The organism is Bacillus cereus group sp. N11 (assembly GCF_016483605.1).
GTDB classification, from domain to species: Bacteria; Bacillota; Bacilli; order Bacillales; family Bacillaceae_G; genus Bacillus_A; species Bacillus_A toyonensis.
This window is the reverse complement of record NZ_JAEHBN010000004.1, coordinates 115,343-230,685: the sequence shown is the minus strand read 5'-3', so window position 1 is coordinate 230,685 and position 115,343 is coordinate 115,343. Positions and strand designations below refer to the sequence as shown.

Genomic DNA, 115,343 nt, shown 5'->3' with positions numbered 1-115,343 from the left:
TGCAAATTGATTTCTAGGAGGGAATACCATGAGTGAAGAAAAAAAAGATTCTTCTCGTCCACCGGTTCGCAATTATTTAAAGCAAATTGATGATTTTTTTGAGCAAACACCTCTTCGCAATGTAATCGCTGATTTGAATCATTTTTTCCAAAAAGGAAATCGTTTATTAACATTCCCTGTAGATTTATATGAAGTTGATGAAGAACTCGTTGTTACCGCTGAACTACCGGGTATACAAAAAGAGCAAATTCAAATTGAAATACAAACCGAATACTTAAAAGTCTCTGTAAAAGAAGAAATACTTGAAGAGGCAGAAGAACAAACATCTCATAACTATTATCGCCGAGAACGGTCTATTTCAGAAGCCGCAAGAATGATTAAATTGCCTTATTCCATTAATAAAAAAGCAGCGAAAGCTTCCTATCAAAATGGTGTGTTAGAAATTCGTGCACCGAAACTTCCACAACAGCATGACATTTTATCTATAGACTAATGTAAAAAAATAAGGGTGCTACGCACCCTTATTTTTAATCCACTAATCGCTTCATATCACGTATTATATCTTCGTACGGTGTATTACTAATACCGCTATACTTTTTCATTACTTTTCCATTTTGATCAATTAAATAAAATGATGTACCATGTATTACTTGACCGTTCTCTGGCTTATCTACAAGTGATTGGAAATTATCTTTTGAAAACTTTGTAATATCTTCTAACGAATAACCCGTCAATAAATTCCAATTACTAGTATCTTCTGTAAACTTTTGAATGAAAGCTTTCAGATTTTCTGGTTTATCAAGATCTGGATCTACACTAAACGAGACAAACTGAACGTCTAACTTCTCTTCCTTTGCCATCTTCTGTAATTTTGCCATATTAGCAGTCATTGGCGGACAAACTGTTTGACAGTTTGTGAACATAAAATCTGCAACCCATACTTTCCCTTTTAAATCTTTTGTACCAAATTGTTTTCCATCTTGATTTGTGAATTGGAAAGTTTCTAAATCCCAATTTAATGGTTTACGAAGCTTTGAGCCTGATCCACTACATCCAGCGAGTACAAATAGACAAAATACAACCATAAGACCAATTAGTTTTTGATAACGCTTCATTTATAAACCTCTTTTCTCTATCCTAAATTTAAATAGGTTATGCTCATCATAACAAAAGTTAACACTACGAGAAAATTGTTTACTGCATTTGTTCACGAAATCGTACGAATTTACGTATGATACTTCTTAATTTCAAGCGAATTACTAGACAAAATATGTTTTTTCACTATTATTTCTCTAAATCGTATTCGCAAAACAAAGCTCATTGTTAAAATTGTAAATACCTCTCCCTATTTTTTAACAATTAATTAAACATTAATCCATGTTATACACTGTATTCCTTAACAACATTTCGGTACAATACAACTACAACGATTTTAAATGAGGTGATGTTCATGGCAAAGCGCTATGAAAATATGGATAATGTCAGTACAAAAAAATCAATTCGTTCTTTTTTAAGATGGCGTAAAGAACGAAATCTGAACAAAAAAGACTTTTCTTTTTTAGTAGAACAATCACCTGTTAAACAAAATGCATTTTTGCAAAGCAATGTTGAAAAAACGACAGTCACATGGGTGGGCCATTCTACTTTTCTTATCCAAACGAATGGACTTAATATATTAACAGATCCAGTATGGGCAAATAAATTAAAGTTAGTTCCGAGGCTTACTGAACCAGGTCTTACTATACAAGAACTACCTAAAATTGATATAGTCCTTATTTCACACGGTCATTATGATCATTTAGATTTTTCAACTCTTCGTCAGTTAAATGATGATGTTCTATATCTTGTACCTATCGGATTAAAAAAATTATTTACTCGTAAGAAATTTACGCATGTAGAAGAATATAAATGGTGGGAAAGTACGACGATTAATGAAGTTTCTTTTCACTTCGTACCTGCTCAGCACTGGACGAGAAGATCCTTATTTGACATGAATACATCTCACTGGGGTGGATGGATTATTGATAATGAAACGACTTTGGAAACCATTTATTTTTGTGGCGACAGCGGCTATTTCCAGGGTTTCAAAGAGATTGGAAAGCGCTTTTTAATTGATATTGCTCTTATGCCAATTGGCGCTTATGAACCAGAATGGTTTATGAAAGTATCTCATGTTTCCCCTGAAGAAGCAGTACAAGCTTATTTAGATTTAAACGCGACACATTTTATTCCAATGCATTACGGAGCTTTTGCACTTGCTGATGAAACACCTCGCGAGGCAATAACAAAACTTCGAAGTAATTGGAATTTGCGTATGTTACCGTGGGAACAACTGCATGTACTCTTTTTAGGCCAAACTTTTACTTATAATAGCGACACAAATAAAAAACAAGTACAAGAAAAAATCGAAACTTTACAAGTGTAATGTAACTACTTATTTTCTATATCCATCATATAATATAGAAAATCATAAAGGGTGTTTTCTATGAATGAATATTTACAGACTCGCTACATCATTAGCGGGAGCGCCTGTATAGCCCTTCTCATTTCTTACTTTCTATTCACATAAAGTGAAACTTTAATCAGTGGGGGTTGTTCATCATCCTCACTGATTATTAGCCTTCACCAATCGGGCATTTACGGACCGTTGATCTCACACCTAACTTCTTTGCTTTCGCTGAATTTTGAGGTGAGGGTCTTACTGTCCGTTAATGCGGGATAAAAAAGCTACTTGAAATATATTTTCAAGTAGCTTTTTTATTACTCTGCTAAATACATAAATCCAATTGCACCCGGACCTGTATGAGTACTAATAATAGGCGTTGTATAGAAAATTTCTGATTGAGTAAATCCACTCACTTTTTCCACAGCTGCTTTCATACTTTCAGCTAAAGGAATTGCTTTTGCATGCGGAATCGCAACAGCTTTTACAACTTTTCCTGCTGTATCTTGCTCAAATAACTTAGCTAACGTTTTTACAATTTGGCCTTGACTGCGCACTTTCGTTACAGGGTTATAAACACCGTCTTCAAGGCTAGCAATTGGCTTTATATTAAGTAGCGAACCGATAAACGCTTTTCCTTTACCGATACGTCCACCCTTCACTAAGTTTTCTAATGTATCTACCACTACATATAAACGAGTATTCTTTCTCACTTCATCTACACGTTTTAAAATTTCTTCTAGTGAGCGTCCTTCATTTGCCATTTTTGCAGCTTCTATTACTTGATATGCTAAAGCATGTGTAATAAATTGTGAATCAACAACTGTTACTTTTGTATCAGTCATCGATGCAGCACTATTTGCAGTCGCAACAGTACCACTCATTCCACTTGTCATATGGATAGAAAGTACTTCACTTCCATCTTCACCTAGCTTGTCATACATTTCTACAAATGTACCCATAGCTGGTTGTGATGTTTTTGGTAGTTCCTCTGATTTAATCATTTCTTCAATAAACTCATCAGGTTGTAAATCAACGCGATCTAAATATGTTTGTCCATTTACAGAGATTGATAATGGTAAAACATGAATGTCATACTTCTCGATTACATCTTGTGATAAATCTGCCGTTGAATCTGTTACAATTTTAATTTTTTGCATACTATCCTTCTTCCCTTTCCAATACGCTCTCCTTGTTATTATACTAGCATTCCTAATGCTTTCAACAATTTCGAACGAAATTTCATCAAATTAATTATATTTTTATACCTAAAATAAAAAGACAGAGTATTCCTGACTCTGTCCTGCTCTAATTTATGCGTTTTTTTCAAGGGTATTTGTTTTATATACATTTAAATAATCATTCCACTTCAAACATTTTTGTAAATATTCACGGAAAGAATACGAAAATCTTGGGTGCTTTTGTTTTTGAATTTTTGCAATAAATAATTGAAGACGAGACTGAATTAGAAACGATAATGGATGCTGCGCCTGTAGGACAGGGATTTCGAATATTTTAATACAATCCCCTGTTGAATGAGTGAAATAAAAACTTTTCGTAATCACAATATCAATCCTCTTTTTCATTGGATTTTGAACTTCCTCTACTTTACGCTGTAACACGTTGTTTAAAGTGGAGACTCCTTTGAATACAAAAGTATCCTTAGATGATCCCTTTAGTCCTTATGGTTAGTAGATTTATTCTCTATTCATCTCCACCTAATCCATCCCCCGTCCTAATTATCACGTGAGACGGGAATCTCGTTATCCGTAAATTGCTTAATACATTCAGTATAAACTTATAAAGGTGCAAAGTTTGTCTAAATTTTGGAGATTCTATTATTTTTTTCTTCTTTATATTGTATACGTTTATAGCCATAGTATAACAAATAATTAAAAAAGTGCCTTTATAACGAGGCACTTTTCGACTGTATTTCTTCTTCCCTTTTCTTTTTTCGCTTACTAACAATCTTTGATAAGGCAATACTAATTTCATAAATACAAATAAGCGGTACCGCAACTAAACTATGAGATAAAAAATCTGGCGGTGATATACACGAGGCAATGATAATCAATGCTACGTAAGCATACCTTCTTATTTTTATTAGAAACTCCGCCGTAAGTATGCCAATACTCGTTAAAAACATTACCACTACAGGTAATTCAAAAATCACAGCAAATGGAACTGTTAAATTAAGTACAAAATGAAAATACTTTTCTGTCGTAAACATCGTATTAAACATTTCATTACCTATCGTAGTTAAAAAATGAAATAAAAACGGCATTACAATAAAATATCCAAAACTTAAACCTGCAATAAATAATATAGACAATACCGGTATATACATTACAGTCATCTTTTGTTCATTTGGATGTAAACCTGGTTTTACAAATAACCAAATTTGTATAGCAGCAAAAGGAATTGTACAAACGATAGCAAATACTGTAGCAATCGAGAAAAAAATCCACAATACATCACTTGGACCGAGAACAGTTAATTTCATTGGTAAATCTTTTACAAGCCAAAAATAAATATCCTTCGTAAAAGTAAATCCAATAATTAAAAATAATACAAAGGATAACACTGTATAAATTACTCGTTTGCGAAGCTCAACGATATGTTCTACTACACTCATTTCCCGATCTTCCATCTCGTTCACCACACTTTACTTATCCATTACGAGGAAAATCCATTACATTTTTTCTTTCTTTTCCTTCTCTTGAAATGCGTCATCAGTCAATTCTTTCGTTGATTTTTTGAATTCTTTTAACGTTTCCCCTAAAGCCTTTCCGATTTCCGGCAATTTTTTAGGCCCAAATAATATTAGTACAGCTACTAAGATTAAAATTAACCCTGGAAAGCCAATATTTGAAAACATTTCCCCATCCCCTTTATTAGTAGATTTCTTGTCCTACTATTGCATAATTTTATTTTGTCAAAAAAGTTTGAAAACGTCAACAAATCCATCGTCTTTTGTCAAAAAAATTCAAAAATATAATCAATTATACAAATTTCATTTTCTATTGCTCTTGTGTATGATATGGTAAGGGAAATGACATATTATTTCATGATAGTAGAAAGGATTTGCATTATGACTGAAAAAATGACACGAATGACCCAATTTGTAAAAGAAGAAATTGCAAATGCAATTACACATGGTATCGGTGCCATTTTAAGCATCCCTGCCTTAATCATATTGATTATTCATGCTTCTAAGCACGGTACCGCATCAGCTGTTGTTGCATTTACCGTTTATGGTGTAAGCATGTTCTTACTGTACTTGTTTTCAACGTTGCTACATAGCATTCACCATCCAAAAGTAGAAAAATTATTTACTATTTTAGATCACTCAGCCATCTATTTATTAATCGCTGGCACATATACTCCTTTTCTACTCATTACACTTCGTGGACCTTTAGGTTGGACGTTACTCGCAATTATATGGACACTTGCAATTGGCGGTATTGTCTTCAAAATTTTCTTTGTACGCCGTTTTATAAAAGCATCCACTTTATGTTACATCATTATGGGCTGGCTCATAATCGTTGCTATTAAACCACTTTACGAAAATCTAACTGGACATGGTTTTTCACTACTTTTAGCAGGTGGCATTTTATATTCAGTCGGGGCAATCTTCTTCCTTTGGGAAAAGCTACCTTTCAACCATGCCATTTGGCACCTCTTCGTTTTAGGCGGTAGTGCAATGATGTTCTTCTGTGTACTCTTTTACGTCTTACCTGCAGCGTAATAAAAAAGGTTTCAGCTTGATGAAAGCTGAAACCTTTTTTATTACTTATGTAATTGTGATGCGATAACATCCTGTGTATGCTTCGTTAATTCTTTAATATCCATATTCGCATACTCTTCAGGTGTAATCGGCTTAGAAATCGTTACTGTTGCATGAGCTCGTTTCATACGATTTCCATTCGCTTCAAACATTTTATATGTACCATCTAACGTTACAGGTAAGATTGCTACACCAGATTTTACTGCTAGGTGAAAACTACCAGCTTTAAACTCTCCAATTTCGCCACCCTTACTTCTCGTTCCTTCAGGGAAAATTACGATAGAATGTCCATTCTTTAATAGTTCAATTCCATCTTTAATCGCTTGAAGAGATTGACGACGATCATTACGAACCATAAATACACAATTCATAAGTTCCATCCAAGTTGGTACAACTGGAAACTTCTTAATCTCTGCCTTTGAAACGAATCCAATTGGTTTATTTAAGTAACCTAGTAAAACAGGAATATCCATATTACTTTGATGATTACTTACAACTAGTACCGGCTTGTCTTTCGGAACATTTTCAAGCCCTTTTACTTCTACTGCCCCACCAGCAACACGTACCATTTTTTTACCAAACCAATTTGTCGTTTTATATACAGCATTATCTTTTTCTTGCGGTGACATCGTATTTACTTGTTTTTTAAGACGCCACATTCTCGGTGTAATCGCAATTACAATTAAAATTAAATAAAAGATTTTAAAAAACGTTTGAATCATACAGAACCCCCACCTATTATCATTCCGACCTTCATTATACTAGACAAACGAAGGAAAAAGAAGAAAAAATGTCCAAACAACAAGTGTTTGGACATTTTTAAGTATTCTATATTAGAAACGTTTTGCTAATTCACGTGCGTTAGCAATTGCTGCTTCTTTAATTTCTTGTGCTTTTTCAGGATTAGCATTCATACCTTCAACTGCAATATATTCAGTTTCATTTACACCGATGAATCCTAATACTGTTTTCAAGTGATTACGACCGAAGTCTACAGCTGCGTATGCTCCTTCAGAATAAACGCCACCTGTTGCTTGAATGTGAAGTGCTTTTTTGCCTTCTAATAAGCCAACTGGACCATTTTCAGTATATTTGAATGTTTTACCTGCAATTGCTAAGTTATCTAAGTATGCTTTTACTACTGGTGGATAGCTAAAGTTCCACATTGGAGTTACGAATACATAACGATCTGCATGCATAAATGTTTCTAAGTTTGTGTTCATTGCTGCAACTTTTTGTTGTTGAACTTCTGTTAAAGTTTCAAAGCCTTCACCTGCTGCAAATTTACCCCAAGCAGCAAATACATCAGCATCAATTGCTGGTACAGTCGTATTGAATAAATCAACTGTTACAACTTCGTCTTGTGGATGCTCGTTTTTATAAGCTTCGATGAAAGCTTCTCCTACTGCCATTCCGAAAGAACCTTCTGCTGAATTTGGATTTGCTGTGATAAATAGTACTTTTGTCATTGTATTCTCTCCCTTTAATTTTATCTTTAATTTGAGATTTATAATTCGAAAGTAAATAACTTACCTTATGTAAGTATAATACAAAATCTCTCGCTTCATGTCAATAAAAAATAGCTACTTTTTTTTCGTAAGTTAATAAGTTGTTTTGTAATCTATAAATTATATATTTCCATTTAAAATGTTAACTAAATAAAAAACTACCTCCATATTTCATGGAGATAGTCCTTCATCAACCTTTATTTTTGAAAAATATGTTTCACTTTTTCAGCTGGAATGTTACTTCCACCTCTACCTTTTACATCTTCAATCATCATTGTAATGACCATATCAGGTGCATTTAAATCAAATGCAGCGAACCAGCCTAGTTCTTTTCCTTCGGCCTCTTTAGATACTTTTAATTCCGCTGTACCTGTTTTTCCAGCAAGGGTCATACCATCAATTTTAGCAATTTTCCCTGTACCATCCGGATCATTAATTACTTTAGTCATAGCAGTTTTTAATATATCCTGATTTCCTTTTGAAATGACATTTTCTTTCCAAGCTTTTGGTTGTTTATCTGTTTTAATGATATATGGTGACGGAATTGTTCCATCATTTACAATTGGTGCATATGTTAAAGCTAGATGAAGAGGAGTCATTAACACTTGTCCTTGACCATATCCTGTATCTGCCATTTGAATATCATTTTTAATACCATCATTTGCGATTTTAGAAGCTGGGAATCCATATTCAATTGGTAATTTCTCATCGAATCCGAATTTTTTCGCTTCACTCATAAATTTATCTTTTCCGATTTTTAAAGCTTCTTGTGCGAAGTAAATATTATCCGAATATTTCATTGCCTTATCCAAATCAATCGGATTTGCATCTTTCACACGTGTTACGTAATAATTGCCCCAAGAAGAATCTTTTGTCCATTTCAATCCTTCAATTTTCAATTCTTCTTTTGGATCAATCGTTTTCGTTTCAAGACCGATTGCAGCTGTAATTGGCTTAAATACAGAACCTGGTACCGATAATTGTGTAAATCGGTTCGTCATCGGTTTTTTCGGATCATTATTCCAAGCTTCACGTTGTGCTTTCGATGTTCCTCGTGCAATTAAATTAGGATCATATGCTGGACTACTTACAAGTGCAATTGTTTCTCCACTTTTCGGATTAATTGCCGCACTTGAACCAGCTTCGCCCTTCATTTCATTATACGTTTTTTCTTGAACAGCACTATCGATAGTTAAAGTTACATTTTCTCCATCAACAGCTTCTGTTTTTGCTAAATTTTTAATTTCTTTTCCTTGTGCATCTTCTACAAAGACACGGCCACCTTTTTTACCGCGTAGCTTTTCTTCCAATACTTGCTCTAATCCAGCTTTACCAACTGGCTCATCAGCTTGGTAGCCTTTCTTTTGTAGCGTTTTTAAATCTTCAGCATTTACCTTTCCGATATAACCAGTTAGATGAGCTGCCGCTTCCCCTAACGGATATGTACGAACATTTACAGGTTTTGTTGCAACACCAGGTAAATCAATATACGTATTTTGCGTTGCCCCTTCAGGTAAAATTCCAATTGGTACAAGATACCCTGGTTTTACCCATTTAGCAGTTAGTTTTTGATCAATTTCTTCTACAGACATATTTAACAACTTAGCTACTGCTTCTTTCGTTTGCGGAGCAGTTTCATCTAATTTTTCTGGAACGATTCCGATCTCAGAAGCTTTCCCATTCGTCGCCAGACCTTTTCCATTACGATCGTATATTTCACCACGTTTTGGCTCTGTTGTTTGCATACGCACTTTACTATCTTTTGTCATGCCAGGGAAAATGAAATCAGGTGTCCAATCTATTTTCCAAGATTCTTTATCTCCATCTTTTTCTTTCACCATTTTTGCTTCATGACCAAAAGTGATTTTACCACCAACTGTATCCATGCTTACTTTAAAAGGAACAGGGCCTTCATCTTTTTTATCTTCTTTTACTTCCCCTGTTTCTACCTTTAAGTCTTTCACTTCAATACCAGAATAAATTTTTTCATATTTCTCAGTAAACTCTTTCTTGGAAATATCTTTTTTTGCATTTTCTGATAATTGATCGTACATATCTGTAAATTTTTGTTTATTCCATGATTTTACATATGTATCAAACGCTTCTTGTGGTTTTTCTTCTTTACCACATCCAACTAACATGAATGTTAAGCAAAGAAAAAGAATCCCCCATATTTTTCTCAACTGATTCTCCTCCTCTTTCTATAGTAATACTTTTGAAAATTTTAGCATTTTTCACATGCTACCTTTCATTATAGCATTATTGAATACCATCTATAAACTTACATTTATAAATACAAATAAAAAAATTGATGCGAATACTCACATCAATTTTTATTATTATTGTTGTTTCTCGTATACATGGTAATAATACGTATACGGATTTTTTTCATCCGTTAAACCTTTTTCTACAAAAATCTCTTTCCAATTTGTCATATCCATTTCTGGGAAGAATGTGTCTCCTTCAAATGCATAGTGGATTTTTGTTATATATAACTTGTCTACATACGGTAAAAAGAGATCATAAATTTGCGCTCCGCCAAAAATAAAAATCTCTTCTTCATTTTTACATAGTTCAAACACTTCTTCTACAGTATGAGCTACTTCGCAGCCTTCTACATGATACCCTTCATTACGAGTTACAATAATATTACGTCTTCCAGGCAATGGTCTACCAATTGCTTCATAGTTTTTTCTCCCCATAATAAGTGGGTGACCCATCGTCGTTTTCTTTACATACTGTAATTCACTCGGTAAACGCCAAGGTAAGTTATTATCTTTACCAATTACTCTATTCTCGTCCATTGCGACCATAAATGAAACAATCATCTTGTCATCTCCTCTACAATTACACTGCAACCGGTGCTTTAATCGCTGGGTGTGGATCATATCCTTCAATCGTTAAATCTTCCATCTCAAAATCAAACACAGATTTCACATCTGGATTTAATGTAAGTTTCGGGAACGGACGTGGTTCACGTGCCAATTGTTTTTCTACTTGTTCAAAATGATTCGTATAAATATGCGCATCTCCAATTGTATGAACAAATTCTCCTACTTCAAGACCACATTCATGTGCAATTAAATGTGTTAGTAGTGAATAACTTGCGATGTTAAATGGAATCCCAAGGAAGATGTCGCCACTTCTTTGATATAGCTGACAAGAAAGTTTTCCGTCCGCTACATAAAATTGGAATAGCGTATGACAAGGCGGTAATGCCATACTCGGTACGTCTTCAGGATTCCAAGCAGAAACGATTAGGCGACGTGAATCTGGCGTTTTTTTAATCATTTCAATTACATCTTTTAGTTGATCCAGTGTTTCACCAGCCGTCGTTTTCCAAGCACGCCATTGCTTGCCATATACGTCTCCTAAGTAGCCATATTTATTCGAAAAATCATCATCTTCTAAAACATTCTTTTTAAATAGGTCCATTTGCTCATCATATTGCACTTTAAATTCCTCATCTTGTTGTGAGCGAAGACCGAAATCTGTCATATCAGGCCCAGTATACTCGTCACTTTCTACCCAGCTCTTAAATGCCCATTCATTCCAAATGTTATTATTATGCTGCAATAAATAGCGAATGTTTGTATCACCTTTCATAAACCAAAGTAGTTCACTTGCTACAAGGCGAAATGGTACTCTCTTTGTCGTTAATAAAGGAAATCCTTTACTCAGATCAAAACGCATTTGATATCCAAATACAGATACAGTTCCTGTCCCTGTACGATCTTCTTTCTTCGTACCGTGCTCCATTACATGGCGGCATAAATTTAAGTATTCATATTCAGCATGTTTCATATGTAGAAAAACCTTCTTTCAATCTTATATGAAATTTATCATAACATGAAAAACAACAAATTTAATAATCTTGATAAATAAAAATTATTTTCAGTAATTCTTACAAAATTATTAACTTTCCATATTTAAAAAGGTTTTCATTTTCTATTACCGAAAGTATAGTGCGGTAGGACAAAATTTAAATTTGGAGGTTAGAAGTATGTCTAAAATTGAAACTCCTGTTATGACTTCGTTACAAACTACGGTTGAAAAAATGATGAAGGATTTAAAAGTTCCTGGTGCTGCTGTAACTGTTATAAAAGACGGTGAAGTTATTCTTTCAGAAGGTTTCGGCTATCGAAATATAGAAACAAAAGAGGCTGTTACACCGAGCACCCGGTTCGCAATCGGTTCCTCAACGAAAGCTTTTGGCACACTTTCATTAAGCTTGTTAGCACAGCAAAAAAAGTTTAATTGGGATACTCCTGTCCAGTCTTATATACCTAACTTCTCTTTATGTGAACTACTTGCTACCTCACAAGTTACAGGACGGGATTTAGCCTCTCACCGCACTGGAGTGAGTCGTCATGATGCTCTTTGGTACAGCTCTTCCTTATCTCGAAAAGATCTCGTTGAAAAAATAAAACATTTACCACTTGATGCACCGTTCCGAACAGCATTTTTATATAACAACTTAATGTATGCGACAATTAGCTGCATTGTTGAAAACATTACAAATCAAACGTGGGAGCAATACGTTACAGAACATATTTTAGAACCTTTAAATATGAGGCATACAAACTTCTCTGTTACAGATTCACAAATTACAGAGGATTATGCTTTACCTTACATTGAAAAAGACGGTGAAATAAAAGAAGTTCCATTCCGTAACATCGATACAGTTGGCGCTGCTGGGTGTATTAATTCTACAATTGAAGATATGGCAAATTGGGTACTTCTTCACTTAAACAAAGGAAAGTTTGGAGATCATGAATTAATCTCCTCTGAATTATTACAACAAATGTATACACCACACAATTCAATTCCAGATCAACCAGTTCTATCACTCCCTGAATCTCCATTAAATAGTTACGGCCTCGGTTGGTTTATTAGCGCTTATCGTGGTAACAAAGTGATTCATCATGGCGGTAATATTGATGGATTTTCGGCACTTGTTTCATTCATGCCAAAAGAAAATGTAGGTCTTGTCATTTTAACGAATGCTGGAGGCACATTACTTCCTACTTATCTTGCTAACCAAATTTATGACGAGCTACTTGAATTAGAAGGCATCGATTGGCATAAACGTGCTGCAGAAGATACTGAAAAAATGAAGGAAATGATGAAAGAAGCAACTGAATCCCTTCCTGAGCAAATTAAAGAGACTACACCTTCTCACAAATTAGAGGATTATACTGGTACTTTCGAACATCCTGCATACGGAACATTACAAGTATACAAGCGAGATGATTCATTATTTGTGCAATTCATGGAAATGGACATTCAATTAACACATCATCATTACGACATCTTCTCTGCAAAAGTTGACTTATTCCGAATGAAAATGAGTTTATTATTCGCTTATGAAATGAGTGTGAGTGGTGAATTTCCATCCCTTCAGTTACATGTGCCAGCTACGTTAAGTACTCAGCCGCTTATATTTAAGAAAATTAAATAAGTATTTTGATGGTAAAAAATAAAGATAGGTGCGAATTACACCTATCTTTTCTATTTCATATCAATCTTATCTGATTGAAACCAAATCGGCTTCGATAACTCAAAGTTATTATGATCCTCTAAAACTATAATAAGACGCTCTAACATATCATCTAACATATGCGGTGCTGCTCGTAATGTCCAGACAACTGATGAGAAAACTGTCATGCCGACGTACACCGCATATAATTTCCAGAACTCCTCTGGTATTCTCCTATTAAAGTATCCTTCTATTTGTCCGATTGAATACGGAATACTAATGTCTCTTGCAAATAGTGCAATTTTTACAAAATCATGAAGTGGGTCGCCCCAGTCATAACCATTAAAATCAACAACACCTACATATTTCCCATCCCGCACAATTATATTTTCTAAATGAAAATCATCGTGTTGAAATCGATTTGGGCGGTTTTGTACATACATTTCATTTTCATCTATAAACTTAATGATTTTATCATCATTTTTTATTTTTATTCCGCATGTTTTGTATGCCTCTAAATATTTTCGATGTTTTTTCATGGCTCTTTCATACCATGGAAGTATACCCTTAGGAGCTTCATATGTATGCATTTTTGCTAAATCTTTTCCTGCTTCTATACCAATATCATATTGTTCTTTTAGTGTATATGTAGGCAACAATTTTTTCGCATCTTCTCCTTCTATATACGAAAAAACACCGTAGCATAAACCTTCTTCTTCCAACAAACCCATTTCAATTGGCCTTTGTGCTTGCACACTACGTTTTTGCATTTCATTTAAAATTTGAAACTCTATTTTCTTTCTTTCAAACTCTTTTATATCGCCTGTCCGTAACAAATACTTTTCATCTTTAATAGTCGTAATGATATATTTTTTATCAGGTGAGAAACCTTTAGAAATTTCTTCAATATTTGCTGCATCCTTTACTATTTGTATATTGTTTTGCCGTGCTGCAATTGTCTTCATGTTTATTCCCCTTACATTTCTACATTTGGTGTATACGCTACTTCTATAATAAATCCATTCGGATCGTAAAAATCAACCGTATAGTATCCGTCCGAATAATGATTCATTTCTATCGGACCACGTATTACCTTCACTTTTGTACTAGCAAGAAAATCTGCTACTTCATCAACTATTTCTCTACGAATAGCTTGATAACAAATATGTCTAGGCCCTAAAGTCCTTACAATTTCCCCGTCCACCTCTTTAAAATATATTTCACTTTCTCCCGTACTATATGCTACTTCATTTAACTTTCTCCATCCAATTATCGAAAACAATTTATCATAAAAAGAAATAGACTCCTCTAAATTCGCGACCCAAAATTCAATATGATGAATACCTGCTCGAAGTGTATTCATATTAAGAATGTGCCCCTTGTACGACTTGTACAATTTCCATAGGCGTATGAACCATATAATCTGGTGCATCTTTTTTCACTGTTTCAATGACATCATACCCCCAAGATACCCAAATTACGTTCACACCAGCCTTTTTACACGCTGCTATATCTCGCTGTTCATCACCGACATATAACATTTCTTGCTCTGTTATTTTTTTTGATTTTAAAAACCTTCTTATCATTTTGTCTTTACCGAACAAATTTTTAGAACAATACACTTCTTGAATATTTTCGATACCATTATTATGTAAAAACGCCCGAATATGCTCTTCTGAGTTAGAGGATATGACGGCAATCCCGTAGCCTTTTTTATGTAATTCATCTAATACATCCTTCATCCCATGGAACAAAACGAGATCTTTTATAGCTGGTTGATATAATTTATAAAACTCTAACGCTAATATCGGTAGTTTATACAGTGGTACATCGAGTTGTTTACATCTCTCGGGCATCGTTAATTTACGTAAATGCTCAATTTCTTCTTCCCTTACTGTTTTATAACCATGCTTTTCAGCTATTTGATTATAGATCGGTACAAATATATTTTGTGAATCTACTAATGTGCCATCAAAGTCAAAAACAATATATTTTTGCATTTCCATACTCCCTTTTCTTCTTTTTTCCTAAACATATGTTATTCAACAACATAGTTGTCTTACCCTTTTATCAACAAAAAAAGAACAAGATTTTCTCTTGTTCTTTTTAAGAAAGCCATTTTGGCGGTACATTCGTATTCCAATAAATATTTCCTAGTTCATGATGTCCAGAGTATCCATCATCAAAACGATGATAATGGAAATTGAAATAATAACCATCTTGCGGTGGATGATCTCTTCTTACATGAAATCGTAGTAAGTCATTTCCAGATTTCGTATCGTAAACGTGAAAAATCTTTTCATTATTTCCACCAGCTGGTTTCTGAGAAATCGATAATGATTGTAACGATTCCTCTGGAACATCATTGGCAAGCTCAGCAATTGCCTCTTCAATTTTCGGTAATATTACATCTTTAAACTCATCTTCAATTACTGGACCAATTTTAGTTCCAAACTTTTGCATCGACTGCTTCTCTGCTTCTTGCATTGCATAAGTAATAAAAATATCGGTGGTTAACCTGTCATTCGTTTCTTCATATGTATAGGACGTACTCTCCAAATTTTGTTGCCCAGCTGTGCTCGTAGGCTTGTCCGCAGCTTTGGCATTATCAAGCAATATGGAAGGAGGCGTCACTAAACCAAATGTAAATACGGTAATTAATGCGACTAAGGTTTTTCTAAACCAATTTGGCATTTATGTTCCCTCCCCTTTCACTCATTATATTTTATCCCGCATTAACGGGCAAGTAAGACCCCCACCTCAAAATTCAGCGAAGGCAAAGAAGTTAGGCGGGGGATCAACTGCCCGTAAAAGCCCGATTGGTGAAGGCTAATAATCAGTAGGGATGAAGAAAACCCCCACTGATTAAAGTTTCACTTTATATAACGGTTGTTTCTTCTATTATACAAAATGATTGTAATTTTTGCACTTTACAATTTTGTTAACGTTCACATATTTTTCACTTGAATATGAAATTGTAAGATTTCATACAATAAAATACAACAACAATAAGGAGGCGACCAAATGACTTTAGATGTCATGTATTCCGCCGCAAGCATACTCGTTTTAGTATATTTTATTTATCAATGTGTGACAGATTAGAAAAAGAGCCATTTTCGGCTCTTTTTCTATGGTAAAAATACAATCCAACCAATCCATACTATAAAAATAATCCCGGCAATTACAGCTGGTAATAAATAAAAATGAAGAAGTATAACTATCTATATATCATTATAAAATATTTATTTTCATAGCAGGAAAAAACATTTTTTAACAGAATATTAAATGTTTGATTACATTTTATTGGAGTGAATAATATGTCTTTTCAAATTCGTGAAGCGACGATAGATGATATAGATGCACTTTGTTCTTTAACGAAAGAATTAAAAGGTTCCTCTATTTCCTATGAAGATATGAACAACCGCTTGCAATTCGTACAAATGAGTCCTTTTGATTTTTTATATGTTTATGTGGAAGAAGAAACTATATTTGGATTACTCGGGTTTCGTATACGCGAAAATTTAGAAGATGTAACTCGTTATGGAGAAATTTCAATTATTAGCGTCGATTCTACAATACGGCGGAAAGGCATTGGACAGGTGTTAATGGATTATGCAGAACAATTAGCAAAGAAGCATCATTGCATTGGAACATGGCTAGTTAGTGGAACAAAAAGAGTAGAAGCACATCCTTTTTACAAAAAATTAGGTTATGAAGTAAATGGATATCGATTTGTAAAACATTTTTAAACTACTTTTTACTTGAAGGGACTATAAATATGACAAACATTAAAGCAATTTTCATTGATCGTGACGGTACAATTGGCGGCGACACTACAATACATTACCCTGGTTCTTTTACATTATTCCCCTTTACAAAAGCAGCTCTGCAAAAAATAAAAGCTCAAAATATAAAAATTTTCTCTTTCACAAATCAACCAGGTATCGCGGATGGAATAGCGACTGTAGCTGATTTTGTGCAAGAATTAAAAGGTTTCGGTTTTGATGATATTTACGTTTGTCCTCATAAACATGGTGATGGCTGTGAATGCCGTAAACCAAGTACAGGCATGCTTCTAAAAGCAGCGGAAAAACATGGGCTTGATTTAACACAATGTGCTGTAGTTGGTGATCGTTGGACTGATATTGTGGCAGGTGAAAAAGTGAATGCGACAACAATATTAGTACGAACAGGCGCTGGATACGATGCTTTACATACGTACCGAGACAGGTGGGCACATATTGAGCCAAACTACATTGCAGAAAACTTTGAAGATGCAACAAACTGGATTTTAAATCAACTATAATACAATTTAAAAGAGACGTTTTCATTTTGAAAACGTCTCTTTTAATCTTACATTTTTTAAAATGTTAATTCATAATGGAAATAACGATTATCTCTTAAATAACCATTTTCAGCGTATAATCGCTGTGCTGATAAATTATCAATCTCTGTTTGTAATTTTACACCTTTTGCGCCATTTTCTAATGCGAATTTTTTAGCAGCTTCTAATAATTTTTTACCTGTTCCAGTTCCGCGCTTCGCGGCTTGTACAAACAGATCATTTAAAATCCATAATTCTTTCATTGAAATGGAAGAAAATGATGGATATAGTTGCGTGAATCCAATATATTCACCGTCTTCAACTGCTACGAAAATAACGGATTCTTTTCTCTCGATACGATTTTGTAAAAATACTTTTGCACCATCTAAATCGGAATCTTGTCGGTAAAACATACGATAGTTATTAAAAACTGATGCTAGTCCATCTAAATCTGCAATTGTTGCCTCATATATTCTCATTTTACTCCATTCCCCTTCCAATACTGTCTCATTATATCCGTTACCCATTTAGGCTGTAGAATTTCTTCTTTCGGCATAAACTCTTTCATTACCGGCTTTATATCCAATATAGGGGTGCCATCAATAGCATCTAATCCCTCAACAATAATTGATTTACCGTCTCTTTTTATCACTTTTACAATTGTTACACCTAAGCGATTCGGGCGATTTTTCCCGCGCTGTGCAAAAATGCCTACGTTAGGATAATCATTATTATTTCTAGGATTTCTAGCAACATATTGAATTTGTTCATCCGTTACTTTATGAAAATAAAAAACAACTTCAATATGAGAAAATTCTTCAATCCCTTGTATACTTTCCTCTGTATACAATTCAGTTAAAGTAATACAGGATCTTACTTCTCCCCATTCGTCATCTTTTATTTCCTTTCTTTCATTATGTACAAATGCGATTGGTTGAACTGAAAACATACGCATCCCCCTTAAATGTAACCACTTACATTATAAAATATTTTCTGAATGTTTTCCACATACACGAACTAAGTTTACATAATATAATTATAATCTACTTTCTAAAGCCACATTTACTGCTTCCATTGCATGTATAAAAGTTGTATCAAATATCGGAACTAATACGTCTTCCTGCTTTATTAATAATCCTATTTCTGTACAACCTAAAATTATTCCCTGTGCTCCTTTTTGCACTAGCTCTTCTATGACTCTTTTATAATATTCTCTAGATTGCGATGTTATTTTTCCTAAACATAACTCTGTATAAATTATTTCATTTAATTTTTCTCTATTTTTTTCTACTGGCACTATTACTTTTATATTATTCTCTTCTATACGTGACTTATAGAAATCTTGCTCCATTGTATATTTCGTTCCAAGTAGACCAATCGTTTGAATACCTTTTCTTTTAATTTCTTTTGCAGTAGTATCAGCAATATGTAATACGGGGATGTTAATATTCTCTTTTATTTTCTCCACTACTTTATGCATTGTATTTGTGCAAATGATTATAAAATCTGCTCCTCCCTTCTGCAATGAATACGCCGCATTCCCTAATACTTCTCCTGCTCCATCCCAATCCCCGTTAGACTGGAATCGTTCAATCTCTTCAAAATCCACACTATTAATCAAACATTTTGCTGAGTGTAATCCCCCTAATCTACTTTTTATCTCTTCATTTAAAATTCGATAATATTCCGAAGTCGATTCCCAACTCATACCACCTATAAGCCCTATCGTTTTCATATATAACACACCTACCTAAACTTTTTTCTAAACTAATAACAATGTTTTATTATGTATATTATACACAATAAAACAAGACTTTAAGTTTATAATATAAAGTCTTGTTCTAACTATTTCCAAGGAAATTTTATGTGAATATTCTGAAATTAACCCCCTAATGTTTTTATAGAATCTTCATATTGATAATTAAAACATTGTCGATACAACTGTTTAATTTCATTATAAGAAGGAACTCGCGGATTATTTCCTGGGCTACCACTTTCAATTGCATCCGAGGCCATTTTTGAAATAGCATTTTCAAATTCAACCTCACCGATTCCGTATTCTTTTAAATTTGGAATACGAAGATCAAAACAAAGTTTTTTTATTTCCCTCAGCGTATAATCGGCTATTTCTTCATCACAATAGGAATACATATCTTTATTTAAACAACGTCCAATTTCCGCTAGTCTTTTTGTTGCACTCACTTTTGTATATTCTAAAACTGTAGGTAATAGTATTGCATTTGATATACCATGTGGTACATGAAATAACGCCCCTACTGGTCTTGACATTCCATGAACTAATGTAACAGATGCATTTGAGAATGCAATTCCAGCTTGTAATGAAGCGATCATCATTGCTTCCCTTGCTTCCATATTACCTCCATCTTCATATACAATACGTAAATATTTCATAATACTTTCAATAGCCGAAAGAGCAAGTACATCTGTAAGTGGTTGAGAAAATTTAGAAATATATGCTTCAATTGCATGGCATAATGCATCTATACCTGTCGCTGCCGTAATGTGAGGTGGTACCGAACTTGTTAATATCGGGTCAATAATCGCTACTTGCGGGGTAAAACTCGGATGCTTCATCATCATTTTTACATCTGTTTTTTTATTCGTAATTACTGCTACACTTGTTACTTCTGACCCAGTACCTGAAGTTGTTGGAATTGCAATGAGTGGTAGTGGATCATTTTCTATTTCAACATCTTTTTGGACGTAATATTCAATTGCTCCACCATTAGTATATAACACCGCTACTGCTTTCGCAGCATCAATACAACTTCCACCACCAATACCGATAATAAAATCACACTTTCCTTCTTTACAAATCGTTAACGCTTCTAATACGTGTAAATTTGTAGGCTCAGCATTCACTTTATTATATGTAATAACAGTAATCCCTTTCTTATTTAGCTGTTTTATGCACCTTTCAACATACCCTAATTTCTCCATAATTGTATCAGTAACTATAAAAGCTCTTTTCCCAAACTTCTTTGATTGTTCCCCCAGCTTTTCAATCGAATTTCTTCCATATAGTACAGACTTCGGCATACGAAACTCAGCAACTTCTTGCAAATACTCCACCCCTTCTTTCCCTTATTAATGTTTAGTTTATAAAATATCAACTAAATAAACCTTTACAATTCATATAGTATCTATTTTTAATAAATTCCTGTAATAGTATAGAATGCGATAACTAAAAACACAGCAAGCGTTTTCAAAACTGTAATAGCAAATATATCTTTATATGACTGTTTATGTGTTAAACCTGTTACTGTAAGAATAGTAATAATAGCCCCGTTATGTGGTAATGTATCCATTCCTCCTGATGCCATTGATACGATACGGTGCATAACTTCTAATGGGATATCAAATTGATTGGCTGCTGCAATAAATTTATCCCCCATCGCACTTAAAACAATCCCCATTCCTCCTGATGCAGAACCTGTAATACCGGCTAAAATATTCGTCGTTACCGCTCCATTCACTAAAGGATTTGTGAACGTTGCAGAAATGCCATCTCTCATAATTGCAAAACCTGGAAGTGCTGCAATGACACCACCGAAACCAAATTCTGCTCCAGTGTTCATTGTTGCAAGTAGTGCTCCACCTATACTTGTATTCAATCCAGCTTGAAATCCTGTTACTACCCGTTTCCAGTATAATAAAAGAGTTGTTAAAATTCCTATTATAAGTGCCAATTCTACAGACCATATTCCAACTACCGCACTCAATTCTACTTTTCCAAATGCTTTCATACCAATTGCTGAAAAGTCAAAACCGTTCGGATACCACTTCGGTATCATAATAGTAAACACTTTATTCATTACACCTACTAAAATAAGTGGTATAAAAGCAATAAGTTGTTGTGCCCTCGTAATTTCTAAACTATTTAACAGCGGTATTTCTTTCTGCTCTAATTCCAAAGATGCTGCCATTTCAGTATTCCCATCGTTAAAACCAAAATATCCTTCACCTGCTGCTTTTGCCTTCTTACGCCTACTCTCTAAATATAATAAACCTAACGTGAGTACAAAAATTGCCCCTACAATACCAAGTATCGGTGCAGCATAAATATCCGTTTTAAAAAATGTTGTAGGTATTACATTTTGAATTTGTGGTGATCCAGGGAGCGCATCCATTGTAAATGTTACTGCTCCAAGGACAATTGTTCCAGGTATTAAGCGTTTTGGAATATTAGCTTGTCGAAAAAGCTTAGCTGCAAACGGAAATATAGCAAATACCACTACATATACACTAACACCACTATATGTTAAAATAGCACCCATTAAAACAATCGCTAAAATTGTACGTTTTTCTCCAACCAACTCTACAATCGTCTTTGCAATAGAATCAGCAATTCCTGACATTTCTACTACTTTCCCAAAAATTGCTCCAAGTAAAAACACCGGGAAATATAGTTTAATAAACCCTACCATTTTCTCCATAAAAATATTAGAAAAGAAAGGTAATACAAAACTAGGTTCTGTCAAAAATACCGCAAATAATGCAAAAATTGGTGCAAATAAAATAACAGAAAACCCTCTATAGGCTACAAACATAAGTAAGCTAAGTGCTAATAATATAATAACTAGCTCCAATTATACCCCTCCTTTAAACTGAAAATTCGATCTTTTATTGATAAACTTCTACTAATCTTTCATTTCTGACATCCCTCCTCTAATTCATACAAATTTTTCATACTAAAATGTCTAATTATACATATTCGATTACATATGAAAAATCCCTTTAAACAGAAACGATTTCATCGTCATACGTTATAAAGGGATTGTTAGTCTCTATTTTTATTTTTTTATTAAACTATTTTCTATACAAAAATGGTGTAGTTCTTCTATATCCTTCGCTATATGAGTCGAACTAACTTCAATCAACTCATTTTCACTACCATAGCCATATAAAACACCAATTGAAGCAATTCCATTATGATTTGCACCTATTATATCGTGCTTTCTATCTCCAATCATAACAACTTCCTCTTTATTAAGTCCTTCATTCTGAAGTAAAATATGTGCAATTATTTCTTCTTTTTTTATTCTTGTTCCATTTAAATTACTTCCAATAATATCTTCAAAATAATTCGTTAGTTGAAAATGCTCTATTACTTGTCTAGCAAAAATAGTAGGCTTTGAAGTAGCTATAAATAAACGATTTCCGTTATCTTTTAATTGTTTTAGGAGATTTGGAATACCCTCGTATACACTATTCTCCAACAACCCACGTTGCTTTAAATATTCCCTGAAATAAAAAACAGCTCGTTCAACTTCTCCTTCATTCATATTATATCTCTCTACGAATGATTGCTGAATAGGAGGACCAATAAATGAATCTAACTCACTTACATGTAATTCTTCAATTCCAACCTTTTCTAACGCGTACAAAACTGAATTTACAATCCCCTTTTTAGGATCCGTTACTGTTCCATCTAAATCAAATAAAAATGTTGTATACATATTTAATCCCCCACTCATCCTACTTTACATGTAATACTAAAGGTTTTTTTACTACTCTACCTCTACTATACTACCATTATTTGTTTTTTCAAAAAAATCACTTTTTCTATGTTACATAGTTTCGGTTACATTAGACGGATAGATATGATAAAGTAAGAAAGTTACAATTAATTCAATAGAAACTGGTGAAACAAATGTCAATTACGTTAATTTTTATAATGGCTTTCACAATTGTCATCCACGCAGTCGAAACTAGTTCTTATAGTATTCGATTAGCTGGTGTTCGTTTAAAAAAGATTGTCGTTGCCTTATCTGTCGTAGGAATGGTATTACTTATTTCAAGAACTTCAAATTTACTACAAGCCTTTTTAATTGGCGGGATTGTCGATGAAGCAAAACGAGATGCTTCTATTAATTTAGAGCATACTATACGACTTGTACTATTATCTGCTTCCATAGGTACATTACTTGCGATTATTCTTTATCCAACTTTGACAAAACTATTTGGATATGTCATTCAAAACTTTGAAACAGATGGTTCTTTCATTCGAATGATGAAAACAAATAACATTCAAAAATTAAAGTACACAAAAAAATATGTGCGCTTTCCAAGATTTGAAATGATTCATAGATTGCGTATCGGTGGTATTCCAAAGCGTATTATGCTTATTAACATGTTTGCTACTGCAATTTATACAGCAGGTGTTCTTTCTGCCCTTTATGCTTCTTTTCTAAATCCAGATTACGCAACAAATGCAAGTACAGCTTCTGGCCTTGTGAATGGTTTTGCTACTATTTTATTAACAGTATTGCTCGATCCACGCATTGCTCTATTAACAGAGCGTGCTTTACAATCAGAAAATGGTGCTGAATCTATGAGTAAAATGTATGGTTGGTTAATGATATCTAGACTTCTCGGTACTTTACTCGCACAACTGTTGTTCGTACCAGGTGCTTACTGGATTTTATGGATTATTGAACTAATGCATTAATTTACTAGGAAGGTGAATTTATCAATGAAGATACAAACAGAACAAGATGTAATTCGCTTAATAGAAAACGACAAATGGATGATGGACGTATTACACATAGCAAAATCACTAGAGCTACCTGATTGGTGGATTTGCGCCGGTTTTGTTCGTTCTAAACTTTGGGATACTTTGCATAACTACGAAGTAAGAACTGCTACACCGGACGTTGATGTCATCTATTTTGATCCATTACATAAAGACGAGACATATGAACAATCCGTAGAGAAAACACTAACAAATATGGATGCTTCTATACCTTGGTCGGTTAAAAATCAAGCTCGTATGCATGTGGTGAACAACATGCCACCATATTCTTCTTCTGTTGATGCTATTTCTAAATTCCCTGAAACAGCAACGGCTTTAGGGGTTACATTAGACGAAAAAAACAATGTTATATTAACAGCTCCGTGCGGTATTAAAGATGTTCTTTCATTACAAGTGAGACCAACAGCTCATTTTCTCGAATCAAAAGGACGTATACATATGTACAAAAACAGAGTTATTAAAAAGAATTGGCAAAGTAAATGGCCTAACATAACAATCACATATCCAGAAATTTAGAAAGGGTGCTTCTCATTAATAGAAGCACCCTTTTCTTCATTTCAAAAAATACATGACTGTTTCTGCGAATCTATCTGCTTCCTCATAATGAGGTGAATGACCGCTCTCTTCAAATGCAATATACTTGCCGTTTCGAGCATCTTTATTAAATATTTCAATTTGTTTTTCACACGTTACTACATCATGTTTTCCTACAAGTAATAACATTGGATTTTGTACATCTTTTATTTTGGATAATAATGATGTATGACATGCGCCTTCTAATTTTAATCTATCAAAATGAATCTTGGAGCGTTTTGAAAATATTTCCCACTCTTGATCACTGTATAAACTCTCATCTGTCCTATCTTCCTTATTATTGTAAATCTCCATTCTTTTTTCTTCTAATTCATCGCTTAATCTTATATAAGCTTCAAGCAACTCTTCGGAACTAGCATTGCTAGATGAATAAGCGATGGACTCTTCTGCTACTTCTTCTTTTCCATACTTTTTTAATAAATCCCCTGTCTTTTGTAACAAAGCTCTACTTGTTAATGCAAAATCGAAAGTTGGTCCTTCAAATATTATTTTCTCTATTGAACTTGGATATATCGATGCATATAACAATGCTACATATCCACCGAAAGAATGTCCAATTACAGACCACTTCTCAATTTGCAATACTTTTTTTAGTTCTTCACAATCTTCAATCAAATCATTTAATCCAAAAGCTTCGTCCTCAAGAATTTCTTCTGAGCGACAAACACCTCTTTGATCTATCATAATTACATATAAAGAATCTTTTAAACGTTCCGCTTGATGAAATGAAAAATCATAACAGCTCTCTCCTGGACCGCCGTGCAAGTATAATACAGGCTCACTTTTAGGGTTTCCATGTGCTTCAACATATAACTTCTTCCCTCTAATGTCCATGTATTTCCCTGCTTCTATCAAATTCGCCTTTATAATCATCACCTTCTTTTTTACTGTATATTATAACATTTAATGTTAAATAATTCCTATTACATTTAAAAAGACGATGATGATGGCAAGTGGCGCTACAAACCGAAGTAAAAATGCCCAACAAGTAAATACTTTCTTTCCGTAATTTCCACCTACAAAAAATTCTGCTTCTAGCACCTTCTTTTCCATTTTGAATGATACGAAAATACTAATAAATAGCGCTCCTAGTGGCATTAATATATTACTAGATAAAAAGTCTACCGCATCAAAAATATTCTTACCAAAAATCGTAATATCACTCCATACTCCAAATGATAACGCAGATGGTATACCTACTAAGAAAATACAGAAACCAATGATCCATGATAGTTTCGTTCTTCTTTCTTGTTCACCATTTGCTAATGCTGAAACAACCGTCTCTAGTAGAGAAAACGCCGATGTTAATGTGGCAAATGTAAATAGCGCAAGAAATACCGTTAAGAACAATCCGCCAAATGGAATTTGACTAAATACAGATGGTAATACGATAAATAGCAATCCAGGCCCTTCCGTCGGCTCCATTCCTAATGAAAATACTGCTGGAAAAATTGCAAGACCTGCAAATAAAGAAACGAATAAATTCAATCCAACAATTGTTATTGCTGATTTTGGTAAACTTTCTTTTTTATTTAAATAGGAACTATACGTAACCATAATTGATATTCCGATACTAATCGCAAAAAACGATTGGCCCATTGCGAACAAAATACTTTCTGAAGTAATCTTTGAGAAATCTGGTTGTAAGAAAAACTTCACACCTTGCATTGCATTATCCAATGTTAATGAACGAATAATAAGGGCGACAAATAAAACGAACAATGCTGGTAACATATATTTACTTGCTTTTTCAATTCCGTTTTGTACACCTTTTGATACAACCCATATCGTAATGAACATAAAAGCGAAATGTCCAGTAATAGCCCAAGCGGGATTTCCAATTGTTTCAGTAAATAATGCACCGTAATTTTGTCCCTGAGTAATAAGTTGTCCAGTTACTCCTCTGAATAAATAAATCAATACCCATCCACCTACAACACTATAAAACGAAAGTAATATAAAACACGTTCCAACGCCAAGGCGTCCAATCCAGTGCCACCCTGTATTTGGTGCAATACTTTTAAATGCGCCAACTGCTTGTTTCTGTGTACTGCGTCCAATCATAAATTCAGCTATTAATAGCGGGAGACCAATTAATACAGTAAATAATATAAAGATTAAAAAGAATGCTCCTCCCCCGCTCTTCCCAGCGATATAAGGAAACTTCCATATTGCGCCTAATCCAATTGCTGATCCTGCTGCAGCCATTATAAATCCTAATTTCGAAGTCCATTGCTCCGTCTGTTTCATCTTATTTTCCTCCCAATTAAATCTTTTTATATAAATAATTAAATTTTATATACCTATCCGAATAAACCCTCCATTTCTTTTTCTATAAAATAAAAAATGGCTCAGCATCTCTTTATAAAAAGAGACGCTAAGCCATTTACTTAACGCGGTACCACCCTTATTGATTCCATTATGAATCCACCTTAGTAGTAATCGTTTGATTACAAACCTAATATCGAAGGTTAACCGTTAAGATTTACTAAGAATGTAATTCCGTTCCACCTTACTGCTCCTAGGCGAGTTCAGGATGTCATTTGACTATGTCGCACCAACCCATAGCTCTCTGCACAAATACATGACCTTACTACTCCTATTCAACACATTTTAATATTTAGAATATATTTTCTTTTGAAATTAATATGAAGTATATCGGTTATATTAGTAACTGTCAAGGTATATATTTATTTTTTTGTCGAAAAGGTTTTTTATAAACTTTCAATGTAAAAATAAAAGAACATAAAAAAAGAATCCTCGCGATAATCGCGAAGGTTCTTTTTTATGGTGTAAGACGTGTACAATCTCTCGGAAAAGCACTCGCCTCTCGTACGTTCGTTAATTCTAAAAGTTTATATACAATCCTTTCTAACCCAATACCGAAACCGCCATGCGGTGGACAACCGTATCGGAATGTATTTAAATAAGATTGAAATTTCTCTAGGTGTAATCCTTTTTCTTTAAAAGATGCGAGTAACAGATCATAATTATGAATTCGCTGTGCTCCTGATGTTATTTCTAACCCTTTATATAATAAGTCGAACGAATCAGTAATAGATGGATTCTCGTTATTCGGCATCGTATACATCGGTCTCGCTTCTTTCGGATAATGTGTAATGAAAACAAATTCACTATTATATGTTTCTTTCACATATTTCCCTAGTAACTTTTCACCTTCTGTATCTAAATCTCCAATCGGTGATTCTTTTCGATACTTACTTTTCAAAATCTCTTGTGCTTCTGACAATGTAATTTTCGGTATTTCAGTAATGACAGGTACTTCTAATTGTAATTGTTGTAGTTCTTTCTCACATGTTTCTCCTACCTGCTGAAACATATATCGTAAAACATCCGTTTCTAATTGCATCACTTCATGAAAATCATCGATAAATCCAAGCTCTACGTCTAACGATATATATTCATTCAAATGACGGGAAGAGTTGTGATGTTCCGCTCTGTAAACAGGTGCAATTTCAAAAACACGTTCCAATCCTCCCGCTACCATCATTTGTTTATAAAACTGTGGTGATTGAGCTAAATAAGCTTCTTTTTGGAAATATGGAAGCTTAAAAACATTCGCTCCTCCTTCTGCCCCTTGCGAAACAATTTTCGGCGTAAATATACGTATGAAATCGTTCTCTGTTAAATAGTCACTAAAACTTTGAGCGAGTGTAGCTTTCACTTTAAATATCGCCGCGGTTCGCTCATGTCTTAACGATAATACTCGTTCATTCAATAGTTGATCTAAACCAACTTGTAATTTCTTTTTATTTAATTCAAATGGAAGTTGTTCTGCACCATTTAATACTTTCACTTCATGAGCAAGTACTTCAACCCCTAATTCTGTTTTCGAAGTCTCTACAATTTCACCAACTATTTGAACGACACTTTCTACATCAACTTTGTATCCAGCTAACTCGTTTTCTAATACACATTGAATAACTCCCGTTCGGTCCCGTAATAATAAAAAACTAACATTACCTAGATGACGGATCTTTTTTACCCACCCTTGTAAGAGTACCACTTTTCCAACATGCTCTGTACTCGCTTGAGTGAGTGAACGCTTCATTATTTGCCCCATTATATTTCCCTCCAATAGTTTTCATTTTATTTACGTTATTGTTGTCATCGTCGTCATCCACGTTCACTCACCTCCTTTCAAAGAATACAAAAATCCGCCCCTAGAAATAGGGACGGATTTTTTCCGCGGTACCACCCAAATTGTCACAATGACCATCTTAGCCCTGATAACGGTAGGTACCGTTTGCTTTTACTAATAATCACGTTCAAAGCAACACTCACAGGTGTCTTTCCATCATGCGGTATCGCAATCTTCCCAGCAACCGATTGCTCTCTGTAGACCTTTGCATCATGTACTTTTCCTGATCATCACTTTTTATATTTACAGAGTATTCTATCTCTTTATTTTATAAAACGCAAGCCTTTTTATTTAAGATTCTTCATCTACCGTTATATATGCGTATTTTTCATGTTCTATTATTATTTTCCCATTTAGATTTACACTAGTCTTTTTCACGCTCTATATACATTTCCATTTTATTACATATTTTACATGTTTCACACGCATATTAATAGCAAAATTGTAGCGGAGGTGTACATATGAAAAAAGCAATTAGTTTCTTTCTCCTTTTGTTATGCCTAATTGTAGTAAATGAAACGTACGCATATTCACCAAAATCTTTACCAATCTCTCAACATTCTAATCAATGGCAAGTGAATATTGATGACGTGAAAAAAACGAGTAAAAAATTGTTGCAACCTAAAAAAGGTGTATTACAAACATATTATTTCTCTGTAAAAAATCTCGGAAAAAGCGAAGTGTATAACGTACAAGTTGAAGTCTTCCGCAACGAGCCAAATACAAAAACGAAATATGAACTCTTTTCCCTAAAGGAAAGTCGTTTAGCAAGCAACAAAACTGGATTTGAACATGCTAACTTACCTATTTCTACAAAAGCAGATGAGGTTGACGTGATTATTATGTGGCAAGAACACCCTTTCCGCTCGATGCGAAACGGTCAAAAAGTTGAGTCTAGAAAATTTAAAGAGCATTTTGTTTTTAAAGAATCTAAAAAGTAAATGGGGATGCGGATGTATTCACATTATCATTGATATTACTTTATTTACTAGTACCAGTTCTTATGTAAATTAAAAAGTCGTGGCTTATAAACGCCACGACTTTTTATATTAATTCGTACTAATTCCTCTTGCTGCCCAAATACGATCGATATCAGCAGCATGTTGTCCGCCATATAGAAGAGCATCCGCTTGCTTAATTGCTTTTGCTCCATCACGGAATTTAGCATTTGGCGTTAATGACCAATGTGATTGTAAAATAATTTTTGTTGCTACATCACGGCCAAAAGCTTGTGCCATTTCGTATTGTCCTTGAGCCCAAATTTCCCCATCATCATGTACTTCATTCGTAATATCTTTCGGATATACTTTATTCGTATCTAATCGGCGTAAGCATGTTGGATCCGAACTAGAATAAGCTGTCGCATCCCATTCTCCAACACATGCTTTTCCGTACCCTGTAGTCGACACTGCATCTTCATAAGTAGCACCTAAGAAATCACCAAATCCTTCTCCCATTGCTCCACCTTCTGGTGAGCTACCGAATCCAGGCACTTGATTGTCTTGAATTGAATGGCCGTATTCATGCGCGATAATACCAGCATCTTCTGCATCATCAACTCCGCCAGTACCGAAAGTTAAAGCTTTCGTTGATGGAGAATAGAATGAGTTATCATCCGTTGTACCATTAACATTTACTTTAATCGAACGATTATTAATATTTTTAAAGCCTAGTCCTTGAATATAGCGCTGCAATGTATCGATATGATAATACGACATAACATCTTCAAAGCTATCATTTGCACGTGTATAGTTAAATTGTAAGTTTGTAGATTTCGTCATCGCTTTTGAAGAAATCGTTACATACTCTCCAATTAAAAATCCTGTTCCATCTAAACCTTTTAACGTAACAGTCTTCAATTGGTTCGTTAGAGCTGTTGAATCTGCATCATTATTATCTTTTAATCCTACTTTACTACCGCTAGATACGACCGGGTTAGGTAAAAATACTTTTCCTGATCCTTCAGCTTTTCGGTTTATATCAACCTTTTTAATTAACTTTCCATTTTCTGCATCAATAAATGTTTCCCATGCACCGAATGGATTATTAGAATGGACTACCACTTTATATACTGGAAGAGCGACACCTTCTTCAACAATATATCCGAATTCTTTTTCTGTAGGAGCCCATAAGTTTTGCTCACTCGCTTCTCCAACATACGCCATTGACTTTTGTATTGCATCTTTTTCACTAATTTTTGTCGTTACTTCCTTCACACCTGTAACAGGTTGATAATCAGAAACAGCAAGTACTCCTTTTCCCTCTCCGTTAAGAGTAACCGTAATTTGTTTTGAAAATACAGGCGCGCCATTTACTATTTGTTGGAACCTAACATATGAAGCTACTGACGTTTCTGTTGTAGAAATATATTGCAAGTCTGAAAGGTCGGGCTTTAATCCATACTGATTGGCATTCCCTTTTAAATATTCAACTGCTTTTTTCTGTGGTGAATAAGCTTCTACCTTTACTTGCTTCTTTTCCAATGCGGAAACTGTAGAAATCGTCCCCATTACTAATGGTACAGTCATTGCCATTGCCACCATTTTTTTGTTTAACATAAAACCACTCCCCCTAATAAATTGAAACCTTTACCCCATTCCTATAAGGCTATTACTGTCCACAAGTAACGAAATAAAGTGAATCTACGAGTAATTCTATACGAGCAATTCTATTACCTTTACATTTTGGGTAAGTGAAATTTTCTCAATATTTATGTGTAAAACGAAAACAATACTTTAGAAATATATTTCTTTATCAATTCTTTCAACCTTATACTTTTAAAATATGAAGAAAGAAATTTTCCAGTGTCCCTATCGAGTGGATTATGAGGAAATCATTCGGTTAATCTCCCTTCATACAAAAAAGGAAGTTGGAATGATTCCAACTTCCTTTTTCATTAATTAGCCTCGCTTAACTTAATTCGGAGTTTTGTCTCCCCTAAAGAAAGCTCGTCATCTTCATTCGTTAAGTGGCCAAATGTAAATTGCTTGACGAGTAAGTTTTCTTCCAATAGATGTTTATGATTCGTTAACGTTTGCTGTAGTTCTTCATCTGCATCAAGAATCACATCAACTCGTAAGTTAACTGGTAAATTCAACTGCTTACGATATTCTTGAACCGCACGAATGAATTCACGGGCCACTCCTTCTTGTAACAATTCTTCCGTTACATTCGTATCTAACATAACTGTATATTGTCCGTTAGTTGTATTAGAGAATCCTGATTTCGCGACTTTCTCCACTAATACATCTTCAACCGTTACGACTACCTCTTCTCCTGATACAGCTTCATATACCGCTTTTTCAGTTGCAACAAAGTTCTGTACTTCTTCTTGTGATAATTGTTTTAACCAGCCGTTTACTGCATTCACATTTTTACCGAACTTCGGCCCTGCTGTTTTAAAATTGAGCTTCAATTGATATGATGTATACTTCGTTTCATCCAGTTCAACATGGAATGCTTTCACATTTAGCTCATCCATTACAATATCGCGATAAGATTCCCAATCGATATCATTCTCTTTATGCTCAAGTAATACAAGCTCAGCTAACGGCTGTTTTACTTTTAAAGAATGCTGATTACGGTTACTTCTTCCAAGTTCGACAACTTGTAAAACAGCATCCATTTCCGCTTCTAATTTCGGCTGAAGTAGTGATTCATTTACAACTGGATAATCCGCTAAATGAACGCTACTTCCTTCTAAATTCAGATGAATGTCTTCCGCGACAAACGGTGTAAATGGTGCAATTAATTTACTAATTGTTACAAGCACTTCATGAAGTGTCTCATAGGCAGATGCTTTTTCAGCGTTCATACCAGATTCCCAGAAACGATTACGTGAGCGTCTTACATACCAGTTACTCACTTCATCTACAAGTGCTGCAATTTCACGAGCTGCATTCGTAAATTGATACTCATCAAGTGCTGTTCTCACTTTTTTCGTTGTACTATGCAATCTTGATAATACCCATTCGTCTAATTTCGTAAGCTTTACGTCATACGTTTCTTTCGGATTATACTCATCTAAATTTGCATATAAAACGTAGAAGCTATACACATTGACTAATGTATCTACAAATTTAGATTTCGCTTCCAGTACTGTTCTTTCAGAAAAACGCTTCGCATTCCACGGGGCACTATCAACGAGTAAAGCCCATCTTAGCGCATCTGCACCAAACTTCTCTACTAAATCAACTGGATCTAGTGCATTGCCTTTACTTTTAGACATTTTTTGTCCTTCTTCATCTAAAACATGCCCTAGTGATAAAACTCGTTTATACGGCACTTTGCCTGTATATAGTGCTGATACTGCTAATAAACTATAAAACCAGCCGCGTGTTTGATCAATTCCTTCTGCAATAACATCCGCTGGAAACTGCTCTTCAAATAAATCTTTATTTTCAAATGGGTAATGATATTGTGCAAATGGCATAGAACCACTATCAAACCAAACATCGATTACTTCTGGTGTGCGATTCATTGTGCCTCCGCATTTCCCGCAGCAGACTTGCACTTCATCTACATACGGCTTATGCAATTCTAAATCTTCAGGTGTTTCTTTCTTACTATGCTTTCTTAATTCAGCAATGCTTTTCGGTGCGAACTGATGATCGCAACTTTCGCATTCCCATACGTTTAATGGTGTTCCCCAATATCTATTTCGGCTAATATTCCAGTCAACCATATTTTCTAAAAACTTACCAAAACGTCCATGTTTCATATGATCCGGATACCAAGTAACAGAATCATTATTTTTTAAAAATGTATCTTTAATTGCAGTTGTTCGGATTAACCAACTTTCTCCTGCATAATAAAGAAGTGGTGAATCACAACGCCAGCAATGCGGGTAACTATGTTCATATTTTTCTTTATGATATAGCAAACCTTCCTTCGCCAAATAACGAACGATATCAACGTCACAATCTTTTACAAATTTACCTTTCAAAAATGGTACTGCATCTGTATACTCACCTTTTCCATCTACAACATGTAGGAACGACAATCCTTCACTTTGAACAACTCTATAATCATCTTCCCCATATGCTGGAGCAATATGAACGAGTCCAGTACCACTATCTGCCGTTACAAAATCCGCTGCAATAACACGGTAACCATTTGTCACTTCTTTCATTGGAAATGGTGCTGTGTAAAATGTATTTACTAATTCTTCACCTTTATGAACAGATAATACTTCATAGTTTTCTTTTAATACTTCTTGTACACGTTCTTTCGCAACAATGTATACATGACCTTCTTGTTTCGCTTTAACGTATTCCATATTTGAATGTACAGCAAGTGCAACATTTGCTGGAAGTGTCCATGGTGTTGTCGTCCAAGCTAAGAAATACTCATTTTCACTATTTTCCACTTTAAACTTGACTGTTGCACTTAAATCTTTTACTGTTTTATACCCTTGTGCAACTTCATGTGAACTGAGAGAGGTTTGACAGCTTGGGCAGTACGGTGAAACTCTATGACCTTTATATAACAAGCCTTTTTCATGAATCGTCCCTAAAATATGCCATACACTTTCGATATATGGATTTTCTAAAGTAACGTATGGATCATCCATATCTACCCAATAACCGATACTTTCAGTGAACTCACGCCACTGCTTTTCATATGTGAATACACTCTCTTTACACTTCTTAATAAATGGCTCAATTCCGTACTCTTCGATTTCATGTTTACCAGAAATACCAAGTTGCTTCTCAACACCTAATTCTACAGGTAAACCGTGTGTATCCCATCCTGCTTTTCTTACTACTTTATAACCGGCCATCGTTTTATATCTTGCTACTAAATCTTTAATTGCCCGACCAAGTGCATGGCCGACGTGTGGTAAACCGTTCGCCGTTGGAGGTCCTTCATAAAACACAAACGATTGCGCGCCTTCTCGATTCTGAATTGATTGTTCAAAAATGCTCTGTTCGTTCCACTGCTTACGAATACGTGTTTCTCTCCCTACAGCTGACTCTTTTACATCTACTTTCTTCATCTACAATCACTCCTTTGAATGTTTTAAAAGCACACAAAAAACCCGCCCCTATGAAGTAGGGACGGGTTTATCCGCGTTACCACCCTAATTCTATTAGCTTTTCACTAATAGCGCTTAGCAACGTACTAACATACGCGTTCTTTGTAACGGTAGACATCCGTCCGGGCCTACTTACTTTCAGCCTCGGCTCCTCGGAGATGATTTTCAAATAACGTCTGAACACCGGCTTTCAGCACTTTACCGGCTCTCTGGGGAACAGTTCATTATTTTACTCTTTCTCGTCTTCAGATTTGTATACTTTGTTAAAAGCTATTTTATGCCATTTAACAATAAATTGTCAACTAATTCAAAATATATTTTTATTTATATCCTTTTTTCACTACTTATATACATATACAATTACTTTTCAAACTCTCTCAATCTTGCTAAATCTTCATCTTCTTCGATAAGTTCAGCAAAAAATCCAGATTCATCCTCACGAAGTACATGTTCAAGCTCTTCTTTCGCCTCTGCATTTCTATTTAATAACGCTAAATAACAAGCATGATCATATCTTGCTAACAGATCACTCGTATCCATTGTTACTACTTCACTTGTTATTTTTTCTGCCTTTATCGTTTGTCCGGCACTATGATATGAAGATGCTAATGAAAGAAGAATTGCCGTATCATTTGGATGATGTATAGAAGCATCTTCTAATAACTGAATTGCCTCTTCATATCTCTCTTGACTTTGGTACATTTCTCCTAAAGCAAGAAACCCTCTACTTACAAACGGTGTTTTCTCCGTTAATTGTAAGCATATTTTTTCTGCTTTTCCTTCTTCCCCAACTTTCAAGAATACTTGCGCTTGTATAAGAAGCGTATCATAATCATCCGGTAGCTCTCGAACTAATTGCTTCATTAACTCTAGAGCATCTTGTAACAAATCCTCGTCCTCACACTCAATGAATAGATTTACAAGTTGCTTCGCTACCTCATAATCCCATTTATTTTCTAACGATGTTTGCAGAACATCTATCGCTTCTTTATTCATCGATACATTTTCGTAAAATGATCCAAACCGTTGCGCTGCCATACTATTTTTTGGATTTAACTTTAATGAGATTTCATATAAATCAATGATTGTTGTAACCATTGAAATTTCTTTTGCCCGGTTTTTCATACGATAAAAAGCTCTCGTAAATATAGATTTTTTCGGTTGTTCATTTTGTTGACGTTCAATCCATCTTTCCGTAATCGCAGCTGCTGCATACATGAATGCTGTACTTCTTTCTGCTTTTTTCACTTTTAATGTATGAAGAAAATCTCGGATGTTAGACAATTTCTTATGTTGTTCTACCGCTTTTACATAAACATCAAATATACGTTCATTATTTACATCTTTTTGTATTACTTTCATTGCAACTTCAATCGCTTTTGCATCTCTTTTTTTCACTAATACTTTTGCATAATGATATAGAACTTCTATATGTCCCTCATCTACTTGTAGTGCTTCTTCAATTCGTATCTTTTCTGTATCTATTTCATTCATCGCTCCATACACATACGCAATCGCATCTAAGCGCCATATTTCGGGTACTTCGCCTGCTAGATGTTCTAATTCCTTTAGCAACTCTTCTTGAAGATTTATTTCTACTGAAAGCTGTGCCAAATATTCCATATTTATATGCAAAGGCTCTTCTTTCATCGCCTGAACCATATGACTTTGTTCTTTGAAACGGTCTTCTTCTTTTTCGTATATTTCTGCTAGTTGTAAATGTACACCTAAGAAGTTTTTATCTAGCTCTAAACATGTTTCATACGCTTGTTTTGCTTCTGTCAATTGTCCTAATGCCATAAGTGTTTCACCAATTCGGTAATATGGCAATGCCGTTTTCTTTTGTTCTATTGCTTTATTATATCTTTTCATCGCTTGTCCATACTGTCCAATAGATTCATGTAAAATACCTGCATAACAACTGTATTCACTTACTTCATTTCTTTCTTTTTGTAACGTTCTTAAGAATGCTATACCTCGTTGTACAAATACAGTTCCTTTAATTCGATTCACATATTCATCTAACGCACTTGCTACATTATATTCACTCTGCTTTATACCACTCTCTAACTTAGACAATGCTACTTTAAACCCATCTTCATTTCCACCAAGTTCAACCTCTGCATCCCATAAAACCATTCCTGCATTCATAAGGAAATCTTGGCTCTTTTCAATTTGTGTTTCGAGACCAAGAATATATTCTTTCGCTTCATCATATCGCTCTTTTGCCATATAAACTTGCGTAAGTCCGAAATGAGAATAAACATCTTCATTATCTTCTTCTAAAGCACGCTTATATAATGTTTCTGCTTCTTCCAGACTATCATTTTGAAAATGATAATCACCTAATCTTACATATAGAGACGCCTTATCATCACAATTCTCAATACCTTTTAATAAAATTTCTTTTGTGCTTTTCTCATCCTTCAAATCAGATTCATAGATCTCTGAAAGTTTCGTATAAATGTAAGGCGCATTACTATCTAACTGAATCGCCACTTTAAGTCCTTTTATCGCTAAATGTAATTTCCCTAATTGATGCGCACATCTCGCTCGTTCATACCATACATGCGCCTCATTTTTATATTCTCTTAACAAATTATTAAAGATTTCATATGCTTCTTCATATCTTTCTAAATCTATTAATATTAAACCGTGATTCGTTAAAGTGAACCTTTCTGGACTACGTTCTACAGCTACTTGAGAAAACTGCAACGCATTTTCAGATTGATCGATATACATATAAGATAACGCAAGGAAACTCCAGGCGATCGGCTGATCTGCGTCCAATTGTAATGAGGAACGAAAACTTGAAATCGCTTCTATATAACTTTCCTGTTCAAATGCATATCTTCCATTTATCAAATGATATAAAGCACGATTATTTTTCTTCTCAACACTTGCCAGCATTTGCTCAGCTTTCTCCATTTCTTGAAGACGAATAAAGCACTGTGCACCATGCAATTTAACAAAATCCGAGTTCGGAAACTTTTCCATTAACTTTTCTATACAATATAAAATAAATTCTTTATCTACTTCAACATCTAAATGTTTCATCGTATATAACCACGTATTCGGATTATCACTCGTCTCTTTTAAAAATTGTACTAAGTTATTAATTCCCTCTTTATCTTGTTCATCTAAATGATCTGTAAGAGAGAAAATGGATTTAAAATAATGATTCTCTTCTTCACTTAAAAATGCTAGTTGTTCCTTCTTTTCTTTCGGAACAAACGTGATCGCCAAACAACCTGTATAACGATATTTCTCTTGCAATTTACTATATTCCACAAGAACTGGTTCTATAAAGTTTGGATCTTGAACATAAAAAGCTTGTAACGTATCATCATATCCTGATAGCACTTGCACATGTGAAGCATGTTCGATGTCTATACTTAATAAAACGGGGATCTTTCGGTCGAGTAATATCTTATAAATTTCCTCATTCCCTTTAAAATAACGATATTCATAGCCTAATTCTTCAATATAAGAGACCGTATCGGAAAACTTTGAGCCTGTCATATCAAAAATAAACTCTGCTATTTCATCTTGTGTACGTTTTTCTCCCCATAGCTGCAACATCATTTCTAAACTTGTCGGAACACAATAATTATCCTTTTGTACAATTGGAACTATCGGCAGGTGAACCTTTTTTCCATCTGGATTTTTTTCTAAATTATGATATAAAAAGCCTTTTAAACTTTTTTCTTCTTTTAATAACTGTTGTAAATCTACAAGTTTATTCATTTTGTACAACGCTTCTGCACGTAAATGTACAAAGTAAGTTTCATAAGCATGATAAGGAAGCGTACTATTAATATTATCTATTACCTCTAACATCTCTTCATATTTCGCTAAATCTAATAAATACTTTACCTTTTCAAAATGAAAATATGGTACTTGTGGAAACTTTACAATCGCATCATCGATTAACTGTAATGCACGTTTTTGTTCCCCTTTATTCGCATATAACTGTGATAATAAGTAGGTAGATAGTTCTTCACAATCTTTATGCTGCTTTCCAGCTAAAAATTGTTCTTCTGCTTTCTCCCATTCACCTGTATGCATATAGACGTAGCCCCATTTATCAAAGACCGCACGTGTACTGTACTCCTCTGCTTTTTGCATATAAATGAGCGCTTCTTCATTTCGTTTCATTTCTAATAAACATCGTACTAAAGTAAAATATGTTTTCGCTAAAAAATCGTCATCTATTTCTTCTTTATCTGCCTCTTCTAAAGAGTCTTTTAACAACTGTTCTGCTTCAAGGATTTTTCGCTCATCAATTAACTCATCACAATATAAAGAGAGCGTTCTCATATTTGGGAATTTTTTATAAGCGTAGCGAATGAGGAATGAACTGTATTGGTGCATAAGCCCTTCATCAGTAAGGCGAATTAATATATCAAACTCCTTATGTGAAGGAATATTAGCAAGCCAAGTCTTCACATAGGATAAAGTATTCGTTTCTTTTATATATGAAATTTCATTATTTATTTCCTGTAATCCATCTACAAATCTCTTGTCTTTCAAACAAGCTTCTAACTGCTTAAAATCTAGCATGCATTCACCTCGAATATTTATTTAAACTGCTACTTGCTTAGATTTTACACATCATATTGTAGGTATTCAACTAAAATCTCCTATAATGGATAGTATTATTTAATATTATTCGAATTTATAACAAAATATAGTAAAAATGATTGTTTTTCTTCGTATTTTGTTTAATTATATGGAATAACGTGAATTGAGGATCTTATCTTTTCAAGGCCAAAATCAGTACATGAAATTATATCGGCGATAATTCAAATATATCAGCGCTTCTTTCGTTTTATCGGTGATTTTCAAAATATATCGACCGATTCTTAAAATATATCAACGATTATACGGTGAATATCGACTTATCGATAAAAAATGTCAATCCTCAATAAATCGCTACCTTTTAACATTCTATGTCACCAAATGTAATTTTCATATTCGGAGCATATACTAAAGATGAATGTATATGGAGCGCTTTAAAAAATCGTAGTTCTGCTTCATATTGAGCTAATGCTTCATCATATGTTAATCCTCTTATCATTAAACATTCTATAAATTGCTGTTTATCACCCGGGTTGTCCGCAATCCCCTCTTCTCTTAATGAATGATACAAACTGTGTTTATCATTGTGATGCATACTAGAGTCTAAAAAGTTCACTTTATCGCTCACTCTACACTCAATATTTTTCACACCTAATTTACTTAAATACATCGGTATTTTCATGCCAATATTTCCATCTTTACCGTTTCTCTGCGCGTCTTTTTCAAATAACTTCTGCAAAGCACCTAGTTTAATAATTTCCGATTGATTCTCTCCATCTAAGACATATGAAGACATATTTGAAATCCAATGTGGTTCAAAACAGATTATTTTACCACCTTTTTTAATTGCATGTATCATTTTTTCTAACATCATTTTTGGAGTATTCATATGTAATAAGAAAGCATGACAGATTGCTATATCGTATTTATCGTTCAGTTCAATTTCTGTAGCATCTCCTTCAAGAAATTCTGAATCATACGGAAGTAAACGAAACAACTCTCTCGCTTCAGCTAATAATGTTTCTCCACTATCAATACCGGTATACTTTGATCTTTTTGGAAGTAATGGCATTAATATTAGGCCTAAATAACCATATCCACAACCGTAATCAACGATATGTACAGGCTTAGTAATCTTCCAAACTGTATTTACTAAAAAGCTTACATAATCGTCGTTGTAATATAAATCTCTCGTGTTTTTTTAAATATGTTAGTTTATTGTTCCAATCATACGTTTCCAACATCTAACGCCTCCTTTTATATACAAAACTAAAGTTCTCTATATAATAGCCGTATTCCTACACTTTTCTTAAAATTTCAAAGCAAAAAAGCTAGTGTATTTTTAATAATACACTAGCTTTTTATTTGGAAGAAAAATTTAACAAGTACAATTACAATCAAAACAATCCGTACAGTCTAAATCGTCACAATCTGCTTTTCTCTTTCTTTTGTTTCTTTTAAGATAATAATACAGTAGCCCAAACAATAGTATACAAATAACAAAAGCTATTATTGCTTCTGTATACTTATTTTGAGTCATAAAACCAATTCCACTTCCGCCTGAAATAAAAATTAGAATTAAGTAAATCCAGAACATCTATGTAAATACCTCCATTACTATATATCTTAAGATAATATCCATATAACACTAGATGAAATGAATAATCCCATACCATTACCGCTTAATACACCAGTAGTTATTCTTAGCAAATTTGAGCTACTTCTCCATTTCCACTTTTGGGTGAACCCATCGATAAGTAACAGAATTTGAGCGAAAAATGATAGTATGATTGCCAAAAGAAATGAAGGTGTCATATAAAAATAAATTGGAAACATTAAAATACCAATAAGCACACCTGTACAACGCGCACATAAAGGTATGTACTTTTGTAGTTTAAAAAAACTCCTATCTAATCTTCTATGACAAGGGATTTGTAAAATAAAAGTTCGAATCAATATGAATCACCCTCTCTAAAAAGATTTTAATTGATTTTGCAAAAAAATTATATATCCAATAAAAAACAAACCAGGTTTATACTAGACCCAGTTTGTCAGTTTACTACTATGTTACATCTCCTCAGGTGCCTCCACCCCAAGTAAACGTAATCCTTCTTTTAATACAACCGTCACAGCATAAACCAATGCGAGTCTGCTGTCTTTCTCTTCGCTCTCTTCTAATATACGCACATTTCCATAATATTTATTAAAAGATTGCGCTACATCTAATACATATTTCGAAATAATCGATGGCTCATTTTTATTGAAAGCTGCTTCAATTACTTGTGCGAATTTATTAAGGAATTTTACGACACTCCAGCTATGATCATCTTTTAAAGCAAACGTACATGTTTCAAATTCTACACTTTCTTTTCTTAAAATAGAGCAAGCACGCGCATGTGTGTACTGTACATATGGTCCTGTTTCTCCTTCGAATTTCAGCATATTTTCTAATGAGAATTCGATATTATGCATACGCTCATTTTTCAAATCGTGGAAGATGACTGCTCCTACACCGACTTGCTTTGCTACTTCTTCTTTCTGTTTTAAGTTTGGGTTTTTCTCTTCAATATTTTGTTTTGCAAGGTCTATTGCTTCCTCAAGTACTTCTTCAAGTAAAATAACTCTTCCTTTACGTGTCGACATTTTCTTACCATCTTTTAAAATGAATCCAAACGGTACATGTTCCATGCCGTCAACCCAATTGTAGCCAAGCTTTTTTAATACAGTGAAAAATTGATTGAAGTGTAAACTTTGTTCCGGGCCAACTACATATAGGGCTTTATCAAATGCATATGTGTTTTGACGATATAACGCTGCCGTTAAGTCACGTGTTGCGTAGATCGTCGCACCATCGGATTTTCTAATTAAGCAAGGCGGCATTCCCTCTTCTTCTAAATTAACGACTAATGCGCCTTCTGACTCTTCAAGCAAATCATGCTCCTCTAAAATTCCAATGAAATCTTCCATTAAGTTATTATAAAAAGCTTCTCCTTGAAAATTAGTAAATTCTACACCGAGAAGTTCATAAATTCGAGAAAATTCTTTTAAGGATTCGTGACGGAACCAATTCCAAAGCTCAACAGCTTCTTCATCACCTTCTTCTAATTTCTTAAACCAAGCACGCCCTTCTTCTTCTAGTTCTTCGTCGTCTTTTACCTCTTCATGGAATTGAACGTATAACTTAAATAATTCACGGATTGGATCCTCTTTAACTACTGCTTCATTTCCCCATTTTTTATAAGCAGTAATTAACTTTCCAAACTGTGTTCCCCAATCCCCAATATAATTAATTCCTACAACTTCATAGCCACATTTTTCAGCGATATGTTTCAGTGAATTTCCAATCATTGTAGAACGTAAATGCCCCATCGAAAAAGGTTTTGCAATATTTGGAGATGAGTAATCAATAACTACTGTTTTTTCACATCCAAAGTAGTTTTGACCGTATTCTTCTTTCTTAGCTAAAATCGTTTTTAATACAGCATCACTTACAGTTTCACGATTGAAAAATACATTTACATAAGGACCAACAGCCTCTACTTTCGTAAAGAACGGATCATTTACTTTCTCCGCAATTTCCTTTGCGATAATAGCTGGTGATTTTTTATATTGCTTCGCTAGTGAAAAACATGGGAACGCTGCATCTCCGAATTCATCTTGTTTCGGTGTTTCGATTAAATCTAAAATTTGATTTTGCGTTAATTCATTTACAAAAATATTTGATAAACTTTTCGCAAACTGTGTTTTATATTCCATACTACAACCTCCTTATTTTTTTAAACACAAAAAACTCGTCTCTATATAAGAGACGAGTTTTAACCCGTGGTACCACCCTTGTTGTTCATTACGAACCACTTTCCCGTTTATAACGAGGACAGGGGACCTCGGCTTACTCTACTATTCGTTCAAGAAGCGTCTCCGAAGTGCGCTTCACCTTTTTCTTCCGCACTAGGCTCACACCATCCCTAGCTCGCTTTCCTTCTGAAAAAGACTACTCTCTTCATCACAGACAGTCTATTTAATTAATTATTGCTTATTATACATCTTTTCAAACAATTAGCAAGGGTCAATTACACCAAAGTGAAACTTAGCACTTTTTCTTTTGTATACGTGAAAATTGTGTTTTTCAAATCTAGAACTACGGAAATGATCTTTCAAAACGACACGCTTTCTCGCCACTCGCTTCGCCTCTGCAATTGTTTCATCAGTAATATCATGATACAAAGCGAAGTGTTTTAATCCTTTAATTCCATCTGATTCTATGACAGTTTCTTCAAACATCGGATCAAGATATACGACATCATAACTATTGTCTTCACATTGCGCTAAAAATGAAAAATGCTCCGTTTGCTTTACTTGGATTCTTTGCATTGCTTCATCGATTTCAGAAACAGATGAAGACCATGTTTTCAAACCATTTCTCATGATATATGCCATATATTCATTGCCTTCCAGTCCTGTTACTGTTCCACTTTCACCAACAACATAACTAGCTACAATACTATCTGATGCCATACCGAGCGTACAATCTAACACCGTCATTCCGCTCTCTAATTTAGCAGCTTGTACAAACGGATCGTGCTCTCCGCGCATTAACCTTTTCACACGAAACATCGCTGAGTTCGGATGAAAGAAGAATGATTCTTCCGTACCTTTCGGATAAATAGCTAATCGGTTCTTTCCTACGACAAGTACATCTTGTTCATACTGCTCATGTAATTTATGCACTGGTATATCATTACGTAAAATGAAAGAACGATTTAATTCTTCCGCTACCTTTTTTGCATATGCTGTCATTTCTTTATTTGTTCTTCCTGCTGTTGTTACTATCATTGTTTCACCTCTATATAAAGAAAAGAGGGAGATTTACTCTCCCCCTTCTTTAGCAATTCTTTTCGAAAGCTTGCTCTAAGTTCGTAATAATTTCGTCCATAGTTGCACCTTCAATTTCATGACGGTGAATGAAGTGAACAACTTCTTTTCCTTTTAATAATGCCATAGATGGTGAAGATGGAGGAATTTCTCCGAAGTATTCACGCATTTTTGCAGTAGCATCTTTATCTTGACCTGCGAATACAGTTACAAGATGGTCAGGTTGTTTTTCAGCACGAACAACTGCTTGGCCTGCTGATGGACGCGCTAAACCAGCTGCACAACCACAAACTGAGTTTACAACTACTAAAGTTGTACCTGATGCATTCTCCATAAATTCTGTAACAGATTCTTCTGTAGTTAATTCTTCAAATCCAGAACGCACTAATTCTTGACGCATTGGAATTACCATTTGGCGCATGTATTCTTCATAAGCATTTGACATCTTGTATCTCTCCTTCAACTTTCATTCCAAATTCATCATATCACGCTCTATTATTAGGTGCAAAAGAAAGATAGTGACGTTTTCATTTTTTTGAAGGGATTTCACAAACCCCACCGCGGCAATGTCCGACTGGGACAAGTTTTCTATTGTTAGCGATATAATCGTATACTTTGCTTCCAAATCCAAGCACGATAGATAATTTTATAAAAGGCACTGCAAACCAATAAGATGGAACGGCCTTCGCTAATACGTTTATGCTATGAATTCCGTCATACCATTTATTATTTTTAAAAATATACATCCTTTGCTCCATCTTACTTTGTAGTTCTTGAGAAAGATCATACTTCTTAACTACATCATCATCTCGAAATGAAACAAATGTCATTTTACCCTTTTTATCTAATTTCTTCGTACGCTCTGCCACTGCAGTACACATCGGACACCAACTATCATAGAAAACAATCATATATTATTCCCCTTTACGAGATTCCGTCATTTGTTTCCATACAGAACCTTTCGCTTCTTCGCCGCCTTCAATACGCTCTAATGCAAGACGAGCTTGCATCGCTACTTCAAACTCTGGATCATCTTGCGCTGCTTTTAATGCCGGAATCGCACTTTCATCTCCAAGTTCAAATAAGAACATAGCTGCACGCCAGCGTACTAATTTACTTGGGTCTTTCAGCGATTTAATCATAACGAACATCGCTGCTGGGTCACCTACGTCTGATAAGCAATCCCCTGCAGTACGACGAACACTTACTGAACGATCTAATAACGCTTTATATAATAACGGTAATACTTCATCACCTTTTACCATACCTAAATAAGCTGTTGCTATGCGGCGGATAGATACTTTTTCATCGTCTAACGCCATTTTCAACACTAGAATATCCTCTTCAGTAGGATCCATTTGCTCTAAAGCTGCAAAACGGTTTTTCCAGTCAGAATCTTTCATCATCTCTTCTGTTACTTTATATGGCTCACGCTTTTGAATCGTTACTTCAACTGCCCCAGCCTGATCTAATAATTCTTTAACTGTTTCATTTACACGTTCTTCTGAATAAGCAGCAACAATTTCTTCTACTACTTCTTTCCCAATTTCTTCAAAATTACCGTAACGTGTACTTTGCTCTACCCATTTACGCTCTTTCACAACGTTAGGTGCAGACATTTGCACTTTCATGATTGATTCTTTAAAACGATCAGGTAAACCAACACGCTCTTCCGTCGTTCCATCTGTTAGCTTTACTTGCATCGGAATAGTAAAGAACATTTGAATAAACACTTTCACTTCTCCAAAGTGAGAAAGTTGCTGTTCTTCGCTTTCTTCTACTACTTCTTCACCGAAAACGGCACGAACTTGTTGTAATAAAACTTTCCAATCATACTTCGCATTACGCTCGACTGCTAAAAAGTCTGCTACATGATACACACCTTTAATGCCTTCAATTTTCAAAATTTCTTGCACTTGTACTGGTGCTTGTTCTTTATTTTCATTTGTATAATTATTACGCGCTCCTGATGGTAATACTTCATTCAAAATAACTTTCATTGTATTTGGACTTGGCGTCGGTTCAATTGCTTTAATCTTCACGTAAAAAACTCTCCTTTATTGCGTGTTCTTAGCTGTATTGTAACATGTTATCACTCTATACTCCTACTCGGATGCTTTATTTTACTACTTTCTTCCTGCTACCATACTATTTCATCCTTTTTTACATTTCAAATTAGGAACGAAATTTGAAAACCATTCGCTTCCGATAAGTTTTATTGTAAGGAGGAAATTTGTTTTCTTTGCCCTACATAAAAAGAGGTATCTATATCCTAGTTAGATCATTCATTTTAAATTGAAGTGCAGTTAATAAATAAAGCTCTGGAGGATACTACTAAAAAAGAAGAACGATTTATATATAAAAACGTTCATACGAATGCGCTCTGAGGGACTTGTTGGTGGAGAATTGATTTCTGAAGACATTTTGATTGTGAATGTTCCGAAAGATGAATTAATGGAATTGTTTAAAGTGATAGAAAGAAAAAAGGCGAATCCTTTATGAGATTAAGGGATTCGCCTTTTTTTGTTACCGATAATTTCACATTATGTCAACTATATTTGTATATGATATACATCATCATGGTGTTAGCAAGCAAAAGTATATTCTTCATTCCTGAAAACAGTAGATGGAAGATTGTGACCTTCTGAGTCTGCTAAGAAAGAATACACAAGAACATCCTCAACATCATCTTTATTTCCTCTAATGATGACATCAAGAAAATCTTCTATATGGAATTCTGGAGTAAACAACACAATCTTAGATGTTCTGTTTGGTCCTAAAGAAACAATAGTACGAGAGATTTCAACTAATTCATTTTGCGTTGGGAAAAAAGTGTTTGGACTTCTCTTAACAATTACCGTCACATTACTAGTATGGCAGCGTGAATCATTGTTTAACATAATATTGAGAGCAGTTGGAATAATACCATTCTCAGAAACCGGAACTCGAAAAACCCCAGTAGATTTATGAGCCATATAATCACATCCTTTCAAAATAAAATATTCTTAACAATATAGTAGATGCAAGAAAAGTTCATTTTGATAGGGACAAATTATGTGATTAATATGCACATAATTATCTTCAATATTAATAAATCAATGATTCAAAAGATTAACAAGTACCGTGAAAAATGTGGAATAAAACCAATCTAATAATCCCAATTCAATGAGTAACCATTTCCAGAGGAATCTTTCAATATTCAGTATAAAAGATTTTAAATTTATAATTTTCGTTAGCTTGTTTTTCTTCAAAATTGCTGACGGTACCCCTTCTTTAACTTTATTAAAATACTTTCCACAAAATTTTTCCGAAGCTATTACTTAAAATCCCCTTTTATTACGATGCCCCCTCCCTCCTTCTCTCCAAAAAGGTAATACTCTCAATCACAACTTCAGTTCTATATATTTTCTTTCCTTTCTCATCATCGTAATTATTCGTATGAATACGCCCTGTAATTCCAACAAGTGATCCCTTCGTACAGTATTCTGTTACATTTTCAGCTGCTCTTCGCCAAACGACACAATTTATAAAATCTGCTTGTTGTTCACCTAAACTATTTCGAAATCCTCTATTCACTGCAACACATATTCGTGCATAAGCAACGCCTTGTTTTGTGTAGTATAATTCTGGATCCTTTGTCAATCTACCGATTAATACAACTCGATTCATCATAAGTTATACCACCTCGCATGTTTTTCTTTATTGTAAAGAAAAATGTGTGAAGGGTAAAAAGGATAAAATTATATATTTCTAAAGTAAAAAGGATTACTTTACATATAAAAAGCAAAAAAGAAACCCTACATATTATGAACATGTAAGGTTTCAAGATATATTATATTTCACTGCAAGAGATGTAATACCCTCCGCGAGCCATCTTTATTTCAGCGCTAAACAATGCATCGTCTAAGTAGAATGTAATCGGTTTAACTTTACTCTCAAATTTTAGTAGTTCATTACATTCAGTTGCATACCCTTCAATGGCTGAAATAATGCATTCTGCTGACGGATATGTTAAAGCATCATCTAGTTCTATGAAAAAACTTTTAGAAAATAGTTTTTTCATAATCCCTTTCTTCTCTTTCATCATATTCCATCCCCTTCCATTCAAACTTCTAACATCCATATTATACCATTCATTCGATTTATCTTTGAAAATAAAAAAATCCTGCACATTTCATGCAGGATTTTTTCATTAGTCATTTTTCGTAAAGTAAGAAACGAAACGAAGAATTTCTAAGTATAACCATACTAGAGTCATCATTAGACCCATTGCACTGTACCATTCCATATATTTTGGAGCTTGGCTACGTGCACCGCTTTCGATTAAATCGAAATCTAGTAATAAATTTAATGCAGCAACTACAATAACAACCGCACTAATGATAATACCGATTGTACCGCCCTGGTGAATATATGGAACAGTTACACCGAACATATTTAATAAGAATACGATTAAATACATAACCATAATTCCCATTGTCGCTGCAATTACACCCGTACGGAATTTATCAGTTACCTTTACAACGCGTGTTGCATATAAAACTAACATTGCAAATAGAATTGAAATTGTAAGTAATACAGCGTTTAAAACGATAGAATCGCCAAATTTCATTGTATAAACTGCTGAAATACTTCCTAATACAACTCCTTCTACCGCCGCATAAATTGGCGCCCCAATTGGTGCCATTCGCGGGAAGAAGATAGATGCAAATGCGATGATTGCCGCAATTACTAATGCACCAATTAACACTGGCATTTTCATCGTACCCTGCATCATCTGTATGTATGAATAGACAGACGTTGCAAGTAGCAAGATAAGCATGATAAACGTTTTGCCTACTGTTCCGCCAATAGTCATCGCAGAAGCGCTTGCTCCCTCTTTACGAAATGCCTCTTTTTTCAACATTGGATTAGATGTTCTCATTTTTTCCCTCCTAAAATAGGTTCTACCAATAGTGTAAAGTTTTTCTCTTTACTTTTCAATATATGCAGCTTGTTTTTATTTTAATCCTTCAACGATATCTGATAGTTCACTCCATCTTTCCATCGTTTTTTCTAGCTCTTCTTCTGTTTTCTGCTGTGCTTCAGATAATTCTTGTGCCTTTGTGAAGTCAGATCCAACTTTCGCAAGTTCTTCTCCAATTGACTCAATTTTCTCTTCTAGTTCGGCAATTGTATCTTCAATTGTTTCCCATTCACGCTGCTCATTGTATGAAAGTTTACGTTTACGTTGTTGTTTTGGAGCTGCTTCTACTACTTTTTTCTCTTTTTGAACTTCCGCTTTCTCAATAAGTTCTTTCGTTTTTTCCATTTCTAAATAATCTGTATAACTACCTAGGAACTCACGCACTTCTCCACCGCCAGTAAAGATGAACAGTTCATCTACTACTTTATCTAAGAAGTAACGGTCATGCGATACAGTTAAAACGACACCTGGGAAATCTTCTAAATAATCTTCTAGTACTGTTAATGTTTGTGTATCTAGATCATTCGTAGGTTCATCAAGTAATAGTACGTTTGGTTCCCCCATTAAAATACGTAATAAATATAAACGTCTTCTTTCACCACCAGATAGTTTACCAAGCGGTGTACCATGTGAATGTGTCGGGAATAAGAAACGTTCTAACATTTGAGATGCACCAATTACTTTTCCATCTGTTGTATGAATAACTTCTGCAATCTCTTTAATGTATTCAATCATACGCTGATTTAAATTCATCTCTTCATTTTCTTGCGTATAATAAGCAACTTTTACAGTTTGTCCTACTTCAACTTCACCACTATCAGGAGATAACTTGCCTGCAAGCATATTTAATAGAGAAGATTTCCCGCTTCCATTCGCCCCAATAATTCCGATACGATCGCCTGGTTTCACAATATGATTAAAATTATGTAATACCGTCTTATCGCCAAATTTTTTCGTTACATCTTTTAACTCAAGTACTTTCTTTCCTAAACGACTTCCACTTAGTGCAATATCAACTGACTGTTTTGCAGCTGGCCCTTCTTGTTCCTTTAACTCATCAAAACGCTGAATACGCGCCTTTTGTTTCGTAGAACGGGCTTTTGCACCACGGCGAATCCAAGCAAGTTCACGACGATATAAATTTTGGCGTTTGGATTCTTGTGCCAATTCTTGCTCTTCACGAAGTGCTTTCGCTTCTAAAAATGTACTATAGTTTCCTTCGTAGCTATATAGTTTACCATTATCTAATTCAAAAATACGATTCGTCACACGATCTAAGAAATAACGATCATGGGTTACAAGTAATACCGCCCCTGTATATCTTGCTAAATACTCTTCTAACCATTCAACTGTCTCATGGTCAAGATGGTTCGTAGGCTCGTCTAAAATTAATAAATCAGGTGTTTCAATAAAACATTGTGCCATTGCGATACGTTTTTTCTGTCCACCAGATAAATTCCCAACAGTTGCAGTGAAATCTGTAATTCCTAATTTCGTTAGAAGAGATTTCGCATTTGCATTTGCTTCCCATGCACTCATTGCATCCATACGTTGCTGCACTGCAAATAATTGTTCCTGTACTTTTTCATTACTTGGATCTTTTTCAATATTTAATAGTGCTTTTTCATAATCACGAAGAAGACGAATTAATGGTGTATCACCATGGAACACTTGCTCTAATACTGTTAGTTTTTCATCAAACTCTGGTTGCTGTGATAAATAACTAATTGTATATCCACGTGAATGCGTCATTTCACCTGTATCAGGAGTTTCTAACCCTGCAATAATTTTTAATAATGTTGATTTACCAGTACCGTTTACACCAATAATTCCAACACGTTGTCCTTCTGTAATACTACATGATAATCCATCAAATAACGGTTTTTCTCCGTATGATTTCGATAAGTTCTCCACAGTTAACATTTTCATATTTGTGCATTCCACTCTTTCATAAATTGTTCTATAAACTGTTCCATATAACGATGACGAACTTCAGCTTCTTGTTTTGCTGCGTTCGTATTCATTAAGTCTTTTAATTTTAAAAGTTTTTCATAAAAATGATTTAAAGATGGATCGTTATTTTTTCTATACTCTTCTTTCGTCATTACTTCACGCGGCGGAATTGTTGGATCATACATTAATCTCCCTTTCGCTCCGCCATATGCAAAAGTACGTGCAATCCCAATTGCTCCAAGGGCATCTAAACGGTCTGCATCTTGAACAATTTTCCCTTCAACTGACTCAACTGCGCCGCCATTCCCACCCTTATAAGACATATTGGCAATGATATGAAGAATATGTTTACTTTCTTCCTCATCTACATGTAACTCTTCTAACCAATCAGAAACTTTTTTCATTCCTGCTTCTTCACTTTCATTTAACTTTTCATCTGCCACATCGTGAAGTAATGCTGCCATTTCAATTATAAAACGATTTCCTCCTTCTTGCTCGGATAAAGAAATCGCCAGTTTATGTACGCGCTCAATATGATACCAATCATGCCCACTCGCATCTTTTTCTAAAATATTTTTTACAAAAGTAATTGTTTTTTTAATCTTTTCTTGTTTTGTCATTTTATCTTCACCCAGTTTCTTATTGTAACACGCTCGCCTTTTTTCATCACATATTTTCTTGTCCGCCCATACACTAGGTGGTAGGCATCATCATGAAGGAGGAATAAATATGTTCTATAATAATCAACCGCCTTATCCACAACAACCATTTTACCCTCAGCAACCGGAACAAAGATATACAGAACAATATGAGGAACAAGAATTACAACAGCCAGAACAACAATACGAACAAAATCCATACGCTACACCGCAAGCTCAAGAACAACAAAATCCATACGACACACGTCCAAATTATGAATATCCTCAAAATCCATATGCTACACCGCAAGCTCAAGAACAACAAAATCCATATGACACACGTCCAAATTATGAATATCCTCAAAATCCATATGCAGCACCGCAAACTCAAGAACAACAAAATCCATACGACACACGTCCAAATTATGAATATCCTCAAAATCCATATGCAGCACCGCAAACTCAAGAACAACAAAATCCATATGTAACTCAGCCACAACAACCACAATACCAACAACAAATGTATCAACCCAACTACGACGCACGTGTCTCACCACCTAAACCACCAACAATTGATCCAACGCAACCACAAATATTACCACCAGGTCCGACTTTAGATATTACACAACCACAAATTTTACCACCTGGGCCTATTACAGAACCTACTCAACAACAAATTCAACAAGTTGTCGGTACACAATTTTTACCTTTAAAGAAACCTGTATTAGATTTCGTAAAACCTTGGGTAGATTATGGTTTAAATGAAGCGAAACATACTTCACATAAACACGCTTTAACAGAAGTCGCTGCGATTATGTTTTTAGTTGGAAAAGGATATAACCCAACAATTGCTCATTATATCGTTGAATCTTGGGAGAAGAATGAGCAGTTTTAGGGTTGTTCATTTTATATTATATAAAACTACAAAAGTGTCACAAGTGCCTGTCATACAAGCATTTGCGACACTTTTTATTAACTACACTAATGCTTATTACTAAAAATTCAACTTTAAAATATAAATAAAAAAAGAAAAGGACGATTTCTATCGCACTTTTCAAATCACATCCTATAAAGGCACTTTATTAGGATCTTCTCTTTCTAGGACCTACAATTAATTTAATTGCTGTTCTTTCTTGATTATTGATAGAAATCTCTTGAAATGCTGGAACAAAAGCCAAATCAACACCACTTGGAGCAACAAATCCTCTTGCAATCGCAATTGCTTTAATTGCTTGATTTAAAGAACCTGCCCCAATTACTTGGATTTCCACATTGCCATTTGCTCTTAGTACACCTGCTATTGCACCTGCAACTGAATTTGGACTTGATTTTGAAGATACCTTTAATATATTTTCCATGTAAGTTGCTCCCTCTATTATTTAATAGCTCTTTCGTTACAGTTTTAAATATTTCAACGTATCTTTAACTATTATTCACACCAAAAGCAAACAATGCTTCCTATGTAAATGAATTCGATACCTTTCGTCTTCTTCCTGCCCAACTGCACAAATAAAAAGTAACGAATAAAGACTCTAATGTACAAACGTTTAAATAGGAGCAATTCGCTAAACGACAACATTATCGCACCAAAAAATAACAATGCTACTTTTTCAGGTGCAATTCGTATAATAAGCGTTTCATCAATACTTCAATTTATTTAGAACTTCAGTTCATTTTTCTACCAAATTATTAATTTTTTCGTCTTCAAAAATCGTTATACATATTATTCTAATAAACTACATTTCACCATTTGAGTGCTTTATATTCCAAATCTACCACCTTATACAGGATAGGCATACATGCCACTAGTAGTTCATTTACATATACTACTATGTATCTTACATTTATTAATCATCAGGAGGTAATATATTGGGTTCATACTATCGTTCTTCAAACTCGTATAAAAGATGCTCCTGCCACGATTCACATAAACCATCAAAGCCAGCTTACGGTACTTTCTGGAAAACTGAGTTTATAACTGTTCCTTTTGGTGGTTCTTTCCCATTATAGAACGTAAACCCCTATTTCATTATTCTGTTAACCTAATAAACATAAAAAATTGCCGTCCCCTTCTAACACAAGGTTTCGGCAATTTTCATATCAAAATCTATTCACTCTTACTTCTCCACATAAACCGACTTAACAATCGTACGATTATAAGGTTTTCCTTCTTTATTTATCCCTTTTATATCCATCGTAACGTTATATACCCCTGGTTGCTTTATGTCCTTCAAAGCACCTGTAAATGTATTTGTATTAACATTTTGTAATTCATTAAATTCAGAGACTAGCTTCCCTTCTTTATTAACAACTCTTACTGTTATGGAAAGATTTCCTTTCATTTCAGGTGCCGCAGGTGATTTTTTCAGTTTATACTCTGATTTGTTTATTTTGACTTTTGTTGGCATTTGAAGAACGAATGGCGCGCCACTTTTGTGATCGCTTACAATTAAGTATGCATCTTTCGACTGCTTCGCCATCATTTTAACTCTCCATTCTCCTACGTCCATTTTGTCAAATTTAAATGTACTAATTGTTGCCCCATTAAAGAAAGATTCACCTTCACCAGTAGTTATCGTACTATCTTTATTTGTATACACTTTTCCTTTTGGAGATATTAGTTGTATTTCTACATCAGAAGCAGCTGTTAATACAGAAACTATTCCTTCTGCCTTTTTATCAACCGCCACAGCTTGCTCTATCCACTGACTTTGTGGCAATTCTCCCCCTAAAATATTTTGATTAGAAGTTGTATTTAATTGCTCTATATTTTCTTCTGAACTATTACTTGGTGCTACTAAAGCTGGCACGCCTACATTTGCATTACGTAAATATGGTTCAATTCGTGCGAAAACAGCTGATCCTTTTCGTATATTGTCATGATCAAATTTGGAATCTGTAAATAAATGTGTGCCATATGGTAGCTTAGCACTCCATTCATTTACTAATCCATCATTCGAGCCGTACGATGACAAATATAATCCGCCCATAGATAACGCAGAAAATACTGGTCCCCAGCTAGTCCCAGTAGCCGTATAGTAACGGTTTAATTTAACTGCTGGATCATTATCTATCGTTGAACGAAATTTTGCCATTTCCCCTATTTGTAACGCGTACGTACCATCATCTTTTTGACCTAATATAGAAGCAAGCCAACCTGCCCACCAACTATATGATAAATCCGCTAAATTTGAGCCGTGATGTGGTGTCGCAAGTGTAATAACATTCCCAACAAATCGATTCGCACGATATCCAACTAATGCCGCTTGTGTATCTATACCGCCTTTACTATGCGCTACAATAGTAACCTTTTTACCGAAATGATTATATATTTCTTCCAGTTTTTGTGCTAACAATTTTCCGTTGTCCCACTGACTAGCCGATCCTTTCCCTGCCGCATCATATAATTGAATAAATACCGTTTGATATCCCGCTTTCAACGCATAGTCATACATATCATTTATATCGTGATATACAGTCTTTCCATACCAACTATCCGCATTACCATTTCTGCCTTGTACAAAGAGAATTGGAGGCTTATTCTCATCATAATTAGTTGGTTTTTGTCCTAAAAACCAATCGCCAGGTGTAAATACTTCTGTATCAGGAAACCCCTTTCCAAGCTCTTTTACAACTTCTGCCCTTACATTTGTGCTAATCGATGGAGCCATGATAAAAAATATAATTAGTAAGGCAACACATCTTCTCATTAATCGCATGTTACTCCCCCCCACTTTTTTTGAAAGAAGGTGCTCTTTGTAATAATTTGTATTTTCTCCCTTAATAATAGCTAATCTTTTTATTTGAAAAAGATGTTAGCCCTATATTCATGTGATTACTCGTACACCCTCTTCCTTAACTCACGTTATTCTCTTCGTTTCCATCTCTTCCTTTTGAGTAAACACGACAAAAAAATTTCTCAATACTTGTTAACTTCACTACATCCAGATGTTTTTCAAATCATGATTGTTTATATAAAGCATACAAATCTTGAAAAAATTTTAGTGAAAAAACATTTTATTACTAATTAGTTATTTAAAAACATAATGAAGATATGTATTTTCTTTTCATTACATACAAACGAATTTAAAAGAAGCTTGTATTGTAAGACTTTCCTATGACTAAGTATTTAACTGAAATTTCAAAATATACAATCATATTTCCAGAAACATATATTATGATAATTTTCGCAGACTTGAATTAAGTTTTTAGAAGTACTAACCTATCGGTAAGCAGAAGAAAATTCTGTAAAAAGAAAGGAGAATGCTTTATGATGACCAATTTACAAAAGGAGTTTTTTAAACGATTAAAAATTCCCGCAAAAGAACTAACATTTGATGATTTAGATGAAGTCCTCTTAAAAATGGGAATGATTTTCCCCTATGAAAATCTTGATATTATGGCTGGTACTATTAAAAATATTTCAAAAAATAACTTAGTAGAAAAGTTACTTATTCAAAAACGAGGCGGTCTTTGTTATGAATTAAATTCCTTATTGTATTACTTTTTAATTGATTGTGGGTTTCAAGTATACAAAGTAGCTGGTACTGTATATGATCTTTACGATAATAAATGGAAACCTGATGATGGTCATGTCATTATCATTTTAAGTCATGATCATACAGATTATATTGTGGATGCAGGTTTTGCATCTCATCTCCCTTTACATCCAGTCCCCTTTAATGGCGAAGTCATATCTTCTCAAACGGGAGAATATCGAATTTACAAACGAAATACCCGAAAAGGTACACATATTTTAGAAATGCGAAAAGGGGCAAACGGCGAATCTACAAGTTTCTTACAATCTGAACCTTCAAACGAATGGAAAATAGGCTATGCTTTCACTATAGATCCAATAGATGAGAAAAAAGTGAATAACATTCAAAAAGTAATTGTAGAGCATAACGAATCGCCTTTTAATAAAGGGGCTATCACTTGTAAATTAATTGATTATGGTCACATATCATTAACGAAAAAAAATTATACAGAAACCTTTAAAGGCACAAAAAATAAACGACCAATAGGTTCTAAAGAATATGCTCGCATTCTTCGTGAATCTTTTGGAATCAATCAAGAGAAATATGTAGGAAAAATATTAGAAAGAGGCTAGTTGATTAAAAAATTATAAAATAAAGCAGATTCTATATATAGAATCTGCTTTATTTTATAATTTTTTATAGCGTAATTCCTTATCAGTGTTACTCTTTTAAAAGACTAGTATTATTAAGCATTTCTTTTTGTGCCATGTATTACTTACATTTCAATTATATACTCATCATCATATTTATCGTATTGTAGCCCTGCTCCTATTTTTGATTCCGTAACTTGATCCCTTAAAAACGGTGCGGCTTCCATATTGCTAGTTGCAATTTCAATTCCATATTTTTTCGTTAAATGAGCTAACTCTATTAAAAACCACTCTCTTCGCAATGAAACTGGAATATCTAAAGTTCTTCTTTTCATATATAATAGCACCTCTTTTATTTTCATAACTTAAAAGAATATCACTTATCAAAACTATCGTTCATCACAAACGCCAATGAAACATTATAGTATATGCATGTCCATTTTAAACGTGCTAATATAAAACACCATTATAGTTTACATAAAATAATTATGTAATAGTAGAAAGAGGAGGCTTATCCTCCTCTTTCTACTATAGAGATTTAAATTAAGAACATCTTGGTACACCAAAAGCTAAAAATAATGCTGCTACTCCTGCTGTAATCGGTACTTTTAACGTAATTACATCGTCTACCTTCGTTACTAAAAAATACGCATTACCTTCTTGTAATATACAATTCACTAACAATTGAAATTCCATTCAAATCTCCTCCTTTCAATCGATATACTATAATTTATGAAATCTCTTTAAAAAAGTAATAGGAAATATATCCATTTTTCTTTATATACAAATTAATTGTTTATACGTCTATTAAAAATATCAATTTTCGAAATTTATATAAAACGTGTATTATCCAATAAGTTCCTATATAATCAATAGAGAAAATCTTACAAATAGAGGTATGAAAATGGCTATTTTGAGTAATATTGGTGGCGTATTATTTCTATTTGCTTTTATTCTTTTAATCTTATGTATCCTTTTCATTCTTTAAGAAAAATGCAAAAACAAAACAATATGGTCGTCCTACCGTTATCCTTTTTATAATTTCTATTGTATTAATAATGACCGGTACAACAAAATCTGAACACCCAGTTATCGAATTTTTTACTTTGGCGTTTTCTATCTTCCAACTCATTAAAGATTGGAATAACACTTTCTAATTTCTTTTTATCGATACGTTCATTTACAAGGTCCCGTCCTAACATTGAAATGAATGTACCAATTATAACCGCTTGTGCTGGTTTAGTTAATTTGGCTTTATCCATCCTTCATCCCTCCAAAATAAAAAGCACCCGAATGGATGCTTTTTCATTAAGTATTACATTTGCATTTCAATCATGGTAAATGAAGTTTTATTCTTCTTTCAATCACCTAATCTTATTTACATTTATCTGTTTCAGCAATATTAAATAACTAAAAGAAGAGCAAAACCCCTTCTCCGTTTATACAACGTAAATTGCAATTGAATGTGAAATGAAGAACAACCATTCATCCAGTCTGCAACCATCGCCACCAGTTATGAAGATCCATTTTCAGAGGAATTTTATGAGCAATGTTTTCGTCCACTTCTCACAATACAAATATATCACGTTAACTCCAAAACGACCGGCACATTTACTGCAAAAAAGCGGTCACGAATCTGCCACCTTTCTTTAATTGATTGTAGCCCTTATTCTATTAAGTAATGAATCTTTTAATTCCCTCTCATCTTTCCAAACAATATGGCTATATTGTCTAGTATCAAAATGCAGATTTGCTAAGTCATTTTCCCTGCAAGTCCATATTACAGGTTTACCAAGTCCCATTGCATAGCCGGCTTCAAAATAGACGTCACCTCTATGTTCAGTAAAATCTGCAATTATAAATTTACTTTGTCTTATTTTAACTATAATCTCATCATCAATTTTGTTATTGTGTTCCACTTTATCAATTCGAATAGGCTCATAACCTGCTTCTTTTACAGCCGTTGCAATTGCATTCTGATATAGACTATCCATTTTTGGACTAAACGACATAGCGACAAACACCTGCTTAGTATCCGCTTCTCTTCCCTTTTCTAATTCTGCAATACGATTCCACCCTTTTGCTGTAACTGTAATATGTGCAGGAAAATCTGCTGCAGATAGCTTAGATATCTCAATTAATTCGTCCTGAAATAATTGGTTCGCTATATATTTCATTTCCAACAAATGAACACTCTGTACAAAAAATAGAGATTTATCTGATTCACGAATATATAATGGGTCACCTGGAAATTTTGACAATTTAGCTAAGTTTATTAATGACTCATCCAATCTATCAGAAGCACTATCTGGATATTCACTTAATAGATCCGCTAAAAGATAAATAGGATACGGAAATTCTGAAAGATTTTCATCTGGTCGATTAAGAAAAATCATTATTTTTCCCATCCCTCTAATGTTTCTCTTTCTTAAAATTGCAGAAAGTTTTCTCTTCTGCTCTACATTTAATTCGATTCTCGCTTCTTCAATCATGGAAAATGTACCACAATTCTCACATTTATATTGCTCTGCACGTCCCCCTCCCACTCCTACTAATTGGGGTTCCTCAATAGAGTTTTGACAAACCGGACATCTTTCCCTCATCACAACCACCACTTTCTTGTTTATAGCATAATATTAACATATAAATAATTGACTTACCCTTATCTTATATTGTGTGTAACTGATCCTATCACTGAATCCCTTGCTATCATTAATTTTATTTAACTTTCTCTTTTGAGTTACACAGTACAAAAATTATGAGTAGCTGTATAGGGAGGGATACCACCAGCATTTTTCAAAATAACCTACGCTATGCGGGAACATAAAATAAAGCTGCCCATATGGACAGCTTATTTACATAATTCTCGAAAGTGGAAGTTAATCAACGAGGGTTTAATCTCAATATTTTCTTGATTTAATGATAATAGAAGATGGTCTCCGTTTTTCATTTATTAATTCTGGCATTTTTTCTAATCCTGTTGGAGTTGACTCTGGCTCAATAATTTTCTCAATTACAAAACCGTTGTCTATAAGAGTATTAATTAATGTTGAAATTGTTCTGTGATATTTAACAACACCATCTATCCACCAATGTTCCTCTCTTTTTCCTTCTTCTTGATAATTATCTAATGCCCAATGCAATCTGTTTCCATTATTATCCTTAAACCAATTATTCATTTCCTTTCGAGCTGTTACTATTGGATGTTCTGTTGAAAAGATAAATTCACCATCATTTTTTAACAGATCTCTTATTTTCTTAATTAGATGTGAGTAATCTTCTATGTAATGTATAACTAAAGAACTTGTTATTAAGTCGAATTTTTGATTTGGCAAATTAAGTTCTTCTATTGGTACACACATATAATCTATTTTTTCGTTTTTGTTATACATTTCAGCTTGTTCAATCATATTTCTTGAGATGTCCACTCCTATAACTTTCGAGGCACCATTTTCTACACAGTACATAGAAAAATGACCAGTTCCACATCCCAAATCTAATACAGACTTATCTGTAAGATTAGCAATTATAGATTTAATTGCTGGCTGTTCAACAAAATCATTAAAGGTAAATCCATTTTCACGTAATGACTTATAATTTTTAAAGAAAAACGGATTATCATAAATGTTTTGTTTCATTATATACCTCCTATAATACAATCTATATTTTTTATATTCTAGGGGGCATCCAAAAATTCCTATATTAACCAAAATACACTTCAACTAACCTGCCATTTAGTTGAATAAGGAACAGTGTATATCCTATACATGTTAGGTTGACATAACGTCTCATTATTGGAAGTGAAATGTGCTTATACATCCAGGCTGTTGATGATAGCTAATATTTGATGATCTGTCCATTTGCCATTAATCTTTACATTTTCTTTAGCTATACCTTCTTTTTTAAATCCTACTTTTTCTAATACACGAATAGATGCTATATTGCTAGGCATAGCTCCTGCTTCAATTCTATGTAGTTTTAATTCTCTAAATGCAAAGTCTACAACAAGTCGAAGAGCCTCTGTTGTATAGCCCCTTGAATTATGCTCCCTATCTAAGGTAAATCCCGTATAACAGCTTTGGGCGGGATCCCTAGCAATTTGAGTTAATGAAATGTCTCCGATAAGTTTATCAGTTGCTTTTAAAAAGATTCCAAAAGCGTAAACTTGATCTTCAGCTTTCTTTTTTAATGCTCGTTCAATGCGCATTTTTTGATGTTCTTCTGTATAAAAGACTTCTGGGAGTAATGGACAAACTCGTTGAAAAAATTCGCGATTTCTAGTGTGTAAGTTAGCTAACTCGCTCGCGTCAGAAATTTTGTAAAGTCGAAGATATATTTGCTGTCCTACGATTTTCATAAAAAACCTCCGATATCCTTTTAATACAATTTTATTCTCGTCAAATCTTATAAATTCCTTTTTTATATTATATTCATGTTAAGCTAACATGACGTCTCATTATCGATAACAAGGAAAGGTGGGCCCATCCTCTGACAAAGGAATTTCCTTTTTTTGTTCTACAGATTTATGCATTATTTTATACATTCCTATCCTGACGCAGGTTTTCGGGTTCTCTTTTGTTACTGAATTATCCACAAACTGTATAAATTTTTGTATGCTCTTAGCATGGGGGTTTTCAAAAACGGTGACGGTACCCCTAGATTTAAAAAGAAAAAAGCAATGATTCGATTTCAAACCTAGTCATTGCTTTATCTATTGCATCTTGATTTACACCTATATAACGTAACATGACCTTCTCTGAAGAGTGATTGAATATCTCCATGATTAATGTGCTATGTTTTTCGTTTGCATGTACATATGGTACCCGTACGTCTTTCTTAGCGTATGCGTTCTATTTCATCTAAACTAAACTCTGCTGCGGCTATACTTAATATCTTATATGCCATACTACGACCGATAGGACGATTCTTTCATTGTCTACTTTGTAATAGGTATTCATGATCTTCTCTTTCTTCTATAAACCATTTCAGTTCTCTTTTTAATGCTGCAGTATTTTGAATACGTTTTTGTTTTCCTGTTTTCTTTTCCCTCATAGAGATATGACTCGTTTTTACATCTTCTACCTTCAATTTTAAAATGTCAGAGATTCTCAAGCCTGTATTGATTCCCATAATGAATAAAATTTAATTTCATGCACACTTCTCCTTAAAATACTCTTTTAGCTGCTGTATTTCTTCTGGATCACGTATCTGCTGAACAAAATTCATTATTCATTACCTCCAGTTTCTTCAGTCTCATATACTTCTAATCTAAGAGCAAAAGCTAATTTATAAAAAGCACTAGATCTATTTCGTCTATACGTACGCTCACTCATACCAACATTTGCTAAAGCAATATCTTCTGCTGGCTTCCCTACCATATTTGTTGGACCATGATATCTTACCTCGCTAGATGCTGTAACCTTCATCTCATTTCTAATCATCCCAAATTGTCTATAAATACGAACATTTTCAAGAATCTCTTCTAAACGAGCCTGCGTTGCTTTGCGATCAATTTTAGGTGAAAAAGTTAATTGCGCCATATATAAAAACAACCCTTATATATTTTGTTAATAAAAACAAAAAAGCGGACACCGAACTACAGAGCAATATTACTAATGCTCTTATAGTTCGATGTCCGCTGATTCTTCCAGTAGGACTATATTTATAGATATTGTTATATCATTTTCTCATATTTTAGTGATTTTCTTATTAGAAAAAGATTATTTTGTAACAAATTTATAAAACCCATCTTCATTGAGCACTTTATATCTAAAAGGAGTAATTATGAAAATTTTGGAATACATATTACTTAGAATGGTTGGATTGCATTATTCAGAACATGGTGGGCTATATTCTTTCATTGAGTGTTTTTAAATCTCAACATCCATTATAATTTTTAAAGAAAACTTTTTAGATCAAGTAGCATATTATACTAGATAAGGATATATTCCACAAAATTTTGAAAGGAGGACTCTTTATGAATACAACTTTAATTTCCCATTTCTACAATGAAGAGTATCTACTCCCATGGTGGTTAATGCACCACACAAAATTATTTGATCATGGTATTCTTATTAATCGTGGGTCTACTGATCGCTCGGTTGAAATATGTAAATTATTTGCACCTCATTGGGAAATCCGTGATTCAAAAGTATTAGAGTTTGATGCCGTATTAGTTGATCAAGAAGTAATGAACATAGAAAAAGAAATTACGGGCTGGAAAATGGTGTTGAATACCACTGAATTTCTTTGCTGTTCTAATAAAGAAGAGTTTTTTTCATCACTTACTAAATTAAAAAGAAAAATGTATTCCATTAGAACTATTTTAATGGTAGATGACCCTATGCATGCCTACACTAAACCGAGATATGGAATTCCACTCGTCAAACAACGTTTTCATGGAATAGTAATTCAGCCTGTGCCTCTTACCATTTATAGCGGCGGTAGATTAATTCACAATTATTCCCATGGTAACTATTCAGTAGGAAGACATAACTCGTTCTATTCGTTTACTATTTACAAGTATCCTGCTTTCATTTTAAAGTTCTTTTACAGTCCATGGAACAGCGCTATGAAGGACCGAAAACTACAGATTGGTCCTACTCTTTCTAAACATAGCACCCAGAATGGTTTGGGTACTCACCATCTTGTAACACTAGCTAAATTAGAAGAAAATTACATACACTACGCAAACTTAACTAGCGATCTTCGATTAATGCCAGAATATCAATTGTTATTTCCAGATTTATGTTTTCCAAATTAATTATTGTATCTATAAATCAACACAATCCATAATTATTCAAATAACGCTTTTATGAAAAGTTATTTCTCTTAAATTATTCAGACATTTTCATGGCTTATTTTCATATATTCAGTATTCCCTCCATACACTAAGAAAAGTATACAAAGTGAATGGAGGTTAAATGTGCTTATCACAAATATTTATGATTTTATAGCCAAGTATGGGCGTCCCCCTCACTTTCACAAAGATTTCCCTTTAATCTTATTTTGGAGCCAAAAAAGCGGCTGCACTTCACTCGCATATTGGTTCTTTTATCACATTAATTTGTTTAAAGAAGTTGTAAAATATAGCCCATTTGTTCATAACTATGAATTTGAAATTTATAAAAATTCCATACCATATTTCACTGATTTAGCCAACGCATTACAAGCAAAAGAAAAAGACACGTATAAATTGGTAAGAAACCCTTTCAAAAGAGCTGTAAGTTCCTTTATTTCTCTTATACCAGCGCCATATTACGAATCCACTGAGTGGAAGCCAATCCGTCGTTATCTTTATGGCGATGAATCTTGCAATAAAAAGATTTCCTTTAAACTGTATTTATATTATTTAAAAGCGCATGCACCAAATTTTGAAGGTGTAAACCCACACTTCACACCTCAATATATACAAGGAGAAGAAGAGTTCGTTACAAATTACATTTACCTTGAAAAATTTTCTACCCATCTGTCTGTCTTAGAAGACAAACATTGTTTAAAAAAATCTCCATTAAACGGATTAATAAACTCGTGGCATCACCAAAGTAATCTAGCAAATTACAAAGGTAACTATGCAGATGGTGATATTACAGATCCCTTATTCCCAAGGCATCCGACCTATGATAGTTTTTATGATGAAGAAACGATTCAATTAGTTGAAGATATCTTCAAAGAAGATTTCACTACTTACAAATATCCCTCAATATTACTTTAAAATATAAACATTTTCCTTATCATAAATTCATAATTATTACAGAGAAACTTAAGCCACCTACTTAAGTTTCCTCATAATACTCCTGCAAATTGAAGTTGGGCACTATTCTAATAGTGCTCTTTTTAATGAATTTCAATTTTCAAAATATCCCTATTAAGTCCCCCTCCAAAATAACTATTTTGTTCGACTTTCTATTAAGCTCTTTTTTTAATAAACCTTACAAATTCGTAATACTATTGTCACCTAAATAGATAGTTAATTGGTTAATTCTGGTTTAATATAACAGACTGTTAGATTGATTAAATAAAACATTATTGATAGGTATGACACTTGATGGCAAGAAAATCATTACGCTACGGAATTGTAAGTGTATTTTTCTAACTATTCCGATTATCTTTATACATTTTGTATCGGCTCAATCCATTCCAAAAGAATACAGTGAAGAATGGCCAGCAGTAAAAAAACTGCTGCACTAGTTACAATTGGTTACTTTAAAAAAGAGAAGATTCTTGATATTGTAATTGAAAAAGTTGAACCTCCGAAAGAATATAGAACACATGAGATTTACCTATTCGGACACGTTGCTGACGATAAAAAACAAAAGATTTCTGCTATTGTAAATTTTAGTGAGAACTATTCAATTAGAGATACATCTGAAGATTTATTTTAAGTCAAAGAGTATTTAACTTATGTTAGATGCTCTTTTAGCTAAAATCACGCTTTTGTTAAGATCCACGCATCCATTTCTTAGGTGAAAAACTTTTATAGAAACCCTTTTTTTGGACAAATTTAACGGATTAATTAACAGAAATTTCGTGTTATTATTAACTTGTTAAATAACCCAATACATTCAACAATGCTCTTGACCGCATACTTAGTATGCAACCATCCATCCAAATACCTTAGCTAATACGTCCCCAAAATCGTTGTTATTGCTAAGGTATTTTTTTAGATGCCCTGTGTGCAGGGCTTTTTTATTTCAGTGATAATGCTCTTTTTCGCATATAATTATCGATGCTTGTAGTCCCATTTCTTAACAAATTTCAAATTTGATTATATTAACTGTATTTTTCGCTCTTCCATACGAATTATTTTTCCATTTTGATATACAAATGATTGTTCACCAAATCCACCTTGAGGTGGTTCTATTAGTTGGACCTGACCATTTTTAACAACATATATTCCGTTTATTTTCAAAACTGACACATAATAAGTGATTTATATCACCACATTGATTTTAATATATTGCTATTCTTGGTTTAGTTATCACATTAAACTTTATGGAGGCATTCATATGGAACATACATTTACTGAAACTTCTATTGTCGGTGAGATTGTTACGCAATTTCCGAAAGCTAGTGATCTTTTTAAATCATATAGAATAGATTTTTGTTGTGGTGGTAATAAACCACTTATTGATGCAATTCATGAAAGAAATTTATCAGCAACAGAAGTACTTACAGAGTTAAATACGCTTTATGATAAAACAAAACTATTAAATGAATCTGAAATTGATTGGAAAAATGCTTCTTATCGTGAATTGATTGATTATGTTATAAATAAGCACCATCGCTATTTAAATGAAGAGTTGCCACAATTAAGTCCGTATGTAACGAAAGTATTACGCGTCCATGGAACAAGTCAGCCTCATTTAGCTCAAATTCATAAGCTATTTCATGAACTTAAGATGGAATTAGAACAGCATTTAATTAAAGAAGAAACAGAAGATTTCCCATTAATTTTAGAATTCGAACAACATCCAACTGATGAAACCTATGCAAAATTACGTAAAGTGGTGGATGAGTTGGAGAATGAACATAACCACGCTGGCAATATTATTAAAGAACTTCGTAAAGTGACAAATGACTTTACTCCTCCAGAAGGAGCTTGTGGCACTTATCGACTTGTTTACCAACGTCTTGAAGCTCTAGAATCTGATTTATTTGAGCATATACATTTAGAAAATAACATTTTATTTCCACGTGCAATTACGAAAGCATAGATAAAGCACAGGACATGAGTATACATGCTCATGTCCTGCTTTTTCATTGTGTAAGAAATAGTCACACTTCCTCCATCATTTCATTGGGTAGCTTACTATTATTTAATTAGGTGCGGGTTTCTTCACTCCCCCACCTACCCATATAAAAATTCCCTTTCACTTATCTCTCCACATAAATCCGAATTTTAACAATTTGTGAATCATTATTAAGATGTGATAAATATCACATCTCCCTCTTTTTTTATTTTCTATAATAGAAACATAATATACTTTGTTCAACATTTCACATAAAAGGGGAAATGAATATGAAAAAACGTTTAGTTATGATCGGAAATGGTATGGCTGGAATACGCTGTATGGAAGAAATATTAAAACATGATAGTGATTTATATGAGATTACTATTTTTGGCGACGAACCGCATCCAAACTACAACCGTATTATGCTATCTCATGTTTTACAAGGCAAAACAAATATACAAGATATCATTATGAATGAATATAGTTGGTACGAAAAAAACGAAATAACATTATATACAAATAAAAAAGTCCAAAGTATTGACCGAGAAGAAAAAATCATTGTCACAGAAAAGAATCATACTCTTACATACGACAAACTCATTATCGCAACAGGTTCTAGTGCTTTTATTTTACCTGTTGAAGGTTCTACCCTTCCTGGTGTGACAGGATTTCGAACAATTGAAGATACACAATTTATGATTGATACTGCTAAAGATAAGAAAAAAGCCGTTGTCATCGGTGGTGGATTACTTGGTTTAGAAGCAGCAAGAGGTCTTATTGACTTAGGAATGGACGTACATGTTGTTCATTTAATGCCGAGCTTAATGGAGCAACAACTAGATGCCAAAGCAGCCTCTCTCCTTCGTGAAGATTTAGAAGCACAAGGCATGAAATTTCTCATGGAAAAGAAAACGGTAAAAATTCTTGGTACAGACCATGTTGAGGGCATTCAATTTGAAGATGGTGAAGTTGTAGATTGTGATTTAATTGTAATGGCTGTCGGAATACGCCCGAATACGCAAATAGCAAAAGATGCTAGTTTAATTGTAAATCGCGGTATTGTAGTCAACGACTATATGCTAACAAATGATGAATCCATTTATGCTGTTGGCGAATGTGCAGAGCATGACGGTATCGCCTATGGCCTTGTTGCTCCTCTTTATGAACAAGGTGCAATATTAGCAAAACATATAACGAATTTACAAACTGATGGATATACGGGCAGTATCGTCGGTACGCAATTAAAAGTTGCAGGTTGTGATTTATTCTCTGCTGGCCAAATCTATGAAGATGATCAAACGAAAGCAATATCCATCTTTGATGAATGTAAACGTTCCTATAAAAAAGTATTAATTCGCGACAATAAAGTCGTCGGTATCGTTTTATATGGTGACACAGCTGATGGTACACGCCTCTTTAGTATGTTAAGGAAAGAAGAAGATATACAACAATATACACCAGCTTCCCTTCTTCACAAGGCTGGTGTAGAAAGTGAACTTAACGTTGCTACAATGAGTGCGGATGACACGATTTGTGGATGTAATGGTGTTACGAAAGGTACAATCGTACATGCCATTTTAGAACATGAATTAACTACTTTTGAAGAAGTAAAAGGCTGCACGAAAGCCGCCGGATCTTGTGGTAAATGTCGTCCGCTTGTAGAACAAGTTTTATCTCATACACTTGGAGATGCTTTTAATGCCTCAGCGCAATCTGCCGGTATGTGTGGATGTACACCTTTATCACGTGATGAAGTCGTAGAAGCGATTCATGAGAAAGGTTTAAAATCGCCAAAAGAAGTACGAAATGTACTCGGTTTTGCACATGAAGACGGATGTTCGAAATGTCGTCCTGCTTTAAATTACTATTTACGTATGGCGATTCCAGAAGAATATGAAGATGATAAATCATCCCGTTACGTTAATGAAAGAATGAATGGTAACATTCAGCATGATGGTACATTCTCTGTTATTCCACGTATGTACGGAGGCGTTACAACTGCAGATGATTTAATGAAAATTGCTGAAGTTGCGAAAAAGTATGATGTTCCTCTTGTGAAAATTACAGGCGCAAGTCGCATCGGTTTATATGGTGTTAAGAAACAAGATTTACCTAACGTATGGGCTGACTTACATATGACTTCTGGATATGCGTATTCAAAATCACTTCGTAATGTAAAATCGTGTGTTGGTTCTCGTTTCTGTCGTTTCGGTACGAAAGATTCATTAGGACTTGGTATGTTACTTGAGCAATCATTAGAAATGGTAGATACACCTCATAAAATGAAGATGGGTGTAACGGGGTGTCCGCGTAACTGTGCGGAAGTATTAACGAAAGATTTTGGCGTTGTTTGTGTCGAAAATGGATACCAACTTTATATTGGCGGAAATGGTGGTACGGAAGTACGCGAAGCTGATTTTGTAATGATTGTCCCTACTGAAGATGATGTCCTTCGCATCGCTACAGCTTACATGCAATATTATCGTGAAACTGGTATTTACGGAGAACGCACTGCCTACTGGACAGAACGATTAGGCTTCGATCATATAAAAGAAATACTGCAAGATACAAATATGGTCACTAAGTTAAATGAGCGTTTCCAAACAGCTCGTAGCACATATACGGAAGCGTGGGGACAAGCACTAGAAACGAAGTCATTAAAAGCGATGTATGAAGTAGAAACTGTAAAATAAGGAGCGTGCACTATATGTTACAAACGAAAGAAAAAATAAAAGTTATGCGTGCGGAAGACCTTCCTATTCAAATCGGTAAAGAGGTACAAATGAAAGATATGTCTATCGCTCTATTTCGCCTTGCAAGTGGTGATATACGAGCTGTAGAAAATCGTTGTCCCCATAAAAACGGACCGTTAGCAGAAGGAATTGTATCTGGAGAATTCGTCTTTTGTCCACTACATGATTGGAAAATTTCATTAATAACGGGTGAAGTTCAAAAACCTGATGACGGCTGTATTCAAACATACGAAGTAGAAGTTATTGATGGTGACATTTATATAAAGTGAAACTTTAATCAGCAGGGATTGGTTCATCCCCCGCTGATTATTAGCCCTCACCAATCGGGCTTTTACGGGCAGTTGATCCCCACCTAACTACTTTGCTTTCGCTGAATTTTGAGGTGAGGGTCTTACTGCCCGTTAATGCGGAATAAACATGTAATTTACAAAAGGAAGCCTCCTCTGGCTTCCTTTTAAATAAAAATAGATGAGGTGCGATTATGAACGGATATGTATATTTAGTTGGTGCAGGACCAGGTGATGAAGGGCTTATTACAAAGAAAGCGATAGACTGCTTAAAACGTGCAGATATCGTCTTATATGACCGCTTATTAAATCCTAGCTTTCTTCATTATACGAAAGAAACATGCGAACTTATTTATTGCGGAAAAATGCCGAAAAATCATACTATGCGACAAGAAATGATTAACGCCCACCTCCTTCAATTTGCGAAAGAAGGAAAAACCGTTGTTCGCTTAAAAGGTGGAGATCCCTCTATTTTTGGTCGTGTTGGTGAAGAAGCAGAAACTTTAGCATCTGCGAACATTCCGTATGAAATTGTACCAGGTATTACATCTAGCATCGCCGCTAGTAGCTATGCAGGTATCCCCCTCACCCACCGTAACTACAGTAATAGCGTCACTTTACTAACTGGACATGCAAAAGGTCCTTTAACCGATTATGGAAAATATAATTCATCCCACAATAGCGACACAATCGCCTACTACATGGGTATAAAAAACTTACCTACCATTTGTGAAAACTTACTACAAGCAGGAAAAAAAGAAGATACACCCGTAGCAGTCATTGAATGGGGTACAACTGGGAAACAGCGCGTTGTCACAGGGACTCTAGCAACCATTGTTCATAACGTCAAAACCGAAAATATTTCTAACCCTTCCATGACGATTGTTGGTGATGTCGTTTCCTTACGTAATCAAATCGCTTGGAAAGAACGTAAACCATTACATGGTAAAAAAGTTTTATTTGCATCTGCAACAAATAAAACAAGTGTAATGAAGCAAAGGTTACAAGAAACCGGTGCAGAAATATATCAAATTCCAACTTTCAAAAAGGAAGAGTATACATTAACACTTGAACAAATCAATGAAATTTTCAACGTTGATCGACTTGTTTTTTGTTCAGCTGAAAGTGTAGAAATCTTGATGCAATCATGTAGTAAATACCAGAAAGATATTCGTTCCTTACAGGCAGAGCTGCAGCACATGAATGTTGTCACTCAAGAAAAACTTATGCAATATGGGCTACTAAGTAAACAAACAAAGTTCTCTTCCGATACAACTGTTTATTTAGGAAGAAATATTAACCGAATTGCTTTTATTCAAGAGAAAATTGGTGCTGGTTCCTATATGATGACTCATGAGTATACAATTGATCATCGTTTCGATGAAGTCCATTCTCGTATACTTTCTGAATTCTCATGGGATAGCATTGTGTTTGAAGGGCGTGCCTCAATTGATACATTTATAGCAGAAATAAAACGCCTTGGCTTTATCGATATTGTTACTCTCCCATTCTCGTATACTGATGTTCAAACTTTACACTATGCGAATAAAGTCGGATTCCATAATGTAGATGAGCAATTACAAAACATTATTATGAAGAAAGACATGGTGAGACAATGAAAGGAATTGTATATGTTGGACACGGGAGCCGTCTCCAAGAAGGCAATGAACAATTTATTCACTTTATTCAATCTGTCATGAAAGAACGTAACGAAAGAATTCAAAAAATAGCTTTTCTAGAACTAACAACACCTACCATTTCGGATGCAGTTACAGAAACAATACTAGAGGGAGCAACTGAAATAATGATTGTACCTGTTTTATTATTTGCAGCAGCTCACTATAAACGTGATATTCCTCTTGAAATAGAACAAATACAAAAGAAATACCCACATATAACATTTTCAGTTGTACCACCTTTTAGTACGCATCCACATATGGTTGAACTTGTAGCGAAAAGAATACGTGAAACTATTCCAATGCAAGGTAGTAGTATTTTACTCGTAGGAAGAGGCAGTAGTGACCCCCAGCCGATACATGAGTTACAACAAATCGGAGCAGCTGTCGAACGAAAACTCAGTATGCCAGTATCGTGCTCCTTTTTAACGAAAGGAACTCCCTCTTTTACTGCTGAGCTCAAGACTATAACATCGGCCGCATCCCATGTATATGTCATGCCGTACCTTCTCTTTACCGGATTATTGCTTCAAAAAATCAAATTGCATACAAAAAAATACGATCACGTTACGACTTGTAACTGCCTGAAGTTTGATACATATATGAAGTTGGCATTATTAGAGCGAATGGAGGAATGTGTGTATGTATAGCATGTGCCCTCTTATGTTTAATCTACATAATAAAGTGGTCGTTATCATTGGTGGAGGTAAAATCGCATATCGAAAAGCGTCTGGATTAAAAGATACAGGCGCTTTCGTCACCGTTATTAGCCCCGAGATTTGCGAGGAAATGAAAGAACTTCCCTATATTACTTGGAAGCAAAAAACTTTTAGTAATGATGACATTAAAGATGCTCATCTTATTTATGCAGCTACAAATCATCATGCTATAAATATGATGGTCAAACAGGTCGCCCATGATTTTCAGTGGGTTAACGTTGTAAGTGATGGTACAGAATCATCGTTTCACACACCTGGTGTCATTCGAAATGATGAATATGTTGTCACTATTTCAACTTCAGGTAAGGACCCATCGTTTACGAAGCGTTTGAAACTAGAGTTAACCTCTGTCCTTCCTAATCTTATAAAAAAACTTTCTCGTACACACAAATTATAATCTATTTCTTAGCTAAAATAGTAATTACCTTTGGACAAACGTTTTTTAGAAGCGTTTGTTCTTTTTGTTTTGGTTTCTTTTTTGAAACTGCACAAGCAATCTGCGAAGAAAATGAATGGTGTCGGCAACTTGTAAACAAGTAAATGTTATGATAACTGCAACATTACGAGCAACTCTTTCAATTTATTTTTTACATTGGATATTCATTCAACCAAATTAGCGCTTGTTCATAATCATCAAAAAATTTCACAGATTCTTTCGTATTGGATTGTTGTAAATAATTCAGTATCTCCCCTTCTTCAAGAAGAAATGCAATTGCCTTACTATGATTCAAAATGGTTTCATTGAAGAACTTATCCTTCCATACTTTTTGAACAGAAAAATGATTTGGCGTGTATCCTTTTCTATCTACCAATAATTTGTATTTCCGCCCCTCAGAAATAAATTGCTGACAAACCTGCTCAAAATCATTAAACCATTCATACACATCCTCTGTTTTAATCTGACCAATTAGATGGGTAACAATCAAATCTCCTGAAACTGTTGTGCTGATATTCTGTTTACTCAACTTGGAATCATCTCCCTTTGTTACAATTATGCGGGAAATTCTTATAAAATCAATAAAGATAAAATTCTTAAGTAATAAAACAACATTATTTACGAAAAGGCCCTTGTTATACATAAGACAATTCATTCTTGTTTGTTTAAGTAGAAAAAAGGATGCCTCTACTAGGCACCCTTTTTCTCTATTAATTATTCTTTAACATTACTAACAGCTTCTCTTGGCTATACATCCACACTGTAATGATTAAACAAGCAAGCGCTACTTCTGATAACGCCATAAATCCGATTGCATAATGACCTGTCAGTTGGAATAGTAATGTTAAAATTAATGGCGGGAAGAACCCTCCTAGTCCGCCTAAAGCTGACACAACACCATTTACAATCCCTGCTTGCTCAGAGAAGTACATTGGCACAAGCTTGAAGATTGTACCATTGCCAATACCTGCACAAAATGCGACTAGTAAGCAACCAAATGTGTATACATTCATGCTTGGCATAAATGATAAAATAATACCTGAAAGTGTTAAACCGATAAATACGAAGATTAATATTTTAAATGGGTTAAACTTATCACCGAGCCAACCACCAATCGGGCGCATAATTGTTGCTAATACGATGAAGCCAGCTGTCCGCATACCTGCATCTACTTTCTCTAATCCGAAGTGAGATACTAAAAAGTTTGGTAAGTATACTGTAAATGCAACAAATGATCCGAATGTTAAAAAGTAAAAGATACATAAAAACCAAAGTTTTTCATTTTTATATACACCTTTTATTTGTTCCATTAATGGTGTATTTACCTTTTTTTCTTTACGATCGCCTAATAAAAAGTTCATAAGTGCAAATGCTGCAAGTAAAACTAAATAACATTGTACTGTCGTTCTCCAGCCAACTGAAGTTGCAATAACAGGTGCTAAAAATGAAGTAATTGCTGTTCCAGCGTTACCCACTCCGTAAATACCATTTACAAAACCGTGGCTTTCTTTTGGAAAGTACTTTGGTAAAGAAGTTACTCCTACAGAGAATACAGCACCACCAATCCCTACAAATAAGCCACCAATAATTAAATCCATCATAGAATTGGCAACACTAATGTAAAAGACAGGGAATAATAAAAGAATAAAACTAATAAAGAATAATTTTCTTGCTCCGTAACGATTCGTCCAATAACCAATTGGAATGCGAAGAATAGAACCTAAAATAACCGGTACTGCTGTTACCATAGAAATTTGTCCCGCAGTTAATGGAATATCTGCTTTAATATAAGGCATTAATGATGATAAAATGACCCATACCATAAAACCGATAACTAGGTTAGAAGTTTGTAAACTTAATTGAAAATTAGGACTTTTCATCCTGTTCCCTCCTATGTATGCATAGTTATATTCATTCTCTCCAGCCTAATCACGTCCTAACATGATTAGGTTGAAAAGAATCAACCACCACTTACTGGCGGAATCATTGCTACGACATCGCCAGTTTGAATGATGTCATCCTCATTTGCGTATTCTTCATTTACGGCGACCATTATCTCGTTTGAAATTGCTACATTGTATTTCTTAATCAGAACTTCCTTTAATTCAGAAACTGAAATATTTTCACAATCTATTTGCAAGACCGACTTACTTGCTTCTTCTTGCAAATGTGCAAATAATAGTACTTCAATCATGTTCTCATCTCCTTTTCAGGCTCGCCATTACCATATGCTATTTTCTCTAACTGATCCCCTATCCATGAATCACCATCTTCCCAAAACTCTTTCTTCCAAATCGGAACAATTTGTTTTATACGCTCCATAATATATTCATTCGCCTCATAGGCCGCTTTCCGATGTGGTGTAGAAACAGCAACAACAACAGCAAGATCAGAAATTTGTAATGTACCAATGCGATGTGTAATTGCCACATATGTCCCAGGCCACTTCGCTTCTACTTCAGCACCAATTTTCTCAAGCTGTTTTTCCGCCATTGTCTTATAAGCTACATACTCTAAATAAAGCGTGCGACGTCCTTTCGTAAATTCTCTGACAGTACCAATAAAAGTAGTAACCGCACCGCACTCACGGCGAATTACTTTACTTGTAACATCTTCAATTGAAATAGGAGTATCAATTACTTCATAATACGTATGTGTCATCTTGCACCTCTTATCTTTGTATAAATTAGCAATCTATTTTTCTGTTACTTGTATGATCGAAGCGGCTCTTCCCACGGCCACTCACTTCCGGCGTTTGATTCTAATAACAGTACCGAAACGGTTATTCCTGCTTCAAATCCTCTCGTTCCTCCCGGCAGAACGATACATGCATTCGCTTCTGCAAGTGAAGAAATTGCGCTAGATTTATCTAAACCGACTGGTGTAACTTGTAATTGGCCATCTACAAGTTCTACATTCCCTCTTACAAAACGAGTAAACGGATTTGCTTTCGGAAAGTCTTTCTGTAAAATTGCTTCTGCTCGATATAAGTGCGAATCTTTCCTGTGCAAGTATGTTCCAATGACTGGTCGAACATATAATTCACATCCGACATAACAAGCAGAAGGATTACCAGATAGACCAAATAATAATTTTCCTTCTAGCTCAGCGACAGTTGTCACACTTCCTGGTCGCATCGCTATTTTATTGAAAAGTACATTTGCTTGTAATCTCTCATAAATAGCAGGTAAATAGTCATAGTCTCCTACTGAAACGCCACCAGTTGTAATGAATATATCAACTTCTTTTATCGCTTTTTTTACAGTGTTATAACACGTCTCAAAATCGTCAGCGAATTGTCCATAATACTGTACAACTCCGCCCGCTCGTTCAATTTGAGCAGCGATCATATAGGAGTTACTATTTCGAATCTTCCCTTCTTTCAGTTGTTCATGTACTTCAAGTAGTTCACTCCCTGTCGTTACAATTCCAATAACCGGTTGTCTTACAACATGCACGGAACTATAACCAAACGTAGCAAGCAATGCCGCTACTCCAGGGTTAATAGAAGTTCCTTTTTTCACAAGTATGGCATTTTTTTTTACATCTTCTCCTTGAAAAGAAATGTTATCACCAGAAGTGAAAGAGCGTTTTAATTTCATATAAGTCTTTTCGTTTTCTTCAAACCCTTCCGTTAGTTCTAACATAACAACAGCATTACATCCCGCTGGAATTGCGGCTCCTGTCATAATACGTACAGCTTGAAATGCTTTTACTTCCTCTTTAAAAACAAAACCTGCTCCAATTTCACCTATCACTTCAAACTGAATTGGGTTACTGCTACTTGCTTCTTTTGTATCTTCTGCTCGAATCGCAAATCCGTCGTACGGAGAGCGATCAAAATGCGGAACATCATGATCTGCAACAACATCTTCTCCGAGGATTCTTCCGTAACTTTCTGCAAGAGAAACCTTTTCCATTTCACCTTGATAGGCATATTCCATTACACGTGCAACTGCTTCTGCCACTGAGATTGGTGTACGTTTTTCTAACATTCTTTTTCACCTCGTTTTGATAAGAAGAAACTCTCTTTCTGTTCATCCTATATATTTTGCGTATAACCGTTTTGCCATTTTCATATCATTAGTCCCATGAATAAACGCTCTGCCGTCTGTAAATAACACAAAACGATATTCATCTACTAGAAAGGATAGTAAATATGGAGTTTTTTTGACATTCACACTTTTTTGTAAGCGCTTTTGAATTTCTTCTAAATTAAGAATAATTTTTTTTCCTGGACGGATTTGAACTGTATTCCGCCCGCATAGCACTTCCGTTTTTATCTGTGCTTCAAATGTTAAACTTGGATACGTGCGTACATTCCCACAAGATGGACATGTACTTTTTTTCTGCCTATTTACTTTTAATGATAGATATTGATTATTCCAAATATCAAATGATAACATTGTTCCTCTTAACACCTCAAAATCATCCACCAATATTTTCATCGCTTCTGTTACTTGGTGAGCAACAACCATTTGTATCGCTGGCTGAATGATTCCGGCTGTATCGCATGTTGCACCGCCCATAGGATGATCCATTAAGCAACGAAAACATGGTGTTTCTCCAGGAAGAATCGTATACGTTACACCGTAACTTCCAATGCATCCACCGTATATCCAAGGTATATTTTCTTTTTGTGAAATATCATTTATAAGTAGGCGCGTATCGAAATTATCAGTCGCATCTACTATGAGATCTGCTTCTTTTGTTAACTCTTCCATTTCTTGCATTGTAACGTCCGTTACAACAGGTACAATTTCTACTTCAGAATTAATTTTTCTTAAATGCTCTGCCGCTGCAATTGCTTTCGGTTTACACTGCTGTACATCTTCTTCTGTATATAACTGTTGTCTTTGTAAATTACTCCATTCAACGTAGTCACGGTCAGCAATTGTCAATTTCCCAATCCCCATCCTAACGAGCGCTTCTGCATTCGCAGCTCCTAGTGCACCTGCACCGATTAGGAGCACATGCTTTTCTTTTACTTTTCTTTGTCCCATTTCACCAATTCCAGAAAACAATACTTGCCTTGAATAACGCTCTTGCATAGGGAACCCTCCTTTCGTTATCCACCAATGTAAGACATTTCTACTTTTGGACGTTTATTTGCACTTTCAGCTGTTCTTTCATCTGAATACTGATCTTTTCTAAACTCCCATGTATGTTGTAGAATTTTTAATAGTGATGCATCAGAAATATTTTCTCGAAGAAGCGTTCGCAAATCCGTTCCTTTCGTTCCAAATAGGCATGTAAAAAACTTTCCGTCTGCCGAAATACGAGCTCTCGTACAAGAAGAACAAAATGACTCAGAAACAGAAGTAATAAAGCCAACTTCTGCATTGCTCCCTACATATCGATACACTTTAGCTACTTCTCCAAAGTAACGAGGCTGGGCGGGCTCAATCGGATATACACGATTAATTTTCTCTATTAATTGTTCCTTCGTAATGACTTGTTCAAAGTTCCAGCCGTTCGTACTGCCCACATCCATAAACTCGATAAAACGTAGCTGAATTTCTTGTTCTTTAAAATACTGAGCCATAGGAAGAATCTGACTATCATTCATCCCTTTTTTTACGACCATATTTACTTTTACTTCTAATCCAGCTGCCTTTGCTGCTTCAATTCCTTTCAATACAGGTTTTGTACTTACATTTCGTCCATTAATTTTTTTGAAGACGTGATCCTCTAACGCATCTAAACTAATATTTACACGTTTTAATCCCGCTTCTTTTAACGCCTTAGCTTGTTTTGCTAAATGAATACCGTTTGTTGTGATTCCAATATCCGTTAAGCCTTCTAGCTTTGCAAGCCTTGCAATTAACTTTGGTAAATCTTTACGCAATAAAGGTTCACCGCCAGTAAGTCTAATTTTATTGACTCCCATACTTATAAATAATCTAGCTAATCTTTCTATTTCATCGAATGTTAATAAAAATTCTTCCTGTAAAAAAGCATAATCAGATCCGAACACTTCGGCTGGCATACAGTATGTACACCTAAAATTACAACGATCAATAACTGAAATACGTAAATCTTGAAGTGGCCGCTCTAACGAATCCCTCATCTTCTCGTGCATCTATATCCCTTCTTTTCTACTGCAATCCTTAGTAGGTTTCATATTTTTTATTTGCCTTTATTATAAAAAAGAAGCTACATATTCAATGTGACTTTTCTCACATTACTTTCCCCATTCAAAAATTCTTCACAAATCCGTTCGAATTTTGTTCACATCTTCAGTTCCTACTCCTTACGGTCAGTGAAATTTTACATCAATTTTGAAATAGCTCTTGCATTTTCAGCATACTTACACTCAAAATAGGAATTGTATTGCTTATATGAAGAAAGGTGATTGCTGTGGCAAACAGTATGAAATTATCTCAAGATTTAAAGGAATTACTTGCATCTGTTGAATATAAAATGCAAATAAAAAAAGGTAGTTTTATTTTCCAAGAAGGTATGGAGGCGACAGAACTCTATATCATCCACTCCGGAAAAGTACAGATTAGTAAACTAAGTGCTGATGGACAAGAATTGACACTCCGTATTTGTTCGGAATATGACATTATTGGAGAATTAACATTGTTCACGGACAATGCGAAGTATTTATTAAATTCAAAATGCCTTGAAGATGTTGAAGTAGGCGTTATAAAGCGTGAAGCGTTAGAAAAAGCATTACTCCAAAAACCAGCACTTGTATTTGAATTTATGAAATGGATTAGTGAACATTTAAGAAGAATGCAAACGAAGTTCCGAGATTTAGTATTACACGGCAAAAAAGGTGCCCTATATTCTACTCTTATACGAATGACAAATAGTTACGGTGTATTAAAAGAAAATGGTATTCTCATCGATTTACCATTAACGAATCAAGAACTTGCTAATTTCTGTGCAACTTCACGGGAAAGTGTAAATCGCATGTTAAATGAACTAAAAAAGCAAGGTACAATTTCTATTCATAAAGGAAAGATTACAATCCATGATTTACAATTTTTAAAACGTGAAATTGCTTGTGAAGATTGCTCTGCTTCTGTTTGTAGCATTGATTAGCATCTTATTTAGATACTTATACCTATAAAGAAAGCCGAGGTCTCCAATTAGATCTCGGCTTTCTTTATAAATTACTAAACATGTATACCAAAACTATTTTTTCAATTCATTAGGAATACGTCTTCTGTAAATTACATAACTACGGCTTACATATTTAATTGGAGCACTAAATACATGTACAAGTCTAGTGAACGGCCATACTGCGAATAGACCCATCGCTGCAATAATATGAATTTTAAACCATACAGGCACTTCCATCATATATTCAACTTTCGGTTGGAAAATAAAGAGACTTCGGAACCAAGGACCGATCGTTGTACGATAATCAAACCCTTTTGAGTCGATATTTAAAAATGTTGAGGAAAGTCCTGCCAGCATAACGATAAGTAATAAAATAAGCGCAATATAATCTCCCGTTGTACTCGTTGCAATGATACGTTTTACGGTTACACGGCGATACGTTAATATAATTAAGCCGATGATAGAAGCAACACCTGCCGGAAGTCCGAAACTAATTGCTACTACATGATACATATGTTCAGAAATACCTATTGAACGGTATACGGACTCTGGAATTAAAATCCCCATAACATGACCGCCAATTACGAACATGATCCCAAAGTGGAATAATAGACTTCCAGCCCGGAGCATTTTCTTCTCTAATAGTTCACTAGATTTTGATGTCCATCCAAATTGATCATAGTTGTATCTGAAAATATGTCCACCGATAAAGATTGCAAAAATGATATAGGGAAACAACACCCATAGAAATTGATCCATCATTTTGACAACTCTCCTTTCTAATTTGTCTGTACACCCCATGTATCGATAGCGAGGAGAATAGCTACAAGGATTGGTTCATACATACTATCAGCTTCTTTTAATTGAACGTGCAATGCTTGTATATTTTCCTTGTATTTACTCATAATTGGCTCACTATCTTGCTCATTGGCATTTGCAAAAAACTCAAGCAAAAGCGGTAAATAATCCGGTAGTTCTTTATCTGTTACTTCAAAACCAGATTTTTTATAATGCTGTTTTAACTCTAATAATTCAATACCTCTTTCTCTTTGTTCACCTGTGTTCATATAAGTTAAATACATATTTGTCTTTTTACCAAAATCAAATGTATATACGTAACGATCAATTAATTGATCGTTCGTTTTATCTAGTGCTTGTTTTATAAACGCTGCAAGTGCTGCTTTAACGTCTTCTTGTTCAATTGCTTCAATCTCTTCTTGTACTTCAGTTAAAGCTTCTCCCCACCCAAGTTCCGGATAGGAGAGAAGAAAAGAAGAACAAGAAAAAGCAGTTTGTAAACTTTGTTTCATCATTTTCCGCCCCCTTTATTTAAGAAATTGTCATGCAAGACCCTGGCCCACCTGCGAAGGATAAACCACAGCTTCCTTGTTCACTATATAAATCAGCAACTTGTTCACGGTGAGTGCCCGGAATGACGAAACGATCTTTATATTTCGCGATAGCAAGAAGACGATACATATCTTCTACATCCTGTTTCGTTAAACCAATTTCTTTTAATACTGCTTCATTTGGTTCTTTATTAATTTGCAATGCTCTCATATGCGTCCGCATGACAGCCATTTTTTTCAACGTAAGTCGAATGTGGGATTCATCTCCTGCAGTGAGTAGATTCGCTAAATATTGAATTGGGATACGCATATTATCGATAGCAGGGAAAATCTCTTCTGCTTGCCAGTTACTTCCTTTCCCTTCCACCATATTCATAATTGGGCTAAGCGGTGGGATATACCAAACCATTGGCATTGTACGGTACTCTGGATGAAGAGGCAGTGCAATTTTCCAATCGATAATCATTTTATAGATCGGTGACTCTTGTGCTGCTTTAATCCATTCTTCAGGAATGCCTTGTTTTTTCGCTTCAGCTGCTACTTCTGGATCATTTGGATCTAGAAAAACAGTAAGCTGAGATTCATATAAATCTTTTTCATCTTCAACAGAAGCTGCTTCTTTCACTTTGTCAGCGTCATATAGCATTACCCCAATATACCTGATACGTCCTACACATGTTTCCGAACAAATCGTTGGCATACCAGCTTCAATACGCGGGAAACACATTGTACATTTTTCTGCTTTATTCGTTTGCCAGTTAAAATACACTTTTTTATATGGACAAGAAGATACGCAGAACCTCCAAGCACGACATGCATTTTGATCCACAAGAACAATCCCATCTTCTTCACGTTTATACATCGCACCAGATGGACAAGAAGATACGCAAGATGGATTCATACAATGTTCGCATATGCGTGGTAAATACATCATAAAGACATTTTCAAAATCTGTTTTAATTTCTTCTTCCATTTTCTTTACGTTCGGATCTTGCAATCCTGTTATATGTCCACCAGCTAAATCATCTTCCCAGTTTGGACCCCATTCAATTTTGTCGATAAATTCGCCTGTAATTGCTGATTTCGGACGAGCAACTGGTTGATGCTTACGCTGCGGGCTATTTGTTAATGTTTCATAATCATAGTTCCAAGGTTCAAAGTAATCGTCGATGGTTGGTTGATCTGGATTGTGGAAAATATTCATAAGGCGTTTCATTTTCGAACCTGATTTCAGCTGAATTTCACCATTTCTCAATTCCCAGCCGCCTTTATATTTCTCTTGATCTTCCCATTGTTTCGGATAACCAATTCCAGGTTTCGTTTCTACGTTATTGAAGTACATATATTCAGCACCTGGACGATTTGTCCAGGTGTTTTTGCATGTTACGCTACAAGTATGGCAGCCGATGCATTTATCTAGGTTCATTACCATTCCGACTTGTGCTTTAATCTTCAAGCCAATCTACCTCCTTCAGTTTACGGATTACAACATTTAAGTCACGCTGATTCCCAGTCGGACCATAGTAGTTAAATCCATAGCTTAATTGGCCATATCCACCAATCATATGTGTTGGTTTAACATGAATACGGGTTGGACTATTATGTGTTCCCCCGCGGGTGCTTGTTAATTTCGTACCAGGCACGTTAATGTGGCGATCTTGTGCATGGTGCATAAATGCCATCCCTCTCGGTATACGGTGCGTTACGACAGCACGTGCTACAACAACACCGTTACGGTTAAAGCACTCGATCCAATCATTATCTGCGACGCCAGCTTCATTCGCATCATCTTTATTCATCCAAACAGTTGGACCACCTCTAAATAGCGTTAACATCGGTAATGAATCGAAGTACATACTATGAATCGACCACTTATTATGCGGTGTTAAATAGTTTAGTGTAATTTCTTTTCCTTCTACTTCGGGACGTGATTTTCGGAACGGTTTATGTTGCAGAATTGGTTTAAATGTTGCCATCGTTTCACCGAATTCTTTCATCATGTCATGATCTAAGTAGAAAGATTGTCGACCCGTTATCGTTCTCCAAGGAATAAGACGTTCCACATTTGTTGTAAATGGTGAATAACGACGTCCACCTTTTTCAGAACCTGTAAAGGCTGGAGAAGTAATTACTGTTTTCGGCTGTGCTGTAATTTGTTCGAATGTGAAGCATTCTTCTTCACGTTCTTCTGCTAAATCACGCAGTTTTAAATCCGTTTGTTTTTCAAGTGCTTCCCATGCTTTTACAGCCATATGACCGTTTGTTGTCGAAGAAAGCGTTAATACCGCCTCAGCAGCATTGATTGCTTCTTTTATGTCTGGGCAACCTTTCGCAATAGAATCTGTTCGAACAACTCCTAATTTGCTCTTTAATTGCTCATACTCTTTTTCTGCTGACCAAGAAATACCTTTCGTACCAATTGGTTGTTTTCCAGCATTTGGTCCTAGTGCAGTCATCTTGTCATAAATCGTTTTATAATCCCTTTCGACAACATGAATTTGTGGCATCGTTTTACCCGGTATTGGTTCACACTCACCTTTACTCCAGTCTTTAATCTTGCCAAGTGGTTGCGCTAATTCTTGCGGTGTATCGTGAAGAAGTGGTGTTGCAACGACTTCTTTCATTGGTTCAAGGTCGATTTTCTTCGCTAAATCTGACACAGCTTTAGAAAGAGCAGTGAAAATATCCCAATCAGAGCGTGCTTCCCACGGTGAACCGATTGCTGGATTAAATGGATGTACAAATGGATGCATATCCGTACTGCTTAAATCATGCTTTTCATACCAAGTTGAAGCTGGTAAGACGATATCAGAATAAAGTGCTGTTCCAGCCATACGGAAATCTAAATTAATAAGTAGATCAAGCTTCCCTTCTGGTGCGTCCTCATGCCACTTAATTTCTTCTGGACGTAACGAATCACTATCGTCATTCATTAATCCATTTGTTGTACCTAGTAAATGTTTTAAGAAATATTCGTGGCCTTTACCAGAACTTGAAATTAAGTTGGCACGCCATACGAATAAGTTGCGCGGGAAGTTGTTTTTATTATCTGGATCTTCAATCGCAAATTTTAGTTCTTTTTCTTTTAGTTTTTGTGCAACGTATTTTCCGATTTCTTCTTGCGTTGTTGCACCAGCAGCAACAGCTTCTTTATATAATTCAATTCCATTTTTCTCAAATGTTGGATAAGAAGGTAACCAGCCAAGTCGTGCCGCTAATACGTTGTAATCACCGTGATGTTGATAACGAGAGTTGCCCTCAATTGGTGATGCTAAATGTCCAACCGGTGTATCTTCATAACGCCATTGATCTGTTACGAAATAGAAGAAAGATGTACCATTTTGTAATTTCGGTGGCCCTTGCCAATCTTTTGCCATTGCGATTGTTTGCCATCCTTCTGCTGGTCGTAATTTTTCTTGACCGACATAATGCGCCCAACCGCCCCCGTTTACCCCTTGTGCTCCAACGAGAAGAACAAGGTTTAAAACTGCGCGATAAATCGTATCAGAATTAAACCAATGGTTAATACCGGCCCCTACAATAATCATCGAGCGCCCATCCGTATCAACTGCGTTTTGTGCAAACTCACGAGCAATTTGAATAATAAGCTCTCGTTTCACTCCTGTCATTTTCTCTTGCCATGCAGGCGTAAATGGTACATCATCATTGAAGTCTTTCAGCTCTTGTCCGCCGAGCCCTCGGTTCACACCGTAATTTGCCAACGTTAAGTCGTATACAGTTGTAACGAACACTTCGCCTTCTTCTGTCATAATTTTTTTCACTGGAATTGTACGTTCCAATACTTTATTTCCCTCATCTGAGAAGTACGGAATTTGTACCGTTCCCACAGCATCTTCCATTCCAAGTAAAGAAAGACGTGGATCAATCTTTTCACCTGTTTGTTCATCTTCTAAACGCAAGTTCCATTTCTTTTCATTATCCCAACGTGACCCCATTGTGCCGTGAGGTGTTGCAAAATCTTTCGTGTTCTCGTTCCAAAGAACAGGCTTCCATTCTCCTAACTTTGTTTCTCGTCCAATATCAGTAGCATTTAAGAAACGATCAGCGACGAATTGATCTCCTTTTTGTTTCAATGTGACAAAGAAAGGAAAATCAGTATATTGCTTCGCATACTTTGTGAAGTATTCCACTTGATTATCTACGTAAAATTCTTGTAAAATCACATGCCCCATTGCCATCGCAAGTGCACCGTCTGTACCTTGTTTCACACTAATCCAATCATCCGCAAATTTTGTAGACTCAGCGAAGTCAGGACTGACAGAAACAACTTTCGTTCCTTTATATCGAACTTCGGCTAAAAAGTGTGCATCTGGCGTTCTCGTCATCGGTACATTTGAACCCCATGTCATAATGTAACCAGCGTTATACCAATCGCTACTTTCTGGTACATCTGTTTGATCACCCCAAATTTGCGGAGAAGCTGGTGGTAAATCCGCGTACCAATCATAGAAGCTAAGCATCGGCCCGCCCATAAGTTGCATAAAGCGGCTACCCGCTGCATGACTTAACATCGACATAGCTGGAATTGGTGAAAAACCAACATTTCGGTCTGGGCCGTATTTAATGATTGTGTAAAGTAACGAAGCAGAAACGAGTTGTAATACTTCATCCCAATTCGCACGAATAAATCCACCTTTACCACGCGCCTGCTTATACTTACGTGCTTTTTCAGGGTTTTCCACAATACTTTTCCAAGCATCTAGTGGTGAATCATTATTTTGTAATTCTTCTTGCCACATACTCCAAAGAACACCACGTACATACGGATATTTCACACGAAGTGGACTATAAATGTACCAAGAAAAACTCGCTCCACGCGGACATCCTCGTGGTTCAAAATCCGGCATATCAGGTCCTGTCGTTGGATAGTTAAGCTCTTGCCCTTCCCAAGTTACAATTCCATCTTTCACATAAATGTTCCAACTACATGAACCAGTGCAGTTCACGCCGTGTGTAGAACGAATTACTTTATCATGCTGCCAGCGTTTTCTGTACACATTTTCCCATTCACGATCTTCATATGTTTCTTGTGTATGATTATCGTTATAACGATCTATTGGTGAAAAATATTTTAAACGTCTCATTAGTGCTGAAGGTTTCTTCTTCATCATGTTCACTCCTTTAATACGTCTCTCTTACATACCCTTACTATAAAAGAGGTTGTAAAATACAGATGTGACATTTCGCACAGTTCAAGAGATTGTCAAAAATTCAGTAGAAAATAAGTTTGTGAGAAAATCTTGTGTTCCGTTGTGAAGATTATGGTTAATCTTAATTATTAGGAGAATGGTATTTTGAGGTATCGACTATTTTGCAAAAGAAAAAGAGTTTTGATATTATTTCAAAACTGCCATAAGGAAAAGAGTATAAATTGTATGTAAAAAAATTTTCCCAATGTTATTATTTTATATCGAGTCTGATTTTACATAAAACTACAAATCATTATTTACTGTATTGCCCTTAGTTACGGAAACAATTATACTAGATGTAATCGAAATAAATAATCTGAATATTCTTAGAATTAAAGGTAGAAGTTTTACTATCTACAAATAGAATTAGAAATATGTCCACTAAATAGATTAGAAAACGATAATAACATTAGGAGGATTACGATGCCCCAGCTTGATTCATTACATCCCACTGTAGAAAAAATAATCAATAATATTGAAAAAATAATGGTCGGAAAACGAAAAGAAACGATCTTAGCTTTGACAGCTCTTTTAGCTGAAGGTCATGTGCTATTAGAAGATGTTCCTGGTGTCGGGAAAACAATGCTAGTACGTGCTCTTTCTAAATCCATTGATGCTGATTATAAGCGAATTCAATTTACACCTGATTTATTGCCGTCAGATGTAACAGGAGTTTCTATTTATAATCCGAAAGAGCTCCAATTTGAGTTCAAGCCTGGACCAATTATGGGGAATTTTGTACTTGCTGATGAAATTAATCGTACATCTCCAAAGACACAATCTGCTTTACTTGAATGTATGGAAGAAGGCAATATTACAATCGATGGCATTACAAGGCCTTTACCAAAGCCGTTCTTTGTCATGGCTACACAAAATCCGGTCGAATATGAAGGAACATATTCTCTACCAGAGGCTCAGCTCGATCGTTTCTTATTGAAACTAAAAATGGGATATCCTACACCAGAAGAAGAATTTGAAATTTTAAACCGGATGGAAAAAACAAATCCACTCTCTCAATTACAGGCCATTACTACAATAGAAGAATTACTTTATTTACAACAAAGCGTACGGGTAGTAAGTATGGGCAAAGCAATTAAGCATTACATTGTAAAGCTTGTTAATCAGACTCGTACGTACAGTTCTATACAGCTAGGTGCAAGTCCACGTGGCTCAATTGCTTTAATGAAAGCTTCACAAGCTTATGCATTTATCCATGGCAGAAATTATGTTATTCCAGACGATGTTAAATTTTTAGCTCCTTACGTTTTAGCACATAGACTCATTTTAAAAATGGAAGCAAAATTTGAAGGAATAACTGGAGAACAAGTTATCGCAAAAATCGTTGCACGAACTACCGTGCCGACTCAAAGGACGATGAACCCTTGATGAAACGAATACTGCGAGCGCTATATCACGTTACGAAGTTATTGCTACTCCCTTTTTGCCTAGTCTTAACATTTGTGTACGCTATGTTTCAAGGAGGGTTTGTAAGTTGGTTTTTGTTTTACAGCACAATTCCCATTGCTCTTTATTCACTACTACTCCCCTTTTACGCTTTACGGGACGCTGAAGTAAGACGAATAACAAACCAAAATGGATATGTAGTAGGAGAACAATTTGTAAGCACGATTACAATAAAAAGAAAATTTCCTTTTCCCTTACTTTATTTAGTTATAGAAGATGAACTGCCACCACAATTTACAAGTTGTAAACAAACAAAGATGAATAAGGTAGTACTCTTCCCAGGATTGAAACGAAATATTTCGTTTCAATATGTTATTGACACAATCTCTAGAGGCGAGCACAATTTTTCAAGCGTACGTGTCAAAACTGGCGGTTTATTCGGCTTGATGGAGAAAGAAGTAACTTTTTCAGTTCCAGATACATTTTTAGTCTATCCCCACTATGTAGATATAACGTATCGACAATTGGAAAATCATTTCGAACAAGGAGCGCTTTCAGCGAATATAAATTCAGCAAAAGACTCTACAATCTCTGTCGGTGTCAGAGAATATAAACCCGGTGATCGCTTTTCATGGATTGATTGGAAAGCAACTGCACGAACAAACAATATTATGACAAAAGAGTTTGAACAACAGCGCAGCCATAATATCATGATATTCATAGATAGAACCGAGTCTCCTCTATTCGAATCAGTCGTCACATTTACTGCCTCTATCGTAAGGGCTGTCTTGAAACAAAATTCACCAGCATCATTCGTGTCTATTGGAAAAGAACAAACTATTTTCCCTTTAGACAATGGAGATACGCAGTTACAACAAATCCTTTGTCATTTAGCAAAAGTACAAGCAGACAGTGTATTCCCGCTCTCCCAGAGTGTAGAAATGGAACTAAGAAAAATTTATGAGCCCGTCACGATTATACTCGTGACAAGTAATCTTTCTCCCGATATTCAAAAGGCGGCTGATTGTGCCGCTATAAAAAATAGAAAATGTATGGTGTTTGTCGTGAAAGAAAAAGCGAATCAACTTTCACACCGAGAACTCAGTATAATAGAAACTCTAAAAAAACGACAAATATTTGTAAACACGGTTTATGAAAACCGGTATACAAACGTGTTTTTTGAGGTGAGCAAATGATAACATTACAAACAAAATACAAGTGGGATACGAACAGATTCTTTATGCATGCATGTGTATTTCTTCTTTTACTAGAATGGCTAAGACCTCTTATAGGTATTACAAATGTAGGTAGATTAGATATTTTCGTAACATTTATAGGAATTTGCTTCGCTCTCTCTTTTTTTCAAACGAGGTGGCAGATTCCAATAAAAATTGTCACAGTCTTATTTATCATTCATTCCCTGTATTATAAAAATGCTTTTATAAATCCATCTTGGCTAACAACATTCTTTTCTGATATGTTTCGAAATTCCTCCCTGTTTTTCCAAGGGAATTTACTAGATATTTCTCCAGTTTTTCCGACAGTTTTATTTTTTCTATCATTTTGGTTTTTGAGTTCTTTCACTTCATTTTGGATAATTCATAAAAAACGTGGGTTTCTATTCCTTGTATTGACTATTATTTATATCGTAACTTTTCATAACTTACATTTATACAATGCAAACTACGCTATTATTCGGACTGTTGTCATTGGCTTTTTTATGCTTAGTCTTCTTCAAGTAGAACGAATAAAAGAGCGTGAACACATACAAAATCATGCTAGGGAAACCTCAAAATTACTTAGACCACTTACAATATTTATTGTATTATTAGCAACCATCGCATACTTTGCTCCAAAATTCGGCCCTCAATGGCCAAACCCAATGAATTTTTTAAAATTCAACACATCCGAAGCGAGTAAAAAACAAGAAGTTTCTACAATTGGGTATGGTTTAGATGACTCGAGATTAGGTGGTCCTTTTCAGGCTGATCCTACAATTGTTTTCACAGCACAAACGCAAAACAAACAATATTGGAGAGTAGAAACGAAAGATTTTTATACAGGAAAAGGCTGGGAAGTTTCTGAAAATCAAAAAAAGATTTCTTTTAAAAGTAAAAACGACGTCGTGAGCTGGTACGAACAAAATACAAAAACGGAGACAACAAAGGCAACAATAAACATGCAAAAAAGTTATCCGCACCTTACCTATCCAGCAGGGTTAATATCAGTTGAGGCTTCCTCAGATGTATCATACAGCGTTGACCCATTTTCCGAAAAAATCTATACGATGCACGGAGACTCCTCTACTACTTTACATTCATATAAAGTAACGTATGAAATCCCGGAATTTCCCATAGAAAACTTGAAAGCTGTAAACACGAATGAAGGTCAAGAAACAAATCCTTATTTCATGACAAAGTACACACAACTTCCCGAATCATTACCACAGCGAGTAAAAGACTTGGCTGTCAATCTTACAAATGATAAAGACAACCGGTATGATAAAGTATTAGCTATCGAAAATTACTTCACAGACAACTCTTTTGTATACGAAACAATGAATGTTTCATTCCCTGCCAAAAGCCAAGATTATGTAGATCAATTCCTTTTCGATACAAAAAGCGGCTACTGTAATAATTTTTCGACGTCTATGATTGTACTACTTCGTTCTGCCGGGATTCCTGCTCGCTGGGTAAAAGGCTATACAGAAGGAACTCTTGACAATACACTTGCCTCTGCAGAAGGTCAGGATATTTATAAAATCACGAACGATAACGCACACTCTTGGGTCGAAGTATATTTCCCAGGATACGGCTGGATTCCATTCGAACCAACAAAAGGATTTACTAATCCCTATACTTTTACAAATAATACTCCTGCTCCTATTTCACAAAATAGCGAAGCAAATAATTCTAATAACCAGCAAATACATCAACGAAATAATGAAGCAAAACTTAAAAGTTTAATAGAAAATACAGAAGAAACTTCTACTAAAAAGGTCACAAATTCTAAAACTAGTTTTTCTTGGTGGTACGTATTCCTCTCTACGATACCAATTAGTATCATCGGATACATTCTCTTCACTACTAGAATGAAATGGATTACATTTTTTATTATTCTTTTCTATAAATACCGAAAAGATGATGTTGTTTATCAAAAAGCTTACGGCGCACTTTTAAAACAATTTGCGAGAATCGGCATACCACGGGGGGAAAGTCAAACATTCCGAGAATACGCTCTCCGCATCGATACACTTTACAACTCGGCCGATATGCAACAACTTACTTTCAGTTATGAGAACGCTATGTATCAAAACGGACAGACCGCAGCCGAATGGAAGAAATCCGTACACTTATGGGAAGTGCTTATGAAAAAAGCAGCTTCTCTACCTAAATCAAATGAATTCGATACAATGATTTAATCTTGATCATGTGAGTTTAAAGAAAATACCTCAAAGAGCAACTTTGTTCTTTGAGGTATTTTTTAATAACTATAATAAAAGATAACAAACTCCTAATTATTCCCCAAGTACCTTCTCAATCTCAACCTCTAAATCAACTGGCTTCGTTTGCGGCGCAAAACGCCCTACTACTTTCCCATCTTTTCCAATTAAAAACTTCGTAAAATTCCATTTCACTGCTTTCATACCGAGTAAACCTGGCGCTTGTTCTGTCATGTATGTATACAGAGGATGAGCCTTATCACCTTTCACATCAACCTTTGCAAACATCGGGAAGTTTACACCGTAGTTTAATTCACAAAAACTAGTAATGTCCGCTTCTGTACCTGGTTCTTGTCCTCCAAATTGGTTACAAGGGAAACCGAGTATTTCTAGTCCTTGGTCTTTATATTTATCATATACTTCTTGTAATCCTTTATACTGTGGTGTAAATCCACATTTACTAGCTACATTTACAATAAGAAGTGCTTTTCCTTCGTAATCTTTTAACGATTTATCTTCACCTGTTATTGTTTTAGCTGAAAAATCATAAACTGTCATTGTTCCTACCCCTCTCTATACTATTATTCTATGTTTATACTATACTACATTCGTGAATATACAGCTTCTATTACATACTTACACACCGAAATAATAGCGCTTTATTTATGTTCGAAAATTCGACACAAACTACTAGACTTTTAGAATGGAAAGTTTTACAATTGAATTGTGAACAAAATGTGACAGTTTATATTCTATTATAATAGAAAAGGATGGTGTTCATTATGAAAACTGCACAACCTGAAACGATTTCAAATCGCGAGTTTTATTTCGTACTATATATGATGTTATTGTATGTTACTGGTTGGGTAATCGATGTAAATGGTTTATTCTTAAGCTCCTACTTTAATTTAGCAGGAGAGATTACGCTTCCGATCGTTGGTGGCATTGTTGGACTGTTCGTTATGTCTATCAATAAAGAACAAACGAAATAACAACACTTTAAAAAGGCAGAAGACGAGCTTTCGTTTTCTGCCTTTTTCTATTTTAGCGTATAATAGAAACATACAGTAACTAAGGAGTTGTAACGATGAAAAAAGTAGAGCAGTTATCTTCACACCTATATCTTATTGATGATTTTGATTTACAACATAATGAACGAACTGGTACGTATGTTTTATTAGGTGACGATATTACTTTAATTGAAACTTGTGCAGCCCCTTCTCTTCCGTATATTTTAGACGGCTTACAACAATTACATATTGATTTAAACGATGTAAAAAACATTATCGTAACACACGTTCATTTAGATCACGCTGGGGCAGCTGGTTTAATGATGGAAAAGTGCCCAAATGCTACTTTATATGTGCATTCTCGCGGCGCTCGTCATATGATTGATCCAACAAAACTCATTTTAGGCGCAAAAGCTGTATACAAGGATGATTTCGATAAACTTTTCGATCCAATTCTTCCTATAGAAGAAGAACGCGTTCATATTGTACAACATGATGATACGTTAAAAATTGCAGAAGACCGCATCCTTACATTTTATGATACACCTGGACATGCAAAGCACCATATTAGCATTCATGATTCATTAACAAACGGCATTTTTACTGGTGATACAATTGGAATTTATTATAGAGAGCTTGCAGACCTTGATGTAGAGTTATATTTACCATCAACGTCCCCTTCGCAATTTCAGCCCGATGCGATGATTGCTTCTAAAAATCATATTCAAAGTATGAATGTAGATACTATTTATTTCGGTCATTACGGCGCTTCATCCAATGTTACAGAAGTATATAACCAACTAGAACATTGGTTACCTATTTTCGTTCATACTGGTAAAGAGGTCTTTGAAAAGTATAATGATTTCGATGAGGCTACTAAAGCATTACAAACTTTATTAATGGATAAAATCTCTTCTCACCTTACAAAATTAAACGTCCCATCCGATCATTCCGTTTATAACATTTTACATCTAGATATAGAAATTAGTGCGATGGGTATTATTGATTATTTCACGAAGCAAGAAAAAACAAATTCCACTATTTAATAACAGTAAAAGAAGAGATATACAACAGTAGTTATTGTATATCTCTTCTTTGAATATATTTTTAGTAAAGGATGGTGGAATGGAATGCAAAAAGTAATGCTATACCTCTGCTTTACATTATTTATCGTTTTATTATTATTTGTTGGAGTAAAAATTCAATTTTATTTAGATACAGACGCGCAGGTGAACTTTAACGTGTATCCAAGATTATTCTACTTTACATTCTTTCCTCTTATAGTTGGTATTTTATTACGGTTCCTTCAATCTATTAATCGCGAAACAAGTAAACAAAACTGGAGCTTTCAGCCGGATAAATTTATTGCTATTACAGTGCCTACACTATTCATTTCCTTTTCCCCTGCATTACTCTTTTCACCACTTGGCGAATACTTACCTTATTTAGCTAATATAATTCTTATAAATACAACTTTTGTTACGATTATTAGTTTAATAGCTGGTTATTCACTATTAGATTGTTTTATACAAAAAGATACTGCAAATATGAAAAAATATAATTGATGACCAATTTTTAAGTGTTGCTGATTAGGGCATTTTGTTTATAAGTGCGCTATTATTTGTAAAAATCGCCATAAATGAAAAGGGGAATTCTGTTAAAATAAAGTTGGTCGTATATTATGTCAAAATGCATTTTAACCAAGGAGATTTATTATGTATAAATTAGGGGCTTTCTCTTTTCTAACGGTTATCGCAAGTATATTTTCTTTCTTTATCCTTAGAGGACCTAATGCGAATTTAACGTTAATTATTGTGACTCTAAGTATACTTTCATTACTCGGTATTATTTTTGCAATCGCATCAAAAAATTGGTTATTCAGAATAGTTGGTACTGCATTAAATGGCGTAATATTATTAGTTGTATACTTCCTATTGCTAGCAAAAGGCATAGGTGGTTAATATATTTACGTTTCAATAAGAAAAGCTCAGAGCTTAGACTCTGAGCTTTTTTACTTATCTCACCTTTTCGTCTACATACTCCATAAACTGCTCCGCTTTCATAAATCTTTCTTTATATGCCTCAGGTACTTCTTCTAGTTTTATTGCACCGGTTGATTTTGTCTTCACTCGTACTATTTCATGTGTCATTAAAGCTTCCATATAGCGATCAAACTCTTCTTGCGTTAATACTTCTCTACTTGATTTATGACCATTTAATTTATCAAAGTATGGTTGAAGGCCCATACTTACCTTTTTCATTTCTTCTCTTTTTGCTGGTGATAATGCATCATAATCAATATTACCGTTCGAATCCCCGTACGCAAGCTTTGCATTTGTTAATTTCTTTAGTTCTTTTGTAAACTCTTCATATTCTTTCGCACCCATTTCATCTTTCGCTTCTGATAATTTTGCATTAAAACGCATATACGCTTCTAACGTCATCGCTCCGGCGTGTTTTTTTAAATTCTCAAAAGATCCGTATATACCATCCGCCATAATAGATTGATACGCAAAACCAGTCGTCGGGATTAAAAGAGCTGCTGCAAGCACTCCTGCAATAAGGTGCTTCTTCCTTTTACTCCCCCCACGATTCATTGTTATTTGCACGATTACTTTTTCTTTTAACTCCGGCGGGGCAACAATACCCTTTGCTTCTTCTTGTATAGTTTCCCTAACTCTACAGTCTAAACTCATTTCACATTCCCTACCTCTCCTAAAAATATTTCTTCTACTTGCTCTTTTTGACGTAGTTTTTTTAATGCCGCGTGAATTCTAGATTTCACAGTACCAATTGGAATATGTAATATTTGTGCTACTTCTTCTTGTGAATAATCGTGTAAGTATCTTAAAATAATAACTTGTTTCAATTTATACGGTAATTTATGAATAAGTTCGATTAGTTTTTGGTTTGATATTTTACTTACCAGATCGTTAGAAAAATCAATTTGTACTGGTTTTCTTTGCTCTTCTGCTTTTTTTATAATTCGTAGTCGCATCCACCTCTTTCTTCTATAAGAGTGAATTTGTTTAATCGCAAGTCCAATTAACCAAGGACGAAATGGCTTCTCGCTATCATACTTACGAAGCGATTCATATAGTTGTATGTATACTTCTTGAACGACATCATCTACATCTGTTTTATCTTCTATTAAAAAATGTACTGTTTTATATACTTCTTGAATCGTTACATCATACAATTCGCTATACGCTTCTTTATTGCCTGATAAAGTTAATCGAATTAAATGCACGTAATCTATTTCACCCTTCATATTCCAGCCCTCCTTTGTCTTACACTTTATATTGGCAAGTAATTCATATTTCGTTCGATTTTTTTAAAGTTTTTTATATAAATTAATATAATGATTCACTGAGTTCATAAGCTTCACTTATAACCTTGCATAACTATTATATAATTTTCCAATTTCTAATGACGCTTTAAAATGATTTATATAGTCAAATTTAGGAGGATATATGATGAAAGCTATCGTTGTAACGTCGTTCGGTGGTCCGGAAGTGATGAAATATACTGATGTGGATATGCCGACTATTTCAGACAATCAGGTGTTAATTCGTGTTGTTGCTACTAGTGTTAATTTTGCCGATATTAAATCACGTTATGGCAAAAAAGGAAATAAAACATTTCCTTTTATTCCAGGGATAGATGCCACTGGTATTGTAGAACGAGTCGGTTCTCAAGTTAAAAATATTCATCCTGGACAGCGTGTCATTGCTTTTCCTCAAAATGGATCTTACGCAGAATATATTGTTGCAAATGAAAATCTTACTTTCGTTTTACCTGATGAAGTTAATTTCCAAACTGCAGCCGCTTGCCCTATCGTATCTTTTACAAGCTATAATTTACTCACAAATGTTGCAAGGCTTCAACAAGGTGAATCTGTACTCATTCATGCAGCTGCTGGCGGAATTGGCACTACTGCTATTCAACTTGCAAAACTATTAGGGGCTGAGAAAGTTATCGGTACTGTCGGAAGTGAAGCAAAAAAAGAAATTGCTTTAGACGCTGGAGCTGATTATGTTATATGTCATCAAGATGAAGATTTTGTAGAGAAGGTCAATGAACTGACAAATGGCGAAGGGGTTGATGTAATTTTAGATTCTATTTCTGGAACGGTTTCGGAAAGAAGTTTAAAATGTCTTGCTTATTACGGACGCCTCGTTCATTTCGGCAATGCGAGCGGTGAAATTGGCAATTTCAAAACGAAAGACTTACACGCAAGTTGCCGTTCTATACTCGGATTCAGCTTCGGCACTACACGGAAAAAACGTCCTGAATTACTCCAAGAAACTGCAAATGAAGTTTTCCGTTATTTACGTGATGGAAGTTTGCAAATTAAGGCTACAAAATCTTTTCCCTTTATAGATGCAGGGAAAGCACATGAATGGGTCGAAAGTAGAAAAAGTACAGGGAAAGTAATACTAAACGTTCAGTCCCCTTCCTGAAATGAATACTTGAAACAGAGGTGGCATTCATGGGATCAAGAATTATGCATGTGATTATCGCTAACGGTATTGCTGAGAAATTATGTATTCAAGATAAAACTTCTTTCTTACTTGGAGCTGTAGCCCCTGATGCTGTTCATTCCAAAAAAGAAAAAGGCACCTCACATTTTTATGCCGGTACAACGAAGAACTATACGAGAAGAATAGATTATGATTCATTTATTCATAAATATGAAGAACATATAGATTCTCTATTTATTTTAGGCTATTACACCCACCTCATTGCCGACGATAATTGGCTACAAGGTTTTTTTCTACCTTGGCTAAAAAATAGAATAGAAAATGACGAAACTATCGCACCTATGTACTATAACGATTTTAAATTGTTAAATGCAAAGTTGCTTCATCATTACGACAAAGAACAACAGCTATTCTCTCTTCTTAATCAAGAGGCTCACATTGTGGATATCGCAGAAGTTTCTAAAGGAAATGTTTTAGCTTTTCGAACATACCTTTTTGAAGATATGTTGTATCCAGAGCAACATTTGCATGAAGAATTACAGGTGTTCACGTTTAATCAAATTGTCGGTTATATTGAAACCGCTATTGAGAAAGGCGCTTTTTATATCGAACAACTGTCGAATAAAAAGTCCACTTCAAATATTTAATCCCCCTCATTTTATACGAGGGGGATTTTTCCATAACATCATTATTTGTTCTTTTCCATAACCGCAAAATAATTCCCTTCACTATCAGCAAAGTTAAACACTTTACCAGAAGGCATAGTTACCATTTCGCCAACTGTAACTTTTTTATTTGTTAAATCTGTATATAATTGATCAAGATTTTCTGAGAAGAACATTAAGGATGGTGTACCAAGATTCAATTCTGGGCTCATTTTCGAAATAACTTCTTTATTATGTAGTATGATACTCGTTTCTGCATCTTGAGTTGGAGCGATTTCAATCCATCTCATCCCTTGCTTGTTATCTTCCTCTGCTACTACATGAAACCCTACCTTTTCCGTCCAAAAATTTACTGCCTCATCTTGATTATTTACATATAACATAATTTGTCCGACTTTATGAATCATTTGTATTCCTCCTAATGGTTTTTATATTCTATGTAGGTTTCTACAAGTGCTATTGTTATTCCTTTTGAGTTGATATGTACTTCTTTACAAAATTTATCGACTTACTCGTTCACTACTTTACCAATGAACAAAATAAGACGTAACTACAAATAGTTACGTCTTTCCCATTATTTATCTAGGCTTTTTCTTCCCAGTAAATGCTGGTTTCTTTTTCTTCGGTGCTTTCGGTTTCGTTTCTACAAATGATCCGTTGAACATTTCTTGCTTCGTAAACACAATACCTAATTTTTTCGCAAATTGAAGTAATTTACGCTCTTCTTGTTCTGTTACAAGAGACACGACCGTTCCTTCTTTGCCCATACGTCCAGTACGTCCTGAGCGGTGAATGTATTGGTCTACAGTGTCAGGTAACTCTAAATGAATTACATGTGTTAAATCATCAATATCTATTCCACGTGCTGCAATATCAGTAGCAAGTAGAATTTCTAATTTTCCGCCGCGGAAAGCACGCATCGTCGCTTCACGTTCTTGCTTACTTGCCTCTGCATGAAGAGCTGCTGCTTTCATTTTACGGAATTTCAATTTCTGAGTAATTTCATCTAAACGGAATGGGTCATTTAAGAAAGCAACTGCTTTTACATCGCCCATATGCATAATTCTTCTTACGTAATCATTTTTTTCGCGTCGCTCACAAATGATATACGTATGCTCAACTAAGCTTTTTGACTCTGCACGTGTTACACGTACTAATTGTGGTTCAACTGCTAAATCACGTGCTGCATCTTCTGCTGCTTTTGTCATTGTCGCTGAGAAGAATACTAATTGACGATCGCGCATCGTTGATTTAATTACATCCTGTGCAGCACCCATCATCTTTTGTTTCACTATTTGATCGAACTCATCAAATACAATCGTTTTCACTTCATGCATCTTTAGCTTTTTCATACGAATTAATTCTAAAATACGTCCTGGTGAACCAACAATTACTTTCGGGTGTTTCTTCAATTTTTCCACTTGGCGCTTAATATCTGCACCACCAATTAAAGATGCACCTGAAATATCAGTTCCTGCTGTAAATTTTTGAACCTCTTCATGAATTTGCATGACAAGTTCACGCGTTGGAGCTAAAATAACAACTTGTGGCTGTTTTACTTCAGGATTAATTTTATGTAAAAGTGGTAATAAGTACGCTAATGTTTTTCCTGTTCCAGTTGGAGATTCAGCTATAACGTCTTGTCCTTCTAAAATAGTTGGAATCGCTTGTTTTTGAATTTCAGTTAATTCTTTAAAACCAGCCTTCTCCCAAGCTTGTTGTAAAAATGGTTGCATATCTTTTATCATTTGTTTTTCTCCTTTATCTCTATTTTTGAAGAAAATGCTGTATTGTTCGCACCGTTTCTATCATGTGTGAAATAACAGCTATTAAATCATCAACATGGTCTTCTGTAATCGCTTTTTGAAATAGAACCTCTACCTTATTATGATATGAAATCGCTTGCTTATTATATTCGTATGAAACTTTTTGCATAATCATTCTTTCTTTTCCCCATATAGAACGCATGAAAGTTTCAATTTCTTCGCATACTCCTTCTGGCTGTTCTATCGGGAATGAATATGCTAACTTCATTTCACATCCTGGTGTAAACTGAGGCACTTCTAGTATTTCACCAGACAAGTTCTTTGCATCCACAGATAATGAAAATGTCGCTTCTACTAATGGTTCGAACGGTTCTGTTAACTGAAACGAGATATGATATATACGACTTAATGAAGCAAGGTCCATCATATCTTTTCGATCTGTTACAAGAATATCACCATGTAAGTCAAAATCATAAACAGCACCTTCTACGATTACTTTTAAATTGTCAAAAGCAGTTGGATCAAACATAATTTCCTCCAAAAAACAGGCGCCTTTCGATGGAAAGGCGCCACTTGATGTATATATAGTTTACAGATAAACGAGATGAATTACAACCTTTTAGAATAAACCTACTGCTTTTCCATCTTCATTTACATCCATTTGCAGTGCTGCTGGTTGTTTTGGAAGACCTGGCATAGTTAACATTGTTCCTGTTAATGCAACGATAAACCCTGCACCGATAGATGGTTTTAATTCACGAATTGTTACGATAAAGTCAGATGGACGACCTAACTTTGTTGCATCGTCAGAAAGAGAGTATTGTGTTTTCGCCATACAAATTGGTAGGTTACTCCAACCTTCTCCTTCGTATTGAGCTAATTGCTTACGTGCTTTCGGAGCAAAATCAATATCTTTTGCGCCATAAACTTTTTGAGCAATTGTACGAATTTTTTCTTCTAATGGTAATTCTAATTCATAAAGTGGCGCGTAGTTATTTTCACCTTTTTCGATCTCTTTTAGTACTTTTTCAGCAAGGTCAACTCCACCTTGGCCACCCTTCTCCCAAACTTCTGTTAAGGATACTGCATAGCCACGCTCATTGCACCATTCTTGTAAGTATGTAACTTCTGCATCTGTATCTGTAATGAATTTATTAATTGCAATTACGAAAGGTACACCGAAGCTTTGAATTGTTTCAACATGCTTCTGTAAGTTCTCCATACCTTTTGCTAATGCATCTACATTTTCTTCTTTTAATCGATCTTTTGCTATGCCGCCATGCATTTTAAGCGCACGAATAGTCGCAACAATAACAACTGCTTCTGGTTTAATGCCAGCTGCACGAGCTTTAATATCTAAAAACTTCTCTGCGCCTAAATCTGCGCCGAATCCAGCTTCTGTAATAACATAATCACCTAATTTTGCTGCCATTGTTGTAGCGATAACACTGTTACAACCGTGAGCGATATTCGCAAATGGTCCGCCATGAATGATAGCTGGTGTATTTTCTAACGTTTGTACTAAGTTTGGTTTTAATGCGTCTTTTAGTAGTAATGTTAACGCACCTTCTACACCTAAATCTTTAACCGTTACAGGTTGGTTTGCAAAGTTATAAGCAACTACGATGCGAGATAAACGTGCTTTTAAATCTTGAATATCCGTTGCAAGACAGAATACGGCCATAATTTCAGATGCTACTGTAATATCAAAACCGTCTTCACGTGGTACACCTTGAACTGGTCCACCAAGACCAATTACGACGTTACGAAGGGCACGATCATTTAAGTCAACACAGCGTTTCCAAACGATTTTACGCGTATCAATTCCAAGTGTGTTTCCTTGTTGGATATGATTATCAATAAACGCCGCTAACGCGTTATTCGCAGTTGTAATTGCGTGAATATCTCCAGTAAAGTGAAGGTTAATGTCTTCCATTGGTACAACCTGTGAAAAACCACCACCTGCTGCTCCGCCTTTTAGTCCCATCGTTGGTCCAAGAGATGGTTCGCGAAGTGCAATTACTGTTTTCTTACCAATTTTATTAAAAGCTTGACCTAAACCAACTGTTACTGTTGATTTACCTTCTCCAGCTGGAGTTGGGTTAATCGCTGTTACTAAAACAACTTTACCGTCTTTCTCATCCTGTAAGCGCTTAAAAATATCAAGAGATAACTTACCTTTATAATGCCCATATGGCTCTAATTCATCTTCTAGAATATTTAAATCAGCTGCAATTTCTTGAATCTTCTTCATACTCGCTTCTTGTGCGATTTCAATATCGGATTTAACTGTTGTAGTAGTTGTCATATACCCTAGTCCCCCTTTAATTGGTTCTGATGATATTGTATCAGTTTTTTGTATTTTCTGCACTTATTTACCTCCTAAAAATTCTTTCATTTCTTTATACGTTTTTTAACATAAATACCCATAAGAATGTTAAGGATTGTTGTAACTCTGTAGGTAGTTGACCTAGCATCTTTTCATTTACTCCGCGCTTATATACACCAATGCCATCTACAACTTCAAAATTTTGTTCTTTCGCTAACTGTTCAAATTCCCAAGGCATCATCGTATTACAAACAACGTCTTTGCCGTATAAACGAGGATAACTGTTCTCTCGAGGCTTTGCTGTCGGTCCTAAAATTGCAATACATGCGTATCCATCTTTCTTTACAACACGTTTTATTTCATTTAATGCTTGTAATGGATTCTCAGTCCATTCTAAAGAGTTAATGGCCATAATCGCTTTAAATTGTTCATTTTCAAATGGTAAAGCGGAAAGATCTCCTTTCACAAAAGATAAATTTGAATCTTCCCCACGTTCTTTACCTTTTTGAATCATAATTTCCGATAAATCTACTCCAACTGCTTTATAGCCAACGCGACTTAATTTATATGTACCGTATCCATCACCACAGCCAACATCTAACACTTGAGCTTCTTTCTCTACGTACTGTTCAAAAAATGGAATAATTGTACTCCTGCTCCCGCTATCCCACATTTCCTGACTATTTTGATTCCAATATTCCGCACTACTATCCCACTTCTTCTCTGCTGATTCATGCCAATTGAATTTCGTCATACATTCCCCTACCTTCACGTATTATCATTCAATTCATTCTACATCATTTTCCAAAATCCCTGTTTATCTTCATAAGGAGATAGAGTGAAACTTTAATTAGTGGCGGTTTTATTCGTTCCCACTGATTATTAGCCCACACCAATCGAGCTTTTACAGACAACCCGGCTCCTACATAACTTCTTTACTCTAGCCGATTTTGAAATAGAAGTTTTTCTGCCCGCAAATAGTGGGATAAGTAAGATAACAACGAAATCTATTTTCTCCATTTTTTGCTTTACTTGGGTTTAACTCATACTCATGCTCTTCTCATTTTGAAAGATACTATAGATACACCCAATTGAAAGAGAGGGATGTACATGCGAAGAAAGAGAAATCATCATTTTAAAAGTGGTGAAAAAAATGAAGAGTATGCAGCTGAAATATCTCCAGCCGGCATTCCAATTAGACATGAGCGCAAAGAAATTGCAAATGAAATAGAAGGTACAAATACCGGAGCAATGATAGGCTATGTCGCATTATTTCTTTCGTTATTCTCAATTGCTTTTTATCCAGTTACACTTGGTTCTCTTGCGATTTTAGTTGGTTTATTAGCTGTTAATTTCGGAGCAAGAACACTTGGATATACAGCAATTGGTTTTGGTAGTTTTTCTGTTTTATTTACTTTACTTTATCCGCTTGCTTTGTCAGCGTTTTAAAAAAACACACCAAGTTATACTTGGTGTGTTCATTCATGATACAACATAATATGACCGCATCCACAACAGTGCTTTGCTGTAATTTCTTGAAAGACCGGATAATTCTCTTCATCCCTATGTTCAATAAATACTTTTTCAAATCGATACATGTTTGGCGCATATGCCCAATCTTGTTTCGTACGAGCGTACAACGTTGAGGAAAAAAACTCCTCACCACCGCAAACGATGCATGTATTCTTCATCACTATCCCTCCTATGCTTGTCTTACTTCATCTATATGAACATAGGCATAAAAAAAAGACCTTCTATTACTAGTAAGTCTTTTCTGAAACAAAAAGAAATGTACCAAACATCCCTACTCCGCTATATTCTTTCGTAACACCAGCTTCTGTTTTAAACGTTTGCTTTACAGTCATAAAGAATACACCATTTCGTGCATCTGTACTTTCAAATTGTAGCTTTTCTTTTTTACCATCTACATTTTGTGTGCATTCAAAACTACTCTCATCACATTTCAACGCATACTTATCCTCTACATACGAATTAAAATCTGATTCTTTCGGACACGTAATAAGCAATATCGCCACGAGAATAATACTTACAATACCCACAATTGTATAATATTTCTTCATTTGTTCTCCTTTCAAATGACAAGAAAACTTGACTTCATGCGCCAAGTTTTCTTAGTCAACAACCCATTGCCACTCTTGTTCTTTCTTATCAAAAATGAGCCAACCTGTTTCTGTTGCTTCCTCTTTCAATTCATCGATATTATCTAGTACCTCATCCGTACTTTCATACGAACCAACTACATATACCGGAATTTCAAGACCTCTTCTTGACTCAATTTTCCCTGCTAAATCAATATAAAGACCATCTTCCATTAATGGAATAAGCCCCATAATCACTTCTTTTGAAATTGCTGGGAAAATTTTCGATTTTTGGAAGAAAGAAAAACGTTTCTTACCGAAAGCACCGAGTTTATAAGGAATGACTTTACTTAACATTCCAACAAAATCAGCTATTCTACGGTAATACACTTTGTTGTACCACCCGTCATCATGTGAAAAATAAACAAATCTATTTTTCAACAACGGAAAGAATGTTCTTGCAAGTGGTTCTTTTTTGTGAGCCAAATATAACAGTTCTGCAATTTCTTTTGGCTCTAATTCATCTAAATCGCTTGCATCATCAAAATCTACCCAACAAAATTCATCAAATTCATCAATCTCTGCTTGAATTAGCTTATGTATATTTTCTTCCTCAACATATTCAAATAAAGTATGATAATGAAAATCTGTCCATTCAAAGTTATGCTTCAAAAGCAAAACTTGATGAAGCGGTGAAGGGATGTTACTTGCAAACTCTTTAAACGTAATTCCTGATGTAATAAAACAATGACCTCGACGATTACCATTAATATATATCATATTCTTTACTTGGTCAGATCCTCCAGACAAAGCACCTAGCCACCTTCGTTTTATATGTTTCAATTCTATAGCATATTTTAACATGAAAAATTTTAGAAACATAGAAAAAACTTCAAAAACTATTTACAATTTCATGTGTTTTATTACATAGTGATTACAAGAAAAAACGCCTGCTCGTAAGCAGGCGTTTTTAAAGGATTTCATCTGGGTTTTGAGGATGATGATTTCCCTCTTTCTTTTCATCTTTTTGGAACATCGATTGAATTTTATCAATTGTTTGTGGAGCTAATTCAATCATTTTTTCTGCTAAATGTGTCGCATTTTGTAGATGCAAAATATTTACTCCATCTTTATTCACCACAAGAAATGCTACTGGTGTAATAGAAACACCACCCGCGCTACCGCCACCAAATGCAGGGTTACCGTTCGCTCTTTGTCCATCATTCGTTTGGAAATCAGAACCTCCTGCTCCAAAACCGAACGCTACTTTAGAAACCGTTAACACTACACCACCGTCAGCCGTTTGAACAGGCTCCCCAACAATCGTATTCACATCGACCATTTCTTTTAAATTTTCCATTGCCGCTTTCATTAATCCTTGAATTGGATGATCCACCGTTCATAACCTCCTTTGTCATATCTTTCCTAGTTTTTCCGAAAGTTTGTGAACTAAACATAAAATTTTATATTGATTTCAAAAAACTTAAGTTGTAATATTTAGAAAAATAAAAAAGAGGTCGATTCGTTATGATGCGAAAATTAACAAAGAAAGATCATGAACAAGTATTCGCTTACCTAAAAGAAGAAGCATCCATTAACTTATTTATTATTGGAGATATTGAAGCTTTCGGTTATGATACAGATTTTCAAGAATTATGGGGAGTATTTGAAGAGAACGGAACATTAAAATCGATTTTACTTCGCTTTCACGATACATTTATACCGTATAGTAAAGAAGAGTTTGTGGTTACTGACTATGAGGCACTTCTTTCCGCATATAAGCCGCTTAAACTCTCTGGCAAGTCAACTATTGTAGAAAGATTTGAAACTGCTCCAACTGTACAACTAGGCGCCAAAAATGAAATGTATTTTTGCGAATGCCAAGATGACAACAACTTACCTAACACACCAATTCATGAAACAATTAAACTTGCCTCACTCGATGATATAGAACGAATTATGAAATTACGAAGTGACATCGCTGAATTCCCGACTGCAAATGAATCTGAAAAAATGTTAAGGCAAGCTATCGAAACAAATACAGGACGTACATATTATATTGAAAAAGACGGTGCAATCATCGCATCCGCCTCAACTTCCGCTGAAAATTCATTATCTGCCATGGTTGTTGGCGTATGTACGCATCCGAACTACCGCGGAAATGGATATGCTTCGCTTATATTGCAAAAAATGATTCAGGACTTTACGAAAGAAGGCCGAACACTTTGTTTATTTTATAACAATCCAGCTGCTGGACGTATTTATAAACGACTAGGATTTAAAGATATCGGGATGTGGACGATGTATCGATAATAAGCAATACTTTATAAGAGGAAATAGTTGTAACTTAGCAATAAAGCAGATTATACAAAAACTTCAAACCGTTATTATGAAGAAACTACTTGAGGAGCGAGGACTCTAACTAAAAAATGTTATGTATTCAAACTAAATTTAGACAGATAAACGCCCCAATTGTTGCATCTACTCCAGCAATTGGGGCTACCTGTTTATTCTCAAATTCTTTCCACTACAAATAGAAATATTTATGAAAGATTTATCACACTTATGTTACTATTATCTTTACGTGCAAATGCCCTTCTTAATATTACTGTTTCTTATTATACTTTGCTTTAAAATCAATATATTCCTGTCTCGCATCCTGATTATTACCTTGGTGACTATCAAAAGATGTATGTATTTGTGATATATATTCTACTAACTTACCTTCATCATTTCGCTTCTTATAATTTATTACAATACTTACCTCCAATATCTGCTCTGAACCATCTTTAGAATCTATATGCAGTACAATCGATCCACCATCATATTCATCATATTGTATTTTCAACTTATCATTAACAATACTCTGAAACTCTGATTCATTTAGTTTATGTCCAACTGTACTAGGTTGATCAAACTTTTTTATATCATCTCCGGGCTTCATCTTTAGTTTCCCTATTCCTTTTAAACGATCAACAATTAAGTTTACGTATGAAACATCCAGATTTGAATCCGGACTTTTCACCTGTCCATTTTTATACATAATATTGGTACGATAAACACCTTCTTTTTTATTATCTTTGCTGTCTACTGCTGAAGTAACCGCTTGTGTTGTACTTCCATATAAACTTTTATCTTTCGTATTATATATCCCTTCCGAAGTTTGATAGATTGTTTTTCTATGCTCTCCATCTTCCTTTTGTTCATATGTACTATATATACCTCTTTGTTTCACATACGCATACCCATCATCACTCGCAGACATAACAGTCTTCATGTCCCCTTCATCCAACGCCTTTACTAATCTCTCATACTCTATCTTTGTCTCTCCAAAACCACATCCACTTAATAAACTTGCCACTATTGACACGACTATCATCACCTTAGCTTTCTTCTTTAATTTCATACTGTCACCTCGTTAGTTACTCTAGGCATTTTTAGGTTCATTACATTCCCATTTTGATAGTAATATAGTTCACCTTTACTTACCGGTATTTATTAACTCATACAGATTATATTGAAGATACTTTAATTTTTAATAGCATCGATTTTTATACAATCCTTAATTGTTTATATATTCTGTTCGAATTTTCAGAAACCAAAACTTATTTTATTTCTTTGGCTTGCTTTTTTTCCTGCTCTTCATAAAGCTTTAGTCTTTTCTGACGTTCCTTTTCGTGCTCCTCCCACGAAATATAAAATGACGGAAACTTAAATCTACAATAGGCTAATAATTGAAACTCTGCTGCACCTATGGCTACCGCGTACATGATTAGAGTTCCTCCCGCATACAATCCTAAAATATTTAGTGTATAATCATTATGCACATAAATTAAAATGAGAAGAGTTAACACATAAATTAGAGCACTCTTAATTGCAATCCTCTTTGTTTTACTAAAAAATGAAGAGGATTCTTCTCCCGTATTAAATGCCCCTTTACTTGCCTGTCTAAAAGTATCAATAGTCGCTAAAATATGTAAAATTACTGCACCTAAAAATAATAACCCGACATACATTAATGTAACTTGATCAATTGAATAATTCGACATCCCTGGGATTATCAACATTGTAAATGTTATAGTGCCTAGCTGAAATGCATATAATAGTACCACAAGTGTTTGTAGTTTCTGTAATTTAAATGGCATCTTAGGAAACAGATAAATAATTAAAAAAATTACTTGAAGACTATAAAACACTAACTCAAGGCTAACAATTATTTTATCAAAGAGAGTCGGGTAATAACTCCAACCAAACCTTATTAACCCTCCAATAAGAAAAAACATTATTAATGAAATAAAAAACATCGTTCCAAACATAACCCCTGTCGCCCAATCGGGACTTAAGCGATTCTTGCAAGTATTTTTAAATTCATTTAAATCTTCTTCTTTTATATTCCACACCCTGACATTTCACCTTCTATACAGTTTAAATAATTTTCATTCACTAAAATTCTATTACATTCTTAATATTTTTAAGTACATAGATCTTTGTACAACTAAATTCAGATAATCTTTTAGGTATATCATTACCATATTAATTACCATAATCATCTAATCAGAATGCCTTTTGATGGTTCAAGTAGTGTTCTTTTTTCTCAAAAGTTCCAAATATTCTTCTTTCAATTAAGTATAACCGTCTTCTTGTCACCTTCATCCAATGCCTTTATTAGACTCTCATACTCTATTTTGATTTACCAAAACTATACGCGCTCAGTAAAACATAACTGTTATCACAATAACTATTTTTTACTACCCCTTTACTCATATCTTCACAACATTTATTGTTCTCAAAATTCAATTAAAATATATTATTTTTGATTTATATACTCTTTTTCATAATTTACATATTCTTTTTTGGAACTGTGAATATTATCTTCCCTGGTATGATAATATGTTGAAATCTCTTGATTGCGTTTTATAAGCTTATCTTCTTTTTTTTCTTCATAATTTACCGATATTGTTATTTGTGTTATTCTCATTTGATTTTCTTTTGTATTATTAGGCGTATTAAATTCAATCATCAATATTGCAGAATCAAATTTATCATATTTTAAATTCAACTTATCATTCATGATGTTTTTAAACTGTAATTCAGTTAAATCATAGCTTATTATGCTCGGTTCACTAGATCTTTTTGTATCTTCACTCGGTTTCAATTTACTAAGTTCATTTAATCCTCTAAACATTAATTTTACATATGAAACATTCATAGCTTGATCCTGGGCTACTGAACGGGATTTTTCATTTTTTAAATTTGTACTATAGACCGTTTCTTTTTTGTAATTTTGATTACTACCAACGTTTTTATCATTTTTTATATCAGTAACAACCTTTTGAGTTGTTTTCCCATATAAGTCGTCTTCTTTCACATTATATACTCCATGGGTTGTTTGATATATTATCCTGCTATGTTCACCATCTTCTTTTTCTTCATAAGTACTGTCGCTAGTCTCTTCTTTCACATATGCATATCCATCATCACTCGCAGACATAACCGTTTTCATATCACCTTCATCCAATGCCTTTACTAATCTCTCATACTCTATTTTTGTTTCCCCGAAACTGCACGCGCTCAGTAAAAACGTTACTGTCATTACAATAACTATTTTTTCAACTAACCTTTTACTCATGCCATAACTACACCTTTCCCCTTATTTTATACATTACTTATTATTCAAATATTGTTTTTCATACTCCTCATATCGGGTTTTAGAAGCTTTATCGTTATCTTCTTTAGTATTTAAATAGATTGCTATTTTTTGATCATGCCTTATTAATCGGCCTTCTTTATTCTTTCTTTCATATCCCATTGGATTTTCTTTTGAATCTTTCGCCGAACTAAATTCCATTAATAATATTGCTTCATCAAATTTATCGTAGTCCACCTTTAACTTATTATTAATTATTTCTTGAAATTCCGATTCAGTTAAGTAATATGTTACCTTGGATGACTCACTAAATCTTTTTTTATCTTTTTTTGGTCTTAAACTATCTATTCCCTTTAATCTATTAAATATAAATCGAACATTCGAAACATCCAAATTTTGATCTGGACTTTTTGATTGATTATCTTCATATTTAATACTAGTTCTATATACAATCTCTTCTTTTTTTTGCTCACTATTTAATGAACTAGCAATTTCTTGCAAAGTTGTTCCATAGAGCTTTTTTTCTTTAATATTGTATACTCCTCCTGTTGTTTGATATACAACGCTAACGCGATTATCATTTTCCGCTCAAAACGTGCTATCCCTAACCTCTTCTTTCACATAAGCATACCCATCATCACTCGCAGACATAACCGTCTTCATATCACCTTCATCCAATGCCTTTACTAATCTCTCATACTCTATCTTCGTCTCCCCAAAACCACATCCACTTAATAAACTTGCTATTATTGATAGAACTATCATCATCTTAGCTTTCTTCTTTAACTTCATACTGACACCCCGTTGATTTCTCTAGGCATTTTTAAGTTCATTATGTTCCTTTTTGGAAAGTAATACATTTCACCTTTACTTACTGATATTTATTTACTCGTACAGATTATATTGAAGATGCTTTAATTTTTAATAGCATCGATTTATATACAAACCTTAATTGCTTATATATTCTATTCGAATTTTCAGAAACCAAAACTTATTTTATTTCTTTGGCTTGCTTTTTTTCCTCCTCTTCATAAAGCTTTAGTCTTTTCTGACGTTCCCTTTCATGTTCCTCCCACGAAATATAAAATGATGGAAATTTAAATCTACAATAGGCTAATAATTGGAACTCTGCTGCACCTATGGCTACCGCGTACATTACAAGAGTTCCTGCTATATACCCTACTAATATCTCTGTTTCATAATCATTATGAAAATAAATTAAAATAAGAAGGATTAGTGTATATACCGTAACGCCAATCATTACGTTGTTTTTTGTTTTACTAAAAAATGAAGCTGCCCTTTCATCCATACTAAATGCTCCACTCTCTGCTTGTTTAAAGGTATCAATTGTGGTCACCAGATGAACAAAAACTGCTCCTAGAAACAATAAACCCACATACAATAATGTAATTTGATTAATCGAATAATTTGAAATTGCTGGAAGTATAAACAATGTGAATCCTATAGTTCCCAGCTGAAATGTACATAATAATATCACAAGCGCTTGCAACTTTTGACATTTAAAACGAACTTTTGGAAATAGATATAGAATTAAAAAGATTACTTGCAAGGTATATAAAACTAATTCAATACGAACAATTATTTTGTCAAAGAGATTTGGATAATAACCCCAGCCAAATTTAACTAATGCTCCAAAAATAAAAAGCATGAATAATGAACTATAAACAGTTGCGCCAAGTATAAACACCATGGAGCGTTCTGGACTTAAACGATTTCTACATGTTATTTTAAATTCATCTAAATCTTCTTCTTTTATGTTCCACATTTGTTAACTCCACCTTTCCCCGAACTATAGTATATTACCAAAATAAAGATGCAATTTTCTTATTCACTGATTTTATACCTTTTTATTTTCATCGCCACTCTTAACAATCTCTTTTGTTGTACTGCGCCTTGTATTTTAAATATTCCTGTCTCGCATCTTGGTTATTATCCTGTTTTCTATTAAAATACGTTATTATTTGGAACATATTTTCTACTAATTTTCCATCCTCATTCTTTTCTTTAAAATCTATATCTATCCTCATTTGCAAAATTTGTTTTGGATTTTTTGGAGCATCCAGGTGCAATACGATTGTTGCTCCATCAAATTCATCGTATTGTATCTTTAATTTATTATTAATAATATCTTTAAATTCAGATTCAGTTAGTCGATATCCCACTGAATTAGGCTGATCAAACTTTTTTATATCATCCTCGGGCTTCATCTTTAGTTTCCCTATCCCATTTAAACGATCTGCAATTAAGTTTACGTATGAAACATCTAGATTTGAATCCGAACTTTTCACCTGTCCATTTTCATACTTAACATGAGTACTATAAATAGTTTCTTTTTTATAATTTTCATTTGTCCTTTTTCCCTTGTCTTTTTCTATATCAGTCGCAACTGTTTGTATCGCCTCTCCATATAAACTTTTATCTTTTGTATTATATACACCTTCCGTAGTTTGACGAATTATCTTACTGTGCTCTCCATCTTCTTTTTGCTCAAACGTACTATAAATACCTCTTTGAGTCACATAAGCATATCCATCATCACTCGCAGACATTACCGTACTCATGTCCTCTTCATCCAACGCCTTAACAAATCTCTCATACTCTATCTTTGTCTCCCAAAAACCACATCCACTTAATAAACTTGCTACTATTGACAGTACTATCATCATCTTAGCTTTCTTCTTGAACTTCATACTGACACCCTTATTCAATCAAAATAAGCTTTCCTCTTTCCATTTTGGAAGAGGAAAGCTTATTTCCTTTTAAATTTATTTTTTTCCCTTTATTTCTAACTCTTGTGCTTGTTGTTGCTTTTTATTTTTTTCAATTACTTTTTCAACAAACTCATTCCGCCACATTTTAAACTTAGCTGCGAATTGACCTTCAATTTTATTTCGATACCCTTCAAATTTAACCTCTGCAATATCCGCGTGGTTAAATAATTTATACGTCTCTTCGGTTAAACCCACTGGATGCAACACTCCGCCATAATCATAGAATGTGTTTTCATCAAGTAATAAACCTCTCGTAGTAATTACATACTCCGCACCTTCCTCTTCTTTAAGACCCAATCTTACAACACTGCCTAAAGGTAATACTTTATCCATATAGTCTTTCATATTAATTCACTGTCCCTTTTAGTACGCTAATTTTCTCTTCTATTTTTTGTCTTTTTTTCTCTAATTGACGGATCCGATCAATAAATGCCTCACGTGTTTTTCCTTGTAATGTACTATCAATACTACTCTCTAACCTTCTAATTTCCCCTGTTAAAGATGCAGCTGCTTTTTCCAATTGCGCTACAACATTTATAATTTGTTCTCGTCCACCACTAGCTGGAAATGTACTATGAACCCTTGACATTATCGTATGTAAATCCACCTTCATACCCCTCTCTTTTAAATTTATAAACTTGGAGTTTTAATAATATGAAACTGCTCCTAATTCTTCGTCTTTTGCAAACATAGAAAATACTGCTTCTGAAACATCGTCGTTTAATTGCTTTAAATCTTTTGATAACTCCTTCACATCTTTAGCAATTTCACCTAATAAAGAACGGTTTATCCCCCTGCTGTTGTCATTCATAAAGAGATTTAACAATGAGTGACGATGACTTAATATATGTTCAGATACAATTGCAGCTACATTTGTATCAACTACAAAATCTCCTTTAAACAAATCTAGTAAATCTTGCACGTAAGAAGCTGCAACTTCTTTTGCAATTTCTAAAATTTCACTTGTAGCTAAATATACTACAACACTTCCAGCTAAAAAATTTATAGCAGTATTAAATACAGACTCTAATACTTCTAAAACTTTTTCCTTACATTTCGCTAAAGTTGATTCAATCCATTCTACAGCGATATCTACCGCTCCTTTAATTTCAACTGTAGCCATTATACTAAATTGGATTGCTTCTCCTGTAATTTGAGACTTTAGTCCTTCATACTTTTTATTGAGATTATAAATACTTTCTGTCACTTGACCCTTTATTTTTCTATATTCTCTCCCAGCTTGTACAGCATCTGAATAGGTAAGTACCGCCCATAAAATCGATGAAATCGGTGTTCCTTGTATGATAAAGTTTATTCCTATACCTGCGACTTGTTCTTCCGCTAAAGAAACTTTTCTTCCAAACTTTTTATTTATAAGTCCTGTATAAAAAGCACCTGCCGATTGGGTAAATTCTACAAAACCTGGAATTATATCCCCTCCAGTATCATTAGTACTGGTTAATTTATCAAACCATATTAACTTGCCATTATTATCATAATCTTTCTCAGAAAAAACGTAAGAATGCCATGCTTGGTTTGGAATTATATACATTCTCCCAGGGATTGTAAAGTCTGCCACTTTTATTCCGAGATGTAATGGATCCTTTTCGTTAATAACATTCCTAATATTATTCATATCAAATCCATTACCAAATTTATCAATATCTCGTTTAAGTACAGGTGCTGGATTTAATGTTAATGATTCAATATTATCTTCTTGGTGCCTTAACGATACCGTATTAGCCAAACCACCACCTAATGAATGCCCTGTTACACTAATTTTGGCAGAAGGGTTATCATGTTTAACCTTCAAATAAAATTCTTCTCCTTGATCATACTGTCTAACTGTAAAATCGTGTTCCCAATTACCTAACACCATTTTATTTGCACCCGTTATATTATGTCCCCCAATTTCACCATCTGTTATTGCATCCGTTGCATCTTCCGTTCCTACATATGTTATTATAATTTCTCCTGTAGACCTATCTTTAAAAGCATATGCAGCAAATCCTGTATTTTCATCAACTTTATCATCTATAAGTTCTGCGTTAAAGTTCTTTTTTAATGTTTCTTTATTTGTTTCACTTGATTGGTCATAAGGATATTCCCCAGCTTTAAATAGATAAATATCCTTTCCAGCTAGCTCCAATTTTCCCCAATCAGAACTTATCTTTAGTTTTTTATCTAGCTCCACATCCTTACTCATATTCTTCCCTCCTAATCACTTATAGTTTTTATACTGTTCTTTGTAATTTATATACTCTTTTTTTGCATCTTGATTATTACCTTGCTGACTATCAAAATATGTGTGTATCTGTGATATATATTTTACTAACTTGCCTTCATCATTTCTCTTCTTATAATTCATTACGATACTTACTTGTAATATCTGCTCTAAGCCATTTGTAGAATCAATATGCAGTACAATTGATCCACCACCATATTCATCATATTGTATTTTCAAGTTATCATTAATAATGCTCTGAAAATCTGATTCAGTTAATTTGTATCCAACAGTACTAGGTTGATCAAACTTTTTTATATCACCTTTGGGCTTCATCTTTAGTTTCCCTATTCCTTTTAAACGATCTACAATTAAGTTCACATATGAAACGTCCAGATTCGATTCCGGACTTTGTACCCGTCCATTTTTATAACTAATATTTGTACTATAATTAACTTCTTCTTTATAATTTTTATTGTCTACTTCTGAGGTAATTTCTTGTGTTGTATTTCCATATAAACTTTTATCTTTCGTATTATATATACCTTTCGAAGTCTGATAGATTGTTTTACTGTGCTCTCCATCTTCCTTTTGTTCATATGTACTATATATACCTCTCTGTTTCACATACGCGTATCCATCATCACTAGCAGACATTACCTTCCCCATATCCCCTTCATCCAAAGCTTTGACAAATGGCTTATAATCTATTTGCTTTTCTCCAAAACCACATCCACTTAATAAACTTGCCACTATTGACACGACTATCATCACCTTAGCTTTCTTCTTTAATTTCATACTGTCACCTCGTTAGTTACTCTAGGCATTTTTAGTTTCATTATGTTCCCTTTTTGATAGTAATACACTTCATCTTTACCTAATGGCGCTTCGTTGCTTATATATTTTATATTGAAGATACTTTGATCATTTAATGGCATTGCGATAATTGCTGCTGTTAGTTTACTTCTCATTTTCATAGGTAGAGCTTCACGATTTCGGTCCATGTAGTCGTGGTGACCTGCTAATACAAAGTAAATACCTACTGTACGAGATAAATCAATTAAAGTCGCTGCTTCCTCCATTTCTAAATACACAAATTTGCTAAACTCTTCAACATTTGTCATGATAATGAGTTGTTTTGTGAATGCAGGAATTTCTCTACCTTCTTGTCTTGCTTGTGCTAATTCAAAAGCTCGTTCGCGAATTACTTCCATC

The 115,343-nt window shown here is 34.6% G+C and carries 115 protein-coding genes, 5 pseudogenes and 4 other annotated features (1 of these 124 cut by a window edge); of the genes and pseudogenes, 34 read left to right on the top strand and 86 right to left on the bottom strand.

The features are described 5' to 3' along the window. The first annotated feature begins 28 nt into the window (after positions 1-28). On the top strand, positions 29-493 hold the full coding sequence (locus JDS98_RS08940; protein WP_001288081.1) for an Hsp20/alpha crystallin family protein: 465 nt from the start codon (positions 29-31) through the stop codon (positions 491-493). Positions 494-527: 34 nt separating this feature from the next. On the opposite strand, the gene JDS98_RS08935 is transcribed toward JDS98_RS08940, so the two are convergent. Next, entirely contained in the window at positions 528-1,115 is a 588-nt protein-coding gene (locus tag JDS98_RS08935; protein WP_000833349.1) for an SCO family protein, read from the bottom strand. 335 nt (positions 1,116-1,450) lie between these two features. On the opposite strand from JDS98_RS08935, the gene JDS98_RS08930 reads away from it, so the two are divergent. After that, entirely contained in the window at positions 1,451-2,425 is a 975-nt protein-coding gene (locus tag JDS98_RS08930; protein WP_098184365.1) for an MBL fold metallo-hydrolase, read from the top strand. A 335-nt stretch (positions 2,426-2,760) separates the two neighbouring features. On the opposite strand, the gene JDS98_RS08925 is transcribed toward JDS98_RS08930, so the two are convergent. The 4 genes from JDS98_RS08925 to JDS98_RS08910 all read right to left on the bottom strand — a co-directional run bounded on the left by JDS98_RS08925 (position 2,761) and on the right by JDS98_RS08910 (position 5,321). Further along, positions 2,761-3,603 carry a DegV family protein gene (locus tag JDS98_RS08925; protein ID WP_001169475.1) on the bottom strand — a complete coding sequence of 281 codons (843 nt, stop codon included), beginning with the start codon at positions 3,601-3,603 and terminating at the stop codon, positions 2,761-2,763. 153 nt (positions 3,604-3,756) lie between these two features. After that, the gene (locus JDS98_RS08920) at positions 3,757-4,008 is read right to left on the bottom strand and encodes a DUF2535 family protein (protein ID WP_000629011.1); all 252 of its coding nucleotides are present in this window, start codon (positions 4,006-4,008) and stop codon (positions 3,757-3,759) included. A 341-nt stretch (positions 4,009-4,349) separates the two neighbouring features. Continuing rightward, the gene (tatC, locus tag JDS98_RS08915) at positions 4,350-5,093 is read right to left on the bottom strand and encodes a twin-arginine translocase subunit TatC (protein ID WP_000390131.1); all 744 of its coding nucleotides are present in this window, start codon (positions 5,091-5,093) and stop codon (positions 4,350-4,352) included. A 42-nt stretch (positions 5,094-5,135) separates the two neighbouring features. Then, positions 5,136-5,321, bottom strand: a complete 186-nt coding sequence (locus tag JDS98_RS08910) for a twin-arginine translocase TatA/TatE family subunit (RefSeq protein WP_000492443.1) — start codon at positions 5,319-5,321, stop codon at positions 5,136-5,138. Between the two features lie 213 nt (positions 5,322-5,534). Here JDS98_RS08910 and trhA point away from each other — a divergent pair, with 213 nt between their 5' ends. Next, positions 5,535-6,191, top strand: coding sequence for a PAQR family membrane homeostasis protein TrhA (gene trhA, locus JDS98_RS08905; RefSeq protein ID WP_087971298.1), 657 nt, complete (start codon positions 5,535-5,537; stop codon positions 6,189-6,191). A gap of 41 nt (positions 6,192-6,232) precedes the next feature. Here the strand turns inward: trhA and JDS98_RS08900 are convergent, their stop codons facing one another. From JDS98_RS08900 to JDS98_RS08880, 5 genes are all read right to left on the bottom strand, one after another. Further along, positions 6,233-6,952, bottom strand: coding sequence for a lysophospholipid acyltransferase family protein (locus tag JDS98_RS08900; RefSeq protein WP_000616566.1), 720 nt, complete (start codon positions 6,950-6,952; stop codon positions 6,233-6,235). A 111-nt stretch (positions 6,953-7,063) separates the two neighbouring features. Next, positions 7,064-7,699, bottom strand: coding sequence for an FMN-dependent NADH-azoreductase (locus JDS98_RS08895; RefSeq protein WP_000170037.1), 636 nt, complete (start codon positions 7,697-7,699; stop codon positions 7,064-7,066). A 236-nt stretch (positions 7,700-7,935) separates the two neighbouring features. Beyond that, positions 7,936-9,921: a penicillin-binding protein 3 gene (gene pbpC / locus JDS98_RS08890; protein ID WP_098911650.1), complete on the bottom strand. Its 1,986-nt coding sequence runs from the start codon at positions 9,919-9,921 to the stop codon at positions 7,936-7,938. Between the two features lie 156 nt (positions 9,922-10,077). Next, positions 10,078-10,566 carry a dihydrofolate reductase gene (locus JDS98_RS08885; RefSeq protein WP_097953481.1) on the bottom strand — a complete coding sequence of 163 codons (489 nt, stop codon included), beginning with the start codon at positions 10,564-10,566 and terminating at the stop codon, positions 10,078-10,080. 19 nt (positions 10,567-10,585) lie between these two features. Beyond that, complete coding sequence (locus JDS98_RS08880; RefSeq protein WP_000679621.1) at positions 10,586-11,542, bottom strand: thymidylate synthase; 957 nt, start codon at positions 11,540-11,542, stop codon at positions 10,586-10,588. Between the two features lie 199 nt (positions 11,543-11,741). Between JDS98_RS08880 and JDS98_RS08875 the strand changes: the two genes are divergently transcribed. Continuing rightward, positions 11,742-13,199, top strand: a complete 1,458-nt coding sequence (locus JDS98_RS08875; RefSeq protein WP_097956809.1) for a serine hydrolase — start codon at positions 11,742-11,744, stop codon at positions 13,197-13,199. A 50-nt stretch (positions 13,200-13,249) separates the two neighbouring features. Here JDS98_RS08875 and JDS98_RS08870 read toward each other — a convergent pair whose 3' ends face one another. The 4 genes from JDS98_RS08870 to JDS98_RS08855 form a co-directional block, all read right to left on the bottom strand. Then, positions 13,250-14,182 (bottom strand): aminoglycoside phosphotransferase family protein, encoded by a 933-nt coding sequence (locus tag JDS98_RS08870; protein WP_097956810.1) that lies wholly within the window; start codon positions 14,180-14,182, stop codon positions 13,250-13,252. Positions 14,183-14,193: 11 nt separating this feature from the next. Beyond that, a complete protein-coding gene (locus JDS98_RS08865; RefSeq protein WP_001094651.1) occupies positions 14,194-14,580 on the bottom strand; it encodes a VOC family protein in 387 nt (128 codons plus the stop codon). Position 14,581: 1 nt separating this feature from the next. Then, positions 14,582-15,217 carry an HAD family hydrolase gene (locus JDS98_RS08860; RefSeq protein WP_199633803.1) on the bottom strand — a complete coding sequence of 212 codons (636 nt, stop codon included), beginning with the start codon at positions 15,215-15,217 and terminating at the stop codon, positions 14,582-14,584. A 106-nt stretch (positions 15,218-15,323) separates the two neighbouring features. Further along, positions 15,324-15,911: a YpjP family protein gene (locus tag JDS98_RS08855; RefSeq protein WP_097956811.1), complete on the bottom strand. Its 588-nt coding sequence runs from the start codon at positions 15,909-15,911 to the stop codon at positions 15,324-15,326. Positions 15,912-16,534: 623 nt separating this feature from the next. Here JDS98_RS08855 and JDS98_RS08850 point away from each other — a divergent pair. Together JDS98_RS08850 and JDS98_RS08845 are read left to right on the top strand one after the other, a co-directional pair. Then, positions 16,535-16,966 (top strand): GNAT family N-acetyltransferase, encoded by a 432-nt coding sequence (locus JDS98_RS08850; RefSeq protein WP_000009785.1) that lies wholly within the window; start codon positions 16,535-16,537, stop codon positions 16,964-16,966. Between the two features lie 29 nt (positions 16,967-16,995). Next, entirely contained in the window at positions 16,996-17,523 is a 528-nt protein-coding gene (locus JDS98_RS08845; protein ID WP_000181775.1) for an HAD-IIIA family hydrolase, read from the top strand. Between the two features lie 56 nt (positions 17,524-17,579). Here the strand turns inward: JDS98_RS08845 and JDS98_RS08840 are convergent, their stop codons facing one another. From JDS98_RS08840 to JDS98_RS08815, 6 genes are all read right to left on the bottom strand, one after another. Then, entirely contained in the window at positions 17,580-18,020 is a 441-nt protein-coding gene (locus tag JDS98_RS08840) for a GNAT family N-acetyltransferase (protein WP_001223858.1), read from the bottom strand. Continuing rightward, complete coding sequence (locus JDS98_RS08835; protein ID WP_097956816.1) at positions 18,017-18,490, bottom strand: SAM-dependent methyltransferase; 474 nt, start codon at positions 18,488-18,490, stop codon at positions 18,017-18,019. Before JDS98_RS08835 ends, JDS98_RS08840 begins: the two co-directional genes overlap by 4 nt. 87 nt (positions 18,491-18,577) lie before the next feature. After that, positions 18,578-19,276 (bottom strand): aspartate/glutamate racemase family protein, encoded by a 699-nt coding sequence (locus JDS98_RS08830; protein WP_000848587.1) that lies wholly within the window; start codon positions 19,274-19,276, stop codon positions 18,578-18,580. A 146-nt stretch (positions 19,277-19,422) separates the two neighbouring features. Next, positions 19,423-20,625: an iron-containing alcohol dehydrogenase gene (locus JDS98_RS08825; protein WP_097956818.1), complete on the bottom strand. Its 1,203-nt coding sequence runs from the start codon at positions 20,623-20,625 to the stop codon at positions 19,423-19,425. 86 nt (positions 20,626-20,711) lie between these two features. Next, complete coding sequence (locus tag JDS98_RS08820) at positions 20,712-22,151, bottom strand: GntP family permease (RefSeq protein ID WP_002065163.1); 1,440 nt, start codon at positions 22,149-22,151, stop codon at positions 20,712-20,714. A 204-nt stretch (positions 22,152-22,355) separates the two neighbouring features. Further along, a complete protein-coding gene (locus JDS98_RS08815) occupies positions 22,356-23,021 on the bottom strand; it encodes an HAD family hydrolase (RefSeq protein WP_000288768.1) in 666 nt (221 codons plus the stop codon). Positions 23,022-23,215: 194 nt separating this feature from the next. Here JDS98_RS08815 and JDS98_RS08810 point away from each other — a divergent pair, with 194 nt between their 5' ends. Together JDS98_RS08810 and JDS98_RS08805 are read left to right on the top strand one after the other, a co-directional pair. Further along, positions 23,216-24,013 (top strand): lipid II flippase family protein, encoded by a 798-nt coding sequence (locus JDS98_RS08810; protein WP_000028917.1) that lies wholly within the window; start codon positions 23,216-23,218, stop codon positions 24,011-24,013. A gap of 24 nt (positions 24,014-24,037) precedes the next feature. Beyond that, positions 24,038-24,613, top strand: coding sequence for a nucleotidyltransferase family protein (locus JDS98_RS08805; RefSeq protein ID WP_000701721.1), 576 nt, complete (start codon positions 24,038-24,040; stop codon positions 24,611-24,613). Between the two features lie 36 nt (positions 24,614-24,649). Here the strand turns inward: JDS98_RS08805 and JDS98_RS08800 are convergent, their stop codons facing one another. The 3 genes from JDS98_RS08800 to aspS all read right to left on the bottom strand — a co-directional run bounded on the left by JDS98_RS08800 (position 24,650) and on the right by aspS (position 28,775). After that, the gene (locus JDS98_RS08800; protein WP_199633802.1) at positions 24,650-25,564 is read right to left on the bottom strand and encodes an alpha/beta fold hydrolase; all 915 of its coding nucleotides are present in this window, start codon (positions 25,562-25,564) and stop codon (positions 24,650-24,652) included. A 36-nt stretch (positions 25,565-25,600) separates the two neighbouring features. Beyond that, complete coding sequence (locus JDS98_RS08795) at positions 25,601-26,941, bottom strand: sodium-dependent transporter (protein WP_199633801.1); 1,341 nt, start codon at positions 26,939-26,941, stop codon at positions 25,601-25,603. Positions 26,942-27,058: 117 nt separating this feature from the next. Beyond that, positions 27,059-27,307, bottom strand: a binding site (T-box leader). A 169-nt stretch (positions 27,308-27,476) separates the two neighbouring features. Next, positions 27,477-28,775 carry an aspartate--tRNA(Asn) ligase gene (aspS, locus tag JDS98_RS08790; protein WP_199633800.1) on the bottom strand — a complete coding sequence of 433 codons (1,299 nt, stop codon included), beginning with the start codon at positions 28,773-28,775 and terminating at the stop codon, positions 27,477-27,479. Positions 28,776-28,880: 105 nt separating this feature from the next. Beyond that, positions 28,881-29,093 (bottom strand) — a binding site (T-box leader). 221 nt (positions 29,094-29,314) lie between these two features. Between aspS and JDS98_RS08785 the strand changes: the two genes are divergently transcribed. Further along, the gene (locus tag JDS98_RS08785; protein WP_199633799.1) at positions 29,315-29,794 is read left to right on the top strand and encodes a hypothetical protein; all 480 of its coding nucleotides are present in this window, start codon (positions 29,315-29,317) and stop codon (positions 29,792-29,794) included. Positions 29,795-29,902: 108 nt separating this feature from the next. Here the strand turns inward: JDS98_RS08785 and JDS98_RS08780 are convergent, their stop codons facing one another. From JDS98_RS08780 to JDS98_RS08700, 17 genes and pseudogenes are all read right to left on the bottom strand, one after another. Continuing rightward, positions 29,903-31,411, bottom strand: coding sequence for a M36 family metallopeptidase (locus JDS98_RS08780; RefSeq protein ID WP_000932727.1), 1,509 nt, complete (start codon positions 31,409-31,411; stop codon positions 29,903-29,905). 338 nt (positions 31,412-31,749) lie between these two features. Then, positions 31,750-34,851, bottom strand: coding sequence for an isoleucine--tRNA ligase (gene ileS, locus JDS98_RS08775; RefSeq protein WP_199633798.1), 3,102 nt, complete (start codon positions 34,849-34,851; stop codon positions 31,750-31,752). Between the two features lie 54 nt (positions 34,852-34,905). After that, positions 34,906-35,145: a binding site (T-box leader), on the bottom strand. A gap of 105 nt (positions 35,146-35,250) precedes the next feature. Next, the gene (locus tag JDS98_RS08770) at positions 35,251-39,453 is read right to left on the bottom strand and encodes a bacteriocin-processing peptidase family protein (protein ID WP_199633797.1); all 4,203 of its coding nucleotides are present in this window, start codon (positions 39,451-39,453) and stop codon (positions 35,251-35,253) included. Between the two features lie 379 nt (positions 39,454-39,832). After that, positions 39,833-40,715: pseudogene (locus JDS98_RS08765) on the bottom strand (class I SAM-dependent methyltransferase). Between the two features lie 134 nt (positions 40,716-40,849). Beyond that, on the bottom strand, positions 40,850-41,068 hold the full coding sequence (locus JDS98_RS08760) for a hypothetical protein (protein WP_199633796.1): 219 nt from the start codon (positions 41,066-41,068) through the stop codon (positions 40,850-40,852). A gap of 29 nt (positions 41,069-41,097) precedes the next feature. After that, the gene (locus JDS98_RS08755; RefSeq protein ID WP_199633795.1) at positions 41,098-41,427 is read right to left on the bottom strand and encodes a DUF2085 domain-containing protein; all 330 of its coding nucleotides are present in this window, start codon (positions 41,425-41,427) and stop codon (positions 41,098-41,100) included. 111 nt (positions 41,428-41,538) lie between these two features. After that, positions 41,539-43,227 carry an arginine--tRNA ligase gene (argS, locus tag JDS98_RS08750; RefSeq protein ID WP_199633794.1) on the bottom strand — a complete coding sequence of 563 codons (1,689 nt, stop codon included), beginning with the start codon at positions 43,225-43,227 and terminating at the stop codon, positions 41,539-41,541. Positions 43,228-43,272: 45 nt separating this feature from the next. Continuing rightward, positions 43,273-43,487 (bottom strand) — a binding site (T-box leader). A gap of 40 nt (positions 43,488-43,527) precedes the next feature. After that, the gene (locus tag JDS98_RS08745; protein WP_097953503.1) at positions 43,528-44,304 is read right to left on the bottom strand and encodes a class I SAM-dependent methyltransferase; all 777 of its coding nucleotides are present in this window, start codon (positions 44,302-44,304) and stop codon (positions 43,528-43,530) included. Between the two features lie 49 nt (positions 44,305-44,353). After that, complete coding sequence (locus tag JDS98_RS08740) at positions 44,354-44,788, bottom strand: BrxA/BrxB family bacilliredoxin (RefSeq protein WP_000063715.1); 435 nt, start codon at positions 44,786-44,788, stop codon at positions 44,354-44,356. 82 nt (positions 44,789-44,870) lie between these two features. Next, positions 44,871-45,254, bottom strand: coding sequence for a thiol-disulfide oxidoreductase DCC family protein (locus tag JDS98_RS08735; protein ID WP_000634894.1), 384 nt, complete (start codon positions 45,252-45,254; stop codon positions 44,871-44,873). A 3-nt stretch (positions 45,255-45,257) separates the two neighbouring features. Further along, entirely contained in the window at positions 45,258-46,385 is a 1,128-nt protein-coding gene (locus JDS98_RS08730; protein ID WP_000692595.1) for a conserved virulence factor C family protein, read from the bottom strand. 543 nt (positions 46,386-46,928) lie between these two features. After that, entirely contained in the window at positions 46,929-47,318 is a 390-nt protein-coding gene (locus tag JDS98_RS08725) for a hypothetical protein (protein WP_000940649.1), read from the bottom strand. 361 nt (positions 47,319-47,679) lie between these two features. Continuing rightward, complete coding sequence (locus JDS98_RS08720; RefSeq protein ID WP_097956834.1) at positions 47,680-48,015, bottom strand: single-stranded DNA-binding protein; 336 nt, start codon at positions 48,013-48,015, stop codon at positions 47,680-47,682. A gap of 160 nt (positions 48,016-48,175) precedes the next feature. Further along, positions 48,176-48,430, bottom strand: a complete 255-nt coding sequence (locus JDS98_RS08715; protein ID WP_016108299.1) for a DUF4318 domain-containing protein — start codon at positions 48,428-48,430, stop codon at positions 48,176-48,178. A 105-nt stretch (positions 48,431-48,535) separates the two neighbouring features. After that, positions 48,536-49,267 carry a Bax inhibitor-1/YccA family protein gene (locus tag JDS98_RS08710; RefSeq protein WP_001260657.1) on the bottom strand — a complete coding sequence of 244 codons (732 nt, stop codon included), beginning with the start codon at positions 49,265-49,267 and terminating at the stop codon, positions 48,536-48,538. A gap of 75 nt (positions 49,268-49,342) precedes the next feature. Next, on the bottom strand, positions 49,343-51,238 hold the full coding sequence (locus JDS98_RS08705; protein WP_000783187.1) for an ABC-F family ATP-binding cassette domain-containing protein: 1,896 nt from the start codon (positions 51,236-51,238) through the stop codon (positions 49,343-49,345). Then, entirely contained in the window at positions 51,235-51,882 is a 648-nt protein-coding gene (locus JDS98_RS08700) for an HD domain-containing protein (protein ID WP_097956836.1), read from the bottom strand. The genes JDS98_RS08705 and JDS98_RS08700 overlap by 4 nt, the downstream gene beginning before the upstream one ends. Before the next feature lie 109 nt (positions 51,883-51,991). On the opposite strand from JDS98_RS08700, the gene JDS98_RS08695 reads away from it, so the two are divergent. Further along, positions 51,992-52,795 carry a hypothetical protein gene (locus JDS98_RS08695; RefSeq protein ID WP_097956837.1) on the top strand — a complete coding sequence of 268 codons (804 nt, stop codon included), beginning with the start codon at positions 51,992-51,994 and terminating at the stop codon, positions 52,793-52,795. 187 nt (positions 52,796-52,982) lie between these two features. Here JDS98_RS08695 and JDS98_RS08690 read toward each other — a convergent pair whose 3' ends face one another. Next, the gene (locus tag JDS98_RS08690; RefSeq protein WP_000427795.1) at positions 52,983-53,258 is read right to left on the bottom strand and encodes a stage V sporulation protein S; all 276 of its coding nucleotides are present in this window, start codon (positions 53,256-53,258) and stop codon (positions 52,983-52,985) included. A gap of 511 nt (positions 53,259-53,769) precedes the next feature. Between JDS98_RS08690 and JDS98_RS30720 the strand changes: the two are divergent. Beyond that, positions 53,770-53,904: pseudogene (locus JDS98_RS30720) on the top strand (preprotein translocase); the annotation flags it as partial. Positions 53,905-54,017: 113 nt separating this feature from the next. On the opposite strand, the gene JDS98_RS08685 reads toward JDS98_RS30720, so the two are convergent. Further along, complete coding sequence (locus JDS98_RS08685) at positions 54,018-55,619, bottom strand: esterase/lipase family protein (protein ID WP_199633793.1); 1,602 nt, start codon at positions 55,617-55,619, stop codon at positions 54,018-54,020. A gap of 551 nt (positions 55,620-56,170) precedes the next feature. Between JDS98_RS08685 and JDS98_RS08680 the strand changes: the two genes are divergently transcribed. Further along, positions 56,171-57,010: an arylamine N-acetyltransferase family protein gene (locus JDS98_RS08680; protein WP_199633792.1), complete on the top strand. Its 840-nt coding sequence runs from the start codon at positions 56,171-56,173 to the stop codon at positions 57,008-57,010. Between the two features lie 143 nt (positions 57,011-57,153). Here JDS98_RS08680 and JDS98_RS08675 read toward each other — a convergent pair whose 3' ends face one another. Both JDS98_RS08675 and exsG read right to left on the bottom strand, forming a co-directional pair. Continuing rightward, complete coding sequence (locus JDS98_RS08675) at positions 57,154-57,363, bottom strand: hypothetical protein (RefSeq protein ID WP_141499547.1); 210 nt, start codon at positions 57,361-57,363, stop codon at positions 57,154-57,156. A gap of 208 nt (positions 57,364-57,571) precedes the next feature. Then, positions 57,572-57,724 (bottom strand): exosporium protein ExsG, encoded by a 153-nt coding sequence (gene exsG, locus JDS98_RS08670; protein WP_000395673.1) that lies wholly within the window; start codon positions 57,722-57,724, stop codon positions 57,572-57,574. 208 nt (positions 57,725-57,932) lie between these two features. Here exsG and JDS98_RS30230 point away from each other — a divergent pair. Next, positions 57,933-58,152 (top strand): annotated as a pseudogene (locus JDS98_RS30230) (excalibur calcium-binding domain-containing protein); the annotation flags it as partial. Here JDS98_RS30230 and JDS98_RS08665 read toward each other — a convergent pair. The 6 genes and pseudogenes from JDS98_RS08665 to JDS98_RS08640 all read right to left on the bottom strand — a co-directional run bounded on the left by JDS98_RS08665 (position 58,081) and on the right by JDS98_RS08640 (position 62,568). Beyond that, positions 58,081-58,290 carry a hypothetical protein gene (locus JDS98_RS08665; protein WP_199633791.1) on the bottom strand — a complete coding sequence of 70 codons (210 nt, stop codon included), beginning with the start codon at positions 58,288-58,290 and terminating at the stop codon, positions 58,081-58,083. The pseudogene JDS98_RS30230 and the gene JDS98_RS08665 overlap by 72 nt on opposite strands. Before the next feature lie 387 nt (positions 58,291-58,677). Next, complete coding sequence (locus JDS98_RS08660; protein WP_001209143.1) at positions 58,678-59,631, bottom strand: TIR domain-containing protein; 954 nt, start codon at positions 59,629-59,631, stop codon at positions 58,678-58,680. A 297-nt stretch (positions 59,632-59,928) separates the two neighbouring features. After that, the gene (locus tag JDS98_RS08655; protein WP_000812398.1) at positions 59,929-60,666 is read right to left on the bottom strand and encodes a class I SAM-dependent methyltransferase; all 738 of its coding nucleotides are present in this window, start codon (positions 60,664-60,666) and stop codon (positions 59,929-59,931) included. A gap of 173 nt (positions 60,667-60,839) precedes the next feature. Next, complete coding sequence (locus JDS98_RS08650; RefSeq protein ID WP_000706290.1) at positions 60,840-61,385, bottom strand: GNAT family N-acetyltransferase; 546 nt, start codon at positions 61,383-61,385, stop codon at positions 60,840-60,842. A gap of 304 nt (positions 61,386-61,689) precedes the next feature. After that, positions 61,690-62,254, bottom strand: a pseudogene (locus JDS98_RS30225) (tyrosine-type recombinase/integrase). Continuing rightward, positions 62,254-62,568 carry a penicillin-binding protein gene (locus tag JDS98_RS08640; protein ID WP_097956844.1) on the bottom strand — a complete coding sequence of 105 codons (315 nt, stop codon included), beginning with the start codon at positions 62,566-62,568 and terminating at the stop codon, positions 62,254-62,256. Before JDS98_RS08640 ends, JDS98_RS30225 begins: the two are co-directional and overlap by 1 nt. Before the next feature lie 437 nt (positions 62,569-63,005). On the opposite strand from JDS98_RS08640, the gene JDS98_RS08635 reads away from it, so the two are divergent. The 3 genes from JDS98_RS08635 to JDS98_RS08625 all read left to right on the top strand — a co-directional run bounded on the left by JDS98_RS08635 (position 63,006) and on the right by JDS98_RS08625 (position 65,412). Further along, positions 63,006-63,791, top strand: a complete 786-nt coding sequence (locus JDS98_RS08635; protein ID WP_001098391.1) for a glycosyltransferase family 2 protein — start codon at positions 63,006-63,008, stop codon at positions 63,789-63,791. Positions 63,792-63,953: 162 nt separating this feature from the next. Beyond that, the gene (locus tag JDS98_RS08630) at positions 63,954-64,742 is read left to right on the top strand and encodes a sulfotransferase family 2 domain-containing protein (RefSeq protein ID WP_097956847.1); all 789 of its coding nucleotides are present in this window, start codon (positions 63,954-63,956) and stop codon (positions 64,740-64,742) included. A 445-nt stretch (positions 64,743-65,187) separates the two neighbouring features. Next, a complete protein-coding gene (locus tag JDS98_RS08625; RefSeq protein WP_242480972.1) occupies positions 65,188-65,412 on the top strand; it encodes a hypothetical protein in 225 nt (74 codons plus the stop codon). Positions 65,413-65,795: 383 nt separating this feature from the next. Here JDS98_RS08625 and JDS98_RS08620 read toward each other — a convergent pair whose 3' ends face one another. Then, positions 65,796-65,960: a DUF3954 domain-containing protein gene (locus JDS98_RS08620; protein WP_097956848.1), complete on the bottom strand. Its 165-nt coding sequence runs from the start codon at positions 65,958-65,960 to the stop codon at positions 65,796-65,798. 76 nt (positions 65,961-66,036) lie between these two features. On the opposite strand from JDS98_RS08620, the gene ric reads away from it, so the two are divergent. The 6 genes from ric (at position 66,037) to JDS98_RS08590 (ending at position 72,594) form a co-directional block, all read left to right on the top strand. Next, positions 66,037-66,744 (top strand): iron-sulfur cluster repair di-iron protein, encoded by a 708-nt coding sequence (gene ric, locus JDS98_RS08615; protein WP_097956850.1) that lies wholly within the window; start codon positions 66,037-66,039, stop codon positions 66,742-66,744. Between the two features lie 305 nt (positions 66,745-67,049). Beyond that, positions 67,050-69,455, top strand: a complete 2,406-nt coding sequence (gene nirB, locus JDS98_RS08610; protein ID WP_199633790.1) for an NADPH-nitrite reductase large subunit — start codon at positions 67,050-67,052, stop codon at positions 69,453-69,455. Between the two features lie 14 nt (positions 69,456-69,469). Next, positions 69,470-69,784 carry a nitrite reductase small subunit NirD gene (gene nirD / locus JDS98_RS08605; protein WP_199633789.1) on the top strand — a complete coding sequence of 105 codons (315 nt, stop codon included), beginning with the start codon at positions 69,470-69,472 and terminating at the stop codon, positions 69,782-69,784. 212 nt (positions 69,785-69,996) lie between these two features. Continuing rightward, positions 69,997-71,421 (top strand): uroporphyrin-III C-methyltransferase, encoded by a 1,425-nt coding sequence (locus tag JDS98_RS08600; protein ID WP_199633788.1) that lies wholly within the window; start codon positions 69,997-69,999, stop codon positions 71,419-71,421. After that, positions 71,418-72,128, top strand: coding sequence for a sirohydrochlorin chelatase (locus JDS98_RS08595; RefSeq protein ID WP_098819971.1), 711 nt, complete (start codon positions 71,418-71,420; stop codon positions 72,126-72,128). Before JDS98_RS08600 ends, JDS98_RS08595 begins: the two co-directional genes overlap by 4 nt. Next, positions 72,121-72,594, top strand: coding sequence for a precorrin-2 dehydrogenase (locus tag JDS98_RS08590; protein WP_098710780.1), 474 nt, complete (start codon positions 72,121-72,123; stop codon positions 72,592-72,594). The genes JDS98_RS08595 and JDS98_RS08590 overlap by 8 nt, the downstream gene beginning before the upstream one ends. Positions 72,595-72,784: 190 nt before the next feature. Here the strand turns inward: JDS98_RS08590 and JDS98_RS08585 are convergent, their stop codons facing one another. From JDS98_RS08585 to moaA, 7 genes are all read right to left on the bottom strand, one after another. Continuing rightward, positions 72,785-73,288, bottom strand: coding sequence for an STAS/SEC14 domain-containing protein (locus JDS98_RS08585; protein WP_371399468.1), 504 nt, complete (start codon positions 73,286-73,288; stop codon positions 72,785-72,787). A 55-nt stretch (positions 73,289-73,343) separates the two neighbouring features. Further along, positions 73,344-74,513, bottom strand: coding sequence for a nitrate transporter NarK (gene narK, locus JDS98_RS08580; RefSeq protein WP_015000425.1), 1,170 nt, complete (start codon positions 74,511-74,513; stop codon positions 73,344-73,346). Positions 74,514-74,593: 80 nt separating this feature from the next. Further along, entirely contained in the window at positions 74,594-74,827 is a 234-nt protein-coding gene (moaD, locus tag JDS98_RS08575; protein ID WP_000573668.1) for a molybdopterin converting factor subunit 1, read from the bottom strand. Next, entirely contained in the window at positions 74,824-75,294 is a 471-nt protein-coding gene (locus JDS98_RS08570; RefSeq protein ID WP_098710779.1) for a molybdenum cofactor biosynthesis protein MoaE, read from the bottom strand. Before JDS98_RS08570 ends, moaD begins: the two co-directional genes overlap by 4 nt. A 44-nt stretch (positions 75,295-75,338) precedes the next feature. Beyond that, a complete protein-coding gene (locus JDS98_RS08565) occupies positions 75,339-76,628 on the bottom strand; it encodes a molybdopterin molybdotransferase MoeA (protein WP_199633787.1) in 1,290 nt (429 codons plus the stop codon). Between the two features lie 42 nt (positions 76,629-76,670). Then, complete coding sequence (locus JDS98_RS08560; protein WP_199633786.1) at positions 76,671-77,684, bottom strand: molybdopterin-synthase adenylyltransferase MoeB; 1,014 nt, start codon at positions 77,682-77,684, stop codon at positions 76,671-76,673. A 17-nt stretch (positions 77,685-77,701) separates the two neighbouring features. Then, a complete protein-coding gene (gene moaA / locus JDS98_RS08555; protein WP_097956861.1) occupies positions 77,702-78,715 on the bottom strand; it encodes a GTP 3',8-cyclase MoaA in 1,014 nt (337 codons plus the stop codon). A gap of 278 nt (positions 78,716-78,993) precedes the next feature. Between moaA and JDS98_RS08550 the strand changes: the two genes are divergently transcribed. Further along, positions 78,994-79,686, top strand: a complete 693-nt coding sequence (locus JDS98_RS08550) for a Crp/Fnr family transcriptional regulator (RefSeq protein ID WP_000013854.1) — start codon at positions 78,994-78,996, stop codon at positions 79,684-79,686. A 93-nt stretch (positions 79,687-79,779) separates the two neighbouring features. Here the strand turns inward: JDS98_RS08550 and narI are convergent, their stop codons facing one another. From narI to JDS98_RS08530, 4 genes are read right to left on the bottom strand one after another with little or no spacing between them, the layout of a single operon-like run. Next, the gene (gene narI / locus JDS98_RS08545) at positions 79,780-80,469 is read right to left on the bottom strand and encodes a respiratory nitrate reductase subunit gamma (protein ID WP_097954736.1); all 690 of its coding nucleotides are present in this window, start codon (positions 80,467-80,469) and stop codon (positions 79,780-79,782) included. A 17-nt stretch (positions 80,470-80,486) separates the two neighbouring features. Further along, on the bottom strand, positions 80,487-81,017 hold the full coding sequence (narJ, locus tag JDS98_RS08540; protein ID WP_199633826.1) for a nitrate reductase molybdenum cofactor assembly chaperone: 531 nt from the start codon (positions 81,015-81,017) through the stop codon (positions 80,487-80,489). A gap of 19 nt (positions 81,018-81,036) precedes the next feature. Continuing rightward, entirely contained in the window at positions 81,037-82,512 is a 1,476-nt protein-coding gene (narH, locus tag JDS98_RS08535) for a nitrate reductase subunit beta (protein ID WP_000692707.1), read from the bottom strand. Beyond that, positions 82,502-86,188, bottom strand: a complete 3,687-nt coding sequence (locus JDS98_RS08530; RefSeq protein WP_176519415.1) for a nitrate reductase subunit alpha — start codon at positions 86,186-86,188, stop codon at positions 82,502-82,504. The genes narH and JDS98_RS08530 overlap by 11 nt, the downstream gene beginning before the upstream one ends. A gap of 501 nt (positions 86,189-86,689) precedes the next feature. Here JDS98_RS08530 and JDS98_RS08525 point away from each other — a divergent pair. The 3 genes from JDS98_RS08525 to JDS98_RS08515 are packed head-to-tail and all read left to right on the top strand — an operon-like array spanning position 86,690 to position 91,091. Then, the gene (locus tag JDS98_RS08525) at positions 86,690-87,652 is read left to right on the top strand and encodes an AAA family ATPase (RefSeq protein WP_097956864.1); all 963 of its coding nucleotides are present in this window, start codon (positions 86,690-86,692) and stop codon (positions 87,650-87,652) included. Continuing rightward, positions 87,652-88,866, top strand: coding sequence for a DUF58 domain-containing protein (locus JDS98_RS08520; protein WP_097956866.1), 1,215 nt, complete (start codon positions 87,652-87,654; stop codon positions 88,864-88,866). The genes JDS98_RS08525 and JDS98_RS08520 overlap by 1 nt, the downstream gene beginning before the upstream one ends. After that, on the top strand, positions 88,863-91,091 hold the full coding sequence (locus JDS98_RS08515) for a transglutaminase TgpA family protein (RefSeq protein ID WP_199633785.1): 2,229 nt from the start codon (positions 88,863-88,865) through the stop codon (positions 91,089-91,091). Before JDS98_RS08520 ends, JDS98_RS08515 begins: the two co-directional genes overlap by 4 nt. 96 nt (positions 91,092-91,187) lie before the next feature. Here the strand turns inward: JDS98_RS08515 and bsaA are convergent, their stop codons facing one another. Next, positions 91,188-91,670, bottom strand: a complete 483-nt coding sequence (bsaA, locus tag JDS98_RS08510) for a glutathione peroxidase (protein ID WP_000219426.1) — start codon at positions 91,668-91,670, stop codon at positions 91,188-91,190. 224 nt (positions 91,671-91,894) lie between these two features. On the opposite strand from bsaA, the gene JDS98_RS08505 reads away from it, so the two are divergent. From JDS98_RS08505 to JDS98_RS08490, 4 genes are all read left to right on the top strand, one after another. Further along, on the top strand, positions 91,895-92,104 hold the full coding sequence (locus JDS98_RS08505) for a DUF3925 family protein (protein WP_000844989.1): 210 nt from the start codon (positions 91,895-91,897) through the stop codon (positions 92,102-92,104). A gap of 95 nt (positions 92,105-92,199) precedes the next feature. Beyond that, positions 92,200-93,168 (top strand): MBL fold metallo-hydrolase, encoded by a 969-nt coding sequence (locus JDS98_RS08500; protein ID WP_098228088.1) that lies wholly within the window; start codon positions 92,200-92,202, stop codon positions 93,166-93,168. An 84-nt stretch (positions 93,169-93,252) separates the two neighbouring features. Next, positions 93,253-93,687 (top strand): hypothetical protein, encoded by a 435-nt coding sequence (locus JDS98_RS08495; RefSeq protein WP_199633784.1) that lies wholly within the window; start codon positions 93,253-93,255, stop codon positions 93,685-93,687. Between the two features lie 150 nt (positions 93,688-93,837). Then, the gene (locus tag JDS98_RS08490) at positions 93,838-94,083 is read left to right on the top strand and encodes a hypothetical protein (protein ID WP_199633783.1); all 246 of its coding nucleotides are present in this window, start codon (positions 93,838-93,840) and stop codon (positions 94,081-94,083) included. 54 nt (positions 94,084-94,137) lie between these two features. Here the strand turns inward: JDS98_RS08490 and JDS98_RS08485 are convergent, their stop codons facing one another. Together JDS98_RS08485 and JDS98_RS08480 are read right to left on the bottom strand one after the other, a co-directional pair. Further along, the gene (locus JDS98_RS08485; RefSeq protein WP_087969085.1) at positions 94,138-94,818 is read right to left on the bottom strand and encodes a DUF3600 domain-containing protein; all 681 of its coding nucleotides are present in this window, start codon (positions 94,816-94,818) and stop codon (positions 94,138-94,140) included. Continuing rightward, positions 94,815-95,393, bottom strand: a complete 579-nt coding sequence (locus JDS98_RS08480) for a sigma-70 family RNA polymerase sigma factor (protein WP_087969084.1) — start codon at positions 95,391-95,393, stop codon at positions 94,815-94,817. The genes JDS98_RS08485 and JDS98_RS08480 overlap by 4 nt, the downstream gene beginning before the upstream one ends. A 205-nt stretch (positions 95,394-95,598) precedes the next feature. On the opposite strand from JDS98_RS08480, the gene JDS98_RS08475 reads away from it, so the two are divergent. Together JDS98_RS08475 and JDS98_RS08470 are read left to right on the top strand one after the other, a co-directional pair. Then, positions 95,599-96,585 carry a quinone oxidoreductase family protein gene (locus JDS98_RS08475; RefSeq protein ID WP_000644650.1) on the top strand — a complete coding sequence of 329 codons (987 nt, stop codon included), beginning with the start codon at positions 95,599-95,601 and terminating at the stop codon, positions 96,583-96,585. A 29-nt stretch (positions 96,586-96,614) separates the two neighbouring features. After that, positions 96,615-97,253 carry a zinc dependent phospholipase C family protein gene (locus JDS98_RS08470; protein ID WP_199633782.1) on the top strand — a complete coding sequence of 213 codons (639 nt, stop codon included), beginning with the start codon at positions 96,615-96,617 and terminating at the stop codon, positions 97,251-97,253. 41 nt (positions 97,254-97,294) lie between these two features. Here the strand turns inward: JDS98_RS08470 and JDS98_RS08465 are convergent, their stop codons facing one another. The 5 genes from JDS98_RS08465 to JDS98_RS08445 all read right to left on the bottom strand — a co-directional run bounded on the left by JDS98_RS08465 (position 97,295) and on the right by JDS98_RS08445 (position 102,120). Further along, the gene (locus tag JDS98_RS08465; RefSeq protein WP_000581483.1) at positions 97,295-97,678 is read right to left on the bottom strand and encodes a VOC family protein; all 384 of its coding nucleotides are present in this window, start codon (positions 97,676-97,678) and stop codon (positions 97,295-97,297) included. A gap of 171 nt (positions 97,679-97,849) precedes the next feature. Beyond that, positions 97,850-99,019, bottom strand: coding sequence for a DEAD/DEAH box helicase (locus JDS98_RS08460; RefSeq protein WP_000588603.1), 1,170 nt, complete (start codon positions 99,017-99,019; stop codon positions 97,850-97,852). A gap of 19 nt (positions 99,020-99,038) precedes the next feature. Next, a complete protein-coding gene (locus JDS98_RS08455; protein WP_141499545.1) occupies positions 99,039-99,566 on the bottom strand; it encodes a hypothetical protein in 528 nt (175 codons plus the stop codon). A 90-nt stretch (positions 99,567-99,656) separates the two neighbouring features. Further along, positions 99,657-101,345, bottom strand: coding sequence for a formate--tetrahydrofolate ligase (locus tag JDS98_RS08450; RefSeq protein ID WP_033661278.1), 1,689 nt, complete (start codon positions 101,343-101,345; stop codon positions 99,657-99,659). 94 nt (positions 101,346-101,439) lie between these two features. Continuing rightward, positions 101,440-102,120, bottom strand: a complete 681-nt coding sequence (locus JDS98_RS08445; RefSeq protein ID WP_199633781.1) for a class I SAM-dependent methyltransferase — start codon at positions 102,118-102,120, stop codon at positions 101,440-101,442. A 356-nt stretch (positions 102,121-102,476) separates the two neighbouring features. Between JDS98_RS08445 and JDS98_RS08440 the strand changes: the two genes are divergently transcribed. Beyond that, positions 102,477-102,815, top strand: a complete 339-nt coding sequence (locus tag JDS98_RS08440; RefSeq protein ID WP_001253195.1) for a hypothetical protein — start codon at positions 102,477-102,479, stop codon at positions 102,813-102,815. Positions 102,816-102,844: 29 nt separating this feature from the next. Here JDS98_RS08440 and JDS98_RS08435 read toward each other — a convergent pair whose 3' ends face one another. The 4 genes from JDS98_RS08435 to ytfJ all read right to left on the bottom strand — a co-directional run bounded on the left by JDS98_RS08435 (position 102,845) and on the right by ytfJ (position 104,861). Next, positions 102,845-103,057, bottom strand: coding sequence for a hypothetical protein (locus tag JDS98_RS08435; protein WP_000798747.1), 213 nt, complete (start codon positions 103,055-103,057; stop codon positions 102,845-102,847). A gap of 69 nt (positions 103,058-103,126) precedes the next feature. Next, positions 103,127-103,447 (bottom strand): hypothetical protein, encoded by a 321-nt coding sequence (locus tag JDS98_RS08430; protein WP_199633780.1) that lies wholly within the window; start codon positions 103,445-103,447, stop codon positions 103,127-103,129. Positions 103,448-103,498: 51 nt separating this feature from the next. Beyond that, positions 103,499-104,275 (bottom strand): oxalate:formate antiporter, encoded by a 777-nt coding sequence (locus tag JDS98_RS08425; protein WP_000014090.1) that lies wholly within the window; start codon positions 104,273-104,275, stop codon positions 103,499-103,501. A gap of 160 nt (positions 104,276-104,435) precedes the next feature. Then, on the bottom strand, positions 104,436-104,861 hold the full coding sequence (gene ytfJ, locus JDS98_RS08420; protein ID WP_000349987.1) for a GerW family sporulation protein: 426 nt from the start codon (positions 104,859-104,861) through the stop codon (positions 104,436-104,438). Positions 104,862-104,992: 131 nt separating this feature from the next. Between ytfJ and JDS98_RS08415 the strand changes: the two genes are divergently transcribed. Next, complete coding sequence (locus tag JDS98_RS08415; RefSeq protein WP_097956876.1) at positions 104,993-105,778, top strand: GNAT family N-acetyltransferase; 786 nt, start codon at positions 104,993-104,995, stop codon at positions 105,776-105,778. Between the two features lie 292 nt (positions 105,779-106,070). On the opposite strand, the gene JDS98_RS08410 is transcribed toward JDS98_RS08415, so the two are convergent. The 12 genes and pseudogenes from JDS98_RS08410 to essC all read right to left on the bottom strand — a co-directional run. Further along, positions 106,071-106,871 (bottom strand): DUF3952 domain-containing protein, encoded by an 801-nt coding sequence (locus JDS98_RS08410; protein ID WP_199633779.1) that lies wholly within the window; start codon positions 106,869-106,871, stop codon positions 106,071-106,073. A 199-nt stretch (positions 106,872-107,070) separates the two neighbouring features. Beyond that, a complete protein-coding gene (locus tag JDS98_RS08405; protein ID WP_097956878.1) occupies positions 107,071-107,865 on the bottom strand; it encodes a hypothetical protein in 795 nt (264 codons plus the stop codon). Positions 107,866-108,083: 218 nt separating this feature from the next. After that, positions 108,084-108,131, bottom strand: coding sequence for a hypothetical protein (locus tag JDS98_RS30570; RefSeq protein WP_229163603.1), 48 nt, complete (start codon positions 108,129-108,131; stop codon positions 108,084-108,086). 141 nt (positions 108,132-108,272) lie between these two features. Beyond that, positions 108,273-109,094: a DUF3952 domain-containing protein gene (locus tag JDS98_RS08395; protein WP_097956881.1), complete on the bottom strand. Its 822-nt coding sequence runs from the start codon at positions 109,092-109,094 to the stop codon at positions 108,273-108,275. A gap of 33 nt (positions 109,095-109,127) precedes the next feature. After that, positions 109,128-109,904 (bottom strand): annotated as a pseudogene (locus JDS98_RS08390) (DUF3952 domain-containing protein). 199 nt (positions 109,905-110,103) lie between these two features. After that, on the bottom strand, positions 110,104-110,898 hold the full coding sequence (locus tag JDS98_RS08385) for a hypothetical protein (protein WP_142306997.1): 795 nt from the start codon (positions 110,896-110,898) through the stop codon (positions 110,104-110,106). A 100-nt stretch (positions 110,899-110,998) separates the two neighbouring features. Beyond that, positions 110,999-111,823, bottom strand: a complete 825-nt coding sequence (locus JDS98_RS08380; RefSeq protein ID WP_199633778.1) for a DUF3952 domain-containing protein — start codon at positions 111,821-111,823, stop codon at positions 110,999-111,001. A gap of 75 nt (positions 111,824-111,898) precedes the next feature. Then, complete coding sequence (locus JDS98_RS08375) at positions 111,899-112,249, bottom strand: DUF4176 domain-containing protein (RefSeq protein WP_097956882.1); 351 nt, start codon at positions 112,247-112,249, stop codon at positions 111,899-111,901. Between the two features lies 1 nt (position 112,250). Beyond that, a complete protein-coding gene (locus JDS98_RS08370) occupies positions 112,251-112,511 on the bottom strand; it encodes a hypothetical protein (protein WP_097956884.1) in 261 nt (86 codons plus the stop codon). 39 nt (positions 112,512-112,550) lie between these two features. Next, the gene (locus JDS98_RS08365; RefSeq protein ID WP_097956886.1) at positions 112,551-114,110 is read right to left on the bottom strand and encodes a lipase family protein; all 1,560 of its coding nucleotides are present in this window, start codon (positions 114,108-114,110) and stop codon (positions 112,551-112,553) included. A 15-nt stretch (positions 114,111-114,125) separates the two neighbouring features. After that, the gene (locus JDS98_RS08360; protein ID WP_097956887.1) at positions 114,126-114,926 is read right to left on the bottom strand and encodes a DUF3952 domain-containing protein; all 801 of its coding nucleotides are present in this window, start codon (positions 114,924-114,926) and stop codon (positions 114,126-114,128) included. Next, on the bottom strand, positions 114,923-115,343 hold the final stretch of the coding sequence (essC, locus tag JDS98_RS08355; protein ID WP_199633777.1) for a type VII secretion protein EssC. The gene runs 4,085 nt beyond the window's last position; the window shows 421 of its 4,506 coding nt (coding positions 4,086-4,506); its start codon lies beyond the right edge, outside the window; its stop codon occupies positions 114,923-114,925. Before essC ends, JDS98_RS08360 begins: the two co-directional genes overlap by 4 nt.

What these genes read in the sequence shown, in the direction of transcription:
- tatC (WP_000390131.1), bottom strand. Translation starts at nt 5,093, where the DNA reads ATGGAAGATCGGGAAATGAGTGTAGTAGAACATATCGTTGAGCTTCGC.
- JDS98_RS08875 (WP_097956809.1), top strand. Translation starts at nt 11,742, where the DNA reads ATGTCTAAAATTGAAACTCCTGTTATGACTTCGTTACAAACTACGGTT.
- JDS98_RS08840 (WP_001223858.1), bottom strand. Translation starts at nt 18,020, where the DNA reads ATGAGAATATATGAGGCAACAATTGCAGATTTAGATGGACTAGCATCA.
- JDS98_RS08505 (WP_000844989.1), top strand. Translation starts at nt 91,895, where the DNA reads ATGAAAACTGCACAACCTGAAACGATTTCAAATCGCGAGTTTTATTTC.
- JDS98_RS08835 (WP_097956816.1), bottom strand. Translation starts at nt 18,490, where the DNA reads ATGTTTTCAGTTCAACCAATCGCATTTGTACATAATGAAAGAAAGGAA.
- JDS98_RS08880 (WP_000679621.1), bottom strand. Translation starts at nt 11,542, where the DNA reads ATGAAACATGCTGAATATGAATACTTAAATTTATGCCGCCATGTAATG.
- argS (WP_199633794.1), bottom strand. Translation starts at nt 43,227, where the DNA reads ATGGAATATAAAACACAGTTTGCGAAAAGTTTATCAAATATTTTTGTA.
- JDS98_RS08590 (WP_098710780.1), top strand. Translation starts at nt 72,121, where the DNA reads ATGTATAGCATGTGCCCTCTTATGTTTAATCTACATAATAAAGTGGTC.
- JDS98_RS08530 (WP_176519415.1), bottom strand. Translation starts at nt 86,188, where the DNA reads ATGATGAAGAAGAAACCTTCAGCACTAATGAGACGTTTAAAATATTTT.
- JDS98_RS08410 (WP_199633779.1), bottom strand. Translation starts at nt 106,871, where the DNA reads ATGAAATTAAAGAAGAAAGCTAAGGTGATGATAGTCGTGTCAATAGTG.
- JDS98_RS08475 (WP_000644650.1), top strand. Translation starts at nt 95,599, where the DNA reads ATGAAAGCTATCGTTGTAACGTCGTTCGGTGGTCCGGAAGTGATGAAA.
- JDS98_RS08450 (WP_033661278.1), bottom strand. Translation starts at nt 101,345, where the DNA reads ATGACAACTACTACAACAGTTAAATCCGATATTGAAATCGCACAAGAA.
- ric (WP_097956850.1), top strand. Translation starts at nt 66,037, where the DNA reads ATGGAACATACATTTACTGAAACTTCTATTGTCGGTGAGATTGTTACG.
- JDS98_RS08895 (WP_000170037.1), bottom strand. Translation starts at nt 7,699, where the DNA reads ATGACAAAAGTACTATTTATCACAGCAAATCCAAATTCAGCAGAAGGT.
- JDS98_RS08785 (WP_199633799.1), top strand. Translation starts at nt 29,315, where the DNA reads ATGAAAAAAGCAATTAGTTTCTTTCTCCTTTTGTTATGCCTAATTGTA.
- JDS98_RS08860 (WP_199633803.1), bottom strand. Translation starts at nt 15,217, where the DNA reads ATGCAAAAATATATTGTTTTTGACTTTGATGGCACATTAGTAGATTCA.
- JDS98_RS08525 (WP_097956864.1), top strand. Translation starts at nt 86,690, where the DNA reads ATGCCCCAGCTTGATTCATTACATCCCACTGTAGAAAAAATAATCAAT.
- JDS98_RS08685 (WP_199633793.1), bottom strand. Translation starts at nt 55,619, where the DNA reads ATGCGATTAATGAGAAGATGTGTTGCCTTACTAATTATATTTTTTATC.
- JDS98_RS08740 (WP_000063715.1), bottom strand. Translation starts at nt 44,788, where the DNA reads ATGTCAAATGCTTATGAAGAATACATGCGCCAAATGGTAATTCCAATG.
- JDS98_RS08515 (WP_199633785.1), top strand. Translation starts at nt 88,863, where the DNA reads ATGATAACATTACAAACAAAATACAAGTGGGATACGAACAGATTCTTT.
- JDS98_RS08845 (WP_000181775.1), top strand. Translation starts at nt 16,996, where the DNA reads ATGACAAACATTAAAGCAATTTTCATTGATCGTGACGGTACAATTGGC.
- ileS (WP_199633798.1), bottom strand. Translation starts at nt 34,851, where the DNA reads ATGAAGAAAGTAGATGTAAAAGAGTCAGCTGTAGGGAGAGAAACACGT.
- nirB (WP_199633790.1), top strand. Translation starts at nt 67,050, where the DNA reads ATGAAAAAACGTTTAGTTATGATCGGAAATGGTATGGCTGGAATACGC.
- JDS98_RS08715 (WP_016108299.1), bottom strand. Translation starts at nt 48,430, where the DNA reads ATGATGAAAGAGAAGAAAGGGATTATGAAAAAACTATTTTCTAAAAGT.
- JDS98_RS08695 (WP_097956837.1), top strand. Translation starts at nt 51,992, where the DNA reads ATGTTCTATAATAATCAACCGCCTTATCCACAACAACCATTTTACCCT.
- JDS98_RS08430 (WP_199633780.1), bottom strand. Translation starts at nt 103,447, where the DNA reads ATGAAGAAATATTATACAATTGTGGGTATTGTAAGTATTATTCTCGTG.
- JDS98_RS08585 (WP_371399468.1), bottom strand. Translation starts at nt 73,288, where the DNA reads ATGAATTGTCTTATGTATAACAAGGGCCTTTTCGTAAATAATGTTGTT.
- JDS98_RS08500 (WP_098228088.1), top strand. Translation starts at nt 92,200, where the DNA reads ATGAAAAAAGTAGAGCAGTTATCTTCACACCTATATCTTATTGATGAT.
- JDS98_RS08700 (WP_097956836.1), bottom strand. Translation starts at nt 51,882, where the DNA reads ATGACAAAACAAGAAAAGATTAAAAAAACAATTACTTTTGTAAAAAAT.
- JDS98_RS08710 (WP_001260657.1), bottom strand. Translation starts at nt 49,267, where the DNA reads ATGAGAACATCTAATCCAATGTTGAAAAAAGAGGCATTTCGTAAAGAG.
- JDS98_RS08650 (WP_000706290.1), bottom strand. Translation starts at nt 61,385, where the DNA reads ATGAAAATCGTAGGACAGCAAATATATCTTCGACTTTACAAAATTTCT.
- moaD (WP_000573668.1), bottom strand. Translation starts at nt 74,827, where the DNA reads ATGATTGAAGTACTATTATTTGCACATTTGCAAGAAGAAGCAAGTAAG.
- JDS98_RS08830 (WP_000848587.1), bottom strand. Translation starts at nt 19,276, where the DNA reads ATGAAAACGATAGGGCTTATAGGTGGTATGAGTTGGGAATCGACTTCG.
- JDS98_RS08570 (WP_098710779.1), bottom strand. Translation starts at nt 75,294, where the DNA reads ATGACACATACGTATTATGAAGTAATTGATACTCCTATTTCAATTGAA.
- JDS98_RS08635 (WP_001098391.1), top strand. Translation starts at nt 63,006, where the DNA reads ATGAATACAACTTTAATTTCCCATTTCTACAATGAAGAGTATCTACTC.
- JDS98_RS08770 (WP_199633797.1), bottom strand. Translation starts at nt 39,453, where the DNA reads ATGCTAGATTTTAAGCAGTTAGAAGCTTGTTTGAAAGACAAGAGATTT.
- JDS98_RS08815 (WP_000288768.1), bottom strand. Translation starts at nt 23,021, where the DNA reads ATGTATACAACATTTTTATTTGATTTAGATGGAACAGTAACGGATCCT.
- aspS (WP_199633800.1), bottom strand. Translation starts at nt 28,775, where the DNA reads ATGGGGCAAATAATGAAGCGTTCACTCACTCAAGCGAGTACAGAGCAT.
- JDS98_RS08690 (WP_000427795.1), bottom strand. Translation starts at nt 53,258, where the DNA reads ATGGAAAATATATTAAAGGTATCTTCAAAATCAAGTCCAAATTCAGTT.
- JDS98_RS08720 (WP_097956834.1), bottom strand. Translation starts at nt 48,015, where the DNA reads ATGATGAATCGAGTTGTATTAATCGGTAGATTGACAAAGGATCCAGAA.
- JDS98_RS08805 (WP_000701721.1), top strand. Translation starts at nt 24,038, where the DNA reads ATGAAGATACAAACAGAACAAGATGTAATTCGCTTAATAGAAAACGAC.
- JDS98_RS08655 (WP_000812398.1), bottom strand. Translation starts at nt 60,666, where the DNA reads ATGAAACAAAACATTTATGATAATCCGTTTTTCTTTAAAAATTATAAG.
- narJ (WP_199633826.1), bottom strand. Translation starts at nt 81,017, where the DNA reads ATGAAACAAAGTTTACAAACTGCTTTTTCTTGTTCTTCTTTTCTTCTC.
- JDS98_RS08375 (WP_097956882.1), bottom strand. Translation starts at nt 112,249, where the DNA reads ATGAAAGACTATATGGATAAAGTATTACCTTTAGGCAGTGTTGTAAGA.
- moaA (WP_097956861.1), bottom strand. Translation starts at nt 78,715, where the DNA reads ATGCACGAGAAGATGAGGGATTCGTTAGAGCGGCCACTTCAAGATTTA.
- JDS98_RS08735 (WP_000634894.1), bottom strand. Translation starts at nt 45,254, where the DNA reads ATGATTGTTTTCTATGATAGTTGGTGTCCGATGTGTACTGCAGTGGCA.
- JDS98_RS08865 (WP_001094651.1), bottom strand. Translation starts at nt 14,580, where the DNA reads ATGAATACACTTCGAGCAGGTATTCATCATATTGAATTTTGGGTCGCG.
- JDS98_RS08935 (WP_000833349.1), bottom strand. Translation starts at nt 1,115, where the DNA reads ATGAAGCGTTATCAAAAACTAATTGGTCTTATGGTTGTATTTTGTCTA.
- nirD (WP_199633789.1), top strand. Translation starts at nt 69,470, where the DNA reads ATGTTACAAACGAAAGAAAAAATAAAAGTTATGCGTGCGGAAGACCTT.
- JDS98_RS08780 (WP_000932727.1), bottom strand. Translation starts at nt 31,411, where the DNA reads ATGTTAAACAAAAAAATGGTGGCAATGGCAATGACTGTACCATTAGTA.
- JDS98_RS08675 (WP_141499547.1), bottom strand. Translation starts at nt 57,363, where the DNA reads ATGAAAAGAAGAACTTTAGATATTCCAGTTTCATTGCGAAGAGAGTGG.
- JDS98_RS08810 (WP_000028917.1), top strand. Translation starts at nt 23,216, where the DNA reads ATGTCAATTACGTTAATTTTTATAATGGCTTTCACAATTGTCATCCAC.
- JDS98_RS08660 (WP_001209143.1), bottom strand. Translation starts at nt 59,631, where the DNA reads ATGAGGGAAAGATGTCCGGTTTGTCAAAACTCTATTGAGGAACCCCAA.
- trhA (WP_087971298.1), top strand. Translation starts at nt 5,535, where the DNA reads ATGACTGAAAAAATGACACGAATGACCCAATTTGTAAAAGAAGAAATT.
- JDS98_RS08665 (WP_199633791.1), bottom strand. Translation starts at nt 58,290, where the DNA reads ATGGATAAAGCCAAATTAACTAAACCAGCACAAGCGGTTATAATTGGT.
- JDS98_RS08800 (WP_199633802.1), bottom strand. Translation starts at nt 25,564, where the DNA reads ATGATTATAAAGGCGAATTTGATAGAAGCAGGGAAATACATGGACATT.
- JDS98_RS08560 (WP_199633786.1), bottom strand. Translation starts at nt 77,684, where the DNA reads ATGCAAGAGCGTTATTCAAGGCAAGTATTGTTTTCTGGAATTGGTGAA.
- JDS98_RS08625 (WP_242480972.1), top strand. Translation starts at nt 65,188, where the DNA reads ATGGCCAGCAGTAAAAAAACTGCTGCACTAGTTACAATTGGTTACTTT.
- JDS98_RS08900 (WP_000616566.1), bottom strand. Translation starts at nt 6,952, where the DNA reads ATGATTCAAACGTTTTTTAAAATCTTTTATTTAATTTTAATTGTAATT.
- JDS98_RS08495 (WP_199633784.1), top strand. Translation starts at nt 93,253, where the DNA reads ATGCAAAAAGTAATGCTATACCTCTGCTTTACATTATTTATCGTTTTA.
- JDS98_RS08395 (WP_097956881.1), bottom strand. Translation starts at nt 109,094, where the DNA reads ATGAGTAAAAGGTTAGTTGAAAAAATAGTTATTGTAATGACAGTAACG.
- JDS98_RS08460 (WP_000588603.1), bottom strand. Translation starts at nt 99,019, where the DNA reads ATGATAAAAGATATGCAACCATTTTTACAACAAGCTTGGGAGAAGGCT.
- JDS98_RS08855 (WP_097956811.1), bottom strand. Translation starts at nt 15,911, where the DNA reads ATGCCAAATTGGTTTAGAAAAACCTTAGTCGCATTAATTACCGTATTT.
- JDS98_RS08415 (WP_097956876.1), top strand. Translation starts at nt 104,993, where the DNA reads ATGATGCGAAAATTAACAAAGAAAGATCATGAACAAGTATTCGCTTAC.
- narK (WP_015000425.1), bottom strand. Translation starts at nt 74,513, where the DNA reads ATGAAAAGTCCTAATTTTCAATTAAGTTTACAAACTTCTAACCTAGTT.
- JDS98_RS08940 (WP_001288081.1), top strand. Translation starts at nt 29, where the DNA reads ATGAGTGAAGAAAAAAAAGATTCTTCTCGTCCACCGGTTCGCAATTAT.
- JDS98_RS08725 (WP_000940649.1), bottom strand. Translation starts at nt 47,318, where the DNA reads ATGGCTCATAAATCTACTGGGGTTTTTCGAGTTCCGGTTTCTGAGAAT.
- JDS98_RS08565 (WP_199633787.1), bottom strand. Translation starts at nt 76,628, where the DNA reads ATGTTAGAAAAACGTACACCAATCTCAGTGGCAGAAGCAGTTGCACGT.
- JDS98_RS08465 (WP_000581483.1), bottom strand. Translation starts at nt 97,678, where the DNA reads ATGATTCATAAAGTCGGACAAATTATGTTATATGTAAATAATCAAGAT.
- JDS98_RS08910 (WP_000492443.1), bottom strand. Translation starts at nt 5,321, where the DNA reads ATGTTTTCAAATATTGGCTTTCCAGGGTTAATTTTAATCTTAGTAGCT.
- JDS98_RS08705 (WP_000783187.1), bottom strand. Translation starts at nt 51,238, where the DNA reads ATGAAAATGTTAACTGTGGAGAACTTATCGAAATCATACGGAGAAAAA.
- JDS98_RS08850 (WP_000009785.1), top strand. Translation starts at nt 16,535, where the DNA reads ATGTCTTTTCAAATTCGTGAAGCGACGATAGATGATATAGATGCACTT.
- JDS98_RS08680 (WP_199633792.1), top strand. Translation starts at nt 56,171, where the DNA reads ATGATGACCAATTTACAAAAGGAGTTTTTTAAACGATTAAAAATTCCC.
- JDS98_RS08930 (WP_098184365.1), top strand. Translation starts at nt 1,451, where the DNA reads ATGGCAAAGCGCTATGAAAATATGGATAATGTCAGTACAAAAAAATCA.
- JDS98_RS08480 (WP_087969084.1), bottom strand. Translation starts at nt 95,393, where the DNA reads ATGAAGGGTGAAATAGATTACGTGCATTTAATTCGATTAACTTTATCA.
- JDS98_RS08380 (WP_199633778.1), bottom strand. Translation starts at nt 111,823, where the DNA reads ATGAAGTTCAAGAAGAAAGCTAAGATGATGATAGTACTGTCAATAGTA.
- JDS98_RS08440 (WP_001253195.1), top strand. Translation starts at nt 102,477, where the DNA reads ATGCGAAGAAAGAGAAATCATCATTTTAAAAGTGGTGAAAAAAATGAA.
- JDS98_RS08745 (WP_097953503.1), bottom strand. Translation starts at nt 44,304, where the DNA reads ATGATAGTAACAACAGCAGGAAGAACAAATAAAGAAATGACAGCATAT.
- JDS98_RS08385 (WP_142306997.1), bottom strand. Translation starts at nt 110,898, where the DNA reads ATGTGGAACATAAAAGAAGAAGATTTAGATGAATTTAAAATAACATGT.
- exsG (WP_000395673.1), bottom strand. Translation starts at nt 57,724, where the DNA reads ATGGAATTTCAATTGTTAGTGAATTGTATATTACAAGAAGGTAATGCG.
- JDS98_RS08365 (WP_097956886.1), bottom strand. Translation starts at nt 114,110, where the DNA reads ATGAGTAAGGATGTGGAGCTAGATAAAAAACTAAAGATAAGTTCTGAT.
- JDS98_RS08455 (WP_141499545.1), bottom strand. Translation starts at nt 99,566, where the DNA reads ATGTTTGATCCAACTGCTTTTGACAATTTAAAAGTAATCGTAGAAGGT.
- narI (WP_097954736.1), bottom strand. Translation starts at nt 80,469, where the DNA reads ATGATGGATCAATTTCTATGGGTGTTGTTTCCCTATATCATTTTTGCA.
- JDS98_RS08520 (WP_097956866.1), top strand. Translation starts at nt 87,652, where the DNA reads ATGAAACGAATACTGCGAGCGCTATATCACGTTACGAAGTTATTGCTA.
- JDS98_RS08470 (WP_199633782.1), top strand. Translation starts at nt 96,615, where the DNA reads ATGGGATCAAGAATTATGCATGTGATTATCGCTAACGGTATTGCTGAG.
- JDS98_RS08925 (WP_001169475.1), bottom strand. Translation starts at nt 3,603, where the DNA reads ATGCAAAAAATTAAAATTGTAACAGATTCAACGGCAGATTTATCACAA.
- bsaA (WP_000219426.1), bottom strand. Translation starts at nt 91,670, where the DNA reads ATGACAGTTTATGATTTTTCAGCTAAAACAATAACAGGTGAAGATAAA.
- JDS98_RS08760 (WP_199633796.1), bottom strand. Translation starts at nt 41,068, where the DNA reads ATGTTCTGGATTTACTTAATTCTAATTTTTATTTCAGGCGGAAGTGGA.
- JDS98_RS08485 (WP_087969085.1), bottom strand. Translation starts at nt 94,818, where the DNA reads ATGAGTTTAGACTGTAGAGTTAGGGAAACTATACAAGAAGAAGCAAAG.
- JDS98_RS08360 (WP_097956887.1), bottom strand. Translation starts at nt 114,926, where the DNA reads ATGAAATTAAAGAAGAAAGCTAAGGTGATGATAGTCGTGTCAATAGTG.
- JDS98_RS08435 (WP_000798747.1), bottom strand. Translation starts at nt 103,057, where the DNA reads ATGAAGAATACATGCATCGTTTGCGGTGGTGAGGAGTTTTTTTCCTCA.
- JDS98_RS08640 (WP_097956844.1), bottom strand. Translation starts at nt 62,568, where the DNA reads ATGGCGCAATTAACTTTTTCACCTAAAATTGATCGCAAAGCAACGCAG.
- JDS98_RS08490 (WP_199633783.1), top strand. Translation starts at nt 93,838, where the DNA reads ATGTATAAATTAGGGGCTTTCTCTTTTCTAACGGTTATCGCAAGTATA.
- JDS98_RS08445 (WP_199633781.1), bottom strand. Translation starts at nt 102,120, where the DNA reads ATGACGAAATTCAATTGGCATGAATCAGCAGAGAAGAAGTGGGATAGT.
- JDS98_RS08795 (WP_199633801.1), bottom strand. Translation starts at nt 26,941, where the DNA reads ATGAAACAGACGGAGCAATGGACTTCGAAATTAGGATTTATAATGGCT.
- JDS98_RS08595 (WP_098819971.1), top strand. Translation starts at nt 71,418, where the DNA reads ATGAAAGGAATTGTATATGTTGGACACGGGAGCCGTCTCCAAGAAGGC.
- JDS98_RS08885 (WP_097953481.1), bottom strand. Translation starts at nt 10,566, where the DNA reads ATGATTGTTTCATTTATGGTCGCAATGGACGAGAATAGAGTAATTGGT.
- JDS98_RS08870 (WP_097956810.1), bottom strand. Translation starts at nt 14,182, where the DNA reads ATGAAGACAATTGCAGCACGGCAAAACAATATACAAATAGTAAAGGAT.
- JDS98_RS08600 (WP_199633788.1), top strand. Translation starts at nt 69,997, where the DNA reads ATGAACGGATATGTATATTTAGTTGGTGCAGGACCAGGTGATGAAGGG.